Here is a 111682-nt window from a genome sequence, read left to right as displayed (position 1 = left end):
TGCGATAGTGAGATATAAATGTTATAATCTTCGCATAGATAAAGAGGTATTTTATGAACACAAAGGATATGATCATTCAAAGCTATATTGATTTAGTGATTCAAAAGAAAACGACTCATGTAAAGGTTGCTGAAATTTGCGATCATGCTGATATTTCAAGAAAGACTTTTTATAATTATTTTGTTGATAAGCAACAGATTCTTGAATGTATTTTTTGTGAAGAAATTGAAAAGACAATGGTCAATGGATTGCAATATCCCATTAATGAAAAAGAGGAAGTCATTGCTACTTATAATAGTTTTTTAAAACAAAAGGATTTTTTTATGATTGCCATGAAATGTGAAGGACAAAATTCATTATTTGATATCATCATACAGCGGTGTTCATCATTTTGCAGGGATCTGTATGATCCATATTTTAAAGATAAGAAAAAACTGGAATATCTTTCATATAAGTATGCGGCAACCAGTGCGATGCTTCTAAAAAAATGGATGAATGAGGGCATGGAGGAATCCGCTGAATTTCTTGCAGATATCTATTTAAGCTCTATCCAACAACTGCCGTCATATAAGAAGAAAAAGGGGTAACAAATTTTTTGTTTTGTTACCTTTTTAGTTACTTTTGATTGAAAGAGTTAATGTAAATCAGACAGGTAAATGACTATAATAGAAATAGATGAAAGGAGTCTTAGAAATGGAAGGTATGATGAAGTGTGCTATTTATAAAAGCGCAAAAAACATTGTTGTAGAAGAAAGGGCAATTCCTTCGATCAGCAGTAAGGATGTGCTGGTAAAAGTTCTTAGAGCCGGCATCTGCGGTTCAGATGTAGGTATCTATCTGCATGGCGGAGAAGGATATGGTCTTCCTTCTGATTCACAGTTCGGACACGAGATGATCGGCAGAATCGTGGAAAAGGGCAGTGATGTCGCAGATGATCTGAATGTCGGAGATGTTGTTTTTATCGATCCGACACTTAGTACCGAAAACGGAGTTGCAGGCTCAACTGCGGCAGGTGCCTTTTGTGAATATGCCCTTGTTAAGAATGCGGCATTAAATTATAATCTTTATCATTTAGAAGATCCGGATTTAGACAAGCTGGCAATCATTGAACCATTATGCGTAGGAACCAAGGCAGCAACGATGGTGGAACCTAAATTGGATGAGAAGGTTGTCGTGCTGGGTGCCGGAACGATCGGTTTATCAGCTGCCGCAAGTTTGATTGCCAGAGGATTAAAGAAGATCGTTGTGGTTGATCGTGATTCAAAACGTTTGGAAGTTGCCAGACATCTTGGTGCTGAAACCGTTAATACGACAGAAAAGGATCTAAAGGAAGAGCTTATTCGTATCTTAGGAGCATTCCCGGGATATTTTCCATTACCGGATGTGGATATGTATATTGAGGCAAGCGGTTCTTCGGCGCTGTTTCGGCAATGCTTTGATTTAGCCAGGGAAAAGACTCGTTATGCCGTTGTATCTGTGCTGAATGAAGTAACTCTGAATGGTTTGAATTTTATTGCGACACAGCCTGTGATCTACGGTTCTCGGGGATATGAGCATGAAACGATTGCGGAAGTAATTGATCATTTACAAAAGAATAAGACCAATATTCGGGAAATCGTTACTAAAAAATATAAGATCGATGATTTCCCACAGGCCATTGCTGATGCTGCCAGTGGTAAGCAGATCAAGGTATTAATTGATTATGAGATGGAATAAACCAGTCGATGACTGGTTTTTTCTTTTCTGAAGGATATTTAAATTTCGTTGTGTTCGCCCTTGAAACAGTGTAAAATTGTAGTAGGAGGATTGTTTATGAAATTTAGTGAATATACATATGAAAGACCTGATCTGCAAAAAATGCAGAAGCTTTATACCCGTTACATTGATGAATTAAAGCGTGCGGGTGATGCCGATACATTTATGGATATTTTCAAAAGACTGAATCAGCTGAGAAATCATATCTCAAGCATGAGAACGATTGCTTCATTGCGATATACGATCAATACAGCGGATGAATTTTATGAGAAAGAAAATGATTATTGGGACGAGCACTCACCTTTTTATCAGCAGCTGGATACCCGTTTTTATAAAACGATCATGGAAAGTCCGCTTTTAGATGAATTGAAAAAGAGGATCCCTTCACCATTTTTCGGGATCATTTCCTGTCAGCTGAAAGCTTTTGATGACGTTATATTGGAGGATCTGCAGCAGGAAAATAAAATTGTGACCCAATATGACAAGCTGAAAGCTTCCGCAAAGATCGATTTTGAAGGCAAGACTTATACGTTGCCGGGAATATCTGCCCTATGTGAATCAAAGGATCGTGATCTCAGAAAAAGAGCAAGTGAAGCTAAATTTAAATTTTATGAAGATCATGAAGATGAGTTTGACCGTATTTATGACGAGCTTGTGCGGGTGCGTGACAGGATGGCAAAGAAGCTGGGTCTTGAAAACTTTACAAAGCTTGGTTATCTTCGTATGACCCGTCTTGATTACGATGAAAAAATGGTTGCTGATTATCGTAAGGAAGTATTGGAGAGCGTTGTTCCTTTGGCATGTGAGCTTGCCGAAAAGCAAAAAGAGCGTCTGGGGCTTGACCAACTGGAATATTATGATTTGAATGTTGAGTTTAAGAGCGGTAATCCACTGCCAAAGGGAAGCTGCAAGGAGCTGGTTGAAAAGGCGCGTCAAATGTATCATGAGCTTTCAAAGGAAACAGGCGAGTTTTTTGATATGATGATCGATCGTGAGCTTTTAGATCTGGAAAGCAAGCCGAATAAGGCAGGCGGCGGTTATTGTACCTATATCAGTGAATATGAAGCACCGTTTATTTTTTCTAATTTTAATGGTACGAGTGGTGATGTTGAGGTATTGACACATGAAGCCGGTCATGCTTTTCAGATTTATTCTTCAAGACATAATAAGATTCCTGAATTAGAATTTCCAACATATGAATCCTGTGAAATCCATTCGATGAGCATGGAGTTCATCACATGGCCATGGAGCCATCTGTTCTTTGGTGAGGATACGGCCAAGTATCATTATCTTCATTTAAGCTCGGCCGTCAAATTTCTTCCTTATGGGGTTTTGGTGGATCATTTCCAGCATGAAGTCTATAATCATCCTGAAATGACGCCTCAAAAGAGAAAAGAGGTATGGCGTGAATTGGAAAAGATGTATCTGCCTTATAAGAATTATGAAGCCTGTGATTTCTTGGAAAGAGGCAATTACTGGTTCCAGCAGAGTCATATATTCATGGATCCGTTCTATTACATTGACTATACCCTGGCTCAGGTATGCAGCTTGCAGTTTTGGAAGAGAAGCCAGGAGCATGATAAGGATATGTGGAAGGATTATTTGGCAATCTGTCAGGTGGGAGGTACAAAGAGCTTTTTGGATATCGTTAAGACAGCACATTTGATATCTCCTTTTGAAAAGGGCTTTTTGAAGGATGTCATGGAGTCGGCAAAAGCTTATTTAGAAAGTGTTGATGATAAAAAGTTTTGATATGGGGACTGGAATTCAATGCATGAATTTCAGTCTTTTTTTGTTGTGATTGTATTTTCTATAGAGATTGTTTATAATATGTGGGAATGGCGGAGGGATATATGGAATCAGTTAAAGCTTTTTGTGAGAGAAAACTACTGGGATATAGTGTTGATCAATATATAATCATGTTTGTTGTTTTTACGATTTTTTTACCACATTACTTTTCATTGGCGGCTATGGTGGGGGTTGTAATTTATCTGGTTTACACCAAGCAGCTAAAAAAGGTGATCTTGGGTACGCCAAGAGGTTATTGGGCTTTGATTTTTGGCGGCATGTCGATGGCGGTTTCGCTTTATTATCAGAATTATCGGGGCTTTATGCAGTGTGTAGGAATCGTTTTTGTGGCGGTTTTTATTTTGTATTATCGCCGTTATATCGATGAGCGGTTATTTACTTTTATCGTAGATACCTGTTGTCTGTTGTCGCTGTGCTGTTTTGTGTGGGGATTGATGGAGTATGCTTCGATCGTTGATCGTTTGGGTTATCCTTTTGATGAGCTGATCGTTGAAGATTCGCCGGTGAATCGCATCAATTCAACTTTTTATAATGCAAATTATTATGGCATGATGATCCAGTTTTTAGTGCTGATGTGCATCTATAAGATTCTGCATGCGAAAACGATCCATCGTGTCGTATTTTATGTCGTGACGATCTTTTGTAATCTTTTTGTTCTTTATCTGAGCGGATGCCGGGCCGGATGGTTAAGCTTTTTAGTGACCATTCCGCTGATCTTTTATATAAATCGACGGAAAAAGACTTCACTTTTTTTAGTGCTGATGATTGCGCTTGTTGTGGTGATCGTACTTTTGAATCCGGAGATTTTTCCTCGCTTTGATAATATCATCCGCTATTTCTTTAATCGTACGAATATTTGGATGACTGCTGTGAAGGGAATTATGGAGAAGCCGTTGTTTGGGCGTGGTCCCAGCGCATATCTGATGATTTATGAAAGCTTAGGGGGACGCAAGGCTTTTCATTCGCATAGCGTTTATCTTGATCCGCTGCTCTCGTTTGGGATCGTGGGCGTAGGTATGATATGTTATTTCGCATGGCCGGTCGTGAAGGAAATTTATCAGCTATATTCCAGAAAGATCAATAGGGAATTGTTCGGTCTGATCATTTGTTCGATCCTTGCTGTTCTGATTCATGGAATTTTTGATTATACCGTTTTCTGGATACAGACAGGAACGATATTTTTACTGATCTTGAACAGTGGCAGCATGTATAAAAATAATTCCTATGATTGATCTCGTAATCTTTACAAATAAAATAAATTACGATAGAATATAAATCATAAAGAGGTGGAATATGAAAAAGTTAGCAGCAGTCGTAGCGCTGTGTCTGTTGGCAGGATGCAGCAGCAAAGAAACGATCGAAGTGGATTATGTACATCCCAATCATAATGAAATCGCAGAGCAGGTATTAGGAGAGCCGCTTGGAAAGGATGAAACTCAGGAAATTTTTGAAAGTACGGAGAGCGTAGATGTATATTATGAGGTTGTTGATGATACGCAGGTGACGCTTTCTATCTTCAATAATATGGATTACTATTATACGGGTACGGTAGATCTGGATGCCTGTGAATTTCAGCTTTCAGTAACAGGTTTGGCACCATATTCTTATGCGTCAAAGACAGTAGAATGTCCTAATTTTGCGGAAGACAGTGAATTTACGTTTACCGGAACATTATATAACAGAAATGATGAAAATGCATATACGACACCGTTCGAAGCCTATTATTATGAGGATGATGATACGCTCTATGATTATACGCTGGATCTGAGCTTGGAAGAAATCAATGAAGATGAATTGAAAAAACTTGCGAATTATCTTTATACAGAGAATATTCTTTCAAATTATGCCGGAGAAATGTGGGTAAGGGTTTATCCTAAGACTGCTTATGATGAGGCTTATGGCATGAATACGGATGAAGCCTGGAATAAGCTTGACAGTGAGTCGTTTGTGGCGACTATCTGGGTAGATGCTGAGAATGATATTGCGGAAATTTATGACGGTCAGACGTCTGAGCTGATCGAAAGAATCAATTACAGATAACAAAAAGCGCTTCGCTACAAACGAAGCGCTTTTTAATTAATGATCTTAGATGCGATATTTGGCGTGGTCAGAATGTAATAACCTTCTTTTTCTCGATAATCTTCATTTTCGATCTCATCTGTTTTATCGTAGATCCAGATGGCTTCGGCTTCTATGCCGTTTTCTTTTAACTTTTCTAAATATGCAGCACCTTCCTGATAAGTCATCGTATAAAGCGTTGTGGAAAGGATATCGGCAATGCCGCTGTCCTCACATAAAATAGTTACGCTTTTCGCATGTCTTGCCGGATATAAGGTATCAGGATCAATGATATGATGCATGATATTACCGTCATGTATGAAATAGCGCTGGTAGTCACCGCTGGTTACGAAGGCTTCCTGACCGCCCAGTTCTAATGTGATGAGCGATTCGGTGGAGTTATGGAGGGAAGGGGTCAGAATACCGGCTCGCCATAGATCACCATTGATCTTATTTCCTAAAAATTCTACATTTCCGCCGGCATTGACAAAGCCATTGACATATCCCTCTTCAAGAAGCATTTCTGTTACTAACTGAGTAGCATATCCTTTAGCGACGGCACCGACATCAAGACTGGCACATGATTGATTTAAATAGACGGTGTTGTTTTCGTCATCAATTTCAACCTTGTCCCATCCCGAGCAGACTCTGGCGCTTTGAAGCTGTTCTTCGGTAGGAAGCGTGTAATCATCACCGTTGAGAGCTTTTTCTCGGACATCATGCCACAAGCTTAAGACAGGGCCAAGCGTTACATCAAACTGATAGTTGCTTAATTCGCTGTATTGCTTTGAAAGAAGAAGCATATCAATGATTACCTGAGAAACTTCCACCGGCTGAATACCGGCATTGTCATTGATCGTTTTGATATTGGCTACATCGTAATCGTTGTATTTATCAAAAAGGGAATTGTAGTAAAGAAAAGCATCGGTTGCTTTTTGAAATGTTTCATCAAATTCTTCCTGACTGTCGGCATATAACTGAATTGAAATTACCGTATCAAAGCCAGCCTGCATCGTTGAATCATTATAGAGCTTTTTCTCTTTTGGAGCACACCCTAAAAGAAGCAAACCAATGAGCAGTAAACTCGTTTTTTTCAATTTTATCACCTGCTTTATTATACTGTGCAAGGGGATTAAAATCAAGAAATTACTTTTTGTGAAGCAAACCGGAGGAAGAATATGGGTAAAGAGCATGAAATTTGATATGATTTTTTCTAAAATAGATGCCACAATATTGATAAATATATTAAAAATCGTGTGATATTATGTTATAATAACAGAGATGTCGTTTTATACGATGATAAGAAGAGGAAGGTGACGAAATGTCTTTGTTTAGAGGGTCAATGCGTACTCATATAAATGGGCACAAAGAGTTGAGCGAACATGCAGATATCATCACTTTGGTTCCTGAAAAAGTAGCGATTCCGCTGTATTTCGGTGCAGAAACGGATCCGCAGATATTTGTTCAGGCTGGGGATGAAGTTAAAGTAGGGACAAAAATTGCAGAGTTCAGCAGCCGCTTTGTAGTGCCGATATATTCTAGTGTAAGCGGAAGAGTCGAAGTGATTGAGGATCGATTACATCAGAATCTTAAAAGAATCAAACATGTAGTGATCGTCAATGATAAAAAATACACAAAGGAAGAAAATCCGACGTTGGATTATGAGGCTGCTTCTCGTGAAGAACTGGTTAATTTTATGATGAATGCCGGTATCATCGGCTGCGGAGGAGCAGGTTTTCCTTCTTATGTAAAGTATAAAGGTGTTAAGAATGTTGATAGCTTGATCATTAATGCCGTTGAATGTGAGCCTTATATCACCAGTGATTATAAAGTCATGGAAACTGATTTTGATGTGGTGCTGACAGGTATCAAGGCCATGAAAAAGATGAGTGATGCAAAGAAGGTGCTGATTGCTATTAAAAAATCACATCCTGAACTGATTCAGAGCGTCAGTGCTAAGTTGCAGAATGAAAAAGATATCACTTGTGTCAGCGTTCCGGATGTTTATCCGATGGGATGGGAAAGAACGCTGGTCTATCAGCTGACGAAAAAGCGTTATGATAAATTGCCTCTTGAGGTAGGCTGTATCGTTAACAATGCAACGACAGCTTATATGTTTGGCAAGGCGTTGACGACTGGAGAGCCGATCATTAGCCGTATGCTGACAGTCAGCGGTGATGCCGTGAAGCATCCATGTAATGTGATTGCTCCTGTCGGAAGCAGTGCTCACGATGTGATCGAGGCCTGCGGCGGTTATACTGCTGATGATGTGGTTGTCTGCTTTGGCGGTCCGATGATGGGTACAACGATCACGACGGATGATGTCAGTGTAGAAAGACAGAACAATGCGATCACGGTATTGAAGAAAGCGGCAATCGATGAAGTTGCCTGTTTGCGTTGCGGAAGCTGTTCAGATCACTGTCCAAGCGGTCTGCAGCCGGTACGTATCGTTCAGGCGAATAAATTAAAGGATATGGCACGTCTGGAAAAGCTGGATGTCACCAAGTGTGTGGAATGCGGAATGTGTACATATGTTTGTCCTTCTAAGATTGCTGTTACGGAAAATGTACGCCGAGCTAAGCGCGCCTATCAGATGGCGAAGGCTAAGAAATAGGGGGAAGCGACGATGAAATTCAATTACAGTCCGGCTCCGAATTATCGCAGTTCAAATTCTACTAAAAGAATCATGTTTGAACTGTTGCTGGGGCTAATAGTTATTTATTTATATGCACTCTTTTATTACGCAACAAGTTATGGAAATGAATATCTTATGCAGGCGTTGCTGATCATGGCAGCTTCGGTTGGCGGTTGTGTGCTTACTGAGGTCGTTTGGGCATTAGCGCTAAAAAAGAATGTCATTTCATATCTGAAGGGATCCTTTCCTTGGATCACGGGCGTGATCTTGGGATTGATGGTATCTGTCAATACAAGCTGGTATGCGGTTTTAGTGGCTGCCGTGCTTTGTACGATTTTCGGTAAACTGGCATTCGGCGGCTTTGGCCAGAATATCTTTAATCCGGCTGCTGTCGGAAGAGCGATCATACTGACTGCTTTTTCAGGTATGGTAGTTGCAGATATCACAACAGGGGCTACACCGACAACTTTGATGGCAAGCACATATTCATGGTGTGTGACGGATGCAGGTATGGTCAGTGAGCTGTTGAACTCGGTTGGCGGACTAAGCGGTCTGCTGTTTGGTTCACATCCCGGAGCTTTGGGTGAAACCTGCGGTATCCTGATCATTGTCGTGGGAATTATTCTTGCGATCCGCAAGGTCATTGATTGGCGTGTACCGGTCGTTTATATCGGAAGCGTATTTGTGATCACGGCTGTCATGGCTTTATTTAAAGGAATGGGCATGTGGTATCCTGTTTATCATGTGTTGAGTCGCGGACTTCTGTTTGGTGCCTTCTTTATGGCAACTGATCCGGTTACGAATCCGACAAGCGCATCAGGAAGGGTCATTTTCGCATTAGGCTGTGCGATCTTAACGGTTCTGATTCGTGTGAAGGCTAATCTTCCGGAAGGTGTCTTATATTCTATTCTGCTCATGAATGCATGTACGCCGATGATTGAACGTATTTGTGACTGTGAACAGATCAAAGGCTTAAGAAATGCTATTATCTCATTTGTATGTTTGGCCGTCGTAGGACTTGGCTGTGGCGTTTTAGCCATCAATGCGGTTGAGCCTGCCACTGCTGCAAAAGAAGAAAATAACGGCAGCACGAATGAAGGTGAAACAGGAATGGATTTCAATACAGAAATCACTAATACAACTGAAAACAGTGACGGCAGCGTGACTTATACAGTAAGTGTAGATGGTTATGCGGTATATAATCATGCAGATGGAAAACCGAATGTCATCGAAGTAACGATCCTGGATGGAACGGTTCAGAATGTTGTGGTTGTCGAAGCAAATGATACGCAGTATGTTGGAGATCAGATTGCAAATGAGGACTTTACCAGTCAGTTTGTGGGCATGACATTGGATACGCTTGAAGTTAAGCCGTTGAGCGGTGCTACGATTTCAAGTACTTCCGCAGAAAAGGCAGTGCAGGCGGCACTTGAAGCAGCACAGGCACCAGCCGGAGGAAACGGAAGTACAGGTGGTAGTGAAACAGGAATGGATTTCAATACGGAAGTCACCAATACAACCGAAAACAGTGACGGCAGCATTACTTATACAATAAGCGCAGATGGTTATGCGGTATATAATCATGCAGATGGAAAACCGAATGTCATCGAAGTAACGATCTTAGATGGAACGGTTCAGAATGTTGTGGTTGTCGAAGCAAATGATACGCAGTATGTTGGAGATCAGATTGCAAACGAGGACTTTACCAGTCAGTTTGTAGGTATGACAAAAGATACGCTTGAGCTTGAGCCGTTGAGTGGTGCTACGATTTCAAGTAACTCAGCATATCATGCAGTCTTAACTGCTTTGGAGCAATAGGAGGGGTATTATGAAAAAAATCATTCATTTAACACTTTTCCTTGCCATTATTTCGGCGATTGCCGGCGGTGCGCTGGCAGCTGTCAACAATTTGACAGCACCTATCATTGAAGAAAATGCTTTGGCTGAAGTAAAATCGACGCTTGAAGAATTTTTCCCGAATGGCAGCTTTACAGAAGTGGATATCAAAGGGGAAGTTGAATATATTACCAATATTTATGAAGCTGAAGGTGAAGGTGTGATCTATAAGGTCAGCGTTCAAGGTTTCAGTGATACGATCACTTATCTTGTAGCCATTGATAATGATAGAAAATTTTCGGGATATAAGGTAACAGAAATCAGTGATACACAGGGTTATGGATCACGTGTGGGCGATCCTGAATTCTATGAACCTTTTATCGGTCAGTCGATCGATACACAGGTTGATACTTTGAGTGGTGCAACAGTTTCATCGACAGCTGTTGTCAATGGTCTTAAAGAAGTTGTGAAATATCACAACGAAAATTATTAGGAGGGGGATCGTTATGAAACGTTTTGATAACTTTAAAGCGGGGTTCATAAATGAAAACCCGATCTTTGGACTTTATTTGGGCTTATGTTCCACACTGGCTATTTCTACGACATTAAACAATGCCGTAGGTATGGGTGTGGCTGTTACGGTCGTTCTGGTCATGTCCAATATCATTATTTCCTGTATTCGTAAGATTACGCCGGATGAAATCCGTATTCCGGTATATATCGTTGTTATTGCGGCTTTGGTAAAGATCGTGCAGATGCTTGTTGAGGCTTATACGCCTGAATTGAATACGGCATTGGGCATTTTCCTGCCATTGATCGTGGTTAACTGTATCATCTTAGGACGTGCGGAAGCCTTTGCCAGTAAAAATGGTGTTTTAGATTCACTGGTAGACGGCTTAGGTATGGGATTAGGATATACGATGGGACTGTTGGCGATGGCAGTGGTTCGTCAGATCATTTCAACAGGAACGTTGAGCTTTGCAAATCCGTTCAATACTAATTTTGTTATTTTTGAAACGACTTTCTTTCCTAGTGAATATGCGGTATCGATCTTTAGTCAGCCAATTGGTGCTTTCTTCACCTTTGCCTGTCTGGCTGCTGCTTTAACGGCATTTAAAAGCAGCAAGAATAAAAAGCCATGGAAGATCGGCGGAGCGCTCGTTGCACTTGTACTGATCGCCTTTGTAGCATTAAGAAGTGATTTCATGGTTGATACAGCGGCTTCAGAAACTCCTGTGGAAGAGGAAAACGGTTCTCAGGGAGGCAGTGAAACTGACTTGGCATTCAATACAGAAATTACCAACACAACGGAAAATGCTGATGGCAGTGTGACCTATACCGTGAGTGTAGATGGTTATGCGGTATATAATCATGCAGATGGAAAACCGAATGTCATCGAAGTAACGATCTTAGATGGAACGGTACAAAATGTCGTGGTTACAGAAGCAAATGATACACAGTATGTGGGTGACCGCATTGCTGATGAAGCATTTACCAGTCAGTTTGTAGGTATGACAAAAGATACGCTTGAACTTGAACCTTTGAGTGGTGCAACGATTTCAAGCAACTCTGCTTATCATGCAGTCTTAGCCGCTTTGGAAGCAGCTGAGTAGAAAGGAGAAAGCATATGAGTGAATTATTTACATTGTTTCTTGGCGCTGCCATTATCAATAATATTATTCTGACCAGATTTTTGGGTATGTGTCCTTTCCTTGGCGTTTCGAAAAAGGTTGACAGTGCCTTGGGAATGGGTGCAGCCGTTATCTTTGTTATCTTTGTATCCAGTATCGTAACTTATACGCTTTATTATCAGGTATTGGAACCGGCAAATTTGGAATACATGGATCTGATCACATTCATTTTGGTCATTGCGGCCTTTGTACAGCTTGTAGAAATGATCATTAAGAAGTTTTCACCGGCTTTATACAAAGCCTTGGGTATTTATCTGCCTTTGATCACGACCAACTGTGCTGTATTGGGAGTTGCTTTGGATAATATTTCCAATCAGTATAACTTTGCGGAAATGTGCACATATTCTCTGGCTGTTCCTGTCGGCTTTACTTTGGTTTTATTTATTTTCTCTACGATTCGTGAACGTTTGGATACAGCGAATACGCAGCAATCGTTTAAGGGTAATCCGATTGCTTTGATCGTAGCCGGATTGATGGCTCTCGCTTTTTCAGGATTAGCCGGACTGGTATAGTAGTATGACAGGAATCATCATTTTAGTGGTGCTGGCGGCTGGATATGGCTGTTTCTACTATTTGAATCATAAGACACCAGTACCTAAGGGATGTGAAAATCTGAAACAGGCATGTCAGGGGTGCAAAGATTTTTCTTGTGGAAATCACCCTAGTCAGAATTAAGGAGGAACTATGATACAAGCAATCATATTGATGCTCATCCTAGGAGCTGTTCTGGGATTGGGATTAGGTCTTGCCAATAAATTTTTAGCGGTCAAGGAAGATGAGCGTGTTGAACATGTTACACAGCTTTTACCGGGTTATAACTGTGGTTCCTGCGGTTATCCGGGATGCAGCGGCCTTGCGGAAGCATTGGTCAGCGGCAAGGTAAAAAGCGTAAGTACCTGTCGCCCATCAAAAGCAGATAAGAAACAGGAAATCGTGGATTATCTGAATGCTGCTGAAGGACCTAACGGTGAAAAAGTTACTGTGACATTATAGTAGAAGGAGATCGGATCAGATCTCCTTTTATTTTATGATTTGTGTCATCATGTGCAGTGAACCATTCGTATGATAATTGACAAGTGAAAGATGAATGGGAAAGGTTACTTTGACATCGTAGCGTTGAGCATTGGGAGTAATGCTCAGCGTACACGTAGAACAGTATCGTTTACCATTCTCAATCAGCTCATAGACGGATGCATCGAGCCGGTTTTGATGTTCGATCTGTGTTACGACATAGTTCTGATATTGTCTGGCCTGATTATAGGTCATCAAAATCTGCATGAAATTCAGTCCAAAAACAACGATAGGTAATGCAAATATCATGATGAATCCAAATTCAAAAGCGCCCTTCATAGACTAAAGCGGTGATTCTTCCGTCATTTTATTCCATTGGGTTTCAATCGTATCCTGCATCGTCCCTCTAAAATCACTGGCAAACAGGATCATTCCTGAAGCGATGATCGTGACGATCAGCACAAGACCATATTCTTCAAAAAAAGCTTTCATTTTGACCTCCTAGCTTTTACATTCCATTTGTAAACATATTCATTATTACTTCACACATGATTGCCAGAAACAAAAGAGTAACTCCAAAAAGAGGAATCATGGAAAACCATTCATAAATGGTCACGGCATCTTTATGATGTTCTTCTCTTTCGCTTCTCAGCCATTTTGTTGTTGTCTGTATCATGCGATTGAATTGCAAATAGGCATCATCCTTGCCCACAGTGTTATAGCGGTATAAAAGTTTCATGGCACGTTCAATCTCACTGAGTCGGTAAGCACTTAGAAAATTCAAATAGGGGGTAATATTTAAGGCATCCTTATCACTTTCATCAATGAGTTTTTTCAAATCATGCCGGATCAGGGCAGGTGCATGGCTTAAAGAGAGCCTCAGTGACTGAGAGACGGTATTGCTTTGGAGAAGAATCTGCAATTGTCTTAGCCAGATAGGAAACTGAAATTTTAAGAGCCGGCTTTTTCTTTTCACATGTTGCTTCAATGACCAGTAATCCTTCTTTAAGAGAAAAATATATATGAAAAGAATAAGAAAGAGAATAGAAAAAGAATAATCCATCCGGCTCCATAAGCAAAGAGGCAATAATGCAATCCGGCTTTTACGGACTCTTTTTAACATGAACGATTGCTGATCCTCGTGTAACAGCTCGTCCAGATCACGTTCACGAATCAAACAGATAAGCCAGGGTTCCAGTATCTTATGGAAAAGAAAGAGCAATGCTACGATCATCGTTGGCAGCATAGTTCGGATCATAAAGCCTCCTCCTTTTCAAACCATGATTTTGAAAAGATGCGATGAGCCATAAAAAGGGTAAAAAGAAGACATGATAAGAAAATAAGGATTGCAAGCTGATAAATATCACTTCTTGTATCAAAAGAAATTTCCGCAAGCATATTTTTTGATAAAAAAGCAATCCCGATCGATAACAGACATAAGCCCATCATTTTATTTTTTGTGCTGACCTGCTTTTTCTTAAACTCATAAATATCTTCGATCCAATCATCAATATCATCCTGAATCAAATCCAATCCCTCACTAAAGCTTCCGCCATGTCTTTCAATGGTCGCTACTAAGGTTATCAGATTATGAACGATAAAGTGAGGCTGATAATCACTTAAAAGCTTCAGGGAAGCTTCAATGTTTCCTTCTTTCATCAGCACTTCCTTCATATTGGATATCAGCACACCTACTTCTCCCTCACAGACCTTTTCGCATTCGCATAAGCTCGGATAAGTTTTTGGGTTTAATTTGAATACGGCAATAAAGGTCTGAAGGAACATGGTAAAGCCATTAAATACTTTTTCCTGATAGGAGTGAAAAAGTAGCCAAATGATGATATGCGGTAGCATGAATAAGGAAACAAGAGCCAGTAGAAGATAAGTTTCAAGACGTACTTCAAATTGATAACAGAGAAAGTACAAGATACATAGAAAGAAAAAGGTACTAAAAAGATGTGTCTTGATATCATAGTTGTAACCGTAGGTAAGTATCGTCTTTTTCAGATTTCGATATCCGTTACGACTAAAGATACCATATTTAAAGAAATCCTTCTTCTTTGAAAAATTCAGTGCCAGCAATAGCAGGGCAACAAAAATATAGATCAGTACCATCATTTTAATTTCTCCATCTTTAACTTTGTTCTCAGCCTTTCAGGCAGATTTTCCAAATGCATTTTACCATCATAAATGATATGGCTCTGAGCCTGTTCCTCTTTCACATCAAAACAGACAATCTGTTTCAAAAAGCGCCGGATCCCTTTTTCACTGATGCTTGCTTCTAAATGAATACCAAAATCAATTGATTCATGGATGCTGTTTAAAATGATCTGATTACTGATTTCCACATTTTCAAACATATGCAGGATACGGCTAGGTATCTTCTGTGCATCATAGGCATGAATCGTTGAAATAAGATGGGTACCTGTTGAGATGCTTTCTAACAGATGGACCACCTCATGAGAGCGGACCTCAGAAACAAGCATCCAGTCAGGACGCTGCCTTAGTGAAGCCTTGATGGCATCAACGTAACTGAAGCGGTCACTGACTCTTAAGGCTACGACATCTTTATCCTCAAAAATATCATGGGCCCGAAGCTCCAGCGTATCTTCTATCGTTATGATACGTTCACTTTCTTTAATAAACTGAGTCAGATATTTCATCAGCTCTGTTTTTCCTGAGGAGGGCAGACCGGAGATCATGATGTTGCAGTGATGCTCCACCATCCTTTTTAAAAGTTTCAATACTTCTGTATTTGCATAACGTTCCTTTACCATCTTCTTATCGTTCAATCGCAATACGGCAGGTGTCTTACGTATTGAGATACTGTGTCCGCTGCGCGCAATTGACTGATGAAGGATGCTGATTCGCAGATCTTTAGTTTCTGCTTCAATGATAGGGGAAGTTACATTGAAGCTGCAATTAACAAAATTGGCCATTTTAAAACAAAATTGTTGAATAAATTCATCTTCATCAAAGACTTCGCAATAACGTCCCTTTGAAAGATGATCGATCCATAAATGACGTCCGTTGTAATTGATATCCGTGATATTTTCATCCTCGATATAAGGGGTCAGCGGACCGAAATCAAAGCTATTCATACAAAAGTGGAAGAAGGACGCTTTCCTCGTTCAATAAACATTCTTCCTCATGTGGATATGCCGTGGCATAAAGATCAATGCGACCCATTTCACTTGCTTTTTTCAATAACGCAACATATTCTTCATTTACGGCCAGATTAATTACGCTGGGCACATTCAAGCTGCTTTTTTTCATATCGATCCCTTTGCGATCAACGACATTGATGATCCGCACTCCCCATAATAACGCATCACTGACAGGATTTTCTTTTTTTAAAGAAATCGTGGCATAAATATCGATCTTCTGATTATTCGTCAAAGAATTGCCCGAGCTTTTTATTAGATCGATGGGCAAAGAAAATACGTTCTGACCTTCTTGAAGCTTTAAAGCAGGATAATCCGGAAGCTGCTCTTCTTCGAAAAGCATGGATCGATACAACAAGGACCCTTTAGGAATGATCCCTTCAATTTCGGTATATTTACCGATCGCTTCATCAATATCCAAAATACAGTCTTCATTCAAAAGAGCTTTGCTTACCTTAACGATTTCAAGCATATCCTTCTCAATTTTAGCCCGTGGTTCAATCTGTACTTTAGCAATCGGCACTTCTACCAGATCCAATTGTTTATCCAATAAGATCTTGAAAAGCAGCACATTAACAATGACCAGTGCGATAAGTCCTATCAAAGCCGTATTCTTTTTCATTCACTCAACTCCTCTACCATGGCTTCATCTACTTCAATTCTCATTCCCTTTAACCTGCTTTGATTTATGGCTTGACAATGAATCCTCATAAATAAAGGTTCTTTCATAAAACCACTTAATGTCAGATCATAGGTATAATCCTCAAGTGCCAATTCTTTAAAATATGTAGTAAAGGTGTCAAAAGCATCCTGTGCCTCAAAGTTATCCCGATCGACATAATCAGCCATTGTTGACAAAAGGGCTCTTTTGACTGCCATTTCGGTTACATTTTGCGTATGATCAAACTGTACATACCAGCAAAATGACAAAAAAAGAATCAGTGATCCCAGGATCATTCCATAGACAATGAAAATTGATTTCATAAATATTACCTCCTACTCTTTTATATGCATGAAAATCGTAAAATTCCCAAAAAAAATTAAAAAAAATTCATTTTTTTTTAAATCAGCTGCATAAAAATATACTTGTCTTCCTAAGTCGACAAAATCTGCATAAGAATGATCTAAAATGAATGAATGAAAATAAAACCCTTTTATCAGCTGGTATTCATGCTCGTATTAATGTTGTTGGTAATCGTGATGATCTTCAAGGATGATAGTATGCTTATCTTGAATCAGCTTTCTAAAATCTCGCTTTTTGCTTATTTGCCGATTCTTTTGCTTTGTGCTTCCTTTGGTATCATACAGGGGTGGATCTTATACAGGATCGCCCGGCCCTATCAAAAAAGTCTTCGGGTATATGAAGGAATCTTATTGGCATTTACGGGAAGCTTTTTTAATAGTGTGACGCCCTTAGGAGGAGGACAGGCATCATTGACTTATATTTTAAGAAAAAAACAGTTCAGCTTTAGTGAAATTGCGGCAATCCTATGGAAAGATTTTTTCCTGTTTCAATGTGCGCTGATCATCATGGCAACCCTGATTCTAAGCATCAGCTTACAACAAGCGTTTCTTGATTTTCCCAAAGCAGTTTTGTGGATCATACTTGGTTACGGTATCAACCTGTCTGTGATCTTCTTTCTTTATTCCATGAGCCGTTTTCCGCAATTATATATAAAAATATCAAATTTTCTGCTTCTCTTACTTCAAAAGCTCCACTTTATCCAACAACCGGATCAGCTTTTTATAAAGGGAAAAGAAATGATCGATCAATTCGGTATCTATACCTCTCAATTGAACCAAAATAAAAAGGAAGTCTATCTCATCCTACTGATGAATAGCTTCCGTCTTCTTCTCCTTTATGCCATTCCTTATCTCCTTGCGCTTCTGCTTAACCTTCCTGTTGATGTTCCGGATCTGTTTAAGATCATAGCCCTATCGTGCTTTGTGCATATGTTGAATGCATTGACGCCGTTACCGGGAGATGCCGGATGGAGCGAAGGGATGTTTATTTTGTTATTTATGAGCTTATTTACAAAAAGTGCAGCAGGGAGCATGATGATCTTATGGCGCTTCGCAACCTTTTATCTAAATATTATCATGGGTGCCCTGTGTTTTGTTTTCATAAAAAGAAGGCTTGGATGATATAGGATTTTTTAGCTCTATCTCTTGTATCCGATCGATCAAAAAAGATGATATCGTTACGGTAATCAGGGAAAAGATGATTCTCTGATAAGGAATATAAGTCAGTGATAATCCCAAAACGGTCAGATCGCTAAAAAGATAAGCAAAAGATAAACGACAGTGGGTGAGATGGGAGATCGTAAGTGCTAAGGCATCATCACCGCCACTTGATCCACCCTGCCGTACGATCATGCCTACACCCACACCGACAAAGATGCCTCCTAATACAGCGGCCAGTAAGGGATGATCGCTGAGATTCGGCAGCATTGGTGGGAAAAGCTCCCATACTTTATAAAACAGGGAAACACTGAGCGTCGATAAGATCGAAGTAACGATAAAATGGCCGCCTAAAAATCGAAAAGCCAGTAAATAACAGGTGATATCCAATAAAGGGGTAATATAAGCAGGTGATATGTGAAACCAGTGCTCGATCAAAAGCATGAGCCCGATCACACCTCCTTCTGTGATATTGCATTGCTGATGGATGTTATGAATACCAAAAGATGTGATCATCGCTCCCATGATGATGAGAATTATTTTTTTGATTGGTAATTTATGAATCAAAGATGACATATGAATCTTCCTCCTTGTATTTTATACGTGAATACAGATATAATAAAGGATATAGTAACTATAATGTCAAGGAGATTTTATGAAAGATTTATTTTCTATCGGAGAAGTATCGAAATATCAGCATATATCAAAACAGACACTTATTTATTATGACAGGATCGGTTTATTTTCACCGGCCTATGTAGATCCAAATACAGGTTACCGCTATTACAGTGCAGCACAAATCGATTATTTAGATACGATTTTGATCATGAAAAAGATTGGTTTTTCACTTCATGAAATCAAGGAACATATGCGGAATTACAATAGTGACAGTTCACTGATACTTTTTAAAAAGCAGCTATCGGTCATTGAAGAAAAAATCAAAGAGCTCTGTTTGATCCAAAGCAGGGTCAGGCATCGCTGTGAACAAATGGAACATGCAAGATCATATCATGAAGATGAAGTGATCATTGAAAAGGTACAAGATCAGTATCTTTTGACTCAAACGGTTCAAATGCCTTATTCATTAAAAGAAATCAGTATTGCGACAAAGAAATGTTTTGCGGATGCTTTTGAAAAACAACTGCCGGTTTTCTTTCAGTCAGGGGTGATCGTTCCGTTGAACCGCATTAAAGAAAATCGCTTTACAGAAGCCAGTCATGCTTTTTTACCGATTGAAAAAACAGACAGGGCAGATAATATCAAATTTCTTCCATCAGGAAAATGTGTCTGTATTAATCATATTGGTGATTATTTATCCATTGGTCATTCTTATAAAAAATTATTGGATTACTGTGGAAAACATTCTTTACAAATCATTTCTGATTCATATGAATTTTGTATCAATGATTATTTGACTTCCCACGATGAAAATGAATATATTACAAAGATCATGTTTTATATAAACTAAAAAGCTATTCTGTAATAAAAATAGCTTCAGACTGTTGACAAAGTCGGTTTTTTTCTTTCCCACTTTAGTATTAAAAATAGTGGTTTTATAACATTTTTAAAAATAATAAGTCACGGCGTACGGTATTCTCGCTATTTGCTTTTGGAAAGTTCCATAATCTGTATTCAGTTGTCAAAGAGCATATTTCTCTTTACAAGGACAACTAAACATGGGGTATCGAACCGCTTCAAATAGTTCGGAAAAGATATAAAAATAAAGCTAATTCACTGAACGAATTAGCTTATATTTCATTAATGGGGCGACTGATGGGATTCGAACCCACGCATGACGGGACCACAACCCGCTGTGTTAACCGCTTCACCACAGTCGCCATGACGCTTTATTATATTATCAAATTCATCATGAATTGTAAAGAGGAAAATGAAAAAAATCTTGCGAATAAGTAAAGAATGATTTATAATGAAACCGTTAAAGCGATGATAAGGAGTAGTAGATCGTCTAACATCAAATAGGGAATGAGGGTCAGCGACTGGAAGCCTTCTGTTGATGATTCGATTGAATTCACCTTGGAGCGGGACCAATCCTCCCCCGTAAGCCGCGGTTATCGGTATAAAGTGTGTCGCAAGATGAAACAGGATGGTACCGCGCTGAAGGCGTTCCTGCAGGTTGCGATTTTTTTTATTTTAGAGAGGTAGAAAATGGAAAGATTAGAACAGTTAAAAGAGGAAGCACTTCAAGCCGTAGAAAAGGCTGAAGCTTTGTCTGAGCTTCAACAACAAAGAGTTCATTATTTAGGAAAAAAAGGTCCGATTCAGGATGTCATGAAAATGATGAAGGATCTTCCGGCAGAAGAAAGACCGGCTTTTGGTGCGCAGGTCAATGAGATCAAGAAAGCAATCAGCGATGCGATCGAAGCAAAGCGTGGTGAGCTTGAAGTCAAGGAAATGAATCTGCGTCTTGAAAAAGAGAAGATTGATATTACACTGGAAGGATATAAGCCGGTGATCGGTAATGTCCATCCACTGACGCTTGTTCAGCAGGAGCTTGAAGACCTGTTTATCGGTCAGGGATATACCGTCGCTGAAGGACCGGAAGTAGAATTAGATTTTTATAATTTTGAAAGAGCGAATATTCCTCAGGGGCATCCGGCCAGGGATATGCAGGATACCTTCTATATCGATCACGAACGTCTTTTGCGTACCCATACGACAGCCATTCAGACACGTCAATTAGAGCTTCATGCTCCTAACCCTATCAAGGTGGTTTGTCCGGGCAAGGTTTATCGACGTGATGATGACGATGCGACACATTCTCATCAGTTTACACAGATGGAAGGATTAGTCGTAGCTGAAGGCATTCAGTTATCAGATCTTAAGGGTACCCTTGAATTTATGGCAAAGAAAATGTTTGGGGAAAGCCGTGTGATTCGTTTCCGCCCAAGCTATTTCCAGTTTACAGAACCAAGTGTCGAGGTAGATGTCAGCTGTCATGTCTGCAACGGCAAAGGCTGTCCGGTATGCAAAGGAACAGGCTGGATCGAAATTTTAGGAGCCGGCATGGTTCATCCGAATGTTTTGGAAATGGCAGGCTATGATTCAACCAAGATGAGCGGTTTTGCGTTTGGTGTTGGTATAGAACGTGTGGCGATGCTGAAGTATGGTATTGATGATATTCGTCATTTTTATACGAATGACGTGCGTTTCTTAAAGATGTTCAAGCGTTTCGATTAGGAGGATTTTATGATTACAAGTAAGAAATGGCTCAGCCAGTATATGGATTTAAGTGATGTAACAGCTCAACAGCTGGCAGATAAGATGACCGAGGCCGGTTTGGAGGTTGAGGGAATTGAGCCTTTGGCACAAGGAACGAATCTGGAAATCGGTTATGTGAAGGAATGCGTGGATCATCCGGATAGCGATCATCTTCATGTATGTCAGGTGGAGCTTGCCGAAGGCTGTGAACAAATCGTTTGCGGTGCACCAAATGTACGTGCCGGATTAAAAGTCATCGTTGCCAAGGTAGGCGCCCAATTGCCTGAAATTCAAATCAAGAAAAGTGTGATCCGCGGGGTTGAAAGCAACGGTATGATCTGTTCGCTTTTAGAGCTGGGTGTTGATCCAAAGCAGTTAAGCGATGCCCAGAAAAACGGTATCGAGGAATTAGGGGAAGATGCGGTTGTCGGCGGTGACCCTTTAGCCTATTTGGGATTGGATGATGTGCTGTTGGATGTCAGCTTAACACCAAACCGCAGCGATTGTCTGGCAAGTTTCGCATTGGCCAAAGAAGTGGGGGCCATCCTTCATAAAGAGGTGACGCTGCCTGATTTTAAAAATGGCAGTGATATCGGTGAAAAGACACAGTTAAAGGTATCTTCCACTACCCCAAAATGTCCTTTATTCTTAGGAAAGGTCATTAAAGAAGTGACGATCAAGCCGTCACCGAAATGGATCAAAGAGATCCTTCATGCCGCAGGTGTAAAGACGATCAACAATGTCGTGGATATTTCCAATTTGGTCATGCTGGAAACAGGTCAGCCGACACACTTCTATGATATCAATAAGATGCATCAGGATATCGTGGTAAGTACAGGTTTTGATACCGTTTATACCGCGTTGGATGGTGTGGACTATAAGATCGAACCTGAAGATATCATGATCACGACCCACGGTGAACCTGTCGGTATTGCCGGTTTGATGGGTGGAGATGATTCCAAGATCGACGAAACGACCAAAGGAATCATCATTGAGGTAGCGACTTTTGATTATGTTCAGTGTCGTAATACAGCTCGCCGTTTAAATATTACGAGTGATGCTTCTATTCGTAATTCAAAGGAAATTGAACCGGGTGCGCCTAAAAAAGCAATGGATCGCTGTGTACAGCTTCTAATCGAATATGCTGATGCCAAGGGTATTGAAGAAACAGCCGTTTATGGTGATCCACATGTTGAAAATACAGAATTAGAGGTTTCTGTGGAACGTATCAACAAACGTTTGGGAACCCAGTTTAGTGCTGAAGAAATGTGCGATGTTCTTAAGTGGCTTGATTTTTCACCGGTATGTGAGGGCGATCGCATTTCAATCTCTGTACCAAGCTATCGCAGTGATATCAAGATCGAAGCGGATGTTTCGGAAGAAATCATTCGTCTGATCGGATATGATCGCTTGCAATCTACCTTGCCGCTCATGGAAATGACGCAGGGAGAATTAGATAACCGTCAGAAGATGAACCGTCGTATCCGTACATTACTGACACAGTTAGGCCTTTATGAGTGTGAATCCTACACGTTGGTAAGCCAGAAGCATATCGATGATGCGATCATGGGACTTGAACCGGTCGTAGAATTAGCTTCACCGATGAGCGAAGATCGTAAGTATGTGCGCAATACATTGCTGCCAAGCATGTTGTATGTAATGGCTTATAATCAAAACCGCAGCGTGAAAGATCTTGCCTTATTTGAATTAAGCCATATCTATAGTGAAGACAAAAACGAAGAACATTTAGGTATCGTGATGTCAGGAGCCATGCAGAAAAGCCGTTGGCAAAAAATTGAGCTGAAGGCAGATTTCTATGCATTAAAGGGATTGGCTGAAACATTATTAAGCGAATTTGGCTTTGAAGGAAACCGTGTGAAGATCAAAGAAAATGATGTTGATACGATTCATTTCCATCCTTACGCAAGTGCTCTTATCTATATCGGAAAGGAATTGTTTGGTATCTTAGGTGTGATTCATCCATCAATGGCCAAAAAATATGATGTATCCACGGATTGTGTCATCATGGAAGCCAACTTAGAAGTTTTGATGAATAATAAAGCTTCTAAGATCAAATTTGAAGGCATTTCCAAATATCCGTCTGTTACCCGTGATCTTGCACTCGTCGTGAAGAAAGAAATCAAAGCCGGCGATATCGTTGATACGATCAAACGCTGTGACCGGGCTATTGTCAAGAATGTAGAAGTCTTTGACGTTTATACAGGTGAACATGTGGCAGATGACTGTAAGTCCATTGCCTTAAGCATTCTTTTCCAGTCGAATGAAAAAACACTGACCGATCAGGAAATCAATGATGTTCATCAGAAGATCTTAAATGCCCTGAAAAAGGAATATGATGCGGAATTAAGAGGTTGATGTCCAACCTCTTTTCTTTTATAATAAAATTAGGAAGCTGCAAATCTTACACACGAATGATATCCATTCTCATTTTGAAAAACTTCCGATGATCAGAACATGTATTCGACAAAACCAAAAAGAGAATACACTTGTTTTAGATGGCGGTGATTTTCATGATATGAGATCACTCACACTATTGGGATCTGATGCGAAAGCAGGAAGCTTATTTCTAAAAGCTTGTGGTTATGATGCCATGACGTTAGGAAATAATGATCTATGGAGCGGTGAAGGAAATTTTGAAAATATCATTCAAAATGAAGATGTGAATGTGTTATCCTGTAATATTGATTACTATCCTTCAAGAGAAATTCCTTTGAAAAAAAGTATCATAAAGAGATTTGAAGAAGTAAAGGTCTGTATCATCGGAGTGAGCGTAGGCAAGGATTCTTATAATTCATTTTCTCATCTTTATGGTCTGCATGTCAAAGATCCGCTTGTCTGTATCCGAGAGGAAATGGAAAGCAATGAAGCAGATATTTATATTTTGTTATCCCATATGGGGATCGAACAGGATAGAGAAATCGCACAAAAATTACCGGTTGATATCATCATAGGCGGACATTCACATACATTGATGGAAAGATGTGAATATATCAATGGTACGTATATTCATCAGGCAAAAGAGTATGGTGAACACGTAGGTGAATGTTTGATCGATATTGAAAATAAAAAGATCAGGTCAGTGGTATCAAAAAACTATGATACAAAAGATTATCCGGCAGATGAAGAAGTAAGACAACTTGTTGCATCCGAAAAGAAAAAGGCATTGGAAATCTTAAACCGGCCTTTTGTGGAGCTTCCTTTTAGGATGGATCATGACTGGATAAAAGAAGATGGTCTGACAAATTTCATCGCAGATGCTTCTTTAAAAGTGATGCCTGCCGATCTTGCGATTGCCAACAGCGGGTTATGCCTTCATGGTCTGGATCAAGAGGTTTCAAAAGCAGATGTATTTGATACCGCTCCTTCACCTTTGAATATTTCACGGGCTTATCTGACAGGAGAAAAAATATTGGAAGCCTTAAAGTTATCGCTGGATCCGGCTTATTGTCTTCATGAAGAAAGAGCTTGCGGTTTTCGTGGTAAAAAGATCGGACATTTAGCGGTCAGCAAAAATGTTGAAGTGATTATTAAGAAGGATGAGATAGAAGTTTTTTTAGATGGGAAGCGATTAGATAAGCAGAAAAAGTATCTTGTTTGTGCCAATGATTTTCTTTTCCGAGGAAGCGGGTATCCACCTTTATTCAGTGAAGATCATTTAGAATTTGATAAATTGATGATCAAAGATGTCATCATTCAATATTTGTCTGATAAAAAGCTTGTTTTGGAGTCTAAAAGCAGACGGTTCAAAAAATTTGATTATGGGAGGGATTTAGATGAAAATAAGATGCAGGGAATGTAAGACGATTTATGATGATAGTGAGAAATATTGTCCATATTGTTTTACCCGTACCAAGCCCAATGAAAGCTATGCGGTAAGAATGGGACGTATCGAGGGAAAGGCTATGAGCAGGATACGGTCAAACCGACCTTTGAATAAGCTTCAAAGGGGAAGAAAGGGGCTTATAAGAGAAAAACTAAGAGGGAAACAGAGCGCTATTTTCAATGCGATCGTTTATCTCGTTATTCTGATGATGATTGTTATGACTTTTATGAATTCCATATGTTAGAATGGTATTCCTTTTTAAACTCTGATATAATGAATCTATGAAAATAAAAAGAAATTATCCACAAGTTGTGATCAGTAAAAAAGCAGAAAAAAGACAAGAAAAGAAACATCCGTGGGTTTATGATAACGAGATCCTTTCTTATGAGCCTTATGAAAATGGTGATATCGTAGATGTTGTCAGTGAATCCGGGAAATATTATGGCAGTGGGTTTATCAATGAAAACTCCGTGATCCGTGTTCGCATTCTTTCTCGCAATGCCAACGATGTTTTTGATGAAGCCTTTTATGAACGTCGTTTACGTCATGCAATCGAATATCGTAAAACGGTCATGAAAGATGATTTTTCATGTTGCCGTTTGATTTTTGGTGAGGCGGATATGTTCAGCGGGCTGACGGTCGATCGTTTTAATGATCTTCTGGTTGCCCAGGTTAATTCATTAGGTATGGAGAAAATCAAAGATCTTCTCTTTCATAAGCTTATTGAATTGTTGAATGAGGAAAGGGATGAAATCAAAGGTATCTATGAGCGGAATGATTCTAATCTAAGAGAAAAAGAGGGATTGGTTCAATATAAAGGTTACTATCCTTTAAGAAACATGGAAATTCCTTCTTATACCCATACGATCATTTGTGAAAATGGCATCGAATATGAAGTAGATGTGGAAAATGGTCAGAAGACCGGTTTCTTTCTGGATCAGAAATACAATCGTCTGGCAGTGGCAAGGCTTGCAGAGAATATGCGGGTATTGGACTGTTTTACTCATACAGGTTCGTTTGGCTTGAATGCCGCAAAAGGCAAAGCAAAGCGAGTGGTCAGCGTAGATATTTCAAGTTCTGCGATCGAGATGGCTAAAAAGAATGCGGATAGAAATCAGCTTGATGTAGAATATGTGGTTGCAGATGTCTTTGAGTATCTGGAAAACATGAAAAAGAATGAATTTGATCTGATCATCTTAGATCCTCCTGCCTTTACAAAGTCAAAAAAGACTGTGAACAATGCTTATGAGGGTTATAAGAAAATCAATCTGGCAGCCATGCGGAAATTGCCGCGAGGCGGTTATTTAGCGACCTGCAGCTGTTCTCATTTCATGGAAAACTATCTGTTTGTAAGAATGTTAAAGGAAGCGGCACATGAAGCAAATGTTGATTTGCGATTGATCGAAGAAAGACGACAGTGCTGTGATCATCCGATTCTTTGGAATGTTCCGGAAACGGAATATCTTAAATTTTATATTTTTCAAATCTGTTAGTATATATAGCGTCCTCTTTGTATCGGACGCTGTTTTTGGGAGAAAAGAGGGCTTCATGATTTTTTTCTTTAAAATTTATATGAAGTATGATAAAATTGTTAGGTAAAAATTGAAGAAGGTGGAATATATGGGAAGACATTTTGAAGTAAGAGCGGCAGCTATGGCTAAGACAAGTGCTGCAAATGCCAAGCTGTATTCAAGACATTCTAAAGAAATTTATGTAGCAGCGAAATCAGGTGAACCTGATCCAGATATGAATCAAGCGCTGAAAAAAGCCATTGAAAGAGCAAAGGCAAACAATATCCCGGCGGATGTCATCAAAAGAGCGATTGATAAGGCAAAGGGCGGATCAACAGAAAACTATTCATCTGCTACCTATGAAGGCTTTGGAGCCGGAGCTTCAACATTGATCATTGAATGCCTGACAGATAATCAGAATCGTACGATTGCTGATTTACGTACGGCCTTTAATAAATCACATGCCAAGCTGGGCGTAAGTGGCAGCGTATCTTTCAATTATCAGCACTTAGGAAATATCATCATTGCTTATACAGATGAAGAAACGATGCTGGATGCATTGATCATGGCGGATGTTGATGTGAAAGAGATCGAAGTGCAGGGCGATAATATGCAGATCCTGGTAGAGCCGAGTGATCTCTATAAGGCAAAAGAAGCCATTGATGCGCTTATTCCGGGCGTTGCTTATGATACGTTGGAGCTTGCGATGCTGCCAAATGAGTATTGCCGTCTTGAGGGTGAAGATATGGTCTTATTTAAACGTTTATTGACTTTGTTAGACGATGTGGATGATGTTCAGAACGTATGGCATAATGTTGAAAATGTAAATGAAGAATAATGCATCGAAAGGTGCATTTTTTCTTTATAAAAAAGCTCACCGTAAGGTGAACTTCTCATATAATATTGAGCTGTGTCTGCGGATCATAGAAATGGATCTTCACAAGATCCATGGCCAATTTGATTTTCCGGTGGGCTTTTATATCCTGACGCGCAGCAAGCTTAGCTTCTAAGGATTGCCGGCCAAGCCTGCCATGAAGGATACATTCATGGCCTAACAGCTCACTTACCTCTATTTCAAAATCAAAGCAGGAAGTAGGATAGGTATCGGCTACGATATCTTCACTATGCAGATCCTCCGGACGAATACCGAGGATGATGTCTTTTCCATGATAGCTTTTTAGCTTTTCATGAAACATTTCAGGTAGCTGAATTTCATGACCCTCACAACAAAAATGACCATCTTTGATCATTCCCTTGAGAAAATTTGTCGCAAAAGAGCCTAGGAAACCGGCAACAAACATATTTGCAGGATGATGATAAATATCCTTAGGCGTACCGATCTGTTGGATGTCACCGTCTTTCATGACGACGATTCGATCTGCCATCGTCATTGCTTCAGTCTGGTCATGGGTCACATAGATCATGGTCGCATTGACTCTTTCATGCAGTTTGATGATTTCACTGCGCATCTGGATGCGAAGCTTGGCATCTAAATTACTGAGCGGTTCATCCATCAGATATACCTGGGCATTTCTTACGATGGCTCTTCCTAAGGCCACTCGCTGTCTTTGACCGCCCGATAAAGCTTTAGGTTTACGGTCTAATAATGCTTCGATATCTAAAAGCTTGGCTGTTTCGTTGACAAGGCGGTTGATTTCATCTTTATCCATCTTTCTCAGCTTTAACGCAAAAGCAATATTTTCACGTACGCTCATATGCGGATAAAGGGCATAATTTTGAAAGACCATGGCAAGATGACGGTCTTTTGGTTCGATATCATTGCATAGCCGCTCAGCGATATAAAGCTCACCTGAGGTAATATCTTCCAATCCTGCGATCATCCGAAGGACGGTTGATTTTCCACAGCCGCTTGGTCCGACAAAGACGATAAATTCTTTATCTTTAATTTCAATATTAAAATTTTTAACGGCCTCAAAGCCGTTGGAATAGGTTTTATAGATATTTTTTAATGACAAATGAGCCATGATATCCTCCTTTTTCATCATTGTATCATGCATCTTTTATGAAAAAATATATCATTTATATGAACCATATCAAATATCTGTGATTACATTGATCAGGAAAGACAAATCGGTGCAGATTCTGCATAAATCGACAGTTTATCACAGAAGAGGCCATTATGATTAAAATGAGGTGATCACATGCATCGTTACATGGAATCTTGTTTTCAAAAAGAGATATCTTTTTCTCAAAAGCTCATAGTAGCTTTCTTATTTCTGACAGGAGGCTTCGTTATGATAATAAGCTTCTTTTTGCCAATCTTTTTTATATTGGGTGTTTCTGTGTTGATGGCAGCTTTTTTTATGAAGCATTTTTTTGATCAGGATATAGAATATCTTTTATTTGATGATGAATTTGAAATTTATAAGATCATTCATAAAAGAAAACGAAAAAAATTATATCGTGCAGATATGAAGAACATGACAGATTTCATTAAATATGATCCACAGCTTTTATCGGCATATCCTAAAAAATACCGAAAAGATTTTTCAGGTCCAAATAAAGCAGAAGCTTATATGCTTCTATATAAGCATCAAAATGAAAGATATTGCTTATTGATACAATGTGATGAAGGCTTGCTTGAAGTCTTAAAAAGCAAGTGTATATCTCAAAGAGGTGTATGATGGATCAGCCATATGAAAGGATCAAGGAAACAGGTTTTTTGTCAGATACGGCATTTACAGAGGATTTGGAGCAAGTGATAAAAGGACTTCAAGAAGGCTTGATTTGTAAGGATGTCGTGAAGCTGAAACATTATCTTTATGAGCTTTGTCATCGGTTGGATGATTCATTTTCACCGCATTATATGAAATTTATATTAAGTCCGCTTTTACGGGAATTATGTCGTTTTTTAGAAAATGAAGCGGCATTCAATGTAAAACGAATGGTCATTAATTTTTATGGTGCTCAGGAAATCTGTGCCATGATGGAAATCATTGAGCGGGGATGCAAAGAGGCGATCCTTCTTTTTGAACGGCAAAAGGGCTTTGTACATAAAGAAATTGATGCGGTGATACGATATATCTTATGTCATTATCAACAGGATATCAGTGTGGATCAGCTTGCACATATCGCATGTCGTACACCAAGCTATCTAAGCAGCGTCTTTAAAAAAGAAACGGGTGAAAATCTGGCAAGCTATATACGGCAGGTGCGGATGGAAAAGGCAAGGGAGCTTTTAGATGGTTCCCATGAAAAAATTATAGATATTGCCCATCAGGTTGGATATCAGAGTGTTTCTTATTTTTGTCAGATCTTTCGTGAAACTTATGGCATATCTCCTAAGAAATATCGTATGCGATGTGTAAAGTTGACAGATATGAAGGAAAGATGTCAAGACATAGAAATTTGATAGATATCATAAATTCCTTATATATACGGATCGTATTTTAAAACCTATAATGGAGGCATACGACAGGAGGATAAGATGAAAATCAGAAAAAGCTTGATAGCTTTAACAGGACTATTGGCACTGAGTGCTTGCAGTCAGGAAGCTGAAGAAAAGAAGAATGTGACGCTGACCGTATGGTCACCGGCTGAGGATCAGGATGAAAGTCAGGGGAATTGGCTGCAAACGATGTGTGATGAGTTTGCGATTGCTCATCCGCAGTGGGAAATTGAGTTTAAGTTTGGTACGGTGAGTGAAGAAGCAATTGGTAAGACGGTGGTACAGGATCCGAAAAATTCGGCTGATGTCTATATGTTTTCCAATGATCAGATCGGAACGCTGTTAGATGCGAATGCGATTGCCAGGCTTGGCGGAGATGCAGCTGAGGATGTTAAGAAGAATAATTCACAGCTAATCATCGATTCGGTGACAAAGGATGATGCGATCTATGGGATTCCGTTTACGACGAATACATGGTTCATGTATTATGATACATCGGCTTTTAGCAAAGAGGATATCAAAAGCTTAGATACGATGTTAGAGAAGGATAAGGTAGCTTTCCCGATGACGACGGCATGGTATAACGGAAGCTTCTTTTTAGCAAATGGAGCCACTTTGTTTGGAGATGGCAGTGATGCTTCGAAGGGTATTGATTTTGGTGGTGAAAAAGGACTTCAGGCAGTTAATTATATGGTGGATCTGGCAGCAAATCCGAATTTTGTCAATGATGCAGACGGAGCTGGTCTTGCCAATCTTAGAAGCGGGGAAGTAAAAGCTTATTTTTCAGGAAGCTGGGATTATGCCCAGGTAAAAGAAATCTTAGGCGATAATTTAGGAGCGGCTCAGCTGCCAATGGTAAATATCAACGGTAAAGAGAAGCAGATGCTTTCATTTGCAGGAAGCAAGGCCATTGGTGTCAATCCGAACTGTGAGGATCAGGAAGCAGCGGTTGCATTGGCTCGTTTCTTGGGAAGCAGTGAGGCTCAGCTCAAGCATTATGAAATGCGCAGCGTCATCCCTTGCAGCAATGAATTACTAAGTGATCCAGTTATTTCAAAGGACATTCTGATCAATGCCCAGAATGATACGATTGCCAATACTTCGATCATTCAGCCAACACTTTCAGAAATGGCACCTTATTGGATAGCAGCGGAAACATTCGGTAAGGCCTTGATCGCAAAAGATATTACAAAGGACAATGCACAGCAGAAGCTGGATGACTATGTGACCCAGCTGAATGATCAGTAAATAAGATCCTAAGGATATCTTCCTTGGGATTTTTTCAAAAAAGGAGAAGATATGGAAAAATCAGGATTTAAGGCAGCTTGGTGTCAGGGTGACAGAATCACAAAATGCTCATTTCTTCTTATGGGCAGCTCTAATTTCTTACGTGGACAATATATCAAAGGATTCATCTTTTTATCAGTGCAGATCATTTATATCGGTATCATGCTGACAAATGGTTTCTCGATGCTGGCAAAGCTGCCGTCCTTGGGAGAAGCTATACAGCAGGAGGTATGGAATGAAGCTAAAGGCATTTATGAATATACGGCAGGGGATCAGTCACTTTTGATCTTACTGTTTGGTATCAGCATCCTCTTTTTGACGATTGCCTTTTTTATGGTATATCGAACGAATGTGAAAAGTGCCTGTCATGTGCAATATTTAAAGGAAAAGGGACTAGCGCTCCCTACATTCAAACAGGACATCAAAGAGCTTTTTGACAGCAGGCTGCATGTCTTGCTGCTGAGTGCTCCTGTAACCGGAATCCTTGTCTTTACGATCCTGCCGCTCATCTTCATGATTACGATGGCTTTTACGAATTACAGTAAGATCGATCAGCATTTGATCCTCTTTGATTGGGTAGGACTTAAAAACTTTATTGAGGTATTAGATGTGAGCGGGGATATCGGCCGTCAGTTTTGGGGAGTCTTGGGATGGACATTGACATGGGCCATCTTTGCGACGATCTTAAATTATATCTTAGGCATGTTGCTGGCCATTGTCATCAATCGTAAAGAAACCAAGGGCAAAGGCTTTTGGCGTTTCTGTTTTATTCTCTCGATTGCGGTTCCGCAGTTTGTTTCCCTCATGATCATGCGAACGATGTTACAGCCGGAGGGAGCAGTGAATATCTTATTGCGAAATCTGCATCTGATTGAAGCTTCGGCTTCCTTGCCGTTTTTCACCGATCCAACTTGGGCACGCATCACCGTGATCGTCATCAATTTATGGGTAGGCATTCCTTTTACGATGATTCAGGTCAGCGGTATCTTACAGAATATTCCTTCAGAATTATATGAATCGGCAAAGGTGGACGGTGCCAATGCCTTTACGATCTTTACGAAGATTACTTTGCCCTATATGTTATTTGTGACAACTCCTTATCTGATTACGACATTTATGAGCAATATCAATAATTTTAATGTGATCTATCTGCTTTCAGGCGGTGATCCGACACCGGTAGGAATGAGTGCCGGAAAAACTGATCTTTTGGTTACCTGGCTCTATAAGCTGACGATCGATAAACAATATTATAATTTAGGGGCTGTCATCGGTATCTTTACCTTTGTGGTTTTGGCTGTCATTTCTTTATTGACATATCGCAATACGCAGTCATATAAGGATGAGGAGGGATTCATGTAATGAAAAAGAATAAGAAAAGAATGGTGAATGGTTCGGTGTATTCAGGCTTGAGCATTTTAGCGGTAATTTGGCTGATGCCAATCTTTTGGGTCATCTTAACGAGCCTTCGCGTAGAAAGAGGCAGTTATGTGACGACCTTCTTTCCAAAGGCATTTACCATAGATAACTATGTTCATCTTTTTACGGATACAGGTGTCTTGAACTTTCCTAAAATGTTTATGAATACGCTGATCATTGCTTCTGCTTCCTGTGTGGTTTCCTGCTTTTTTGTACTTTCAGTAGCTTATTGTACGTCACGTTTACGGTTTAAATTACGGAAACCATTCATGAATATTGCGATGATATTAGGTCTTTTTCCGGGTTTTATGTCCATGATCGCCGTATATTATATCTTGCAGGCATTAGGCTTATCAGAAGGTGTCATGATCAAGGCAGCTTTGATTTTAGTATATAGTGCCGCCAGTGGTACAGGCTTTTATATCGCAAAGGGATTTTTTGATACGATTCCCAAGGCACTCGATGAAGCGGCTCTTTTGGATGGTGCCAATAAGTGGCAGATCTTTACGCGAATCACGATACCACTCAGTCGCCCGATTCTGGTATATACGGCCTTGTCTTCTTTTCTGGCACCATGGGTCGATTTTATCTTCGCAAGGGTGATCTGTCGGGCAGATGCCTCACAATATACCGTATCGATCGGTATGTGGCGTATGTTAGAATATACGATGATCGATGCCTGGTACACCCGTTTTGCAGCGGCTGCTGTCTGCGTATCGATTCCTATTGCCATCCTGTTTGTGGTGATGCAGAAATTTTATGCAGAAGGCATGTCAGGAGCTGTGAAAGGATAAAGGTAATAAAAAAGTGATGCAAAACACGGCATCACTTTTCTTTCTTTTTAAGATGGTTCTTAATTTCAATATAAAGATACTGATATCGAGAAATATATTCACGAAGCATCTTTTTGAGCGTAAAACGATAAGGGGCATGAAACATAATAATATCATCAAAAAACTTACGGCTCATCGCATAGGCACGATTCACATGATAGCCGCTTGTCAGAATCCCGATTTTTTTAAAATGGTATTCCTGACAGATTTTCCGGGCATATTTCATATTTTCATAGGTCGTCGTGCTTTGATCTTCTAAAAGCGGTTTCTGGTGGGTTAATTTTGTAAAGTATTCGCCCATGATCTGCGCTTCTGAATAATGATTATGCGCCTTTCCGCCGGTAAAGATACATACAGGGATCTTATATCGTATGACCACTTTTGCCGCTTGTTCTACACGCATTTTCTGAGTAATTGACATTTTGCCATCATCATAGGCAGGACATCCCAACACGATCAGGCAATCCACATAGCCTTCTTCATGTTTACAGGAAGGAAAGCAGATGATGGGAAGGAATAAAAATATTACAAGGATCAAACATAAGAAGATCATAGAAAAACAGGCGCCTCCAATTCTCTTTTGCGGAAATCTTCACGTAAATGTTCTGGCAAAGCTAACGAATAAAGACAGGCAGCCTTATATTCCATTTGCCGATAGCCTTCTTCGATCTGATTAAATTTAGAAGCATAAGGAAAATTCCCCTTCCTTAAATATTTCCTTCCTTTTTCATTGGCTCCTAAGATACGCACAGAGCCTGGTAAAGCAAGCTCATTGACCTGTTTTTTTGTTGTCTGATTTAATAAATGAATACAGGTACGCTGGATCCTGCTGCGGGTATATTTTTTTGAAATGCAATGATTCATAAATTCTTCAAAAGATGAAAATTGGGCATTTTTGATCAAAAGATTCTCAATCCCTTCATCCATTAAAAATAATTCTTTAAGAGAATCTTTTGGAAGCGTAAATAACAGCAGTTGGATCATCGGATAAAAATCTTCCAAAAAAACAGGATTTTCTATTTTCGCCGGTGTTGCTTTTGAAACATCCTGATGGCCCTGAATGGCTTTGCGGATACTGGTGGCACTGGAAATATGTTCTTCCAACCGGTCATCAAAGTAGTGATTGGTTCTTTTGATGCAGTAAGGAGTCATGTTTTTTGAATATTTAAGATAATTGATCCCTAAGATATCATTGGCATAAAGGGTGCCATACATCTGTTCATAAGATTGGACAGGTGCCTTTTTTTTATCTAATTCTATCTTTTCAAATTGAGAAAGACGGATGAGTTCCTGAAGATCATGACTTTCCGAACCAAAGCAAAAAGCCTCACATTTCATAAGATTTAAAAGATGCATGGCTCCCATAGCAAAGGGTTGAGCACTTTGGGTGGCATAGATAAAAGGCAATTCAACAACTAGATCAACACCATGTTCAAGCGCCAATCGGGTCCGCTGCCACTTGTCAATAATGGCAGGTTCTCCGCGTTGGACAAAGTTGGGTGACATGACTGCAATTAAAAGATCACATTGGGTGATTTGCCTGGTCTGGTTGATATGATGAATATGACCGTTATGAAACGGATTATATTCTACGACGATTCCACATGTTTTCATAGGCTTAATATACCATAAAATCATAAATTATGATATATTAAATGCAGGTGAGAAAAATGGAATTTAAATTCTATAAAACAAAATCCAAAGTGGATGGTCTTTCATTAGAGGTAATGGTCATTGAACCTGAAAGTGATGCGAAAGGGATTCTTCAGATGTGCCATGGTATGGCTGAAAATAAAGAAAGATATCAGTCTGTAATGGAAAAGATGGCAGAAAAGGGCTATATCTGTGTCATGCATGATCATCGTGGACATGGCAATATCAAAAATGAGGATCTTGGATATTTTAATGATTCCACTGGAAATGCCATTGTGAGTGATGTGATTCAAATTACGGATGAGATCAAAATAAAGTACCCTGATCTTCCCATAATCTTATTTGGACATTCAATGGGAAGTCTTGTCGTACGCTGTGTCATGAAAAGAAATGACGATGCATATGCAGGTTTGATCGTTTGCGGTTCACCATCTAAAAATCCACTGACTCCTCTGGCAATCATGCTCGTAAAAGTGATGCGTCTTTTCTTAGGCAAACGCCATCGCTCAAAACTGATCGATAAATTAGCGTTTGGTACTTATAATAAAGGTTTTGATGAGGTCTATTATCCACATTCGTGGATCAGCAGTGTAAAAGAAGTGCAGGATGCTTATCAGGCAAGCGATAAGTGTGGTTTTCTGTTTACACTTAATGGTTATCTCAATCTGTTTCTGCTTCTGAAAAATACCTATGACCCAAATGGATGGCAGATGAAAAATAAAGACTGTCCGATTTATTACATCGTTGGTGAAGAAGATCCATGCCGCATCAGTGAACAGGATTTTAATAATGCCGTTAATTTCATGAGAGATCGTGGATATACCCATGTAGTGAGTAAAGTCTATCCTCATGCCCGTCATGAGATCTTAAATGAATTCTGTAAAGAAGAAGTCATGCAGGATATGTTAACATTTATGGATAAGATAGTCGGATAAAATGAAAGAACATAGCATGTTTTATCAAAAATGATAGATGTGTTATGTTTTTTAACAGGTTTTCTTGTATGATAATGGTAGAGATGGAGGATAAATGATGAATAAAGTAGAATTTGTATTAAAAAGTGTTTTTAAGTTCTTATTTTATGTTTTTATTTTCTTTTATTATGTTATAAAGAAAGCAAGTGAAAAGGTATGAGAGAGCTTGTCCAATCAAAGAGATAAATGTTGTATTTTATAATATTTTTCATGTAAACATAAGGCATAAAAAATAAAGGAGAATAATAATGGACTTATATGGAAACAAACCTGGAAAATACTTTGACAAGAAAATCAATGAGAAAATGTTAATTGGAAGAGATTATTATGAAAATCATGAAGAAGATAAAGCAAGGCCTTATTATGTGGAAGTATTTAGATATCTGATCAACTTTGCGAAAAGAAAAGGCATCAAAACGTTAGATGATTTAGATAAGTGCGGTATCATGGAAGATTTCGCAATGAAGTTTATTGGTGATTATGAAATCATTGTTTATAATTCAAAAGAAGATCTGCAGATGTTTTTAGATATGCAAAGAGAATATATGGATACGTTTGAATTGACGGATCTGGATTATGAAAATGCATTGCGTTTAAAGGTGACTCTTTTATTTAAGCTGGGACGGGCTGAAGAAGGAGAAAGAAATATCGTAAAGGAATTAAAAAAGAATCCAAAGTGGTTATGGGGCTATGTTGAGCTTGTGGATGACTTTACCTCTTATCATAAGGATTTAGAGAAGGCAAAGTATTATTATGAACTGGGTCTTAAAAATGCCGCTGATGATCCTGATTTTGATGCCTTGAAAGAAAGAGTGGATATGTTGGAGTAAGCAAAATTAAATCAACAAATAACTATAAAAAAGCATAGGCTCAAACTTACGTCTGAGCCATAGCTTTGCAGTCCATCTTTCGATGTGACTCTGATAAAGAGTCTTGCAGAATTAATTTGTGCTTACAAACATGTCTTGTGCTTATAGACATCTTTGTAGCTATAATTTAACATTTTAATAGTTGTTTGTCAATAATATAAGATAACGATTCGAATATGGAAAAGAAGGGAAATTTATGAAAAAGTATAGATATATTCTAGGGTTAGATATGGGCGTTGGTTCTACAGGATGGGCTTGTGTATTGGTAGATGAAAATAATGAGCCTTATCTTATTTTGGACTTAAATTCAAGAATTTATGATCCAGAAGGTGCTTCAGTTGAAGATAGAAGAATTTTCAGAGGCACAAGAAGAGTATTAAGAAGAAGAAAAAGACGTGTTCAACGTACAAAGAATTTATTTTTCAAAAATCATTTTTTATCCAAAGAACAGTTAGATGAGATTTATAAGAAAAACAAAAACCCTTATGAATTAAAAATTAAAGGTAAAAAAGAGGCATTGACATATGAAGAATTACTTGTAGTTCTTGTTCATTACGCAAAAGGGAGAGGATTTAAATCCAATAGAAAAATAGATGAACAGAATGCGAGTAAAGCATCTGCTGCAAGTGAAGAACAGAAACTGCTTTATGCAAAGCAAACATTAGAAAAAGAATTAGCAGCGAAAAAAGCAGAAGATGCAAATTATACAATTACAAATTATCTTCTTGAAAAGCAAAAAGAAACAGGCAGAATACGTAATACAGGTGGAGAATATTTATATGGCATCACACGATCAATGATTGAAGAAGAAGTGATGATGATCCTTTATAAGCAAAAGGAATGTCATCTGATTGATGATGCATTTATCGATGAATATAAAGAAATTCTTTTTAGACAGAGGATGTTTTCAGAAGGACCAGATTGTGGGCCTTATCATAACCCATTAATTAAAATGATTGGTAAATGTGGTTTTGAAAAAAATCAGCCAAGAGCACCTAAAGCATCCTTTACCTATGAATTATTTACTTTGGTACAAAAGCTTCAAGATCTTCGTTATCATGAAAAAGGTAATTATGAAAAGAAAAAGCTTACTGCTGAACAAGTCGATCAGCTTGTGACAATTGCGAAAAAGAAGAAAAAGATTACTTATGGAATGGTTAAAGATGTTATTGGTGAAGATATTGAATTTTATAATTTGAGAGTCAGTAGAAATGAATATATTAAAATTGTAAAAGATATTGCTGGGCACCCTGAAAAAGATTTAAATCAGGAAATAGAAAAAGCTAAGCTCAATGTAGAAATCTATAAGTTAAAGCAGTATGAAGAAACGAAAAAACAACTTAAAAAGTTAGGCATTGACTATGAGCTTTCTCCAATGCAGTATGATTTAATTGCTGATTGTCTGACAAGAAATAAGTCAGATGTAGAAATAGAACGCTATTTGAATGGAGATCGTGATTCTTTGCTGGATGTAACTTTGAATGATGTTGAAAAAGAAGCTGTAAAGAATATGAAAGATAAGGGATTTAAGGAATTTGGAAAAGTTTCTTTGAAATTCTTATATAACATTCTTCCACATATGATTCGAGATGGAATGAATTACTATGAAGCTTGTAAAGAATGTGGCTATGATCATACAAATAAAATAATGAATGATACTGAATATGATGAGGTACCAGTAATTGATGATGTTTTAGAAAGATTAGAGAAAACGGTAACGAATAAAACAGTTGTTCGAACACTTGTTGAAACTAGAAAAGTTGTGAATGCGATCATACGCCGTTATGGAAAACCAGTAGAAATCCATATTGAGTTAGCACGTGAATTGACCAAAGATAAAAATGAACGCAAACAGATTCAAGATGAACAACAGTTCAATCAAATTAAAAATGATTCTATGCGTGCCATGATCTACTCAAAACATCCGGACAAATTCAGATCTGTAAAGGAGATTAGTTCACAGGATTTGATTCAATATCGTTTATTTATGGAACAGGGAGGAATATGTCCATATACATTAGCCATTACAGGTGATGAAAATGCCTCTCGTATAAACGAAAGTCAATTATTTACACCTGATGTTGAAATTGATCATATTATTCCATATACTAAAACTTTTGATGACCGTTATGAAAACAAAGCATTAGTATTAAAGAAAAGAAATGCAGAAAAAGGTAATCGTATTCCTTACGAGTATTTTAAATCAAATGATGCAAAAGGAATCCATAAATATAGTAATTGGATCAAACAAAGATCTCAGATTTCTATACAAAAGAAGGAAAGATATCTTGCTCAGAGAATTGATCAGAAATTTATGAATAATTATCGAGCTAGAACAATTAATGATACTCGATATGCTGCTAAGGCTTTTAAAGAAATTATGAGCTATTCATTTCCTAATATTAAGATTCGTTCCTTTACTGGACAGGTAACAGCTAAATTAAGGGGTGTTTGGGGCTTAAATGGCTTGACGCATTCCATGCATGAAAAAGATTATACTTTGAAGAAAATAAATCACTCTGAATTAAATGATTTATATAAAAAGCTAGATCAAATGACTGTCGACGGTATCAGTACAAAAGACAAAGAAATGAAGGCTTTATTAAATAAGGTCAAAAAAGTATATGATGAAGATGATAAGGTAAAAAATAGAGAAAATCATTTGCATCATGCTTTAGATGCGGCAATTCTTGCCTGTGCTACAGATAAGGTTCGCAGAAGAGTTGAAGTTGAAGAAATGGTCAGACGACAAAAGGGAATGAATGAAATTGCTTATGAAGTCATAACAAAACAAGATGAGAGCACAGGTGATATTTTAGAAACAAAGACGGAATATATGACAAAAGAAGAATATCAAAGTCAAAAAGATATGATATTATTTGAGAGTAGAAACAAATTCCCACTTCCTTATGCTTATTTCGATAAAGAAGTGATTTTAAGAGTATATGAGAGAGATCCGAAAATTTTAAAAGAGGGGATTTTGAATCTGTATAAAGATAGGATTAATAGCGGTAAAGAAAAGACCTTAACAGTAATGCCGACATCAGATATTTTGAGTCTAATAAAACCGTTATTTGTATCTCATCATTATTCAGCAAGAATTTCTGGTCAGCTTCATAAAGCAACTTATTATGGAGTTAAAGAGGCAGAAGAAGGACTTGTCATGACAGAAAGAATATCGATTACATCTAAATCATTCGATAAAAAGAAACTAGAACAAATCTATGATAAAGATACAACTCAGCGTTATATCTATGAAGCTGTAAAAGAATGGCTTGGTTCTTGTAAAACAGGTGAAGATGCTTATAAAACAAGAAAGTGTCTGCCAAAGAATAAGAATGGTAATGTGATTAAAAAGGTCAAGTTAAACGATGGGATTATAAAAGAATCATTTGCAATTAGAAAAGGTATCAAGCAATATGTCGATAAAACAGATGTATTACAAGTACATGTATATCGAAGAAAAAATGATAATAAATTGTATTTTGTAGGTATGGACCGCTTTAGATTGATGAATGCTGATAAAAGAGAGGATTTAACTCTTATATTATGGTATGGTCAAAATAAATATTTATCAATAAAACAGGATGAATTGGAAAAATACGGATTTGTAACTAAACCAATGATACTATACAAAGGTCAGACAATTCTTTTAGAAACAACTTCAGGTAAAGGGTTATGTCAATTGTCAGGATGTGCTTCAGGTAAACTAGAAATTAAAAGTAATTTAGGTGATGCTTATGATCTATTACAAGATAAGCTTATTAATAAAATAGGTGGAAGATATCAGGTTACCATATCTACTATAAAATCTATAAAGCCAATCAGTGTTGATGTGCTTGGAAAGATTCACTCAAATGTCTTATAGATGCATTTATATACGACGTGCTGATAAAATTAATTTACGAGATAATAATCTTGTTGTGAAAAATAGTGAAAGAGAGGTTATTGTACCTCTTGAAGATATCGCAATGATATTATTAGAAGATAATCATTCACTTTTAACAGCAAAGCTAATCTCCTCTCTTTCTTCTTATTACATAGGATTAATTATCTGTGATGATAAATATATGCCTGTTTCATTAACGTTACCTTTGCATATGCATTATAAGCAACTACGAGTCTTTCATATGCAGTTAGACGTTAAAAAGCCATTCAATTCTCAGTTGTGGTTTCGTATTGTAAAACAGAAGATCATAAATCAAAGAAGAGTAATAGAAATGACTACCAAGGATGAATATGCCATAGATAGACTTTTAGAATGTGAAAAGGAGCTTAAATCAAATGACAAGACAAATAGAGAGGCACTAGCTGCTAAATATTTCTTTTCTGGGTTATACGGCAGCTTATTTATCAGAAAAAGAAAATCGGAAGATGAAATCAATGCTACCCTTAATTATGGCTATACTATTCTAATGGCAAATATGAGCCGAATCTTGGCAATGTATGGATTTAATACGATCATTGGTATTCATCACATTTCAGAATCTAATAATTTTAATTTAAGTTGTGATTTAATGGAGCCTTTTCGTCCAATGATTGATTTAGTTATTTATCAAAATATCAATAATCTAAGTTATCCACTCACTAAAGATATAAAGAAAGAATTGATTGAAACATTGACAAAACCTGTTCGAATTAACAATAAGAACTATCTTATTCAATATGCTATGGAAGAAATGGTACTAAGTTATATAAAAGCCCTAGAAAATGAAAATTCAGAGTATTTGTTACTTCCGTCTTTGTTAGATGAAGAAAATGTGAGCGTTGGTGATGACTTCTTATAGAATTATGAGAGTACTTGTTTTATTTGATCTTCCTTCAGTTTCAAAAAGTGAGAAAAGAAGTTACGTTAAATTTAGAAAAGCTTTAATGGATGATGGATTCATTATGATGCAGTTTTCTGTATACTCACGTTTTTGTAGAAATGTACAAGATGCTGATAAGCATATTGCTCGTGTTAAATCTATTGCACCAAAAGACGGCAATATCCGTATTTTGTGCATTACTGAACGTCAATTTGAAGAAATGATTCTTGTGATAGGGGAATTATCCGAAACAGAGAAAAAAGTAAAAAGAGATAGTGTGGTGATAATAGAATGAAAATAGATTATGAGTATGAATCTTATCCATATCATTTAGAATTATCTAAAATTAATATTTTTTTTGGAGGGACGTCTAGTGGAAAATCAGCTATGGCTGATTTTTTCAATAAGTCATTCACAGGGCAAAATAAAATATTTATGATTGAACATCAAAATGTTTCAAAAAATGATTTTGAAGTTACATATATATCTGGTAATGCGAATCTTAATGATGAAATTAAATTGTCCTCAAAAACACTGTTAAGTAAAATTATAAAAGAAGTATTAAATGATTTGGATGATCAGATTCTAGAAAAAATTAAAGATAATATAAAAAATGAAATGTTGCCTGTAACTAATGAAATAAAACTTAAATTAAATTGTATAACAGATGACCCATATGATTCGGATTTATATGTAGATGATTTAATGAAATTATTAAAAACATACTATGTTTTTTTTGAAGAAGGGAATATTTTATCACCTTCAAAATCAAGATTTTTAACTTTGTCATTAACAACGTTGTTAAACAAAGAGAAAGAAAGAAACATCATTATTATAGATGATTTTGATTTATACTTAGATTTATCACAAATGCTTTTATTGATTGAAAAATTTAATAATAGTCAAGATTGTACATATTTCTTATTTGTAAGGTCAGTTGAATTATGTGACATATTGATTCATCAACATAAAATATTTCTTATAAATAAAGATATGATGGATTTGGAGAAATACTTTCTTAAACTAACTAATGATTTAATAAATCAATCTAAATTAGACTATTATCCAATACTTGTGGATGATGAAATCAAGTTACTAAACTATTCGTTAAAAACATATTACCTTAAAGAAATATTACATGTTATTTCATCTAAGTATCCCAAATTAATTATTGAAAATTTGAAAAAAAGTGATTTTTATTCTATAGAATTTATAGAATTGTTAGAAAAAATATAAAAAATATTACTAATAAAATATTAAAATTTATGCTTAAATGGGACCATATAGTTACTTTTACTTGATTACTAATAAAGAATCTTGTAGAATTAATTTGTGCTTTACCGCATGACGATCTGCGTGGAAGTCATGGCGGAATAAAGAATCTTGTAGAATTAATTTGTGCTTTATCTTCTACAGGCCCGTCCAGTTTGACCGTTAGAATAAAGAATCTTGTAGAATTAATTTGTGCTTTATCGCAATATTTCTCCTAATGGCGGTGTGGATGAATAAAGAATCTTGTAGAATTAATTTGCGTTTAATCTTTCTCCATGAATTTAGTTAATACAATATTTGAAATAGAAAATTTTGAAAATAGCATTAATAACAACACAATAAAAAATGAATTGTTATATCTTAAAGGATATACAAAAAAAGATATGATTTCTAGGATGAATAGGAATCAATCCCCTACCAACCATGAATCATATCCTAATCAAAATACAACAGACCAAGATGGAAATGTCAAGTACTCTATAGGGATCGAAGCTGATGATCTCAAACAAAAATAATTAGATATTTAAATAGAAAATAATGAAAGACATGTCTTATTCTAAAGGTGGAAAAGTGTATCCTAAGAATGTGATACTTGCAAACATAGCGTGGATGGAGCCTACATAGGTATGAAGATTTAAAAGCCAGTAAGCATAAAGAAAAACATAAATAATGAATCTTCAAAATATGTGCTTGAATTAAAAAATGAAATTATACTGTCAAGTATTTTAACTTTCCAGCAAATAAATCTTGCCTATTGTTGGGGTTTGTGGTAAACTACTTACGTTAAGCAACGAGGTGATTTCTTTGAAGTGGACGAAAAGTGAATTACTCCAGGCTGAAAACAACACGATTGAGTTTGATGAAATGATTGAATTCAATGAAGCTGATTTGAAGAAGGTAAGCCACTTAAGGAAGTTAAAGGATGTTGAGGTATCAGGTGATATTCATTATGATGTTTCTACTGAACTGGCGATTGCCAATATTCATGTGAGAGGGATCATGGTGGTGCCCTGCAGCATTTCTTTGGAAGATGTGGAAGTGGAGTTTGATACATCTTCAAGTGAAGTTTATTCATTTGAAAAGAATCCTCAGGATGTGGATGTTCATGAAACAAAGAAAGATACCGTCGAGTTGTATCCGGCAATTTTCCAGCTGATTGTAATGGAGATTCCTTACAAGGTTGTAAAAGAAGGGGTCAAGTATCCCAAGGGAAAAGGCTGGGAGGTTGTAAGCGAGGAGGAATTCAATTCATCTAAAAAAGATGAAATCGATCCTCGGTTAGCAAAACTAAAGGATTTCAAGATAGAGGAATAGGTGAGGAGGTAGCAAGATGGCTGTTCAACAAAGACGTAACTCTAAAACTAGAAAAGCTAAACGTAGAACTCACTACAAGTTAGCGGCACCTACATTGGTAAAATGTCCTAACTGTGGAGCATTCAAGAGAACTCACAGAGTTTGTGGAGAGTGCGGTTACTACGATGGTGTAAAAGTTGCCTAAGAAGAGTCGATGACTCTTTTTTTATTTTGTGTAGTGTTGTATAATCACAAAGAGGTGTTTTATGAAACTGTTGCTGATCAAAGGAATTCATTTTCTGTTGTCGCTGATGGGAAGAGGGGGCTCTTTACCGGGGACGATTGCGTTGAAGATGGATGCAGATATATTAAAAAAATTTAAGATGCCTGAGAAGGTCATCATGGTTACGGGAACGAACGGGAAAACAACGACGAGCAATCTGATCGTGGAATCATTTGCTAAGGCAGGATATCGTGTCATTGGCAACCGTAAGGGTGATAATCTTAAAGAGGGTATCGTTACTTTGTTGTGTACCCATTCCTCTTTGCGATATGAGGTGCAGACAGATGTCATGGTGCTTGAAGTGGATGAACTGACGGTCATGCGTGTTTTCAAGGATCTTGGGGTCACAACTTTTGTTGTGAATAACTTTTTCCGCGATCAATTGGATCGTGCAGGAGAAATGGAAACGATCGTGCGACGTATTGAGTCTGTGTTAGATGATTATGAGGGACATTTGATTTTAAATGCTAATGACCCTAATGTCGTACGTCTGGCGGATCGTGCTAAAAAAGCAGATATTCATTATTATGGCGTAGGTAAAAATGCAGTATCATCAGAAACGAGTAATGAAGCCAGTGAGGGAAAATTCTGCCCACGCTGTGGACGGCCGTTGCATTATGATTATTATCAGTATTCACATATTGGTAAGTTTGCCTGTGAATGTGGGTTTGGTAAGAATGACATTGAATATTTTGTAGATGCGATTGATTATGAGAATGAAACCTTTACGATGAATCAGAAGACATATCATTCATTTCAAAATGCCATTTATGCGATTTATAACTGTGCGGCAGTTTTGTGCTGTATGGGTGTCAATGGTGTTTCTGATGAATGTGCGAATGAAGTCTTTAAAACTTTCACGATGCATAAAGGACGCAATGAATTGTTTGATTTAAATGGCAAGTGCCTGTTGAATCTGGTGAAAAATCCAACGGGTGCCAATGAAGTAATGAAGGCTATCATGAAAAATCATGAAGATAAAAATATCATGATCATTTTGAATGATCATGATCAGGATGGACGTGATGTTTCGTGGATCTGGGATGCTCACTTTGATCTTTTGATTGATGAGCATACGAAAAGAATTTTATGCAGTGGCACACGTGCCTATGATATTGCCTTGCGTATGAAATATGAAGGCTATGAGAATATTGAAGTCTATGAACATGTTGAGGATGGTATCATTCGATTGAAAGAATTGAAGGAAGATGCCTATGTGATCGCTACTTATACTGCCTTGCAGTCAACACGTTCAATCATAAGGAGGCATGCATCATGAATCTGAAAATATGTTGGATGTATCATGATCTGATGGATCTATATGGTGATAAGGGAAATGTTCAAGTGCTGAAGATTCGTGCCCAGAAGCGTCATATTGAATGCATCGTAGATACATGCTCACTCAAAGAAGAGAAGGATCTAAGTAATTATGACTTATTGTTTATCGGTGGTGGTGCCGATAAGGAGCAAAGCCTTTTGGTAGAGGATCTGTTGAGTCGTAAAGAGAATATTCAAAAGGCCATGGATGAGGGAAGCTTTGTTCTTTTGATTTGTGGCGGTTATCAGTTGTTTGGCAAGTATTATTTGGATGGCGATGGCAATAAGATCGAAGGGCTTGGTTTTTTTGATTATTATACTGAAAGTGCTTCGCGTGATGTCCGCTGTATTGGTAATATTGCAATCGAAGCAGATGTGGAAGGGGAGAAATTTAAGGCCGTGGGTTTTGAAAATCATGGCGGTCAGACGAAAAATGTTTCGACACCTTTCGGCAGGGTGCTTAGCGGTCAGGGAAATAGCTTTGGCTGTGGCTTTGAAGGCTTTTATAACGGGTCTGTCTTAGGTACTTATATGCATGGTCCTTTATTGCCTAAAAACCCTCAGATTGCTGATTTGATCCTTCGTAAAGCTTTGAAGAAGCGTTATGGCGATGTGAAGCTGGAACAGTTAGATGATACGCTGGAAAATAAAGCCAGAGAGGTAATGTTAACAAGGATTTTAAAAGCTTAGTGATGAAAGATCGGGAGAAAAATCCGGTCTTTTTTTATGGCTTTTCATATCCAATTTTTACTTAAATTAACACAAAGCGTCTAGCAAGCGTGCTTGACGCTTTTTTAGAATGTATTTGTTTTTCTTTTAATTAATTTTATGAAAAAAAGACTATACAATTTCATGCATTTCTTTTATAATAGTGGTATAAAGTAGCGCAAAGTGGTAGAAAGTGGGTGATGATATGTTCATGGGTGAGTATTCTCACAACCTTGATGCGAAGGGAAGACTGATTATTCCGGCTCGTTTCCGCAGCGAACTGAAGGATGGACTGATTCTCACTCAGGGACTGGATGGATGCCTGACACTTTATACCAGTGAAGCATGGGAAAAGATTTATGCCCAGCTTCAGACTTTGCCGACTACGAAATCACAGGCCCGTGCGTTTGTCCGCATTCTGACAAGCAAGGCATGTGAGGTGGAGATTGATTCGCAGGGACGTATTTTGATTCCTGCCAATCTGATCAAACAGGCAAACATCAAAAAGGAATGTGTTGTGGTAGGTGCCGGCAGCAAGGTTGAAATCTGGGCCAAGGATGTTTGGGAAGAGTATATGTCAAACAGTGAGGAAAGCTTTGAGGAATTGGCTGAAAGCTTAACGGAATTTATGCTATGAAACATGTAAGTGTATTATTGGATGAATGTATTGAAGGCTTAAATATCAAAGAGGATGGCATCTACGTGGATGGTACGCTCGGAAGAGGCGGTCATTCCGCAGAAATTCTGAAACGAATTCCTAAAGGACAGCTGATCTGTTTTGATAAGGATGCAGCAGCCATTGAAGAGAGTCGTGAGCGATTATTGAAGATCGGAACGAATTTTACTCTGATACATAACGGCTTTAAGCATTTAAAAGAAGAACTTGAAAAGTTACACATTCAGGGCATTGATGGCTTGCTTCTTGACCTGGGTGTCAGCTCACCGCAGTTTGATGAGGCTGAGCGTGGTTTTTCCTATCGCTATGATGCGCCATTAGATATGAGGATGGATCAGAGCCAGTCACTGAGTGCCGCAACTGTGGTCAATGAGTATTCCTATGAAGAACTGTGCCGGGTATTTCTTCGCTATGGAGAAGATCCCTTTGCGAAACAGGTAGCCCGTAAGATCGAACAGCGACGTGTTGAAAAACCGATCAAAACAACATTTGAATTGGTCGATTGCATCAAAGCTGCTTATCCGGCAAAAGTGCTCAATAAAAAAGGACATCCGGCAAAAAAGATTTTTCAGGCGATTCGTATTGAAGTAAATGATGAGCTTCATGAGCTTGAAATCTGTTTGGAAGAGGCCTGTGAATGTTTACATACAGGCGGCCGGATTTGTGTGATCAGCTTTCATTCATTGGAAGATCGTATCGTGAAAGATACATTTCGGCGTAAAAGCAGTGCAGAGGATGTCGATAAGCGTATCCCATTAAAAGCAAGTGAAATCAAACAGGCTGATTTTCGTTGTATAAACCGTAAGCCGATTACGGCAAGTGAAGAGGAATTAGCGGTGAATAACCGTTCTCATTCCGCTAAATTAAGAATATTGGAAAGGGTGAAATAAGATGGCTAAGATCGTTAAGAAAAAAAGAAAGTTGAAAATGCAGAATCTTCTCAGTGTTGTTTTTGCTCTGAGCCTTTTAGCGTATCTTGGGTCAACCTTTGTCGTACGTTCCATGAATGTGTCTTTGAATTATGAACTGACACAGCTGAACAACGAGAATGAACAGAAACAAAAGGAATTAGATACATTGCGTCTTGAGGTAGCAAGATATACAGAAAGAGATTATCTGATGTCGATCTGTGCTGCCAGTGGTGTAGACTTAAATTATGATGCAAATCGTATTACATATATCGATGAAAAAGAATAGTGAGTGATTTGAATGAAAAAAAATATAACTAATATTAAAATAATCGTTATTTTTCTAGTATTAGTTTTAATTGGAGGCATTATATCATTTAATGTCTTTTTCACTACCATCAGCGGCGTTCATTTACGAAGCGGTATCAACGTGCTGGAAAAAAAGGCAGGTTCTCAGGAAAAGGTAGAAGTCATTCAGGCTAGAAGAGGAACGATTCGGGATCGTAACGGCAGTGCGATTGCACAGAACAGCGATACATATACGATCGTTGCAATTTTGGATAAAAATCGTCAAGGTAACTATGCTTATGTGGAAGATCGGCAGTTTACCGCTGAAGCATTGGCACCGATTTTAGGTATGGATGTGGATCAGATCCTAAATTATCTGAATCTTCAGGATAGTGGTCAATATCAGACATATTTGGGAGATAAGGGAAGGAATCTGACACAGGAGCAAAAGGATGCGATCGATGCTATCGTTTATACACCGGATCCAAATAAAAAGACAACGGGACTTCCGGGCATAGAATTTGAAAAGACGGTATCGAGGGTCTATACGCCCGGACGATTTGCTTCTACGTTATTAGGGTTTGCCAGTTATGATTCACAGAAGCAGCGTTTAGTAGGACAGGTAGGTATCGAGGCTTATCTGGATGATTATTTAAAGGGAACAGATGGCAAGGCTGTTTCACAGAAGGATGCCAATGGTTATTCACTTCCGGGAACGACTCGTATTACCGAAGTAGCAATCAACGGCAGCGATGTATATCTCACGATCGATAAAGATATTCAGGAAGCGCTTGAGGACTGTCTGCAGAAAACGATTGAGAATAATGATGCGGAAAATGCATGGGCGATCGTCATGGAGGTTGAAACCGGTAAGATACTGGCTTATGGCGGTTATCCTACCTATGATCTGAATTCACGTGAAGATCCGGTTTATACGGATATGCCGAGCATGTTTACTTTTGAACCGGGCTCGGTCATCAAGCCGTTTACTTATGCGATTGCCATGGAAGAAGGGGTCTATCGCGGTTCTGATACGGTAGAAACAGGACGCTTCTGTATTGGCTATAATGACGATTATACGGAAATCTATCGAAAGGAAGGACCTTGTTCGCTGGAGGGCAATATCAATGACGGTTATCGTCCCGGATGGGGTACGATTACTTTTGATGAAGGTTTGGTGCGTTCTTCCAACACCTGTATTGCGACTCTGTTGACAAGTTACCTGAAAACAGATGTATTCTGGGAATATTTGGATCGCCTGGGCTTTTTCAAGCAGACAGGTGTCGAAGGATTATCCATGTCTGAAGAAACGGGTATCAAAAATAATACCTATGCGATCGACCGTTTAAATTTTGGTTATGGACAGGGATCCAGTATTACGGCCTTACAGCTCGTACAGGCATATACGGCAATCTTTAATGACGGTTATGAGGTCAAGCCTTATTATATTGACAAAATCGTAGATGCGAATAACAATGTCGTTTATGAAGGTGACACCACTTATGTGCATACGGATGAAGAGGGCAATCCGCAGCGTATATTCTCTACTGAAACAACTCAGAAGGTCATGGAGCTGATGAAGCAGGTCATTCAGGATCCGGAAAAGGGAACCGGTTATTCTTACAATATCGAAGGACTTGATATGATCGGTAAGACAGGTACTGGTGAAATCGCTGTGAATGGTTCATATGGAAAATCTCTTTATACCTCAAACATCATGGCAGCAGCTCCTAGTGATGATCCAAAGATCATGGTTTACTATGGCTTCCAGTCTTCTCATGTAGGTGATTTTGATAAGAGTTTCTATCAGAATCTCTTTACTGTTGCGTATGAGGCAGCAGGTATCCGCTCTACTGAAACGACAAATACCGAAACCAATTATGATAACTGGCAGGAATATTCAATGCCGGCCTTAAAAAATCATACGATGGATTATGTCAATCAGAAGATTTCTGAAATGAATGTTCATCCGGTATATATCGGTGATGGTACGACGGTAACGGATCAGTATCCGAATGCCAATGATTCGGTAACGACAAATCAGAATGTATTCATCAAAACAAATTCAGTCAATATAAGCATGCCGAATATGATCAATTGGTCATATAAGGATGTGATGATCTATAAACAGATAAGCGGACTTAACATTATCTGTAATGGCAGCGGTACGGTTGTCAGTCAAAGCGTGACAGAGAATACAGCTGTTACTTCGGATACTGAAATTGTGATACAGCTTGAATGAATCCCATGGAATCCATGGGATTTTTTTCGAAATAAAATGGTTTTTCGTGGGATTTTTTGAGGGATTTGCTTTTATGCCTGTTTTTTGTGTATAATAATGTGGACTAAGGGAGGAGTAAGTATGAACCTTAAACGTTTTGGACTGATTCTTTCGCTTTTTTTATTGATTACTGCTTGTTCACAGCCACAGGATCAGGCATTGGATCTGGAAACATTAAATCAGCAACTTCCTTATTTAGCGGAAGATACCTTTGATATTTCGAATGTTCTTTCAAGTGTGGAATACGGAAAAGACAATATATTTGAAAATTTGACTGATGTCTATGATTATGAGTATGAAGAAGTGTTGGGAATTAACCCTGATAATGTTATTCAGGGAACGGTTCGTATTTCACCGACAAGTGCACAGATGTATATGGTGTTCAAGCCTGTCAGCGGGCGTGAGGAGGCCTTGAAGCAGGAACTGATGGATTATGTCAGCCACCGTATTTTAATTGCTGATAATGACGATGATAAAAAACTGCTTGAAAATGCACTGATCGAACAAAATGAAGATTTTACCGCACTGATCGTGTCAAATGATAATCAGGAAGTGCTTGATCGAATTAAAAATGCGAAAGCAACGCTTTTTGGTGTTTTGACACCTGCCGAGGATGCTGATCTGGAAACCTATGGTTTAAATCGAACGATCGTCAGTGCATATGCGATTCAAAAGCCGGTGCTGACAAGTGCCAGGACCTATCTGATCGTAAAGCCGGTTGAAGGACATGAGGATGAGGTTCGGGAAGCTTTAAATTCATATTTAAAGCGATTGGAAACGGACTATGCTTCGATGCCGCAGGAAGAAGAGCTGGTGAAGAATGCGATGGTAACAGAACTGGACGGATATCAGATCATTATCATCTCAAAGGATAATGAAAGAGTATTTGAAGCAATCAAGACCTATTTGCAGTAGGTCTTTTTCTTTTTTTTATATCATAATATGAAGCATGCAAAGAGAAATGAACTTAAAAAGAATGCGTCTTGTACGAGTTGTCATTGGAGCTGTTTTCTTATTGATCTGTTTCAAGCTCATGTATGAACAGCTTTTTCATCATGCGACGATTTTAGAAAGAGCGGAGAACCTTTGGCAGCGTGATTTTAAGATATCCGGGAAAAGAGGCACGATTTATAGCAGTGATCAGAAAGTGCTTGCTGTTAATATGCCCAGTACCAGCGTGATGGCAGTGCCTTTAATGATCAAGGATACCGCTCATACCGCAAAAGTGCTCAGTGAGATCTTAGAATGTGATGAAGCAGCTTTATTAGCAAAATTAGAGAAGCGGGTATCCACGCAAAAATTGCAGCCGGAAGGCAGGAATATCAGTGATGAACAGCGAAATAAGATCATGGAAGCTGATTTGGAAGGGATCATTCTCGTTCAGGATTCAAAGCGTTATTATCCGAACAAAGCCTATCTTTCACAGGTCATAGGTTTTTGTGGGATCGATCATCAGGGACTGAGCGGACTTGAATTGGAATATGATGAATATTTAAAAGCCGAAAGCGGTGATTTGAAAATATCCTTTGATGCCAAGGGGAATTTGTTGGCACTGGAAGAGGAGGTCGTTCATTATGGGTATGGAAATGATCTCATTTTAAGTATTGATTCCACGATCCAGTCGATCGTAGAGCGGGAAATGAATCTGATGATGCTGAAATACCAGCCGACAAGCGCTTTGGCCATTGCGATGGATCCTAATACCGGCGCTATTTTGGCGATGGTCAGCAAGCCTGATTTTGATCCGAATGAATATCAGAATTATGATATTGAAACCTTGAATCGGAATTTACCGATCTGGATGTCCTTTGAACCGGGTTCTACCTTTAAAAGCATTACTTTTGCCAGCGCACTTGAAGAAAAGTGCTTTGATATGTATAAAGATACGTATTATGACCGGGGTTATGAGATCGTAGAGGGGGCACGTATCAAATCGTGGAAGGCGGGCGGTCATGGCCAGCAGACATTTCTTGAGGTATTAGAAAACTCAAGCAATCCGGGCTTTGTGGAGATCAGCCGCCGTCTTGGAAAAGAGCGATTATATGAATATGTCATGAATTTTGGCTTTGGTAAGAAAACAGGGATCGATCTTCCGGGAGAAAGCAGCGGTATCATGTTTGATTATGATGTCATGGGACCCGTAGAAACAGCCACTGTTGCTTTTGGCCAGGGAATCAGTGCGACACCTTTACAGCTGGTACGGGCATTTAGTGCTGTCATCAATGGGGGTACGCTTTATAAGCCTTATATCGTTTCCTCCATCGCAAATCCTTTGACAGGTGAAATATTGTATGAGAAACAGCCGGAAAGCCAGGGAACGGTCATTTCTGAAGAAACGAGTGCTCTGATGCGGATTGCGTTAGAGAGTGTCGTAGCGAATGGCGGCGGTAAGAATTCCTATATCTACGGCTATAAGATCGGCGGTAAGACCGGTACGGCGCAAAAGGCTGTCAACGGTGCCTACTTAAGCAATGAATATGTACTTTCTTTTTTAAGTGCTGCTTCCATGGATGATCCGAAGATCGTCATTTATGTGGCCTGTGATTCCCCACAGAATAATATCCAATATGGCGGTACGGTAGTAGCACCTGTCGTCAGAAATATGTATGAGGATATATTGCCTTATTTAGAAATAGAAAAAGCTGAAATGCAGATTCCTAAAAAAACAACGTGGCTGGATCCGAAAATGATCCAAGTGGAAGATTTTATCGGAATGTCCAAAGAAGATTGTATTCAAGAGGGATTGGAATTTGAAATCATTGGTGATGGCGATAAGGTCGTCGAACAATATCCCTCAGCCAGAACATATCTTCAGGAAAACGGAAAGGTGGTGTTAGTATGCCTCGACAGTTAAAAGAATGTCTGCAGGCTATTGGTCTGGATAGCGAAGAACAGCGGCTGATTTATAATGTCAGCCATGATTCAAGGGAATGTGATGAAAACAGTATTTATGCAGGTGACCGGTATCGAGAAGATGCTTTGGCAAGAAAGGCTTATGTGGTTGAGGAAAAATATCTGGGGGAGCTGCTGCGCTTTTTCTATGATGATCCCAGTGCCCATTATTTTGTCATCGGAGTTACAGGGACCAATGGCAAGACCAGCGTGACCCATTTTCTCAAGCAGATGCTGACGATGCTGGGGTATCGCTGTATTCGCTTGGGAACCCAAGTGAATGAATTTGAAGAAAAGCTGGTGGAAAGCGATAATACGACGATGAATGTGATGGATAATTTAAAAGTTTTTTTAAAATATCGTGATAAGATCGACTGTATCATCATGGAAGCCTCTTCACATGCCATTGAGGAAAATCGTTTGGCGTTTATCCGCTTTGATCGTATCATTTATACCAATATTACTCCTGAGCATCTTGATTATCATCTTACCTTTACGCATTATCAGTATTCGAAGTTTAAGCTGCGGTTTTATTTGAAGCAAAAAGGTAAGATATTGCTTCACTATGATCAGTTGAATCTGCGGCGCATGATTCAATTTGAAAGAGAAAGGGTCATACCTTATGGTATAAAAGGCCGTTTTCAGCTGAGAAAACAAGTCAGTTCATTGCATGAATGTCATTTTTCTGCCCAAGGAGTTGATTTTGTGGCATATCTGGCAGGTGAACATACGATCATGAATCTTGGTGCTGTCTTAGCATGTTTAAAAAGCATGGATATCGAGCTTGAACGCTGTGTTCCTCTGATATCACGATTAAGGCCGGTTGACGGACGGATGGAGATCTTTGAATTGGCCTTGCGCAGCATCGTGATCGATTATGCGCATACGCCGGATTCATTGGCAGCAGTATGCATGTTTTTAAAGAAGCATGCGGAAAAACGGCTGATCTGTGTGTTTGGGTGCGGGGGTGAAAGAGATCATAAAAAGCGGGCACCTATGGCTTTGATCGCTGCTTCTGTATGTGATGAGGTAATCGTTACGGAGGATAATAGCCGCAATGAGCCTTTCGAGGATATCGTGAAGGATATGAGGCTGGAGCGTTTTCGTAATGTCACGGTCATTGAAAAAAGAGAAGAGGCGGTTCGTAAAGCATTTGTCTTATCAAAGTTCAATGATATAATATTGTTGGCGGGCAAAGGAAATGAACAATTTTTGATTGCCAAGGGAGTTAAAACTCCTTATAATGATAAGGCATGTATATGCCAGTGTGAAAGAGGTTGAATTTATGCAGATATTTATATTAGCTTTGGTCATAAGTCTTGTAGTGTCTTTGGGAATCTATCCTTTGGTGATTCCCTTTCTACATAAAATTAAATTTGGACAGAGCATCCGTCAGGATGGCCCGCAAAGCCATCTTAAAAAGAAAGGTACGCCGACCATGGGAGGCTTTGTCTTTGTGCTGGTACCGATAGCGGTGTTAGCTTTATTGATGCCGCAGGCACTTTTAAACACAAAGATACAGATCGTGATCATTTCTTATGTGGGCTACTCTCTGATCGGTTTTATTGATGATTTCCTGATCGTTGTGAAAAAGAATAATGACGGGTTGTCACCATCGGCAAAGTTTTTGATGCAGACTATTTTGGCTGTTATCATCTTCTTTATGTATCGCAATGTTTCTTCAACGGGAATTCTGATTCCGTTTACGCATCTTGAAATTAATTTGGGATGGTTCTATTTCGTGCTGATCTTGGTCATGTTTACGGCAGAAAGCAATGCCGTGAATCTGACGGATGGTCTGGATGGTTTAAGCAGCGGCTGTGTATTGATCGCACTGGCACCGTTTATCTTATTTTCGATCACTCAGGGAGAATATGGATTAGCGGTATTCCTGATGGCAGTTTTCGGTAGTCTGCTGGCATATTTGAAGAACAACTTCTTTCCGGCTAAGATATTTATGGGTGATACCGGAAGTTTGGCTTTAGGAGGCTTGCTGGCTGCGGTAGCGATGGTTTTGAAGCAGGAGATCCTTCTGGTAGTCATCGGTGGTATCTTTGTGTTAGAAGTAGTAAGCGTGATCATTCAGGTGACTTCTTTTAAGCTGACAAGGAAAAGAGTTTTTAGAATGGCTCCTTTGCATCACCATTTTGAATTAGGCGGCATGAATGAAAAGCAGGTCGTGTTGATGTTTTGGTGCATTGAGGCTGTCTTTGCGTGTGTGGGTTATCTGATGGGGGTCCTGTGATATGAAAAAGGTATTAGTGATCGGAGCGGCTAAAAGCGGTATTGCGGCAGCCAGACTATTAAAGCGTCATGGCTATGAGGTCATCTTGACGGATCAAAAAGAAATCAAAGAAAAAAAAGAATTGGAAAAGATCGGAATAACTGTTTATGATCAGGGACATCCCGAAGAATTGAAAAATACGACGTATGAATTTGTCGTAAAAAATCCGGGAATTCGTTACAATGTGGATATCATTGATTACTTTGTCAGAAATCATATGAAGATCTATACGGAAATTGAGATTGCTTATTGCTATGCGAAAAAATTCCATTACGGTGCCGTAACGGGTACGAATGGCAAGACAACGATCACAAGCATGCTTTATGCCTGCCTGAAAATGAATCACAGGGCTTTGGCCGCCGGAAATATCGGTACGCCTTTAAGTGAGATCGTTTTGGAACATGAGGATGAAGAAAAAGATATTGCCCTTGAGTTAAGCAATTTCCAGCTTTTGGGAATTGAATGCTTTCGTCCTGAAGTGAGCGTTGTCTGTAATCTGGCTCCGGATCATCTGGATTATATGCCGACGCTGGAATCTTATTATGCATCTAAGATGCGTATTGCCATGAATCAAAAAGAAGATGACTGGTTTTTACGGAATGTGGATGATGAAACCGTGATGCATTATGCAAAGGATATTCAATGTGAGATCATTGATTTTTCATTGAAGCGCCAGGATGTGGATCTCTATATATCAAATGGGGAAGCTTTTTTGAGAGGAAAGCATCTGTTTTATGTGAAAGATCTTAAGGTCGTAGGTGAGCATAACGTCAGCAATGCCATGATTGCGGCGGCCATGGCCATCAAGATGGGGGTTTCTTATGAGGATGTCGAAAAGGCCTTAAAAGAATTTAAAGGAATCGAACATCGTATTGAATATATCGGTGAAAAAGACGGTATTTCTTTCTATAATGATTCGAAGGCGACCAATACACAGGCTGCCTGCATTGCTTTGGCGTCTTTTGAAAAGAATATCCTGCTGCTTGCGGGAGGCAAGGATAAGGGCATCAGTTTTGATGAGATGCATGATTATGATGATCGGGTGAAGCATGCGTTTACCTTTGGCCAGACCAGGGAAAAGCTTGCTCGTGAATTTAGTCATTCAACGGTGTGTGAAACGATGCAGGAGGCACTTGATAAGGCCTTTGAAACGGCACAAGCGGGTGACGTGATCCTGCTTTCGCCTGCTTGCAGCAGCTATGATCAGTTTGATAACTATGAACAGCGTGGGGATTTATTCCGTAATGCCTGTTTAAGGATCATTCATGCGTAGGGTCTGTCGCCTGATCTCAGGCTCGCTCATCATGGGCAGCGGTATTGCGATTGCCATGAAGGGAGGCTTTGGAGTTGATCCGATGGCTCTTTTCTGGGAAGGTATTCATCTTCAAAGCGGAATGAGCTATGGAATGGCGAATCTTGTGGTAAGTGCAGTCATCATCCTGATGCTTTTATTTATTGATCGGACGCAGCTGGGAATCGGTACGCTTGTCAATTCTGTATTGGTTTCTTTGTCAATGGACCTGTTAAGTTCATTGTTACTGTTTGAAAGTGATGTCTTTTTTATCCGTTTCTTGTTGCTGATGACAGGACTGGTGCTTTTGGCGGGAGGTATCGTTTACTATGGCAGTGCTGATTTTGGCAGGGGTGCCTTTGATGGTCTTGTGTTTGGGATCGTCAATAAGACCTCATATTCAATAAGGCTCGTGCGCTCGTCCATTGATCTGCTGCTTGTGATCATGGGAATCGCGTTAGGGGCTTCCTTGAATCTCGGTCCGGTGGTCAGCGTGCTTTCATTGGGTTTTCTGATGCAGATTTTTCATACGCTGCTGCGACAAATTGATGAAAAATAGGTTTGAGTGTTGAGAAACATGGCTTTTTCTAGTATAATAAAAAAGGTTAGAATAAGTCAGGAGAACAATTATGTATAAAAGAGTCTTATTGAAGCTAAGCGGAGAAGCCCTCTCTTCCAAAGGGCATGCGTTCGATCCGCAGGTGCTGCGCAAGCTGGCGCAGGAAATTAAAGAGGTACATGATACGGGAATAGAGCTGGCGATCGTTGTCGGTGGCGGTAACTTTATTCGCGGCAAGGTGTGCGAGGAAATGGGACTGGAAAGAACACAGGCTGATAATATGGGGATGCTGGCTACGGTCATCAATGCGTTAGCCGTTCAGAATGCCTTGGAACAGATCGGTGTTCCGACAAGAGTCCAGACAGCCATTTCGATGAATAAGGTGGCAGAGCCTTATATATTGAGAAAGTGCCTGCGTCATCTTGAAAAGGGAAGGGTCGTTATATTCGGTGCCGGTACGGGAAATCCTTATTTCTCAACGGATACGACAGCGGCCTTAAGAGCCAGTGAGATCAAGGCTGATGTCATTTTGATGGCTAAAAACGGTGTGGATGGTGTTTACAGCGCCGATCCGAAAGTGGTAAGCGATGCGGTCAAATACGAGAAGCTGACCTATCTGGAGCTGATCAACAAGAATCTTCATGTGATGGATGTTACAGCGACAAGCATGTGTATGGATAATAATGTCGATTTGATCGTATTCAATATGAATAAAGAAGGAAATATATTAAAAGCAGTGAAAGGAGAAGTTGATGGAACGACCATCAGCAAGTGAGAGTATGCAACAGACATTAGATCAGGCAAGAGAAAAAATGAACAAGGCAATTGATACCTTACAGAGTCATTTGGCTCAGATTCGTACAGGACGTGCCAATCCTAACATTCTGGAAAGAGTGGAGGTTGAATATTACGGAAGTCCGACTCCGTTGAATCAGATGGCTTCCATCAGCGTCGTTGAAGGCCGTCAGCTGGTGATAAAACCTTATGATAAGACGATCTTAAAAGATGTCGAAAAGGCGATCAATGCCGCTAATATCGGTCTTACACCGATGAATGACGGTGATGTGATTCGTCTGAATGTTCCTCAGCTGACAGAGGAAACGCGTCGTGAGCTCAGCAAAGATGCCGGCAAGGTAGGCGAGGATGCCAAGGTGGCGATCCGTAATATCCGCCGTGAAGCCAATGACAGCATCAAGAAGAATAAAGAGCTGACAGAGGATGAAGTTAAACGCGCGAATGAGAAGGTACAGAAGCTGACCGATGAATTCACCAAGAAGGTGGATGAAATCGTTGCTGAAAAATCAAAAGAAATCATGTCAATTTAAAAATACCCACACCATGTGGGTTTTGCTTTAAGGAGGAAAGGCCATGTCACTTGAATATCCTGAACATATTGCTATTATCATGGATGGTAATGGACGATGGGCCAAGGCTCAGCATAAACCGCGTACTGCCGGTCATTTGGCGGGCAGCGAAAATGTGCGCCGCATTGCTTTGCATGCTAACAGAAATCATGTCAAAAGCTTGACGCTTTATGCTTTTTCAACTGAAAATTGGGCACGCCCGGAGGAAGAAAAGAATTATCTTTTTAAACTGCCGGCGATGTTTTTCAAAAAATATATCGAAGAATTGAAAAGAGAAAATATTCGTGTTACCTATATTGGCGAAATCGAGCGTTTTCCGAAAAATACGGCACGCATCATATTGGATGCTGTTGAACAGACAGCCGGGAATACGGGGCTGAATCTTTGTCTGGCCGTGAATTACGGAGGGCGCAGGGAAATCGTACTGGCTGCCCGAAAAGCAGCTGAAAAGCTTCAAAATAAGGAAATATCTGAAATTGATGAAGATACCCTTGCTGCCTGTCTGATGAGTGAAACAAGTGATGTTGATCTTCTGATCAGAACAAGCGGTGAAATCAGGGTGAGCAATTTTTTGTTATGGCAGATCGCCTATGCGGAAATGATCTTTGTTCCATGTGCTTGGCCGGATTTTGATGAAAATCAGTTTGATGCATGCATCGAGGAATTTCATCATCGCAATCGTCGTTTTGGAGGTTTGAAATGAAAACTCGTATATTGACCATGATCGCCATATTGGCCGTCGTCATTCCTTGTCTGATATTTGGCGGTATCTATATGGAAGGACTCATTTTATTTATCGTGGCCGGCGGTACTTATGAATTTTCAAAACTGGCGGATGATCGTCTTCCTTTGTCATTTGTCATGATACTGATCTTATCGGAGTGGATCGGTCTGTATATCCCATCCAGGCTTGTATTTGCCTATGTGGGTGTTATTGATCTTTTTCTGTTGGCCCTGCCTGTATGGCATGTGCGTTTTACACCTAAGGACTCCTTCATCTGCATGAGCTTTATTTCCTTTTTTATTCTTGTGGGAAATGCCGTGCAGGAGATTTATGCACTGGGGCCACGTTATATGACACTGATCATCGTGGCTACTTACAGCTGTGATTCATTTGCTTATTTATGCGGACGTTTTTTCGGAAAACATAAGCTGAATGAACGGATCTCACCTAAGAAAACGATTGAAGGAAGCGTTGGCGGATGGGTGTTCGGATTTTTATTTTCCTTGTTATTTTGGAAATTATTCATGTATGAGAAAGAATTCTTGCTTGTGCTTCTGGCAGGAATCTTCTGTCCGATTTTTGGACAGATCGGCGATCTTGCCTTTTCTGCGATCAAGCGTTGTTACAACATCAAGGATTTTGGAAATCTTCTGCCGGGACATGGCGGTATTTTAGATCGGGTAGATTCCTTGCTGTTTAATCTGGTTTGTTTTTATTTTCTGATGATGGTGGTACTATGAAAAAAATAATTTTGTTGGGTGCCAGTGGCTCTATTGGGACCCAGACGCTGGATGTGATCGGGCATCATCCCGATCACTATGAGCTGATTGCCTTCAGTGTAGGCAAAAGAATTGAAGCAGTGCATAAGATACTGGCAAAATGGCCGGTAAAATATGTCTGTGTCGGCAGCTATGAAGATCAGAAGCTGCTTGAAAAGCAGTATCCACAGGTGCATTTCACAAGTGGTGATGAAGGCCTTTTGGAGCTTGTAAGCTTAGAGGAAGGTGACTGGGTGGTCAATGCCTTGGTGGGTTTTGTCGGATTAAGACCTACCTTATGCGCGATCGAACATCATAAAAATATTGCTTTGGCCAATAAGGAAACCCTGGTCGTCGGCGGAAGATTTGTCCGCGAGTCGATCGAGAAATATCAGGTGCAGCTCACACCGATCGACAGTGAGCATTCTGCTATTTTTCAATGTCTTCAGGGAGTGCGGCGCAGTGATGTCGACAGGCTGATCATTACTGCCAGCGGCGGAAGCTTCCGCGATAAAAAACGTGATGAATTAGCAAACGTAACCGTAAAAGAAGCTCTTTCGCATCCAAACTGGCAGATGGGAGCTAAGATTACGATTGATAGCGCAACCTTGATGAATAAAGGCTTTGAGGTCATTGAAGCTCATTATTTGTTTGATATGGATTATGATCATATTGATGTTCTGATTCATCGTGAAAGTATCATCCATTCTTTGATACAGACAAGGGATACGGCACTTTTGGCACAGATGGGAACGGCAGATATGCGTTTGCCGATACAATATGCGCTCAGTTATCCGAATCGTGATGAACTGGTCAACGGAGAAGTTTGTGATCTGAGTGCCATCCATGCCCTTCATTTTGAAAAAGTGGATGTCGAACGTTTTCCTTTATTGAAAACAGCTTATGATTGCGGAAGAAAAGAGGGCAATGCCTGTGCTGTTTTAAATGCAGCCAATGAGGTAGCTGTTGGTGCCTTTTTAGAAGGAAGGATCGCATTTTTGGATATAGAGAAGCTGATCATGAAAGCCTTAGAAAATATTGAATATAAGAGTGATGCATCTTTAGAAGATATTTATAAAACAGATACTTATACAAAAGCTTATGTAAATGATTTACTGAAAGGTGGATTTTAATGGATATACTTATATCGTTTATCGTTTTTGTGGTCGTCTTGTCGATCATTATCATCATTCATGAATTGGGACATTTGATTGCGGCGAAAAAATTCGGTGTTTATTGTTCTGAATTTTCGATAGGTATGGGACCTGCCATTTATCAATATAAAAAATCAGAAACGACGATCTCAATTCGTGCTTTACCGCTGGGAGGCTATGTGCAGATGGCAGGTGAAGAAGGCAGTGATATTGAGGGAATACCTTTTGAGAGAACGATCAATGGCATCAAGACGTGGAAACAGGTCGTAGTCATGGCTGCGGGAGCAACGCTGAATATTTTATTGGCTTTTGCGATCTTTATTGGTGTTGTCATGGCTCGTGGCTATGTGAGTGCCCCTTCTGATCCGATCGTCGGTTCAGTCGTAGAAAATTCACCGGCAGCAACGGTAGGTATGATGGAAGGCGACCGTATCGTAAAGATGGTGCTTCCGGATGGTGAAGAAATAATTCCGGAAACCTTTGATGATCTGGTTAACGGAATGAGCAATTACACAGGCGGCAGCGTGATATATACGATCGAACGCGGCTCAGAAACGATCAATTTTGTCGTGGAACCGCAATATGATGAAACGTTGCAGCGTTATCTGGTCGGTTTTAATTCACAGCCAAAGGTAAGAGCCATTGCCTGGTATGAATCCTTTTATTACGGAGCTGAAATGCTGTTTGAGATGATGGGTCAGATCATCCAGGCCTTTGGCAATTTGATCCGCGGTGTAGGACTGCAGGATGTCAGTGGTCCGATCGGCATCTATCAGGCGACCAGTCAGGTTGCTTCAGAAGGGCTGAATGCCTTGATCTTGTGGGTAGGCCTGCTTTCATTGAATATCGGTATCTTTAATTTATTTCCGATTCCGATACTTGATGGTGGAAGGATCATTATCGTTATCATTGAAAAGCTCATCGGACGACGCATATCTGAAAAGATACAGACAGCGATCATGTTGGCAGGTTTGGCATTGATCGTCCTGCTGATGGTATTTGCGACTGCCAATGATATCGGACGATTGTTTTAAGGACATATTTTTGTCCTTTTTTTGTGCTATAATAAAAAAGTGAGGTGGTAGTATGCTGATTGCCAGTCGGGCACAGATGAAAAAGATCGATGAGGTCTTGCTTGAAGATCATACGATTGAGGAGCTGGTGGATAAAGCCGCAGCATGTGTATTGGAAGAAATTTCAGATGAAGATCATATTTGTATCGTATGCGGAAAAGGCAATAACGGTGCCGATGGCTATGCCTTGGCATTGAAGCTTTCAAAGATGAATAAGAAGGTAGGGGTCATTGCCTGCAAGCATGATCATTTAAGTCAGGCATGTAATTATTATCATCAGCAGTGCCTTGAGCAAGGGCTGCTGGTAGAGGAAGAAGAAATGTATCGCAGCAAGCTGATCATTGATGCGATTTTTGGTTTTGGCTGTCATTCAAATCCGTCAGGGACAGAAGGTGACATGATACAGAAAATGAATGCTTCTTCAATACCTATCATTTCTGTCGATGTGCCAAGCGGGATGGAGAGTGACAGCGGAACGTGCTTTGAAAACTGCATCCAAGCAACTAAAACTATTACTTTTTTTGCCTGTAAGCTGGGATTTTTTCATCCGGATGCGAAAAGACATACCGGTGAAGTCATCATCAAACGGTTACAGGTTGAAGATTTTTCAGATAAAATTCAGCTTTGTGAAAGTCTTGATACGATTACTTTTAAAAAGAAAAGCTATGACGGGCATAAATATACTTACGGAAGAAGCTTTCTGATTTGTGGCAGCAATAAATATCAGGGAGCTGCCTTGCTTAGCACCAAGGCATCTGTTTATACCGGCTGTGGTCTTACCTGTCTTTGTTCTGAACCCAGTGTGCTGAGCGCTGCTTCATTGGCTGTTCCCGAAGCCATTCATGCGACCTTTGATCAGCTTTCTTTGATGGAAGGCTATCAGGCAGCCTTAATCGGCTGTGGTTTGGATGGCGGGGAAGAATTATTAAAATATGTACTTCAGCATACCATGATGCCGCTTGTTATTGATGCCGGTGCTTTAAACGTTCTTGCTTCACATCTGGACTGGCTGGATGGCAGACGTCCTATCATATTAACGCCCCATCTGGGTGAATTTCAACGGCTTTGTCCAAATATGGAAGATCCTACGATGAGTGCCATTGAATTTGCGCAGAAGTACCGGGTCATCGTCGTTTTGAAAGGTCCGCGTACCCTAATTACAGATGGTCATCATAGCTATCGCTGCATGAGCGGCAATGGTGCTATGGCAAGCGGAGGAAGCGGTGATGTGCTTTCAGGCATCATCGTCAGTCTTTTGGCCCAAGGATATGATCCGTTGCAAAGTGCCTGTAAGGGTGTTTATCTGCATGGTGCGATCGGGGATTTATGTGCACAAAAGATGCATACGGTGTTGCCATCAAAGATCATCGAAGAAATCCCTTTGATGATGAAGAAATTTGAGAATGTGTAAAATTATGGTTTTTGATGTATTTATATAAAATTGTGCTATAATAAAAACGTTTTGAATAGAGGTAGAAATTATGAGTAAAAGTAAATCCAAAAAACCGCAAAAAAATACTCTTGAAATTATTTTTTCCGCTGTTTTCTTACTTATAAGCATTATCTTTCTGATACTGCTGTATCTTATGGACAAGCTTCCTTTCATGTATTATGCAGTGATTGCAATCGTTGTACTTATCATCGTTCTGATATTTATCAGCCTGCAGATGTCCGGAAAAATTCATAAGACGAATAAGACCCTAGGGAAGATCATCATGACCATTCTCAGCGCCATCATGATCTTTGGAAGCGTATATATCTACAGAACAAATTCAGCAATTAAAAGTATTGTTGCCAGCAATACCGATAAAATTGAGATCAGCGTCATTGTCATGAATGACAGCCCGATTGAATCGATCGAAGATCTTTCACAGACGATAGGAAATATCAATGTAGGCGATTATAGCTATATTGAAAAAGCATTGGATGAAATCAGAGAAGTAAATTCATCCTTTAACATTCAGGACTATGTTTCCTTTGATCGTTTTGCTGATGCTTTATATAATGGAGATGTGGAAGCGATTATTCTTAATGAAGCTTTCAGAAGTCAATTTGATGAGAATCATCCTGATTTCTCAACAGAAACCAGAGTTATCAAAAGTTATGTCTATGAAGAGGAACAAAAAGATATTTCATTGAATGTTGATGTGACCTCTGAACCATTTACGGTTTATATTACAGGTATCGATCAGAGCGGCAGTATTTCTACGGTAGGCCGAAGTGATGTCAATAAGGTCATGACCGTCAATCCAACGACACATCAGATCTTTATCGTTGATATTCCCAGAGATTATTATATTCCGCAGGTATGTCAGGCGAATCAGTTAGATAAGCTGACACATACGGGAATCTTCGGTGTTGACTGTACGGTCGAATCGGTGTCAAATTATATGGGCATTGATATTAACTATTATATACGTATTAATTTTTCATCATTGGAAAAGATCGTTGATGCCTTAGGTGGCATCGAAGTGAATAGTGAATATGCTTTCAGTGCCGGCGGTTATACGTTTAATCAGGGCATCAATTATCTCAATGGAGCACAGGCCTTAGCTTTCTCTAGAGAGCGTTATTCTTTCGGTGGCGGTGATAATGTTCGTATTGCCAACCAGACAAGGGTATTGATCGGTATGATCGATAAGGTAACATCACCTGCTATCATCACAAATTATCTTTCGTTTTTGGATGCCATCAGTGGTACCTTCCAGACAAATATGAGTGAAGACGAAATCAATGCATTGATCAAGATGCAGCTCAATGACATGCGTGGCTGGACGATTACTTCAGATGCTTTAAGCGGTACGGGAGGAACGGACTGGACACCTGCCAATGGTTTCAATGCCTATGTCATGTATCCGGATGGAACTTCTCTTGAAAGAGTATTAGGAGAAATCAGGGCCGTCAAAGAGGGAAGCAGTGAATAAAGACTCTCGATGAGGGTCTTTTCTCTTGAAAAAACGGCTGGATTTGTTAGAATAGAAATTATGAAAAATCTAATCGAGTTTTTACGTAATCTCTCAGTGGTGCTTGTTATTGCTTTTGTGACGGTAGCTGCAGCTTCGCTGATACCTGTTGAAAAGGCAAAAGGCAGTGATACCTTTTTATATGCCCTAAGTGCAGATCTTTCCCATATCCATAGCCAATATGCCTTGTTAGAGGAGATGGAAAGCGGAAAGATATTAGCCTCAAAAAAAATGCAGGATGCGATATATCCGGCCTCTATGACAAAGATGATGACTGCCATCGTCATCATTGAACATGTAGAAGATCTTAATGAAAAAATCATCATACCTGAAGATATCTATCCATATTTATATGAACAGGATGCTTCAATTGCCGGTTTTCAGGCTTATGATGAAGTGCCGATCATCGATCTTCTCTATGGGATCCTTCTTCCTTCAGGAGCCGAATGTTCGATCACCTTGGCCAATTATGTAGCCGGAAGTGAAGAAGCTTTTGCACAGCTGATGAATGAAAAAGCACAGGAATTGAATATGAATCATACGCATTTTGTAAATTCAACAGGACTTCATGATGATGCACAGATGACAACCCTGGAAGATTTAGCTTATCTTGTGCGATATGCCTTAAAAAATGAAACATTCAAACAAATATTTACTTCCTCTGAATATCTTTCGCAGCCAACGCAAAGTCATCCTCAGGGACTTTTCATGAGAAGCACCATAAATCGTATCATAATCGAAAAAGAGAATCGTGTAGATTTTTTAGGTGGCAAGACAGGTTATACCGGAGAAGCCGGACAATGCATGGCCAGCTTTGCTGAGGTGGATGGTAATGAGTATCTGTTGATCACGGCCAAAGCGGATGGGGCTGCGGTATCCATGCCATATCATATGATAGATGCCGAAAGCATTTATGAGCAGATTGGTATTTATAAGGCTTATTATGAAGATATGCATGTTGATGAGAAAGCTGTTTCTTCTTTACATGAAAAATAACGACGCAATGTCGTTATTTTTATTATTTATTGAATAGCAGCATCCAAGCACAAACGATCAAAAGAGCTAACAGCAGTAATAAACATAGCTTAGCCGGAAGGTTTCCGAATTTATGTGCGATCTTTCCTATAAGATGCTGATCGCTCAATTGCTGATAATCTTTCTTCATAGCGTAATAAACAAAAGCAATGATTGCCAAAACACCTAAAACTGCTCCAAAGATCTGTTTGCTGACAAACGTTGAAAAAAGACCTAAAATACCTTTCATTGAATCCACTCCCTCATGGTCAATACTAACATAAACAAGATCAATTTTAAAGATATTAAAAAAAGAGAAAAAGCCGATCAAATCAAGGGTTTTAGGTTACAAGGAAGTATATTTTCAATTTGGCGGTATAGCCCCATTCAAGGACTATGCCGTCTTTTCCTGTTTATTGGCTTCTTTCTGCTCTGCTTCATATTCTGCGGACAGTTTCAAAAACCGCTCATGGCTGATTGTGCCGTTGATGTCGTCCTCATAAATCCGCTTGAAAATCCGGTCAAGTTCTGCAATCCGTTTTCTTGCCTGTCCGGCCTCGCGCAGCTTGCGTTTCATGTCCTTTTCTGCTTCATCAAACCGCTGCTTCTGTATCAGTTCCATAAAAGCAGTGATGTCCTCATAGAACATGGCAGTTACGGCAAATATCCGGTTAAGAACGATTTTCCGCAAGACTTCTTCTCTGATGAAGTGTGCCGTACAATCTCCTGTATTGCTTTTATATCTTGCACAGCGGTAGTTGTCTTGTGAACCGTCAAAGCTCTTGCAGGTGGCAAAGTGCAGTTTACTTCCACAATCCGCACAGAATACTAAACCGGAAAACATTCCCTGTCGCTCTGCCTTTGTGGGGCGGCGTTTATTTGCCCTTAATTCCTGTACCCGTTCAAAGACAGCTTCCTCAACGATTGCTTCATGGGTGTTGCGGAAAATCGCCTGCTGCTCCTTTGTGGTGGGAATACGCTTTTTCAGCTTGTGGGATTTAGAATAGCTTTTGAAGTTTACCGTATGTCCGCAGTAGTCCATACGCTCCAAAACTGCTACAATCGTGCTTTCATTCCAACTGTACGGATTATCGGGAAGTGTTTTCCCTTTCTGCTTCGCATAATGGGCGCGTGTTATCAGCACTTTGTCAGCTTTCAGAGTTTTTGCTGTCCGCATAGGTCCGTTTCTGGCAACGCATAAATCAAAAATCCTCTTTACCACAACGGTGGCTTCTTCATCTACAATCCATTTCTTTCTGTCGTTTGGGTCTACCTTATAGCCATAAGGCGGCTTTGTCAGATGTTCTCCTGCCATGCCTTGCGCCCGCTTGATTGCCCTTACCTTTTTACTGGTATCTTTGGCGTAGAAATCGTTAAACAGATTTCGGAAAGGGGTAAAATCATTGTCACCCTTTGCACTGTCCACGCCGTCATTGATTCGATATAGCGTACATCTCTTTCAACGAAAAAGATTTCTGTATAGCAGTAGGCGTTTTAAGGTTTTCTGATTTTATGAGCCGCTTCATCTTTTCAAAAAGCGGTTCAGAGCCGCCGCAAGAGGTAGACACTTCATAGAATGTGCCGCCGATTTTATAAATCACTGTTTCATCTGCCGGATTGCCCTGTTTCTGCCTATTATCTGTTATTTCCTGTTCTTGTTTCCGTTCCATTCCTTTCCCGTCCTTTCTTTGATTTGTAATGTGATAAGTTTCGTAGCAAGCATAGGAAAAGAGTATCCTTTTCCGAAAATGCCCTGCATTTTGCTTGTTGGGAAGTTTCCCAAACCCTCTGAAAATCCTTTCACTACCTACAACACCGAACAAGGCGATTTTGCCGAAGTTTTGAGAAAATTTTATAAAAAACTTTTCTTACTCCTTAATACGAAAAAGTTAGGAAAATGCCAAAGTTATGGAAGGTAAAATGCCGCAATTTGCGACACATTTAAAATACCCAATTATTAAAATCAGAATGCTTGTAGGAATGCACTTGACAGAGCGCTGTAATAAATGTAAAATTACTTAGGAAACTAAGAGAAAGGAGCGTAGCATGATTTCACTTACAAAAAGTGCAGCAAGGTATGTCAGTAAACTTTCTAACAAACTTCGCCGCAAATTAGATATGCTTTCTTCAAGAAAAGAGTTTAGCGGGTCACAGGGGAGAACACTTCATTTTTTACTTGCACAAACAGAAGATGTTTTCCAAAAAGATATAGAAGAAGAATTTAGCATACGTCCCTCTACGGCAACAGAACTATTAAAGCAAATGGAAGCAAATGGACTTATTCGACGAGAGCCTGTTGCTTACGATAATCGTCTAAAGAAGATTGTCTTGACCGATAAGGCATTGATGTATAAACAACAGGTTGTAGAGGATTTGACTTCATTAGAAAAAACACTTACAAAAGGAATTTCCGAAGACGATATGAAGGTTTTTTTTGAAGTGATTGAAAAGATGATGGATAATCTGTCTGAATGAATATCCAGATAGGTTATCCTAAATCTCAACCTATGTACTTAGGAAACTAACTTTATAGAAAGAGAGGAATTATTATGGACAACGAAAATCAATTTTCACAGAGGAAACTATTTCCCTTAATTTTGAAGTATTCTATCCCGGCAGCAATTTCACTTTTAATTACGGCAATATATAATATTGTTGACCGTATTTTTGTGGGGAACTTTAATGGAACTTCTGCTTTGGCAGGACTATCCATCTGTTTTCCGCTTTCTTATATGATGATGGCATTTGGACTTACTTGCAGTGCAGGTGGTTCTTCCTTGGTCAGTTTATTTGCAGGGAAAAGTGAACAGAAAAAATGAATGCTTCCTTTGGAAATGCTTTGATATTGGTTGTTATTTTTGAACTTGTATTGACGGCAATTTTGCTGATTTTTGCAAATCCTATTTTGAAAATTTTCGGAGTAACAGAAACCTCTTATCCGTATGCCTTTGAATATTATCGAATTGTTGCGTTAGTCTGTTTGTTTCAAGGGCTTACACAGGTTTTCTGCGATTTCGTCCGAGTATCGGGAAAACCTGTTATGGGTATGTGTGTGACCGGCATAGGAGCAGTAACCAACATTATTCTTGATGCCGTATTTGTTGCAGTTATGGGTTGGGGTGTCACAGGGGCGGCATGGGCTACCGTAATTGGACAAATTTTCTCAACACTATTCGGTATGTATCTTGTTTGGAACGGACACACAAGAGTGGAAATCAAAAAAGAAACATTCCATTTTAATTTCAAGCTATCGAAAGAAATCGTATTCTGTGGATTTGCCTTTTGGATTGCACAAATGGCTATGGGCTTAATTAGTTTAGTCTATAACGGACAGTTGGGAAAATATGGCGGAGATACTGCAATTAGCGTATATGCCGTTGTTGCAAGTATTATGACCTTTGTGATTATGCCTGCAAGTGGTATCAGTCAAGGTATTCAGCCCATTGTAGGAAATAACTTTGGGGCAGGAAATTATAAAAGGGTTATGGCAACCTTGTATCAGGCGTCTGCTTTTTCAGTGGGAATTACGTGTATTGTATGGCTTATCGTGATGTTCTTTCCGGAATATATTTTATTGGCATTTGGTGCTACGGAAGAAATGCTGAAAGTTGGGGTTGTGGGATTGAGAAATAACTTTTGTATTACACCGATTTTAGGATTTGTCATGCTTGTAACAACCTTTTTTCAGTCGATTGCAAAACCAATCCCGTCTATTGTGATTACATTTTTAAGACAGATTTTGCTCTTGATACCATTTATTTATCTTTTCCCGTTATTATGGGGTATCAATGGGATTTTTATTGCTCAACCCGTCAGTGACGCATTAGCTTTATTATTGTCTGTCATTCTTGTTGTAAGAGAAAAACGTCATTTATATAAAATGCTTCCAGCGCTTCCTCATAGAAAAAATGACGCACAGTTAGCAACTGCGGCGAAACTGGAAAATGTATAAGTATATCGGAGAAAAAAATTGAATAAAACGAAATGGATATTGTGTCCTATCTGTGGCAATAAAACCCGGACAATGATACGTAAAGACACCGAACTTAAAAATTTTCCATTATTCTGCCCCAAATGCAAACGAGAAACTTTAATCAATGTAAAACAGATGAATATATCCGTTATCCAAGAGCCGGACGCGTAGACGCAGAGCCGATAACACGCAGATTTCAAATGCGGTTATTGGCTCTGTTATTTTTGTTTGGAGGTATCAATATGTTTATTGGCTGTTATTCTATTTTGTGTAATCTATTGTTAAAAAAAGAGTTACTTTTTTGCAGGAAGTTTGCGCCCATGAGTATACCTTTTGAAACCATTGAAAAAGCGGTTGCCGGGGAGCCGGAAGCTGTAAATGCTGTCTTGCGTCATTACAGAGGGTACATAAAATATCGCTCTGTATTTCAAGGGCATTTTAATGCAGATATTCAAGACAGGTTAGAAACACAGTTAATCAAAGCAATCTTACAATTTCGCTTCGATAGGTAACAGATAACAAAGTCAAAGAAAAACGTCAAGGATAAAATGCACGCTTCGCGTCTTTGACGTTTTTCTCTGTCTTTGCTTTTGAGTAGCTAAGAGAGTGCAATCGGATAGACCGCTTGCGCTCTCTATGAAGCATGGATTTATGAATAGATAATGATTTCTATATTTCTATTTCCATTCCAACAGCTTGTAGGTAGCTTAGAAATTGAGGGAAGGAATGGAATGAGTAATTGTTTAATCTTTATTTTATATATCTTTATTTAATTGCATTGGATTTTCCGACATCGGGTAATCCAACACCGGAAACCGAAATCCCTTATAATCTTTGAGCCTTTAAAATAATAACATGAATTGCCATAGTAATGTTACTCAATAGAGCCTAAAAAAGCCTTGATTTATGCCGCTCACAGACACGAAAATATCAAGAGTAAGGGTTTTCTATTCAGACACTCAAAAATGAGGTTCTACTGCGTAACAACATGAGAATAGAAAAACAGAGAGCCGACCACTTGGGAACGTGATTAACTCTCTGTTTGCAAACCTGTCTGTCAGCGTTAGTGATAAGTTGTTGTGAATACTTCCTTATCAGCGTAAAACTAAACATTTTAATTGTTTTTATAGCCATTATCTTTCTTTTCTTGATAAAGAAAAAACGAGCTGTAAGCATATATCGCTTATCACTCGTTTATTCAGTTATAAATGGTGCCGGCTATGAGATTCGAACTCACAACCTCCGCCTTACCATGGCGTTGCTCTACCGTTGGAGCTAAGTCGGCATGTGATTATTATAACGTATTTGCAAACTTTTGAAAAGATGTTTATAATACTTTATATGAAAAATATCAAGACAAATGCGATGCGTCAGTTAGACGCCCAAAAAATCAAATATGAAGTTTATACTTATGATGCTGAAGATGGAAAAATTGATGGCTTGAGTGTTGCGCAAAAATGTCATCAGGATGTCAGGATGGTTTATAAGACATTGGTGGCTCGTTCTGCTTCAAATAAGATTTATGTCTTTGTCGTAAATGTTGCGGATGAGCTGGATTTGAAGAAATGTGCCAAAGCGGTTCATGAAAAAAGTATCGCAATGGTTCATGTCAATGAACTTTTAGGACTGACGGGCTATGTGCGAGGTGGCTGTTCACCGATCGGCATGAAGAAAAAATACCCTGTTATCTTAAGTGATACTGCCGCTTCTCTTGATTCGATCATTTTCAGCGGCGGTAAGATCGGCTGTCAGATCCACTGTTCAGTAAATGATTTTATGAAAGTGACACAAGCTTTCATGGCTTGTATTATATGAAAGGATGAGTCTGTATGAAAACACATGCATTTCGTTTGATCTATGGATCAGATTTAAAGAAAAGCATTGAAGACTATATCAAGGCACATCATATTGAAGCAGGATATGTGGCTTGTTGTGTGGGTTGTGTGTACGAAGCGTCTTTTCGCTTGGCAGATGGCAAGACACTCTTTCATGACGTCAATCATTATGAAATCGTTTCGCTCATGGGTACGCTTTCGAAAGACGGTGTGCATTTGCATATTTCTTTAAGCGGTGATGACGGACATACGATTGGCGGACATCTGATGAGTGGGACACTTATCAATACGACGGCGGAAATTATTCTTCATGAATTGGATGAATTTGAATTTTCACGTGAATTTGATGAGAAAACCGGCTATGATGAAATTGTCATGAAGGCAAAACACTAGCATTTTAAAAGGTATATGATATACTAGAATCATCAAAAGGAGGATGTACAATGAGAATTGTAAACAAGGAAGAATTTGAATCAATCAAAAATAATGGCATTGTATTTGTCGATTTCTACGCTGACTGGTGCGGACCATGCAAGATGGTAGCTCCGGTGCTTGAAGAGCTTTCGATGGAGTATGAGGGACAGATCAATTTTGTCAAGGTCAACGTCGATCAGGAAGGTGAACTTGCTGGTGAATACGGGGTTATGTCGATTCCAAACCTGGTTTTGATGAAAGATGGCAAGATTGTAAAACAGGCTGTCGGATATCAGCCAAAACCTGCTATCAAAGCAATGATTGATGCGGTTCTGTAAATAAAGGCTTTGCGATAAGCCTTTTTTCTTTTGATGATTGATGATAGTTGTGGTATGATGAAAACGGTGATGTTATGTTGATAAGTGCAAGTGAAATAAGTAAGTATCATAATGAGAAATGTATCTTGGATAAGGTTTCCTTTTCAATCGAAGAAAATGATAAGATAGCACTGATTGGTGTGAATGGTGTCGGTAAGAGCACCTTTTTAAAGATCTTAGCGGGTAAGGAAAATTATGAAGGAAAGATGATCTGTAAGAGTGATCTTCAAATTTCATATCTTGCACAAGAGGATGATTTTGACGATCATCATACGATTTTTCAGGTCGTACATGAGAGAGCACCAAAATGTGAGGATTTTGAAATTCGTTCTGTCCTTACAAAATTAAAAATAGAGGATATGGATAAGAAGATTGGTACTTGCTCAGGAGGACAGCGTAAGAGAATTGCTTTGGGAGTGGCTCTTTTAAAGCCTTGTGATCTTTTGCTGCTGGATGAACCGACCAATCATTTGGATAATGAGATGATCGAATGGCTGGAAAAATATCTGATCAAGATGAACCGTACCTTAGTGATGGTTACCCATGATCGTTATTTCTTAGAAAGGATCGTTCATAAGATCATTGAGATCGATCGTTCTAAAATTTATGAATATCAGGCGAATTATTCTGCCTTTCTTGAATTGAAGCAGCAAAGGGAAGAAGCAGCGCTTGCCAATGAGCGCAAACGAAATGCTTTTTTGCGAGTGGAGCTGGAGTGGATCCGTTCCAATGCACAGGCACGAAGCACGAAGAGCAAGGAGCGTATTGCTCGCTTTGAAAAGCTATCAGGCATTGAAAAAATTAAACAGACGGGCAAAGTTGAACTGATCCACACTTCTTCTCGCCTTGGCAAAAAAACGATCGAGATCGATCATTTAGGCATGAGCATCAACAATACGACGCTTTTTTCTGATTTTTCCTATCATTTAAAGCGCAATGATCGCATAGGGATCATCGGTGATAACGGCTGCGGGAAAAGCACGCTTTTAAATCTGATTGCAGGTGATCTGACACCGACGAGCGGGAATATTGAAATAGGAGAAACGGTAAGGATCGGGTATTTTAAACAGGGAAGCGATGATCTGGATGATGCTAAGATTGTCAGAGATGTGATCATGGAGGTCAGTGATGATCTTGTGACGGATGAAGGACGGTTAAGTGCTAAAGCGATGCTGGAAAGATTTTTATTCGATTCTCATTTACAGTATTCACGCGTCGGTTATCTCAGTGGCGGAGAGAAAAGAAGATTGTATCTTTTAAAAGTGCTGATGTCTGCTCCAAATGTATTGCTGCTGGATGAGCCGACCAATGATCTGGATATCCAGACATTAAATGTCTTGGAAGATTATCTGGATCATTTTAATGGTGCTGTTATGGTAGTATCCCATGATCGTTATTTTCTGGACCGCTGCTGTGATTACATTTTTGCTTTTGAAGATAAAACGATCCGCTCTTATATCGGTACCTATTCTGATTATTATAGCCGGCATTCAAAAAATGAGAAAGTCGTAAAAGAAAAGAAATCGTATAGTGAGATCAAAAAGCAGCAGCGAATGAATCAGCCATACCTTTCAAGTAAGGATAAAAAAGAGCTGGAAGGAATGGAGGAAGCTTTGAAGCAGCTTGAGAAAATGCTTCAGGATATTGATGAAGCAATGAATGAAACACAGGATTTTGTAAGGATCGGTGAGCTTTCTAAAAAAAGAAGTGAGATAGAAGCAGAAATTGAGAAGAAAAATGAGCGCTGGCTTGAGCTGTTGGAAATTGAAGAAGCGATTGCTTTGAATAAGTAAGTTTTTTTAGGACGGTATTGCCGTCTTTTTTTTTGTCAGAATGAAACAGGATGAAAAAAGTTTAAAATATTAAACAAAAAATTTAAAATAGTGTTGCATTTATTTGAAAATTCTGTATAATAACATTGGTTTGATTAAGAAAACAAATTGTTTAGTATCACTAAACAAGAAGGGAGGGGCTATGGATATTGGTCAGAAAATTAAACGATTAAGGACGAAAAACGGATTGACATTGGAGGAGCTGGCTAGCCGCAGCGAGCTTACCAAAGGGTTTTTGAGCCAAGTGGAAAGAAATCTGACATCCCCCTCTATCGCAACCTTGAACGATATACTGGAGGCTTTAGGTACGACGCTGGCGGCATTCTTCAAAGAGGAACAGGAAGAAAAAAGCGTATTTACCAAGGAGGATTATTTTGTTGATGAGCGTGACGGCTGTATCATTAACTGGATCGTGCCCAATGCTCAGAAAAATGAAATGGAGCCGATTCTTCTTGAACTTGAAACAGGAGGCGAAAGCCAACGGCTTGATCCGCATGATGGGGAAGAATTCGGGTTTGTTCTCAGCGGACGTGTCATCCTAGTAGATGGGGATAAAGAAATTACTGTGCGTAAGGGAGAAACCTTCTATATCAAGGGCTTGAATCCCCATTATCTCAAAAATGTGAGCAGTGCACCTGCCAAAGTGCTGTGGATTACGACGCCACCGCTATTTTAGGAGGAATAGAATATGAAACCTTTAATTCAATTTAAAAACATTGTCAAAGAATTTGACGGTCAGATCGTTCTCAAGGGAATCAATCTGGATATTTATGAAAATGAATTTGTAACGCTTTTAGGACCCAGCGGATGTGGGAAAACAACACTTTTAAGAATTTTAGGAGGTTTTTTGGATCAGACGCAGGGTGAGGTTTATTTTGACGGACAGGAAATTACCAATGTACCTGCTTATCGTCGTGAAGTGAATACGGTCTTTCAGAAATATGCTTTATTTCCGCATATGGATGTATTTGACAATGTTGCTTTCGGTCTGAAGATCAAAAAGATTTCGAAGGATATCATCGAGCAGAAGGTCAATCGAATGCTGAAGCTGGTGAATCTGGAAGAATATGCACATCGTGACGTTAAAGAGATGAGCGGCGGCCAGCAGCAGCGAGTAGCGATCGCACGTGCACTAGTCAATGAACCGAAGGTTTTGCTTTTGGATGAACCTTTAGGAGCATTGGATTTAAAATTAAGAAAAGAGATGCAGAAAGAGCTGAAACGCATTCAGCAGGAAGTCGGCATCACCTTCATTTTTGTTACGCATGATCAGGAAGAAGCCTTGACCATGTCAGATAAGATCGTGGTCATGAAGGAGGGTGAGATCCAGCAGGTGGGAACACCAACGGATATCTACAATGAACCTATCAATGAATATGTAGCTAACTTTATCGGGGAAAGTAATATTATCGAAGGGGTCATGTTGAAAGATTATCAGGTCATGTTTGAGGATAAGAAGTTTGAATGTGTCGATTTTGGATTTAAGGAAAATGAAAAAGTCGATGTGGTCATACGACCGGAAGATTTGGATATCGTGCCAAAATCTAAAGGTAAATTGAAGGGAATTGTCAAATCTGTATTGTTTAAAGGCGTTCACTATGAGATCGTTGTTGAAACGCGTCCGGGAACGAGCATTACGGTAACGATGGATGTGAAAGATGACAAGCCGGTAGTCAATGAGAGTGCCAAAGAGCTCATGAGCGCTAATAATTTCAACCTTGATATCGAAGATGTCAAGGAACTGACCGATGCGGAGATCATAGCCCGTGCTGATGCACAGGCATGGAGCAGTGAAACTGATGAACTGATTTCGATCGTCAAGGTTTCCCATGATATCCAGCCGCACAAGGGAACATATCCGGTGACCTTTACGACAGCTGCCGGAACGAGCTGCACGGTCAATATGATCGTCAAGGATCAGAACCGTGTGGAATCAAAAGAATATGCAGAGGAAATCTTTGCTGAAGATTTCTTTAAGAAAGTGGATGAGATTCAAGATTCAGTTGCGTTAGAAACTGATTTAAAGATCTGGGCAAATGCTCAGGCGTGGGATTTAGATGAAGATATACCGGTTGAAATTACGACGGTTGACTATGATTTTGACCCTGAAAATATTACACCGGGCCAGTATCAGGTAACCTTTAAGACAACGGGGTATGAATATAAGGTTCATACAACGGATTATGCGGAAGTTGATACGATGGTGGGCTTATCTTTTAATCCGGAAGATATTCACATCATGAGTAAGGAAACATTCTCATGAAAAAGTTTGCGAGAATGGCCTATCCATACGCAATCTGGGCAATCATCATGATCGTTTTGCCAATGCTGATGATCTTGTTTTATGCTTTCAGCACACAAGGCAATGATGTCGTTCAGGTGCGTTTGACGCTGGATAATTTCATCTATTTTCTAACAGAGCCGGTACTTTTGAAGGTATTGGCAACTTCGTTTAAGATTGCTTTGATCACAACGGTGATCTGTGTTTTGATCGGCTATCCGGCAGCTTATTTCATGGCGAAGCTGGGTAATAAGTATCAGAATTTAATGATGCTGCTGATTACTCTTCCGACATGGATCAATATGCTGGTTCGAACCTATGCGTGGTTGGGAATGCTTCAAAGCGGAGGCTTGTTTGATACGGTTTTAGGATATTTGGGTATTGGACCTAAACAGCTGATTGGTACGGAAGGTGCTGTAATCTTTGTCATGGTCTATAACTTTCTGCCTTTTATGATCCTGCAGATCTATTCACAGCTGATCAAGATGGATACAAGCTATCTGGAGGCGGCTGCCGATCTGGGAGCCGATCGGGTCCAATCTTTCTGGCGAGTGACTTTTCCGCTTTCGCTTCCGGGAGTGATCAGTGGTATTACTTTGGTATTCCTGCCGGCTGCTTCTACGTTTCAGATCTCACAGTTGATCGGACAGGGAAGCGTGCAGCTGATCGGTAATGTGATTGAAAACTACTTCCTGACAACAGGTGACTGGAATAAAGGAAGTGCCATTTCACTGATCATGGCGGTTATCATTATCATCAGTATGTATCTGACAAAGAAGGCCGATAAGGAATCGGCAGGAAAAAGGAGGGCAGTATGAAAAAAATATTTTCAAAATTCTATTTAGCTCTCATTCTGATATTCTTCTATCTGCCTATTTTATATACGATTATTTTTTCTTTCAATGATTCCCGTTCTCTGACCGTATTCAAGGGTTTCTCATTGCAATGGTATGAGCGGATGTTCAATGATCGCAATATGATGCAGGCGATCTGGTACACCTTTGTCATTGCTATTCTGGCAACGATCATTTCAACGATCGTAGGAACGATTGCTTCGATTGGTCTTTCTAAATCAAGAAAGGCATTGCAGCTGGCAATCGAACAGGTCAATAATCTTTCGGTCATGAATCCGGAAATCGTGACGGCCATCGGTCTGTTAATGCTGTTTTCAAGCTTTAGGGTCATTGAAAAGGGATTTCTTACGCTTTTGCTGGCACATATCGCATTCTGTATCCCCTATGTCATGCTTTCGGTATCGCCTAAGCTGAGATCTCTTGATCCCAATCTTGCGGAAGCGGCCCTTGATCTGGGGGCGACTCCTTGGCAGGCGCTTACAAAGGTTATCGTGCCGCAAATACTTCCGGGTATCGTATCAGGCGCATTGATTGCTTTTACGATGTCCATTGATGATTTTGTGATCAGTTATTTTGTCACCGGAAACGGTGTCAGCAATATTTCGATTCTTGTCTATTCGATGTCGAAAAGAATCAATCCATCGATCAATGCTGTCAGTACGCTGGTAATCATCATCATTACGGTTGTTCTGATACTCGTCAATATTGTTCCAATGCTAAGAAAGAAAAAGGAGGTTGCATGAACATGAAAAAGTTATTTACTGTAATTGGTGCGCTGTCACTACTCGTGTTGAGCGGCTGCTCAAACACTCCTTCAAATTCTGATAGTGAATATCAGGGGCAGACGTTGAAGGTATTTAACTGGGGAGAATATATCGAACCAAGCGTTATTTCAGATTTTGAGGATCAATTTGGGGTAACGGTCGTCTATGAAACATTCTTATCCAATGAAGCAATGTACACGAAGGTTCAGACAGGGGAAACATATGATGTCATTGTTCCAAGTGATTACATGATCGAAAGAATGATTCAGGAGGATATGCTTCAGGAATTAGATCTGACAAAGATCCCGAATATCGAAAATCTTGCCGAGGGTGTAAAAAATCTGCCATATGATCCTGATAATACGTATTCTGTTCCTTATTTCTGGGGAAGCGTAGGTATCGTTTATAATAAAAATAATGTAGACATCAATGATCTGGAAAATGAAGGCTGGGCTATTTTCCAAGATACAGATTATGCCGGCAGGATCTATATGTATGATTCTGAGCGTGATTCCTTCATGATTGCTTTCAAATCTTTAGGATATTCAATGAATACGAGTGATGAAAATGAAATTCAGGATGCTTACGACTGGCTGGTTCAGATCAATGATACGATGTCACCTGCTTATGTAACGGACGAAGTTATCGATGCAATGTCATCCGGTCAGAAGGATCTGGCAGTAGTTTATTCAGGTGATGCAGTAACGATCCTTATGGAAAATGAAGAAATGGCTTACTATTGTCCAACAGAGGGAACAAATCTTTGGAGCGATGCGATGGTAATTCCTAAGAATGCTCAAAATCCTGATCTGGCTCATGAATTTATTAACTTTATCCTGAGTTATGACGCTTCCTATGCAAATTCTGAATATGCAGGCTATGCATCAAGCAATGCTGAAGTGCTGGAGGAATTAAGCAAAGGAGAATTTGCAGGAAATGATGCTTATATTCCAAGAAGCAATTATGATAAAGATGAGGTCTTTGTTTACAACAAGGAATTGACTGCTAAGCTGTCAGAGCTTTGGGTAAAAGTAAAAGCTCACTAATATTAAAAGAAGATGATCGCGTCATCTTCTTTTTTTTAGGTATTGAGGCATGTTTTGGATTTTGCTGATCTGTTTATATGATGCAGAGCCATATTTTTCGAGCAGTTCAATGATTAATGTATCAATCATGATTCCATCAAAGGAACCGGTTTGAGGGATATCCCTGATCGAATCTGATTGCAGGACACATGGAAGTGTACTGTTTTGATGGACCATAGTGGCTATTTTTTCAGCATCAATCGTAGAAGGCGTATATACAAAGCCATCAGCATCTTTTATAATGGCTTGAATGCGTGAAGCGGGGGCATTGACGATCATTGATATGAGATCAATGCCATATTTTCGGCATAGCGGCTGAAATTCTTCTTTTTCTTCATAAGGTATGTCAGAAAGAATGAGACCATTTATATCAATTTCTTTACAGGCAGCCAGAAAGCTTTCAATACCGTAATTAAAAACGATATTTGCATAGGTCTTGAAAATAAGAGGAATTTTGATTTCAACACGCAGCTTTCGCACAAATTCAATGATCTGATCAACACTAAGCTTATTTTTTAAAGCACGAAGATATGACTGTTGGATCATGTATCCTTCTGCCGTAGGATCGGCAAAGGGAATGCCTAATATGATGATATCAGCACCATGGGATATGACTGCTTCGATCATTTTCCTTGTTGTTTCCAAATCGGGGTCACCACAGGTAATAAAAACGATCATAGCTTTTTTATCATTGAAAACTTCACCGAGCTTATTCATAAATCATCTCTCCTTTATAACGGGCAATTGCGGCACAATCTTTATCACCTCTGCCGGATATCGTGACAACGACAATCTTGTCCTTAGACATCTTAGGAACGATTTTTAAGGCATAAGCTACGGCATGAGCAGATTCGATAGCGGGGATGATACCTTCTGTTTTTGCCAGATATTCAAAGGCATTGACAGCTTCATCATCTGTAATGGCAACATATTCACTACGATGGATATCATGGAGATAAGCATGTTCAGGTCCGACTCCCGGATAATCAAGTCCCGCAGAAATGGAATAGACAGGAGCGATCTGACCGTATTGATCCTGACAAAAATAGGATTTCATCCCATGGAAGATACCTAGTTTTCCACAAGAAAGAGTTGCGGCCGTTTCAAAGGTATCAATACCTCTGCCTGCAGCCTCACAGCCAATGAGCCGTACATTTTTATCATTGATAAAATGATAGAAGCTGCCTATCGCATTGGAACCGCCGCCTACACAGGCAACAACGGCATCGGGAAGCCTTCCTTCTTTTTCAAGCAGCTGTTTTTTGATCTCTTTGGAAATCACCGCCTGAAAATCACGTACGATCGTCGGGAAAGGATGAGGACCCATCACGGAGCCAAGACAATAGTGAGCTGTTTCAAGATGAGCACTCCATTCACGCATGGCTGCTGAAACGGCATCCTTCAGAGTGGCCGTACCGCTTGTTACTGGTACTACTTGGGCACCTAAAAGCTTCATGCGATAGACATTAAGTGCCTGTCGCTTCGTATCTTCTTCACCCATAAAAACAATGCATCTCATTCCCATCAAGGCCGCAGCAGTTGCAGTCGCAACACCATGCTGACCGGCACCTGTTTCGGCAATCAGACAGCTTTTACCCATCTTTTTAGCTAATAAAGCCTGACCAAGTACATTGTTTATCTTATGAGCTCCGGTATGATTTAGATCTTCTCGTTTAAGATAAACCTTGGCACCATTTAAATCTTGGGTCATTTTTTTCGCAAAATACAGCCTTGAAGGTCTTCCTGCATATTCATTCAATAATTCATTTAGTTCTTGGGTGAAAGCAGGATCATTTTTAAAATGATCATAAGCTTTTTCAAGCTCAATGAGGGCATTCATCAATGTTTCAGGAACATACTGTCCGCCATGAATGCCGAAACGTCCATTTACATTTGTCATCTTCTACATCCTTTCTAAGACATTTGTCTTTTTATACGACTTATGTCAAAGAAATATAAAAAGTCCCTGACAGAAATCGTAATCTGTCAAGGACGAATAATTACTATCCGCGGTGCCACCTTGAATTCATAGGAAAACCTATGCGCTTAGCAGGATACCATCATATCCCCGGCAACTGACGCATGCCAACGCGTTGCAGAATACTCTGTGTAAAAACACATTTGACTGCACCCTCCGCGGTCCATTTGACAACTTGTTTCTAACCTGATTCGCAGCATCGCAGGCTCTCTGTATAGGCATCATTGCCGTTATCTCCGCTTCAACGGTTTATATATCTAATTTAGGCGTATTGTACCACTATAATAAATATTAATCAAGAGAATGTATAAAAGATTTTTTTTGAACCCTTTCATTATCATGATCTGCTTTTATATAGATCCATTTCAGCCTTGTACCGAATATCATCAAATTTCATGCTTATGCTTTTGAGTATATAAAAGGTTTCAATGTATTTTATTGAATTATCATAATCTGATCATGCAAACTGAATACCTTCATAATCCTTTCATAGAGAAGATAAGGGAATAAGGTTATTGAATCATTTCACAGGATGAAAGATGCCAGCATAAAGTTTTGATCCGTCCTTATCGTCTTTTATGACCTGTGAATCTGTCGTATAAATCTATGTATTCTTTATTGACTGTATAAAATTTCATAATATTTCTCCTCGTAATAAAAAAACACAAATCAATATGAATCTGTGTTCTTTGCAGTTAAGCCGCTCCATATACCGTTATAGTCACTAAGTATGTATAGACAGTATCACTTTTGCTGCTCAGCAGGTTATCGTGATACTATCTAATGTCATTATATCAAATTATTTATTCTATGAGATTATTCAAATAAAGCAATATTTTTTCTTTGTCATTTTGATCTATTTGGGGGTTGCTGGAATGCTCTGAAGTAAAGGAATCTGTATATAGATAAATTTTATAAAATTGATTCTCGTAAGAGAAGTGAATACGATAATATGGCTTATAAGTTTCTTTTGGACTATCAGGGATTTTATACTGATATACTTGTAATTGCATTCCGTTTTCTTTCCATTCTTCTTTTGTCATAGGTTCTTCTTCTTTTTTGAGCATAATAAGCTCTTTAAGAATATTTCTTTTGGAGAAAATATCATCTGATGAAATATATATATAAGCTCCGAATTGATCATCATCAATATATACCGCTGTATCAAGACAAGATATGATATCCGAAGAAGAATTGGTAAGTGAATCATGTTTTTCTATAGTACATCTTCCATTGTCAAAATGCAAAGGATACTTTATAATTACGTTTTTCGTATCGACATTTGTGCTTACGACATTCGTATAATCAAAGAATATCCAAGTCAGAAAGCATAACAGCATTACGGAAAGAATAGCTGTTTTTCTTTTAGGAAAACTCTTCATAAAGGTTGCGATGATCACAGCAAGCGTCATAAACAAGCTATAATAGAAATAAAATGGATTTAAATATCGGTTTTGATAGCCATCCCAAAAAGAAGCTAAAATCATAAGAATACTCAGTATCGGTAAGATCCATCCAAGTTTTTTCCTGTTTCTTGCACAAAGCCTTATTTGAAAAACAGCAAATACAATAACCGGTAGCATTGCCAGGCATACAACCGTAAAGACTATCAGTAAGCGCAGAAAATAATTATCTATTCCAAGTATATCAAACATATTATTCTCCCCTTTTCAATCAGATTAGCCATTCATATATACATAACCACATGCGGGTATTAAAGCTGTTTTATCACCGTTTGTACTTTCAGAATAAGAGATACTTTTTGATATCTAAACAATATTCTGCGATGATGTCATGCTCCTTTAAAGCTATTGTGTACCCTTCATCAAATTTTAAAATTCAGATTATAATAGATAAAAAATATAGATACTTTCTTTGCTCAGCAGGACATAGTGATACTACAAATTATTCTGAATCTTTTCATTAATGCAGTCTTATCTTTTATTCTGTATTTGGTAAAATCCCCAGCTGATAAGATGTATCACCCAGTATATCGGCAACATTTGATAAGATGTATAACTTAAAATTGTTTGATAATCGCCAGATAACTTAAATATTGCATTGAGCACTATATAGCTAAAAAGAATCATATTTAGGACATTTATACCTATAAGAATGATTTTATATTTCTTTTTATAATATCTATATAAGCTGAAAATAAGAATAAGGGAAAGAAGCAAAAATACCAATTCTATAGCAATTAATTGATTTTTATAAGAATATGCATTTTCTATGTCTAAAAAGATTCTAGTAATTAGTGGGTTTAATCTAGTAGACGGAATCATACTTATACCATAAATAAAAGTTATACGATATTTTTTTAAAAAGTTTTTAATGTTCATATAATTACCTATATATATTATAAAGAGCTCATTTAATAGCAATTCATTATATATATATTTCCTCCTTTTTTTATGCGATAAACTGTGACTTGTTATGATATTTATCATATATATTTTTTAATTTATAATAAGAGAAAGGCGATACCTTTCTCTTATTCCTGATTAAGATAAAAGATTAACAACAGATCTAAATACAGAACCATTTCTTGCATAGAACTTATTATCTGTCCATTCAACGATACTCTTGCAGGAACCCGTTATCGTTACTTTTCCTTTCTTTCCAAAAAGACACATGTCAGTTATTTGCCCTGCAAATATTGTTTCAATAGCTTGTTGATAAAGTTGCAGCTATGACAAAATCTGGCTAACGGCCGAAGAAATGTATTCCAGAATTGCTGATACGAATCGACCTGCTACATATTAAAATGCTTGTCATCAAAATTTTGAATGTCGTTATGTCACCATTGTTTTAAATAAAATACTCTTTGCATCATATTTGATCCGCCTGAATATTTATATGTGCTTAAAACAATCGCTCCATCAGATTATGTATTAGTTTAAAATATCCACTGGTCTTTCCTCTGCTAGACGATCTTTCTTTATATTATACTATTATTAAATATTTATTTTCAGTTTCCTCGTAATGGTAGTCGTCCTATACAGGAAACGAATATCATCAAATTTAACACCTCTTTCATAAGATCCACCTCTTTCATGATTATACATTGTCTTCACTTATATAATATCTAAAATATGGCTAAAATAAAGTCTTTTAATGATATTATTTATATGATAAAATCGAATTATAAGGCGATATTTTGATTCTTTTGTATTTACTGCAAAGTGTAATTTTATTATTTATCAGTGATATTTTTTAGAAAAAGAGTGACTTAGTTCATTCTTTTTATTATGTACTTCATTTTTATGGCTGATATTTTTCTATAAATTTATCATAAACCTGTCTTCCTGCTTTATCATTATCTGAAGCTATGATTTACAGTATTGATATAGTCGTGGATCTATGGTCTTGTAAGATAATTGACTCTGAATGTTTCGCTGATACAGTTATATGAATCACTGCCTAAAATATTAAAATCAATTGGCTTGTTTAATTCTTTTTCCATTGAGTAATAACTAATAGCAACAATATAGGATTCTGTTAAAACAAGCTCTAAAATATTTCATCGTTTATCACTTGCCAACACTTATTTTCTTCTGCCAAATTATCTGATTTTATAAAATTCATATGCAGTGCTATAATGAACAGCTAAATGCAAAATAATATTATTTCCTTTTACTTCAAAATAAGGACCCTCATTCAATTTAGAAGTAAGATAATAGTATTTATCTTTCTGCTGATAAATATAACCTGACTGTGGAACTATATCTCCAATATATGAATAAGACAATTCTCCAGAAAATGAATATCTTCCATTATTCATTGTCAGCGTAATTTGAGTATCACCGTATTTCTTTTGATATACTCCATTTATTTCCCTATAATTCATACTGCAAAGTACTAGTAATACAACCAGCACTAGTCCCAACGCTATTACTAGCTTTTTTTTCATGTTCATTCCTCCCTGATATATCTCAAAATAAAGTAATAATTATTCTAATATGTTTCTTTATGTAACAATGCTTCTTCATTACTATCTTTTTCTTAAATAAATTTCAAGTACAATATTTTCTAATTTATTTTCCTATTTATTTTGAAATGAGCCTCTAAGTAAAGACAGACCTTCATTTTTATTTTGATAACTACCAAACAATCAAGTTTATACTTTTTTATTCACTTATATAATACCCAAAATATAGCTAAAATAAAATCTTTTATTGTTATTATTTATATGATAAAATCAAATTATAAGGCGATATTTTGATTCTTTTGTATTTACTGCAAATATAATTTTATTATTTATAGTGATATTATTTCTTAGAAAAAGAGTGACTTAGGTCATCCTTTTTATTATGTACTTTATTTTTATAATTTATGAGATCCTGATTCCTGTCTTCTGAATGAAAAACCGGAGCATTCCTGTATAAAAATCCAAAATATTGACATTTTCTTTTAGATTTTTAACATACGCTCCATCAAGGCAAAGTTTCAATCAAATTCAGTTGATAAGCTAAATATCCTCTTGCGAACATGAACTATCAAACAGTTTAAAATAAGTCAGAAAATATATAAAAATAGCTAATTCGTTTTACGAATTAGCATATATTTCAAAAATGGTGGGCCCGGCCGGAATCGAACCGGCACGGATTATTCATCCGAGGGATTTTAAGTCCCTTGCGTCTACCAGTTTCACCACGAGCCCATAAATGGAGGTTCCTGCCAGATTTGAACTGGCGATCACAGAGTTGCAGTCTATTGCCTTACCACTTGGCTAAGGAACCGTATTGCTTTGTGCCTGTTTATTATATAAAAAAATAGACAAAAATGCAACACCCATTTTCATTTTATTAAATCTTTCTTTATCATAGAATCAAAAGCAGGAAGGATCATGTCGAAAAATATGATAGAATAGAGTCGGAGATGATAAAATGAAACCTGAAATTATTATCATAGGAGCAGCAATTTTAGATGTGCTTGCATACCCGACAGATGAACATGTTTTTCAAGAAGGATCTTATCCATGTGAAGATATCGAATTATCTTATGGCGGAGATGCCTTGAATGAGGCGCTTGTTCTCTCGGCTTTCCATAAAAGAGTAGAATTGATGACGATTCTTGGAAAAGATCAGGCAGGGGAATTTATTGTAAAGAAATGCCGGCAGCAGCAAATCCTCTTGAATGAAAAAACGATGCGTGATGACCTGAAAACAGGGATCAATACCGTATTGATCAAAAAAGACGGATCACGACATTTTCTGACAAATGCCAATGGTTCTTTAAGAAAGCTGACCTTAGAGGATATTCCATTGCCTTTTGTCACATCGGCGAAAATAGTTTGTTTTGCCAGTATCTTTGTTTTCCCTCAGATCAGGGATCATGAGCTGATGGTCTTATTTAAGACGGCTAAAAAGCAGGGGATGATCGTTGCAGCCGACATGACAAAATGTAAGCATCAGGAAACGCTTGATGATCTTAAACTGTCACTGCCATATGTGGATTATCTTTTTTGCAATGATGCCGAGGCACAGCTTGTGACACGGGCTGACAGCGTTGAAGCATCGGCAGAACAGCTTTATCATGCAGGAGCAAAAAATGTCATCATTAAGGTAGGTGCCAAGGGCTGTTATGTTCACAATGATACGCTTCATTGCTGGGTATCGCCTAAAAAAGAAGTTGTATGTGTCGATACGACAGGAGCCGGTGACAGCTTTGTGGCAGGCTTTTTAAAAGCGCTTTTGGAGAAGCAATCGCTCATGGACTGTCTTGATTTCGGTAATGAATGCGGTGGTAAGGCAACCACGCAGATAGGGGCAACGCGCTGGCTTGAAAATATTCAATGAAATAATGATAGAATTGTTCATCACAGCTCTTAATTTGTGATAAAATGATAGCATGAGCAAGAAATGTATTTTAATTGGTGCAGGAGAAATGAAGGAAGAAAACATTTCTCTTCAAAAAAATGATTTTGTCATTGCTGTTGACGGAGGATATCAGTATTGTTTGAAGCTGCATATCCGTCCACAGCTGGTCGTTGGTGATTTTGATTCATATCCTCATTCAATCAGTCATGTCGAGGTTTTACGCAGCCAACCGGAAAAAGATGATACGGATATGATGCTGGCCATTCAGGCAGGACTTGAAAGAGGGTATGATGAATTTGTGATGTATGGTGCTATGGGCGGACGCTTGGAGCATACCATAGGGAATATTCAGTGCTTGAATTATTTATGTCAGAAAAAGGCCCATGGGGTGTTGGTTTCTCAAAACAGCCGTGTAGAAGTGCTTTGTGAAGGAAGCAGATGTTTTGATGCTTCCATGCGGGGTTATATCAGTGTTTTTTCATTGGTGGAGGAATCATTGATTTCTATTGAGAATCTGAAATATCCATTGGATCATAAAGGCTTAAGCAATGCGACGACACTGGGTGTCGATAATGAGTTTATAGGAAAAGAAAGTAAGATCACGCTTCATAAAGGATGTATCTGCATAGTCGTAACGGAGGGATAGGAATGGTTGAAAAAAGGCTTTACTTGTTTAAGGACGGAGAATTGTATTTTAATGATTTCGTACTGGTGATCGATGGTGATGATTTTAAGAAAAAATCGCTTCATTATGTACATCTGGGAGAAAAGACAACGACCATAGGTGTCGAAACATTTGAAGGAAATTATTTGACGCAGATTCATTTTCATAAAAAAATCAAATGGATCGAAAGCAGAGCTTTCGCAAATAATCGAATCGAAAAGATCGTTTTTTCAAGATTGGAGGTTCCGGTCATTGCGAAAGATGCATTTGTAGGGAATCCCGTTTCTTTGGTCATCGTTCCTTATGAAACCTACGATGATTATAAAAAAGTGCTGAGTCAGGTTGACTTTGATCAGCCGGTGGATGTCCGTTCAAATATCGAGATGAAATTCATAAGGCTGAATGAACAGAAAGTTGAAGATACGGTCATCGTAATCAAGGCATTTCCGATTTACGGAACTTATACGTGGCGTATCGAGAAGGAAGAAATTGCTGATCTTGAGCTGCAGATGCGCAAGGATGAGAATCGCTATGATTTCGGAGAGATCGAATTGAGTGGTAACAGATATAATATTTATAAAGATGGTCATGACCATATCTTTATCTATCGTAAAAACGACCAGGGATATCAGGATGTGACATTTGAAGATTTTAAGATAATATATAATGACGCCAGAAAGGCGCTTCTATGATCTGTCCTAAGTGCGGTGCTAAGCTGGTATGCTGTGAGAAAACTTTCAGGTGTGAAAACAATCATACCTATGACAGGGCCAGACAAGGCTATGTAAACCTGATGCTTGGCGGAAATCATGGGGATTCAAAAGAAATGGTAGCCGCACGTCATCGCTTTTTGAATGCCGATTATTATCACCTCTTAAAAGAAAGATTAGAAGAAATTGTGACTCGGTTACAGGTAAGGGTATTGCTGGATCTGGGCTGTGGGGAAGGCTATTATACTTCCGGCATGAGCCGACATGTGGCTGAATGCTATGGCGTGGATCTAAGTAAAGATGCTTTAAAGATAGCTTCACGGATGGATAAGCATACCCAGTATGTCGTTGCCAGCATTTTTCGTTTGCCTTTTGAGGATGAAAGTATTGATGGCATAACGAATATCTTTGCACCTGCACCTGTTGATGAGTGTGCGCGTGTTTTGAAAAATCGAGGGATTTATATACGGGTGGCTCCGCATCGGCGTCATCTTTATGGTTTGAAAAAGAAATTATATGATCAGGTTTATGAAAATGAGATGGAATTGATCAAGGATGAACGCTTTGAACTGATCGGGCGTGTGAAGGTCGAGGATGTCATTCATATCGATGATCATGATGATATTGAGGCTTTGTTTATGATGACGCCTTATTATTGGAAAAGCAGTAAAGAGGCTGCACATAAGGTAGCTGAGATGGAACATTTGGATACGGAGATTGAATTTGATATTCAGATTTATCGAAAAAAAGAGGAAACTGTAACGAAAAAGAACATTTATTTGAAACATGGTTCTTTCACGATTCGCAGTGCTTTTCAAGATGATGCCAGTCAGCTGGTAGAATGGTGGAATGATGGCCGTGTAATGGCTCATGCAGGTTTTCCGAAAGGCTTACATATTGATGAGGCTAAGGTAAAACAACAGTTATGTTCAGATACAAATCATAAAAGACTGATCATTGAAAAAGATTCTCGTGCTATCGGAGAGATGGGGCTTCATTATGTTGATGATAAAACAGCTGAAATTGGTATTAAGATTTGTGATTTAAAAATGCAGGATCAAGGATATGGTAAACAAGTCTTAAGCCTTCTGATCCAATACCTTTTTGAAGAAGAAAAAATGGTAAAAATTATTTTAGATACTGATTTAGAAAATGAGCGTGCACAGCATGTCTATGAACAGCTAGGTTTTAAAAAGGTAAGAGTGAATATTGATTCCTGGGTGAATCAGTTAGGTGAAAAACGTAGCAGTGTGGATTATGAGATGAAGCGCGAGCATTTCAAAAGCTATCTTTAAGAATGGTATAGTCTTTTGTGAAAATTATGGTATAATGGTGAGGCAAAACGAGGTGGAGTATGGCATTTGAATCATTGACAAATAAATTAAATAAGGCTTTTAAAAACTTATCGGGTCAAGGTAAGCTGACAGAAAAAAATATGAATGAGATGCTGAAGGAAGTGCGCATGTCACTTCTGGAAGCAGATGTAAACTATCAGGTCGTGAAGGATTTTATTGCCAATGTCAAAGAAAAGGCAATGGGTACAGAAGTCATGGATTCATTGAATCCAAGTCAGATGGTTGTTAAGATCGTTCATGATGAGATCGTTGCTTTGTTGGGTGACGGTGATAATGAGTTGAATCTGACTTCTTTTTCAACGATCATGCTGGTCGGTCTTCAGGGTACCGGTAAAACGACGGCTGCCGCAAAGATTGCCAATGTTTTGAAAAAGAAAAAGGGCAGAAAACCATTACTGGTTGCCTGTGATATTATTCGTCCGGCAGCCATTGAACAGTTAAAAACGCTTGGAAAAAGCATTGATGTTGAGGTGTACAGCGAAGGTGTCGATGTCGATGTGCTGACGCAGGTAAAGCATGCGCTTGATTATGCGAAGGCCAACAGCTATGATACGCTTATTTTTGATACGGCCGGACGTCTGCACATCAATGAAGAATTGATGCAGGAGTTAAAAGATATCGAAGCTTATCTAAAACCGAATGAGATCTTGCTGACGGTAGATGCGATGAGTGGCCAGGATATCGTCAGTGTGGCTCAAAGCTTTACGGAGCAGCTGCATGTGACCGGCTTGATTGCTACTAAGATGGATGGCGATGCCCGAGGCGGTGGTATCCTTTCGGTCCGCTCACTTACCAAAATACCGGTTAAGTTTGCCAGTCAGGGTGAGAAGATCGATGATCTGGATATTTTCTATCCGGATCGTATGGCAGATCGCATTTTAGGTATGGGTGATATCATGACTCTTGTGGAACAGGCACAGGAGAAGATGGATCTTGAGGAAAGTGAAAGAACGGCCAAGCGCATGATGAGCGGGCGTTTTACACTTGATGATATGCTGGTGCAGCTTCGCCAGGTCAATAAAATGGGTTCGCTTGGCGGCATCTTGAAGATGATTCCCGGTATGAGCCAGATGGCAGGTCAGATCGATGAGGTCAAGGCGAGTCATGACATGAAGAAAACAGAGGCCATCATTCTTTCGATGACACAGGAAGAAAGAGATGATCCAGGCATTCTGAGGGCTTCTCGTAAGAGCCGTATCGCAAAGGGAAGCGGTGTACAGGTCAGTGATGTCAATAAGCTGATCAAGCAGTACGAGCAAAGCAAGCAGGCAATGAAGATGCTGAGTCAGATGCAGAAGGGCGGTATGCCCAATATGGCGAAGATGAATCAGATGATGCGTTCCAGCAGCATGAATCGTCCTAAGCTGAAAACAAAAGGAAGAAGAAGATAGAAGTCCGAAAGGGCTTCTTTTCATTTGCAAGGAAAACGTAAGAAATAAAAAAATAAGAATATGGTAGAATAGGTGCAGGAGGGAAAACATGAACAAAAAAACCAGAAAAAAGTATATTTTACTTGTTGGTGCTATCTTGATGATAAGTGTCTTGATCATGATCCTGTATCATTTCAACATACTGCCTCATCGCTCTTATGACAATGCTTATTTTGGTATTGAAACATTGAAAAGCTCTGTGGATAAGGATCAGGATGGGATCGATGATCAAAGTGATATCCTGATGAATGCACGTAATTATATCAATACTCATCCTAAATATAAAAGTGTCTATTATCAAGGAGGTTATCCGGATGATGGCTATGGGGTATGCAGTGATGTCGTGGCTTTTGCCTTGAAAGATGCCGGTTATGACTTACAGGTACTTGTCGATGAAGATATCGCTGCCCATCCTGAGGATTATGATATTGAGGCGGCAGATGCGAATATAGATTTCCGACGGGTGCGTAACTTACTTGTCTATTTTCAAAATCATGCCCTTTCTTTAACGACAGACATTCATGATATCGAACAGTGGCAGGGTGGTGATATCGTTGTTTTTCATGAACATATCGGTATCGTATCGGATAAAAGAAATAAGCAAGGAATTCCATTTCTGATTCACCATGCCTCACCTTTTCAATTTCGTTATGAAGAAGATGTATTAGGAAGATATGAGATCATTGCTCATTTTAGAATAAGTGAATAGGCATCAATAGGGAGCATATTATTTGATTTGGAAGAGCATGAAAATAGTGATGGATGTCAAGTAAAAAACCTTGACATCTATTCTTCTGTATGGTAGAATCATGTCCGTATAGAAAATATGGAGGAAATAAACACATGGCTGTTAAATTAAGATTAAAAAGAATGGGATCTAAAAAAGCTCCTTTTTACAGAATTGTAGCTGCTGATTCCCGTTTTCCTAGAGATGGAAGAATTATTGAACAAATTGGATATTATGATCCGACTAAAAATCCTGCGGAAGTAAAAGTTGATGCTGAAACTGCTATGAAATGGTTGAAGAATGGTGCACAGCCAAGTGACACGGTTCGTAACATTTTATCTAAGCAGGGTATCATGAAACAGTTCCACGAATCTAAATTGTCAAAATAATGATCGATTACGAAAAGGTTTTATATAACCTGTGCGAACCTATCGTCAGTGATTCGCTGAATCTTTCAGTGAAACAGATGGAGACGTTGGATGAGCATGAAATCTGTCTTTATGTTTACGCAAACAGTGATGACGTGGCACGTTTGATTGGCAAGAAGGGAGCGATGGCTTCCAGTATCCGCCAAATGATGTCAGTAGCAAGCCGCAAGGAAGATAAAAAGATTACGATCAAGTTTGAATCTTATTAGGATGCAGTTGCATCCTATTTTTAGAGGTGAGAGTATGCATCTGAGTATAGGAAAAATAGTGAATACCCATGGAATCAGAGGGGAATTGAAGGTCATACCGAATACGGATTCTTTAGAAGAGAGATTTTCAAAGGGAAATGAAGTATTTGTTCATTATGGTAAAGAAACCATCTGTTTTGAAATAGATTCTTTCCGTATTCATAAGGGCTGTGTTCTGGTGACATTTAAAGATCATCATAACATCAATGATGTTGAGAAGTATAAGGGTCTTGAGCTTTTGATCGAAGTGGATGGCAGTGAGGATGATGATTTTTATTACTATGAGCTTGAGGGCTGTCAGGTATATTATCATGATGAGCTTTTAGGTGAGGTAAGTGAAATATTGGAAACACAGGCACATGAGATCTTACGCATTTCTTGTGAAAATAAGAAGGATATTTTAATTCCGTATGTCGACCGATTTATTTTAAATGTCGATATTGATGAAAAAAGAATCGATGTGGATGTGATCGAGGGCATGCTATGAAAATTACGATCCTGACGCTTTTCCCGGAATTTTTTGATTCTTTTAAATCGACCTCTATCATCAGAAAGGCTCTTGAAAAAGGAGCGGTTGAGCTTGAATGTATTGATTATCGTCAATACACGCTGGATAAGCACAATCATGTTGATGATACACCTTGTGGCGGAGGGGTAGGAATGCTTTTGATGGTCCAGCCGATCGCAGACTGTCTGAAAGCTGTTCGCCAAGAAAATTCACATGTCATTCTGCTGACACCGCAGGGGAAGGTCTTTCATCAGAAGATGGCTCATGACTATGTTCAAAGATATGAGCATCTGATCCTTATCTGCGGTCATTATGAGGGCTTTGATGAGCGTATTCGTGACTATGTGGATGAAGAGGTAAGCATTGGTGATTTTGTGCTTACAGGCGGTGAAATTGGCGCCATGACGATTTCTGATGCGATCATACGCCTGCTGGAGGGTGTGATCACGAAGGAAAGCCATGAGGATGACAGCTTTGAAAACGGTCTTCTTGAGTATCCGCAATATACACGCCCGATCGAATATGATGGAAAAAAGGTTCCGGAGATCCTTTTAAGCGGTCATCACGAAAATATTCGTAAATGGAGATTGAAGGAATCATTGCGCAAGACTTATATAAGACGTCCCGATCTGTTGGAAAAAAGGGCATTTACCAAAGAAGAAAAACAGTTTTTAAATGAAATTATAGAAGAAAATCAAAAAAAATAATTGCATCCTATATTTCATTTATGTTATTATAAATAGGCTTAAACAGGCACGATTATTCCGCTGGTAGCAATACGAATGAATAAGCGTAAAAAAATACATGAGAAAAGGAGAAGAAAGATGAATTTAAATCTAGTAAATGAAGTTACAAAAACACAGTTAAAAAAAGATCTTCCTGAAATCAGAAGCGGAAGCACGGTAAAAGTTCACGTAAAGATCAAAGAAGGCGACAAATCAAGAATTCAGGTATTTGAAGGTGTCGTTATCGCTAAGCAGGGCGGCGGTATCAATGAAAACATCATCGTAAGAAAGATTTCAACTGGTGTCGGTGTAGAAAGAACATTCCCGCTGCATTCGCCAATTGTTGATAAGATCGAGGTAACTCGTGTAGGTAAGGTAAGAAGAAACAAGCTGACTTATCTGCGTGGATTATCCGGAAAAGCAGCTCGTATCAAGGAGATTCGCTAGAAAACAGACTTCGGTCTGTTTTTTTGATAGTTGTGATAAAGAAAGCTGACAAGGTGCATCAATGATATAAATAGATGAATTGACGTCATTTTATTTGTATATGCTTTGACTTATAAAATGATTTTTGTGTAAGGATGTTTTGTGACAATTTATTTATTTAAGTACAAAATTATAAAAAGAATGATATAATAAGAACATGAGAAAAATTGGGAATAAGACGACAACAAAATTATTGAATATACTTCAGATGCAGGTTACTTTTTTAGTCTGTCTGGCCGTCATGCTTTTCGTCGTTAATTTTATCGCCTATCCGATACAGATCGAAGGGAAAAGCATGGATCCGACATTGCATGATCAGGACTTTGGATTTTCAAGCATCCTGTCGTTAAAAACGCAGGGAGTGGAACGATTTGACGTGGTTATCGTGAAGGTTGACAACGAATACTGGGTCAAGCGTGTAATAGCACTTCCGAAAGAAACGATTTCCTGTAAAGATAACCAGATATATATCAACGGAGAGCCTATTCAGGAAGATTTTCTTGATGAAGAATACGTCCGGCAGGAAATTGAAGAACATGGTTTTTTTACGAAAGATTTCAGTGAAATTACGCTTAAGGACAATGAGGTCTTTCTGATGGGCGACAATCGTGTGCATTCGCTGGATTCCAGAATCGTAGGACCGTTTGATATGAGTCAATTGATTGCGAAGGATATATTTATATTGTGGCCTTTTAACCATGGAAAGGTTGTGAAGTGATGGAAGAAAAAAATTTTGATGTAAAAAAAGAAGTTTTTGATTTTTTGAAACTTCTTGTTTTTTGGTTTTTGGTATTTATGGTGGTTACTCGATTTATCGTCAATCCGATTCAGGTCATCGGTAACAGCATGTATCCGACATTGAAGGATAAAGAAAGAGGTTTTTCAAGCATTATTTCCAGGAATTTCGAGATTCACCGTTTTGATATCGTTGTTGTAGAGGCTAAGGATAACAGTGCGGATCACTGGGTAAAAAGGGTCATCGGTTTGCCGAATGAATCCATTGAATGTCGTGATGATGTGATCTATATCAATAATGAACCGATTGAACAGGATTTCTTAGATGCTGAATATGTAGCAAGTGAGGTAGCAGCCTATGGAAGGCTGACCGAGGATTTTGGCCCTGTTACCTTAGGGGAAGATGAATATTTTCTAATGGGAGATAATCGTCAGCATTCCACGGATTCAAGGGTTGTCGGAGCTTTTCACAAGGATGAAATTACGAGTGTGGGCATTTTTATCTATTACCCGTTTGATGAATTTGGGGTAAAATAAATGATTAGAGTCAAATATGAAATCACAGCGGAAGATTTTTTTAAGATGAGAAGATCTGTCGGCTGGCGGGATATTGGTATCACTCAGTTGAAGAAGGCTCTTGACAATACGATGATAACACTCGGACTTTATGATGATCACAAGATCATAGCGATGGGAAGATTGGTCGGTGATTTTTCCTGTAAAGGAATGTTGACAGATATCATCGTTGATCCGAAATATCAAAGAAAAGGATATGGGAAACAGATCGTATCGGAAATCTTGACGCTTTGCAAAAGCCGGTTGGATCAGGGCGATAAGATATGTATAGAAGCAAATCCGACGGCCGGCAACAGATTGTTTTATATCCATTGCGGATTTGAATATGATCCAAAAAAGCAGGAGGGTGTCTTTCTTTGGATAGAGAATGTATAAAAAGAGGAAGTGAATCATGGGCGAAAACAGAATAAATATCAACTGGTTTCCGGGGCATATGACCAAAGCTAAAAGGGAAATGCAGGAAAAATTGAAAATGGTGGATATGGTGGTAGAGTGTCGTGATGCCCGTATTCCCAATGCATCTAAAAATCCTTTATTAGAAGAGCTGATCGCACATAAGCCACGTTGTATCATCCTGACCAAGACAGATAAGGCGGATCCTAAGGAAACGGAAAAATGGATTTCCAGCTTAAAAAATGAAACGACAAAGGTCTTAGGCTGTAACATATTAAAGGATAACATGACGCAGATATTAACTTTTGCCAGTAAGGAAATCATGGCTTCATTTATCGAAAGACAGAAAAGAAGAGGGATCAATCCAAGAGCCATCCGTATCATGATCGTGGGTATTCCCAATGTCGGCAAATCGACATTAATTAATCGAGTTGCTAAGAAAAAGGCTGTTGTCACAGCGGATCGTCCGGGAGTGACGCGTTCGCTGCAGTGGGTAAAGATCAATAAGGATCTTGAATTATTAGATACACCGGGAGTTTTGTGGCCCAAGTTTGAAGATGAGAATGTAGGTTTGTGTTTAGGTATCAGCGGTGCCATCCGTGATGAAATCTTACCTATGGGGGAAATCTTCATGTTTGGTTTAAAATATTGTATGGAGTATTATCCGCAGTATCTGATAAGCCGCTATGAAATTGAATTAAGTGATGATCCATTGGAAAATTTACGGCGTATTGCCAGAAAACGCGGGTGCGTTAAAACAGCCAATGAGCTGGATGAGGAGAAGGCAATGAATCTTTTCATCCGTGAAGCCCGTGATGGATTGATTGGCCGGATCAGCTGGGAGCGAAGCGATGGAAACAGCGAATGAATATGAAAAACGCTGGTGGCAGGATGGAAAAAAATATGTCATCGGCATGGATGAAGCAGGTCGAGGGCCGTTGGCGGGACCGTTGGTAGTGGCAGCCGTCTGTTTTGAAGCGGGTTATCACCATGAGGGAATCTATGATTCAAAAAAGGTCAGCGAAAAGAAGCGGGAAGAAATGTTTCAGATCATTATACGTGAAGCGTTAGAGTACCATATCAGGATCGTAAGTACGCAAGAGATCGATCAATTAAATATTTATCGGGCAACACAAAAAGCGATGGAGGAGCTCGGACGTGAATTTACATATGCAGATGGGATCCTGACGGATGCGATGCCGCTGCATCATATGTCCTGTGAGGTCTGTGATATCATCAAGGGTGATCAGAAAAGTGTCAGTATTGCCGCTGCCAGTATTTTAGCCAAGGTCGTCCGTGACCATATCATGAAGGGCTATGATCTTTTATACCCGGAATATGGTTTTGCGAAGCATAAGGGATATGGTACGAAGCAGCATCTGGAGGCTATTGAAAAATATGGTATATTAGAGATCCATCGTCAAAGTTATGGACCGGTTGCGAAACAAAAAATAAAACAATTACAATTTTTTTAGGAAAAATCACCTTTTCATGCATATATAAGAGTAGAGGTGGTTTTTTTATGAGAGAACAGATTTTATATTATGCATTAAAATATCGTGGAGAATATGCTTCGATGCATCGGGCGATCATGCGTGATGAAACATGGAAAAAAGTCCGTTGTGACCAGCAATATCTTACGATATTGGATGAAGAATATCCCAAGGAGCTTTTTCTTTTGGAATATCCTCCTTATATTCTTTTTTATGAAGGTGATCTTACACTTCTTAAATATCCTAAGGTATGCGTGATCGGTTCAAGAAACTGTTCCGGATATGCTCATAACGGCTGTCATGAATTGATTCGTTCACTGGATGCACATACGGTAATCGTCAGCGGGATGGCTAAGGGAGTCGATGCTTTGGCACATCAAAGTGCCCTTAAGCTGAATTACAGGACGATCGGTGTTATCGGCTGTGGCTTGGATAAGAGTTATCCGAAAGAAAATGCCTGGCTGTATGAAAAAATGAAAAGCAGTCAATTGCTGCTGAGTGAATATCCGTCAGGTACGCTGCCGCTTGCCCATCATTTTCCTTGGCGTAATCGGATCTTAGCGGCCCTGGGAGAGAAATGTTATGTCGTTGAAGCCAGAAATAAAAGCGGAACGATGATCACGGCGGATTATGCCCAGTCATTGAATAAGGAAGTCATTGCGTTTCCATATCGTTTTGATGATGATTTTGGCATGGGCTGTAATTGTCTGATCGAACAGGGAGCGGGTATTTTTATGAAGGAAAGATGAAAAGTGTTGACAAAAAGAAAAAAACAAGAATAATAATAAAGAAGTGAGTGTGATAAAAATGAAAAAACTGGTAATTGTGGAATCCCCATCAAAATCAAGAACGATTGAAAAATATTTAGGAAATGACTATAAGGTCGTTTCCAGCAAAGGACATATACGCGATTTAGCGACAAGTGGTAAGGGAGGACTGGGAATTGATATCGAAAACAATTTCACACCGACCTATGTGATCAGCAAAGATAAAAGAGAAACGGTCAAGGAATTAAAGGAAACAGCAAAGAAATGTTCTGAAATCTATCTGGCAAGCGACCCTGACCGTGAAGGAGAAGCGATTGCGTGGCATCTGGCAGAGGTGCTGGAGGTCGATAAGGATCAGAAAAACCGTGTTATCTTCAATGAAATTACGAAGAATGCGGTAATCGATGCCTTTAAATCACCACGTACCATTGACATGGATCTGGTGAAAAGCCAGGAAACGCGGCGCATGCTGGATCGCATCATCGGTTTTAAGCTTTCAGGACTTCTGAAAAATAAGATCAAATCAAAAAGTGCCGGACGTGTACAGTCTGTTGCGCTGAATCTGATCGTTGAAAGAGAAAAAGAGATACAGGCGTTTAAAAGTGAGGAATATTGGACGATCGATGCTTTGATTACGAAGGGTCATAAGAAATTCAAGGCTTCTTTAAATAAAATTAACGGTAAAAAAGTAAAGATCCAAAATGAAGAAGAAGCAAAAGCGATCGAGGAAGCCTGCAGCGGTGATTATGTCATCACTAAAATAGAAAAAAAGGTAAAAAAGAAACAGCCGCGACTTCCGTTTATTACTTCAACGCTTCAGCAGGAGGCTTCTACCAAGCTGAATTTTTCCAGTAAGAAAACGATGAGCATTGCCCAGAAGCTTTACGAAGGTATTTCCATTAAAGGAAACCATGAAGGTTTGATCACATATATGCGAAGCGATTCAACACGTCTGAGCGATGTGTTCGTAAAGGAAGCCTTTGACTATATTGAAAAAGAATATGGAAAGAAATATGTAGGAAAGGTACATCAGAAAAATAATAAAAATGCGCAGGACGCACATGAAGCTATTCGTGTGACGCATATTGACTATACGCCGGAGTCGATCAAGGATGATCTGACCAATGACGAGTATAAGCTGTATAAGCTGATCTATGCACGTACCATCGCTTATCTGATGGCACCAAGCTTAAGCGACAGCGTAAGCGTAACGATTGAAAATGCAGGTCATGAATTCAATGCGTCAGGCTCGGTATTGACTTTTGACGGTTATTTGAAAGCTTATAGGGATTATGAACAGAATAAGGATGAAGTGCTTCCGGAAATGAGCGAGCAGGAAATCCTAAAGGATGTTTCTTTAGACAGAAAACAGCATTTTACAGAACCGCCTCTGCGTTATTCCGAGGCACGTCTGATCAAGGAAATGGAAGAAAAGGGAATCGGACGTCCAAGCACTTATGCTACGATCATCGATACGATCCAAAAGCGTTTATATGTAGAGCTGGTGAAAAGCAATGAAAACAGTAAGACAAAGGTCTTTATTCCGACAGAGCAGGGTATTTTGACGGATGCCAAGCTTCAGGAATATTTCTCCAGCATCATCAATGTTTCTTATACGGCAAATATGGAAAAAGATCTGGATGAGATTGCCGAGGGCAAAAAGGAAAGTGTTACTGAATTAAGAGAATTTTATGATAAATTCGTACCGCTTTTAGATGAAGCCTATGAAAAAATGGAAAAGGTGGCCCCTCAAAAGACAGGGGAGCTGTGTCCGGAATGTGGCAGTGAGCTTGTTTATCGCAATGGAAAATATGGACGCTTTATTTCCTGCAGCAATTTTCCTGCCTGCAAATATACCAAAAGTGAAAACGAAGAAGAGGTTCGCTCAGAGGAAACATGTCCTAACTGTGGCAGTCCGATGGTGATGAAGAAGGGCCGCTATGGCAGCTTTTTAGCCTGTTCCAATTATCCGGAGTGCAAAACGATCAAAAAGATCAATGCGCCTAAGGAAGAACCAAAGCCAACAGGAGAGATGTGTCCGGAGTGCGGCAAACCGCTTATCGAACGTAAATCGAGATATGGAACGACCTTTGTCGGCTGCTCAGGCTTTCCAAAATGTCGTTATATAAAGAAACAGCCGAAAAAGAAAAAAGGTGAAGAAAATGAATAGTGTCAAGGTAATCGGTGCGGGTCTTGCCGGATGTGAGGCTACATGGCAGCTTGTGAAGCGCAATATTCCTGTGACCTTGATCGAAATGCGGCCTGAAAAAAGTACACCGGCACATAAAAGTGCTTATTTCAGTGAGCTTGTCTGCAGCAATTCGCTGCGCAGCAATGAACTGACAAGTGCGATCGGACTTTTGAAAGAAGAGATGCGTCAGTTTGATTCTTTGATCATGCAGGCCGCTGAAAAGCATCGCTTGCCGGCGGGAAGTGCTTTAGCGGTCGATCGTGAAGCATTCTCAAAGGAAATTACACAGCGTTTGAGCGGGCATCCGCTTGTTACGATCGTTCATGAAGAAGTATGTGAGATTCCAAAGGGTCCTTGTATCATTGCTACCGGTCCTTTGACGAGCGATGCTCTTTCAAAAAGTATCCAGGATCTGCTTCAGGAAGAAGAATTCTATTTTTATGATGCGGCAGCACCGATCATTGAAAAGGATTCGATCGACTTTACAAAAGCCTACTATAAGTCACGCTATGATAAAGATGAAGCAAGCTATATCAACTGTCCGATGACAAAAGAAGAGTTTGAAGCTTTTTATCAAGAAGTGATCCATGCGGAATGTGTCAAGATGCATGAATTTGAAGAAGAAAAATATTTTGAAGGCTGCATGCCATTTGAGGAAATGGCCAGAAGAGGCGAAAAGACACTTTTATTCGGACCGATGAAGCCGGTAGGTCTGGAAACGGATAAGATCAAGCCGTATGCAGTCGTTCAGCTCCGTCAGGATAATGCTGCTGCTTCTTTATATAATGTCGTTGGTTTTCAGACACATTTGAAATGGCCGGAACAGAAAAGGGTATTATCAATGGTTCCGGGTCTTGAAAATGCCCGTTTTGCCCGCTATGGAGTGATGCATCGCAATACGTATATCTGCTCACCTAAGGTATTGAAAGCGACTTATGAGTGCAAGCTGAGAGATGATTTATTTTTTGCCGGCCAGATGTGCGGTGTGGAAGGATATATCGAATCTGCTGCCAGCGGATTGCTGGCGGGCTTGAATATGGCCAATCGTATTCACGGAAGGGAATGTGTGATCCTGCCGCCAAGCTGTATGATGGGAGCCATGGCGCATTATATCACACATACGCATCCTAAATACTTTCAGCCGATGAATGCTACTTATGGCATCATGCAGTGTCTTTCTAAGACGAATAAGCATAATAAAAAAGAAGTGCTTGCAAAGCAGGCATTAGATATCATAAAAGAGAAGAAGGCATGCTTCGATGAATGAATGGATTCATAAATTTCTCGATTACATCGCTTCGATCAATACAGACAGCGAGCATACCAGAGATGCCTATCAGCGTGATTTGAATCATTACCAGAGCTTTTTGGAAAGAGAACAGATCGGCTATGATCAGGCAGACCGTCAGATCATTCTAAACTATATCACTTATTTGCGAATGGAATGTCATTTGAAAAATTCATCGGTCTTGAGAAAGATATCGACCGTCCGTTCATTTTATCGCTATTTAAGTGAATATCATGGATTGGAAACAAATCCCTTTGCATTGATCAAATTGGGAAAAAAAGAAAAAAAAATACCGGAATTTCTTTTCTATGATGAAATGGATGCCTTATTAAACAGCATTCCCCTTGATAACGATGAAGATATTCGCAACCGTGCCATGTTTGAGATCATGTATGCCTGTGGCTTACGTGTCAGTGAGGTCGTTTCTTTAAGAGTTGATGATATCGATCTCAATGACCATGTTTTGCGGGTCATCGGAAAGGGAAGCAAAGAAAGGATCGTTCCTTTCTATGATGAAGCCGGTGATTTCTTAAAGCTGTATTTAAATCAGGTACGTAAAAAATGGTGTGATGAAAAAGAGCGCATCTGTTTTTTGAATTTGAAGGGAAAGCCTCTGACGACCCGTGGTGTTCAATATATCTTAGATAAGGTCGTTTTAAAAAGCAATCTGCTTCTCAAGGTACATCCTCACATGTTTCGTCATTCATTCGCAACCCATCTTCTCGATAATGGAGCGGATCTCAGGGTGGTGCAGGAGCTTTTGGGACATTCCTCACTTTCAACGACCCAGATTTATACGCATGTATCGAGAGAGCATTTAAAAAATACATATGAAAAAGCTTTTCCTCGCAGATAGCTGACAATAACGCTGAAATTCCTATGAAATCAATAAAAACGCTTGTTTTTCAGGCGTTTTTATTCTATAATAAACAAGCGCAAAGCGCAAAATACACACATCATGGATTCTCTGATCCGTGCCTTAGTCCCGAAGCAGGTTGATGATGATAGGTTATCAGAGATATGAAATGATGGAGGAAAAACGGAGGAAAAGTATATGGCAGTCATTTCAATGAGAAAATTATTGGAAGCAGGTACTCATTTCGGACACCAGACTCGCAGATGGAATCCGAAGATGAAACCAAACATTTATACATCAAGAAACGGTGTATATATCATTAATCTTGAGAAAACTCAGGAACAGATCGAAGAAGCTTACAACAAGCTGAATCAGATTGCGGCTGAAGGCGGAAAGGTACTTTTTGTCGGTACGAAGAAGCAGGCTCAGCAGATCGTGATGGAAGAAGCTTTACGTTCAGGCTCATTCTATGTTAATCAGAGATGGCTTGGAGGACTTCTGACAAATTTCAGAACGATCCAGAAGCGTGTAAAACGTCTGATCGAAATCGAAGAAATGGAAGCAAACGGTTCTTTGGAGGTTTATCCTAAGAAAGAGGTTGCCCAGATCAAGAAGGAAAAAACAAAATTAGAAAATTCATTAGGTGGAATCAAGGAAATGAAGAAGCTTCCAAACGCTTTATTCGTGATCGATCCTAAGGAAGAACATAATGCTGTTGCGGAAGCCAAGAAATTAGGCATTCCTGTATTTGCGATGGTAGATACGAACTGTGATCCTGAAGTGGTTGACTATGCAATCGCTTCAAATGATGATGCTGTCCGTTCGATCAAGCTGGTTGTTGAACTGATGGCAGATGCAATCGTAGAAGCTAAGGGCGGCTTGCTGTCAGTAGCTCGTCAGGTTGAAGAAGAACCGGATGTTACGATGGCAGATGTAATCGTGAATGTAGAAGAACAGATTGCTGAAAATGAAAGACGTCGTCGTCAGAAGAACGAAGAAAGACGTGCTCAGCAGGCACAGCGTCGTCCTTACAACAGAGATGCAAAAAGAGGCGGACGCTCATTCGCAAGAAAAGAAAAGGAAGAGGTTGCAACTGAAGGAACAGTTGCTGAACCGGTAGCTGAAGCAAACGAAGTGAAAACTGAAGCAGAAGCTGGCGAATAATAACAGGAGGAAAAGCAAATGGCAATTACGGCACAAGATGTAAAAGCGTTAAGAGAAAAAACAGGTGCAGGAATGATGGACTGTAAAAAGGCCCTGACTGAATGCGACGGTGATATTGAAAAGGCCAGTGAATGGCTGAGAGAAAAGGGTATCGCAAAGGCTGCTAAGAAGGCCGGACGTATTGCTGCGGAAGGAGCTACTCGTGTAGCTGTTGACAACAATACAGCCGTTATCTTTGAAGTCAATTCAGAAACAGATTTTGTTGCGAAAAACGAACAGTTTTTAGCGCTGATGGATACGATCCAGAATTTATTGCTGAAAAACAAGCCAGCTACTGTTGAAGAAGCAATGGCTGCTAGTATGGATGGCAAGACATTGGAAGAATTAGTTACCGATGCTACGGCAACGATCGGTGAAAAGATCACTTTCAGAAGATTCAAGATCGTTGAAAAAACAGATGCTGATGTATTTGGTGCTTATATTCACATGGGCGGCAAGATCTCTGCTTTAACTGTTTTAACAGGTACAAATGATGCAGCAGTAGCAAAAGATGTTGCAATGCAGGTAGCTTCTATGAATCCGCAGTATGTTTCCCGTGAGGATATGCCTCAGGAAGCTATTGAGAATGAAAGACATGTCCAGATGGAAATCTTAAAGAATGATCCTAAGCTTTCCAGCAAGCCTGAAAAAGTACTTCACGGAATCGTTGAAGGAAGACTTACAAAGTCACTTCAGGAAATTTGCTTAGTTGATCAGGTTTACTTTAAGGAACCGGATCTGAAGGTTGGCCAGTATGTGAAGAATCACAATGCAAGCGTGAAGTCTTTCGTACGCTATGCTGTTGGTGAAGGTATTGAAAAACGTCAGGAAAACTTTGCTGAAGAAGTAATGTCACAGATCAACGGATAATTGAAAAACCTATGCTGATGCATAGGTTTTTTTATATACATGATTGAATAATCGCTATATTATGATATAATATTAGTAATCATTCTCAAAATGAAAGAAGAATGAGAATATGGAAAGGAAGAATGACTATGTGGATGTGTTCGATTTGCGGCTATGAATATGATGGTGAAGATTTTTTAAGCAATGAGGATGATTATGTTTGTCCTTTATGTGAATCAAAGAATTCATATCGTGACAGAGATATGAATTCGGAAATCGAAATGGCTGTAAGAGAATTTAAAAATAATGAGTAGAGCTGCTTAGGCAGCTTTTATTTTTTTTAAAAGAATAAATTCATGGATACCAGATGATTTAAACTGTGATATAATGAAACAGGAAAGAAGGTGTTTGTATGTCTCCTGAGCCCTTAGGCCCTGATCGAAGTAGAATGAAGAATAAAACAGGAGATATGCAAGACTATCTCCTGTAAAAAGGGAGGTAGGAAATATGATTGAATTCTACAAGACTTTTAATAATGTAACTAAAAAAATAGCAGCACCTGAAAAAGGCTGCTGGATCAATGTCGTACATCCGAGTACAGAGGAAACAGAATATCTGGTCAATGAAGTTAAGGTCCTTCCTGAATTTGTCAAGGCTTCTTTAGATGAAGAAGAAAGCTCACACGTGGATTATGATGAAGATGAAGGCCAGACGCTGGTGATCGTGGATTATCCGAATGCTGATGATGATCCAAATAACAAGACGCTGCTTTATACGACCTTACCGTTAGGTGTCGTCATCATGAAGGATTATATCGTAACGATCTCGCTTCAGGAAAATCTCAATATAGAGGATATGGCTGAAGGCAGGATCAAAGGAATGAACACAGAGCTCAAGACACGTTTTCTGCTCTTGCTGCTTTTGAGGATTTCCCAACGTTATCTGATTTATCTTCGTCAGATCGACCGTGAATCCTCACGAACAGAAAGAAAGCTTCATCAGTCAATGCAGAATAAGGAATTGATCCAGATGCTGGGACTTGAAAAATCACTGGTATATTTTTCCACTTCTCTGAAGTCAGATGAGGTTACTCTGAATAAGATCATGCGTGGCAAGCTGATCAAAATGTATGAGGATGACCAGGATCTTTTAGAAGATGTCATGATTGAAATTCATCAGGCAGTTGAGATGTGTAATATTTATTCAAATATCTTGTCAGGTACCATGGATGCTTTTGCTTCGGTCATTTCCAATAACTTGAATATCGTTATGAAAGTGCTGACGGTCATTACGATCGTTATGGCAATTCCAAATATCATTTTCAGCTTTTATGGAATGAACGTTGAAGGGCTTCCTGTGGCACAGTGGTGGTTTCCGACCCTTCTGGCAGTGATTGCCTGTCTGATTGCCACATGGATCTTTAAGAAAAAGGATATGTTTCATTAAAAACTCCGCACTCTAATGCGGATTTTTTATATATTTAAGAAGGATCTCTTTTTGATTGAGGGAAGGATCATCAAGCACCAGATCCGTGCATTGATGCAGGGCTTCCTTGATTTGTTTTCCTTGAAATCCCAGTTTGATGAGATCATTTCCGTCCACAGCCAGCTTTTCTAAATAATCATGCTGCCCGATCATCTGATGAAACAGTGTAAGATCCATTTGCTTGAAAAGCAGGATCTTTTCACTAAGCTCAATTCCATTATCGTAGATCAAGTGCCGCAGCCTGCGTGGATCGTTTGAAAGGGAAATCTTCTTATATTCGACAAGCGTTACGACCTGTCGGATCATTTTTTTTGAACAATGCCAACTTTTTAAGATCTTCTTTGCATATGAACTTGAAAAGAAAAGACAGGCTATCTTACATTCAAGATCATGCGGGCAGACTTCAAGAGCATCTGATATCGAAGAATGGGCATGAATATTAAAATAGGGAAACAGATGATAATAGACAAGAATCGGATAAGGATTTTTTTCTTCAACCATCAAAATCTGTTTCAATTCATCGACCTTACGTTCGATAGAAATAGCATCTAAAAGCGGAAGAGATTGAAACAGGGCTTTTTCTGTTTCTTTTTCGATCGTAAAATTTAAAGAGTATGCAAAACGGATCGCTCTCAAAATGCGCAAAGCATCTTCCTGAAACCGTTTTTTAGGATCGCCGATACAACGGATGGTCTTATGTTTCAGATCGTCAAGACCATGATGCTCATCGATCAGATGTCCGTTTGTATCACAAGCAAAAGCATTGATCGTAAAATCCCGGCGTTTTAGATCTTCATGGAGAGAGCGCGTAAAGGCAACCTTTTCAGGAATACGGTGGTGAAGATAATTTTGTTCGATTCTAAATGTCGTAATTTCGATATGATGATGCTGGTTGATGATCGTAAGGGTTCCGTGGCGGATGCCTGTTTCGATGATCTTGTATTCTCCTAGTATTTTTTTCATTTCTTCAGTGCTGGCAGCAGTGGCGGCATCATAGTCATGAACCTTTTTGCCTAAAAGAAAATCACGGATACAGCCTCCGACATAATAGGTTTCATAATGTTCGCTCAGCTTTTGAATCACTTCCTGAATCGGCTGAGGCACTAAGAGTTGCAAAGTTTTCATCTTAGCTTTATTATAAATTGGAAAGGAAGAGGTAACAAGAGAATGTTGAAAAAAGTTGTAGATATTGCTCATGATATATTGCTTGAGGGAATGGATGAACAGAGTATTGCTGTTGATTTTACCTGTGGTGGCGGTCATGATTCATTATTTTTAAGTCAGCATGCTTTATATGTGCATAGCTATGATATTCAAAAGGAGGCTCTTGATGATGCGAAAAAGCTCTGTCATCAGGCCAAGAACATAAGTTTTCATCATAAAAGCCATTTATATTTTGATGAAGATGTGGAGCGGTTTGATCGAGGAATCTTTAATCTGGGATATTATCCCAAGGGTGACAGAAGCATCACGACACAGGCCCATGAGGTGCTGGAGGCTATAAAAAAAGCACTTGATAAGCTTAACCATGGCGGTAAGATCGTCATTGTCTGCTATCCGGGTTTTGAAGGCGGTAAGCTGGAAGCCGAGCAGATTGAAAAAGCACTTGCTGGTCTTGAAAGCAAGTGGTATGATGTTTATCGCTTTGGCTTGTTAAATCGACATCAGGCACCATATCTGATAGGAATTGAAAAGCATTAGGGGGAAGAAGTATGAATCAGGAAAGACAAATGTCACAGTCGATGCCGCTGGCAATCATGCTGACGCTTGCGGGAGGCTTTCAGGATGCCTACTCTTATAATAGTCGTGGGCATGTATTTGCGAATGCCCAGACAGGAAATATCGTTTTATTTGCTCAGAATCTGATGAGCGCCCAGTTTGATCAGGCGTTGCATTATCTTGTGCCGGTGCTCGCTTTTATGATTGGAGTCTATGTCAGTGAAAGGATCCATCATAAATATAAATATTCACAAATGCTGCATTGGCGACAACTGATTCTTTTCAGTGAGGTTTGCCTGCTTATCATAGCTGGATTTATAGAATCAGATATGGCTGCTAATATTTTATTATCTTTTGCTTGTGCCATGCAGGTGCAAAGCTTTCGCAAATTTAAGGGAATCATGTATGCGACCACGATGTGCATCGGCAATATGCGCAGTGCGACAGAAATGCTGTGCCAGTACCATATCAGTCAAGATGAAGAAGTGAAAAGGAAAAGCTATCGTTATTATCTATTGATCCTTATTTTTGCACTGGGAGCCGGTTTAGGGGCTTTAAGTTCATGGCAATGGGGAAATCATTCCATTTGGATAGCGGCCTTATTTATGATGCTGGGGGTCATTCTGATGTTTGTTCGAGAGAAAAAAGAAGAAGAATAAAAAAATTTAAAAAAATTAGCACTCTACTATTGTTATTACAGCGTAGCTTTTGTCTTAGTTCATAGAGTGCCGTAAAGTGCTTATTTACAGGCTTTTTACGGGTTTTATGAATTTATCACATTTCATCAAAAATCGTCAATATACAAAAATTTGGTGTCAAAATTGGTGTCAAATAACCTTGATTTGAGATTTTGATGAGCAACACATCAGTATAAAAAATTGAATATTTTATAGATTATGGAACGCCTAAAATGACGTTCCTTTTCTATTTCCAGCCGTTCTTATTGGACGGCTATTTTATTACCCAAAATGAAAGGAGCATTAGATTTATGAAAAAGACATGGAAACGATTGTGTACGGGCTTCTTAGTTCTTGCAACTGTCGTTACTGCTTTACCGACTACACCTGTCCATGCAGAAAGTAAGCAATACTGGACGGAAAGTGCAGAGCGTGTCGGTATCATTGAAAAAGTAATGAATGACGGTTCTATCGGTTCGACATTCAATGAGGGCTATATGAAAGTCGAGGGCGAAACTGCCTATTGTATTGACATCAATACAGATTTTAAGAACGGCTACAAGACCAGAGCTGACGCAAGCTCACGCATGAGTGCCAACCAGATTTCAGATGTGGCGTTATCCTTAGAGTATGTCAAACAGTATGGCGAAGCTCACAAGGAACTGAATTACAAACAAGTCTATCTGTTGGAACAATGTGTAGTTTGGCAAAGATTGAGCGTACATCTTGGCTGGCAATGTGATAACGTGCGAGCTTCTTATGATGAAATTCCAAAGGCAACGCAGGACGAAGTTTTCGCTGGTGCAAGAACTTTTGTCAAAGAAAATAAAGGACGCTATGAATGTGGCGGTTATATCTACTCTGGCGAGGGACAGGAATTAGGACAATTCTGGGCGAAGCTGAATGTCGGAAATGCGAAACTGCAAAAGACTTCCAGTAATAACAGCATTACAGACGGTAATGGGAATTACTATATTTCTGGTGCAACCTATGGTGTCTTTTCTGATAAGGACTGTACGAAACAGCTTGCCACCCTTACGACTGATGGAAACGGAAATACAGATGTTGTAGAGGTAACGGCTGGCACAGTCTATATCAAGGAATTATCCGCACCAGCAGGATATAAAGTGGATAAAACTGTATATTCCTTAAAGGTTGAAGCTGGAAAGACAGCAACATTGAAAGTATCTGATACGCCAAAAGTAACGGACACTTTGATTGAGCTTTTCAAGATTGATATGGAAACACAGAAAGACAATCCGCAGGGGAACGCTTCTCTAGCAGGTGCGGAATTTACATGGAAGTATTATGCTGGCTTCTACAATAAAGGAAATCTCCCTGCCGAAGCTACTCGTACATGGGTTACAAAGACAATCGCTGAAACAGACAGCGACGGGAGAACTCATTACATCACAAAATTAGCGGACGCATACAAAGTATCTGGCGACAACTTCTATATGCAGGACGGTAAGGCGGTTCTTCCACTTGGGACGATAACCGTAGAAGAAACAAAAGCTCCAAACGGCTACCTGCTTGACGGTGCATATATGCAGGCTGGCGATAAGTCCGAACAAATAAAAGGCTTATACCTTACACAGATTACCGAGGACGGAGACCTTGCCGTATTATCTGGAAGTAACCAGTTTTCCGTATCAGATAAGGTTATCCGTGGCGGTGTCAAAATTCAGAAACGAGATTTAGAAACAGGCGATACAAAGCCACAAGGAAGTGCCACTTTGAAAGATACTGCTTTTGACATCATTTCATTAAATGATAATGCGGTATTGGTTGAGGGCAAGTTATACAAGAAAAATGAAGTGGTAAAAACAATTCGTACAGATATTGAGGGTATCGTTTCTACTTCTTCTGACTTTTTACCTTATGGAAAC

Annotated in this window: 114 protein-coding genes, 4 tRNA genes and 2 pseudogenes; 96 read left to right on the top strand and 24 right to left on the bottom strand. The window is 39.1% G+C overall.

The genetic code is table 11. The features are described from left to right. Positions 1–53 precede the first annotated feature (53 nt). From ACZYT3_RS04280 to ACZYT3_RS04260, 5 genes are all read left to right on the top strand, one after another. Complete coding sequence (locus ACZYT3_RS04280) at positions 54–587, top strand: TetR/AcrR family transcriptional regulator (protein ID WP_464087801.1); 534 nt, start codon at positions 54–56, stop codon at positions 585–587. Positions 588–693: 106 nt separating this feature from the next. Next, the gene (locus ACZYT3_RS04275; RefSeq protein WP_464087800.1) at positions 694–1716 is read left to right on the top strand and encodes a zinc-dependent alcohol dehydrogenase; all 1023 of its coding nucleotides are present in this window, start codon (positions 694–696) and stop codon (positions 1714–1716) included. Between the two features lie 96 nt (positions 1717–1812). Further along, entirely contained in the window at positions 1813–3507 is a 1695-nt protein-coding gene (locus ACZYT3_RS04270) for a M3 family oligoendopeptidase (RefSeq protein ID WP_464087799.1), read from the top strand. A gap of 101 nt (positions 3508–3608) precedes the next feature. After that, positions 3609–4796 (top strand): O-antigen ligase family protein, encoded by a 1188-nt coding sequence (locus tag ACZYT3_RS04265; protein ID WP_294561400.1) that lies wholly within the window; start codon positions 3609–3611, stop codon positions 4794–4796. A gap of 61 nt (positions 4797–4857) precedes the next feature. Then, a complete protein-coding gene (locus tag ACZYT3_RS04260) occupies positions 4858–5604 on the top strand; it encodes an META domain-containing protein (RefSeq protein WP_294561399.1) in 747 nt (248 codons plus the stop codon). Positions 5605–5636: 32 nt separating this feature from the next. On the opposite strand, the gene ACZYT3_RS04255 is transcribed toward ACZYT3_RS04260, so the two are convergent. Then, positions 5637–6719: an FAD:protein FMN transferase gene (locus ACZYT3_RS04255; protein WP_464087798.1), complete on the bottom strand. Its 1083-nt coding sequence runs from the start codon at positions 6717–6719 to the stop codon at positions 5637–5639. Between the two features lie 245 nt (positions 6720–6964). Here ACZYT3_RS04255 and ACZYT3_RS04250 point away from each other — a divergent pair, with 245 nt between their 5' ends. The 8 genes and pseudogenes from ACZYT3_RS04250 to ACZYT3_RS04215 all read left to right on the top strand — a co-directional run bounded on the left by ACZYT3_RS04250 (position 6965) and on the right by ACZYT3_RS04215 (position 12777). Beyond that, the gene (locus tag ACZYT3_RS04250; protein ID WP_464087797.1) at positions 6965–8236 is read left to right on the top strand and encodes an RnfABCDGE type electron transport complex subunit C; all 1272 of its coding nucleotides are present in this window, start codon (positions 6965–6967) and stop codon (positions 8234–8236) included. 12 nt (positions 8237–8248) lie between these two features. Next, positions 8249–10075, top strand: a complete 1827-nt coding sequence (locus ACZYT3_RS04245; protein ID WP_464087796.1) for an RnfABCDGE type electron transport complex subunit D — start codon at positions 8249–8251, stop codon at positions 10073–10075. A gap of 10 nt (positions 10076–10085) precedes the next feature. Further along, positions 10086–10586 carry an FMN-binding protein gene (locus ACZYT3_RS04240; protein WP_294562076.1) on the top strand — a complete coding sequence of 167 codons (501 nt, stop codon included), beginning with the start codon at positions 10086–10088 and terminating at the stop codon, positions 10584–10586. A 13-nt stretch (positions 10587–10599) separates the two neighbouring features. Further along, positions 10600–11241, top strand: a pseudogene (gene rsxE, locus ACZYT3_RS04235) (electron transport complex subunit RsxE); the annotation flags it as partial. A gap of 57 nt (positions 11242–11298) precedes the next feature. Beyond that, positions 11299–11706, top strand: coding sequence for an FMN-binding protein (locus ACZYT3_RS04230; protein ID WP_464087803.1), 408 nt, complete (start codon positions 11299–11301; stop codon positions 11704–11706). Positions 11707–11720: 14 nt separating this feature from the next. Beyond that, positions 11721–12296 carry an electron transport complex protein RnfA gene (locus ACZYT3_RS04225; RefSeq protein ID WP_294562077.1) on the top strand — a complete coding sequence of 192 codons (576 nt, stop codon included), beginning with the start codon at positions 11721–11723 and terminating at the stop codon, positions 12294–12296. Between the two features lie 4 nt (positions 12297–12300). Further along, complete coding sequence (locus ACZYT3_RS04220; RefSeq protein ID WP_294562078.1) at positions 12301–12459, top strand: hypothetical protein; 159 nt, start codon at positions 12301–12303, stop codon at positions 12457–12459. A gap of 9 nt (positions 12460–12468) precedes the next feature. Beyond that, positions 12469–12777 (top strand): (Fe-S)-binding protein, encoded by a 309-nt coding sequence (locus ACZYT3_RS04215; protein WP_294562079.1) that lies wholly within the window; start codon positions 12469–12471, stop codon positions 12775–12777. 27 nt (positions 12778–12804) lie between these two features. On the opposite strand, the gene ACZYT3_RS04210 is transcribed toward ACZYT3_RS04215, so the two are convergent. From ACZYT3_RS04210 to ACZYT3_RS04180, 7 genes are read right to left on the bottom strand one after another with little or no spacing between them, the layout of a single operon-like run. Beyond that, positions 12805–13104: a hypothetical protein gene (locus tag ACZYT3_RS04210; protein WP_294562080.1), complete on the bottom strand. Its 300-nt coding sequence runs from the start codon at positions 13102–13104 to the stop codon at positions 12805–12807. Positions 13105–13137: 33 nt separating this feature from the next. Then, the gene (locus ACZYT3_RS04205) at positions 13138–13287 is read right to left on the bottom strand and encodes a hypothetical protein (protein ID WP_294562081.1); all 150 of its coding nucleotides are present in this window, start codon (positions 13285–13287) and stop codon (positions 13138–13140) included. A 16-nt stretch (positions 13288–13303) separates the two neighbouring features. Further along, a complete protein-coding gene (locus ACZYT3_RS04200; RefSeq protein ID WP_464087795.1) occupies positions 13304–14053 on the bottom strand; it encodes a hypothetical protein in 750 nt (249 codons plus the stop codon). Then, the gene (locus ACZYT3_RS04195; RefSeq protein WP_294562083.1) at positions 14050–14913 is read right to left on the bottom strand and encodes a hypothetical protein; all 864 of its coding nucleotides are present in this window, start codon (positions 14911–14913) and stop codon (positions 14050–14052) included. Before ACZYT3_RS04195 ends, ACZYT3_RS04200 begins: the two co-directional genes overlap by 4 nt. Then, positions 14910–15896: an ATPase, T2SS/T4P/T4SS family gene (locus ACZYT3_RS04190; protein ID WP_464087794.1), complete on the bottom strand. Its 987-nt coding sequence runs from the start codon at positions 15894–15896 to the stop codon at positions 14910–14912. The genes ACZYT3_RS04195 and ACZYT3_RS04190 overlap by 4 nt, the downstream gene beginning before the upstream one ends. Next, positions 15889–16581 (bottom strand): Flp pilus assembly protein CpaB, encoded by a 693-nt coding sequence (cpaB, locus tag ACZYT3_RS04185; RefSeq protein WP_294562085.1) that lies wholly within the window; start codon positions 16579–16581, stop codon positions 15889–15891. The genes ACZYT3_RS04190 and cpaB overlap by 8 nt, the downstream gene beginning before the upstream one ends. Then, positions 16578–16943, bottom strand: coding sequence for a hypothetical protein (locus tag ACZYT3_RS04180; RefSeq protein WP_464087793.1), 366 nt, complete (start codon positions 16941–16943; stop codon positions 16578–16580). Before ACZYT3_RS04180 ends, cpaB begins: the two co-directional genes overlap by 4 nt. Before the next feature lie 186 nt (positions 16944–17129). Here ACZYT3_RS04180 and ACZYT3_RS04175 point away from each other — a divergent pair, with 186 nt between their 5' ends. Beyond that, positions 17130–18104, top strand: a complete 975-nt coding sequence (locus tag ACZYT3_RS04175; RefSeq protein ID WP_464087792.1) for a lysylphosphatidylglycerol synthase transmembrane domain-containing protein — start codon at positions 17130–17132, stop codon at positions 18102–18104. On the opposite strand, the gene ACZYT3_RS04170 is transcribed toward ACZYT3_RS04175, so the two are convergent. Further along, positions 18048–18716, bottom strand: a complete 669-nt coding sequence (locus tag ACZYT3_RS04170) for a YitT family protein (RefSeq protein WP_464087791.1) — start codon at positions 18714–18716, stop codon at positions 18048–18050. The two genes, ACZYT3_RS04175 and ACZYT3_RS04170, sit on opposite strands and share 57 nt — an antisense overlap. A 79-nt stretch (positions 18717–18795) precedes the next feature. Between ACZYT3_RS04170 and ACZYT3_RS04165 the strand changes: the two genes are divergently transcribed. Further along, on the top strand, positions 18796–19608 hold the full coding sequence (locus ACZYT3_RS04165; protein ID WP_464087790.1) for a MerR family transcriptional regulator: 813 nt from the start codon (positions 18796–18798) through the stop codon (positions 19606–19608). Positions 19609–19902: 294 nt separating this feature from the next. Here ACZYT3_RS04165 and ACZYT3_RS04160 read toward each other — a convergent pair. Further along, positions 19903–19978 (bottom strand) — tRNA-His (locus tag ACZYT3_RS04160). Positions 19979–20306: 328 nt separating this feature from the next. On the opposite strand from ACZYT3_RS04160, the gene pheS reads away from it, so the two are divergent. From pheS to ACZYT3_RS04130, 6 genes are all read left to right on the top strand, one after another. Continuing rightward, positions 20307–21338, top strand: coding sequence for a phenylalanine--tRNA ligase subunit alpha (gene pheS / locus ACZYT3_RS04155; RefSeq protein ID WP_294562091.1), 1032 nt, complete (start codon positions 20307–20309; stop codon positions 21336–21338). 9 nt (positions 21339–21347) lie between these two features. After that, positions 21348–23735 carry a phenylalanine--tRNA ligase subunit beta gene (gene pheT, locus ACZYT3_RS04150; protein WP_464087789.1) on the top strand — a complete coding sequence of 796 codons (2388 nt, stop codon included), beginning with the start codon at positions 21348–21350 and terminating at the stop codon, positions 23733–23735. Between the two features lie 28 nt (positions 23736–23763). Beyond that, positions 23764–25179, top strand: coding sequence for a bifunctional metallophosphatase/5'-nucleotidase (locus tag ACZYT3_RS04145; RefSeq protein ID WP_464087802.1), 1416 nt, complete (start codon positions 23764–23766; stop codon positions 25177–25179). Further along, positions 25154–25447, top strand: coding sequence for a hypothetical protein (locus ACZYT3_RS04140; protein ID WP_464087788.1), 294 nt, complete (start codon positions 25154–25156; stop codon positions 25445–25447). Before ACZYT3_RS04145 ends, ACZYT3_RS04140 begins: the two co-directional genes overlap by 26 nt. A 37-nt stretch (positions 25448–25484) precedes the next feature. Then, on the top strand, positions 25485–26696 hold the full coding sequence (locus tag ACZYT3_RS04135; RefSeq protein WP_464087787.1) for a class I SAM-dependent rRNA methyltransferase: 1212 nt from the start codon (positions 25485–25487) through the stop codon (positions 26694–26696). Between the two features lie 127 nt (positions 26697–26823). Beyond that, entirely contained in the window at positions 26824–27552 is a 729-nt protein-coding gene (locus ACZYT3_RS04130) for a YebC/PmpR family DNA-binding transcriptional regulator (protein WP_294562096.1), read from the top strand. A 55-nt stretch (positions 27553–27607) separates the two neighbouring features. On the opposite strand, the gene ACZYT3_RS04125 is transcribed toward ACZYT3_RS04130, so the two are convergent. Then, positions 27608–28699 carry an ABC transporter ATP-binding protein gene (locus ACZYT3_RS04125; protein WP_464087786.1) on the bottom strand — a complete coding sequence of 364 codons (1092 nt, stop codon included), beginning with the start codon at positions 28697–28699 and terminating at the stop codon, positions 27608–27610. Between the two features lie 270 nt (positions 28700–28969). Here ACZYT3_RS04125 and ACZYT3_RS04120 point away from each other — a divergent pair, with 270 nt between their 5' ends. From ACZYT3_RS04120 to ACZYT3_RS04100, 5 genes are all read left to right on the top strand, one after another. Then, positions 28970–29359: a hypothetical protein gene (locus tag ACZYT3_RS04120; RefSeq protein ID WP_294562098.1), complete on the top strand. Its 390-nt coding sequence runs from the start codon at positions 28970–28972 to the stop codon at positions 29357–29359. Then, positions 29359–30087, top strand: a complete 729-nt coding sequence (locus tag ACZYT3_RS04115; RefSeq protein ID WP_464087785.1) for a helix-turn-helix transcriptional regulator — start codon at positions 29359–29361, stop codon at positions 30085–30087. Before ACZYT3_RS04120 ends, ACZYT3_RS04115 begins: the two co-directional genes overlap by 1 nt. Positions 30088–30162: 75 nt before the next feature. Continuing rightward, positions 30163–31371 carry an extracellular solute-binding protein gene (locus ACZYT3_RS04110; protein ID WP_464087784.1) on the top strand — a complete coding sequence of 403 codons (1209 nt, stop codon included), beginning with the start codon at positions 30163–30165 and terminating at the stop codon, positions 31369–31371. Between the two features lie 51 nt (positions 31372–31422). After that, complete coding sequence (locus tag ACZYT3_RS04105) at positions 31423–32769, top strand: carbohydrate ABC transporter permease (protein ID WP_464087783.1); 1347 nt, start codon at positions 31423–31425, stop codon at positions 32767–32769. After that, a complete protein-coding gene (locus ACZYT3_RS04100) occupies positions 32769–33620 on the top strand; it encodes a sugar ABC transporter permease (RefSeq protein WP_294562837.1) in 852 nt (283 codons plus the stop codon). The genes ACZYT3_RS04105 and ACZYT3_RS04100 overlap by 1 nt, the downstream gene beginning before the upstream one ends. 31 nt (positions 33621–33651) lie before the next feature. On the opposite strand, the gene ACZYT3_RS04095 is transcribed toward ACZYT3_RS04100, so the two are convergent. Beyond that, positions 33652–34212: a YdcF family protein gene (locus ACZYT3_RS04095; RefSeq protein ID WP_464087782.1), complete on the bottom strand. Its 561-nt coding sequence runs from the start codon at positions 34210–34212 to the stop codon at positions 33652–33654. Continuing rightward, positions 34209–35273: a tRNA(Met) cytidine acetate ligase gene (locus tag ACZYT3_RS04090; RefSeq protein WP_464087781.1), complete on the bottom strand. Its 1065-nt coding sequence runs from the start codon at positions 35271–35273 to the stop codon at positions 34209–34211. Before ACZYT3_RS04090 ends, ACZYT3_RS04095 begins: the two co-directional genes overlap by 4 nt. Positions 35274–35329: 56 nt before the next feature. Here ACZYT3_RS04090 and ACZYT3_RS04085 point away from each other — a divergent pair, with 56 nt between their 5' ends. The 29 genes from ACZYT3_RS04085 to ACZYT3_RS03945 all read left to right on the top strand — a co-directional run bounded on the left by ACZYT3_RS04085 (position 35330) and on the right by ACZYT3_RS03945 (position 67047). Next, the gene (locus ACZYT3_RS04085; protein WP_464087780.1) at positions 35330–36247 is read left to right on the top strand and encodes an alpha/beta hydrolase; all 918 of its coding nucleotides are present in this window, start codon (positions 35330–35332) and stop codon (positions 36245–36247) included. Positions 36248–36534: 287 nt separating this feature from the next. Further along, positions 36535–37116, top strand: coding sequence for a hypothetical protein (locus ACZYT3_RS04080; RefSeq protein WP_464087779.1), 582 nt, complete (start codon positions 36535–36537; stop codon positions 37114–37116). A gap of 235 nt (positions 37117–37351) precedes the next feature. After that, entirely contained in the window at positions 37352–41023 is a 3672-nt protein-coding gene (gene cas9 / locus ACZYT3_RS04075) for a type II CRISPR RNA-guided endonuclease Cas9 (protein ID WP_464087778.1), read from the top strand. After that, entirely contained in the window at positions 40989–41942 is a 954-nt protein-coding gene (cas1, locus tag ACZYT3_RS04070) for a type II CRISPR-associated endonuclease Cas1 (RefSeq protein WP_464087777.1), read from the top strand. The genes cas9 and cas1 overlap by 35 nt, the downstream gene beginning before the upstream one ends. Continuing rightward, positions 41929–42258 carry a CRISPR-associated endonuclease Cas2 gene (gene cas2, locus ACZYT3_RS04065; RefSeq protein WP_464087776.1) on the top strand — a complete coding sequence of 110 codons (330 nt, stop codon included), beginning with the start codon at positions 41929–41931 and terminating at the stop codon, positions 42256–42258. The genes cas1 and cas2 overlap by 14 nt, the downstream gene beginning before the upstream one ends. Further along, positions 42255–43199, top strand: coding sequence for a hypothetical protein (locus ACZYT3_RS04060; protein WP_464087775.1), 945 nt, complete (start codon positions 42255–42257; stop codon positions 43197–43199). The genes cas2 and ACZYT3_RS04060 overlap by 4 nt, the downstream gene beginning before the upstream one ends. Before the next feature lie 831 nt (positions 43200–44030). Continuing rightward, positions 44031–44549 (top strand): YceD family protein, encoded by a 519-nt coding sequence (locus ACZYT3_RS04055; protein ID WP_294562383.1) that lies wholly within the window; start codon positions 44031–44033, stop codon positions 44547–44549. Between the two features lie 16 nt (positions 44550–44565). Next, positions 44566–44733: a 50S ribosomal protein L32 gene (gene rpmF, locus ACZYT3_RS04050; RefSeq protein ID WP_071442421.1), complete on the top strand. Its 168-nt coding sequence runs from the start codon at positions 44566–44568 to the stop codon at positions 44731–44733. Between the two features lie 61 nt (positions 44734–44794). Further along, on the top strand, positions 44795–46090 hold the full coding sequence (locus tag ACZYT3_RS04045) for a DUF1727 domain-containing protein (RefSeq protein WP_464087774.1): 1296 nt from the start codon (positions 44795–44797) through the stop codon (positions 46088–46090). Further along, entirely contained in the window at positions 46087–46818 is a 732-nt protein-coding gene (locus ACZYT3_RS04040; protein ID WP_294562324.1) for a type 1 glutamine amidotransferase, read from the top strand. Before ACZYT3_RS04045 ends, ACZYT3_RS04040 begins: the two co-directional genes overlap by 4 nt. A 211-nt stretch (positions 46819–47029) precedes the next feature. Continuing rightward, positions 47030–47473 (top strand): division/cell wall cluster transcriptional repressor MraZ, encoded by a 444-nt coding sequence (mraZ, locus tag ACZYT3_RS04035; protein ID WP_464087773.1) that lies wholly within the window; start codon positions 47030–47032, stop codon positions 47471–47473. Beyond that, a complete protein-coding gene (gene rsmH / locus ACZYT3_RS04030; RefSeq protein WP_464087772.1) occupies positions 47470–48402 on the top strand; it encodes a 16S rRNA (cytosine(1402)-N(4))-methyltransferase RsmH in 933 nt (310 codons plus the stop codon). Before mraZ ends, rsmH begins: the two co-directional genes overlap by 4 nt. Before the next feature lies 1 nt (position 48403). Further along, the gene (locus ACZYT3_RS04025; RefSeq protein WP_294562327.1) at positions 48404–48709 is read left to right on the top strand and encodes a hypothetical protein; all 306 of its coding nucleotides are present in this window, start codon (positions 48404–48406) and stop codon (positions 48707–48709) included. Positions 48710–48721: 12 nt separating this feature from the next. Next, the gene (locus ACZYT3_RS04020) at positions 48722–50950 is read left to right on the top strand and encodes a penicillin-binding protein (RefSeq protein WP_294562330.1); all 2229 of its coding nucleotides are present in this window, start codon (positions 48722–48724) and stop codon (positions 50948–50950) included. A gap of 120 nt (positions 50951–51070) precedes the next feature. Then, positions 51071–51904 carry a DUF4358 domain-containing protein gene (locus ACZYT3_RS04015; RefSeq protein WP_464087771.1) on the top strand — a complete coding sequence of 278 codons (834 nt, stop codon included), beginning with the start codon at positions 51071–51073 and terminating at the stop codon, positions 51902–51904. Positions 51905–51938: 34 nt separating this feature from the next. After that, positions 51939–53843 (top strand): penicillin-binding transpeptidase domain-containing protein, encoded by a 1905-nt coding sequence (locus ACZYT3_RS04010; protein WP_464087770.1) that lies wholly within the window; start codon positions 51939–51941, stop codon positions 53841–53843. Beyond that, complete coding sequence (locus ACZYT3_RS04005) at positions 53828–55162, top strand: Mur ligase family protein (RefSeq protein WP_464087769.1); 1335 nt, start codon at positions 53828–53830, stop codon at positions 55160–55162. Before ACZYT3_RS04010 ends, ACZYT3_RS04005 begins: the two co-directional genes overlap by 16 nt. 4 nt (positions 55163–55166) lie before the next feature. Then, positions 55167–56126 (top strand): phospho-N-acetylmuramoyl-pentapeptide-transferase, encoded by a 960-nt coding sequence (gene mraY, locus ACZYT3_RS04000; protein WP_464087768.1) that lies wholly within the window; start codon positions 55167–55169, stop codon positions 56124–56126. A 1-nt stretch (position 56127) separates the two neighbouring features. Beyond that, a complete protein-coding gene (gene murD, locus ACZYT3_RS03995) occupies positions 56128–57438 on the top strand; it encodes a UDP-N-acetylmuramoyl-L-alanine--D-glutamate ligase (RefSeq protein ID WP_464087767.1) in 1311 nt (436 codons plus the stop codon). Continuing rightward, entirely contained in the window at positions 57431–58015 is a 585-nt protein-coding gene (locus ACZYT3_RS03990; protein WP_464087766.1) for a YczE/YyaS/YitT family protein, read from the top strand. The genes murD and ACZYT3_RS03990 overlap by 8 nt, the downstream gene beginning before the upstream one ends. A gap of 70 nt (positions 58016–58085) precedes the next feature. After that, positions 58086–58790 carry a UMP kinase gene (gene pyrH, locus ACZYT3_RS03985; RefSeq protein ID WP_294562340.1) on the top strand — a complete coding sequence of 235 codons (705 nt, stop codon included), beginning with the start codon at positions 58086–58088 and terminating at the stop codon, positions 58788–58790. After that, positions 58768–59340 (top strand): ribosome recycling factor, encoded by a 573-nt coding sequence (frr, locus tag ACZYT3_RS03980; RefSeq protein ID WP_294562342.1) that lies wholly within the window; start codon positions 58768–58770, stop codon positions 59338–59340. The genes pyrH and frr overlap by 23 nt, the downstream gene beginning before the upstream one ends. A gap of 43 nt (positions 59341–59383) precedes the next feature. Continuing rightward, positions 59384–60082, top strand: coding sequence for an isoprenyl transferase (locus ACZYT3_RS03975; RefSeq protein WP_294562344.1), 699 nt, complete (start codon positions 59384–59386; stop codon positions 60080–60082). Beyond that, positions 60079–60843 carry a phosphatidate cytidylyltransferase gene (locus ACZYT3_RS03970; RefSeq protein WP_464087765.1) on the top strand — a complete coding sequence of 255 codons (765 nt, stop codon included), beginning with the start codon at positions 60079–60081 and terminating at the stop codon, positions 60841–60843. Before ACZYT3_RS03975 ends, ACZYT3_RS03970 begins: the two co-directional genes overlap by 4 nt. Then, the gene (gene dxr, locus ACZYT3_RS03965; protein ID WP_464087764.1) at positions 60840–61994 is read left to right on the top strand and encodes a 1-deoxy-D-xylulose-5-phosphate reductoisomerase; all 1155 of its coding nucleotides are present in this window, start codon (positions 60840–60842) and stop codon (positions 61992–61994) included. The genes ACZYT3_RS03970 and dxr overlap by 4 nt, the downstream gene beginning before the upstream one ends. Further along, positions 61994–63049 (top strand): RIP metalloprotease RseP, encoded by a 1056-nt coding sequence (rseP, locus tag ACZYT3_RS03960; RefSeq protein ID WP_464087763.1) that lies wholly within the window; start codon positions 61994–61996, stop codon positions 63047–63049. Before dxr ends, rseP begins: the two co-directional genes overlap by 1 nt. Positions 63050–63101: 52 nt before the next feature. Then, entirely contained in the window at positions 63102–64499 is a 1398-nt protein-coding gene (locus ACZYT3_RS03955) for an NAD(P)H-hydrate dehydratase (protein ID WP_464087762.1), read from the top strand. A 70-nt stretch (positions 64500–64569) separates the two neighbouring features. Beyond that, positions 64570–66012 carry an LCP family protein gene (locus tag ACZYT3_RS03950; RefSeq protein ID WP_464087761.1) on the top strand — a complete coding sequence of 481 codons (1443 nt, stop codon included), beginning with the start codon at positions 64570–64572 and terminating at the stop codon, positions 66010–66012. Positions 66013–66072: 60 nt separating this feature from the next. Then, a complete protein-coding gene (locus ACZYT3_RS03945) occupies positions 66073–67047 on the top strand; it encodes a D-alanyl-D-alanine carboxypeptidase family protein (RefSeq protein WP_464087760.1) in 975 nt (324 codons plus the stop codon). A gap of 22 nt (positions 67048–67069) precedes the next feature. On the opposite strand, the gene ACZYT3_RS03940 is transcribed toward ACZYT3_RS03945, so the two are convergent. The 3 genes from ACZYT3_RS03940 to ACZYT3_RS03930 form a co-directional block, all read right to left on the bottom strand. Then, positions 67070–67315 carry a hypothetical protein gene (locus ACZYT3_RS03940; RefSeq protein ID WP_294562356.1) on the bottom strand — a complete coding sequence of 82 codons (246 nt, stop codon included), beginning with the start codon at positions 67313–67315 and terminating at the stop codon, positions 67070–67072. A 144-nt stretch (positions 67316–67459) separates the two neighbouring features. Beyond that, positions 67460–68287, bottom strand: a complete 828-nt coding sequence (locus tag ACZYT3_RS03935; protein WP_464087759.1) for a recombinase family protein — start codon at positions 68285–68287, stop codon at positions 67460–67462. A gap of 208 nt (positions 68288–68495) precedes the next feature. Beyond that, positions 68496–68735, bottom strand: coding sequence for a hypothetical protein (locus ACZYT3_RS03930; protein WP_464087758.1), 240 nt, complete (start codon positions 68733–68735; stop codon positions 68496–68498). 376 nt (positions 68736–69111) lie between these two features. Between ACZYT3_RS03930 and ACZYT3_RS03925 the strand changes: the two genes are divergently transcribed. The 5 genes from ACZYT3_RS03925 to ACZYT3_RS03905 all read left to right on the top strand — a co-directional run bounded on the left by ACZYT3_RS03925 (position 69112) and on the right by ACZYT3_RS03905 (position 71550). Next, positions 69112–69540, top strand: a complete 429-nt coding sequence (locus ACZYT3_RS03925; RefSeq protein ID WP_464087757.1) for a MarR family winged helix-turn-helix transcriptional regulator — start codon at positions 69112–69114, stop codon at positions 69538–69540. 74 nt (positions 69541–69614) lie between these two features. After that, a complete protein-coding gene (locus tag ACZYT3_RS03920; protein ID WP_464087756.1) occupies positions 69615–69884 on the top strand; it encodes an MATE family efflux transporter in 270 nt (89 codons plus the stop codon). Further along, entirely contained in the window at positions 69881–71017 is a 1137-nt protein-coding gene (locus ACZYT3_RS03915) for an MATE family efflux transporter (protein WP_464087755.1), read from the top strand. Before ACZYT3_RS03920 ends, ACZYT3_RS03915 begins: the two co-directional genes overlap by 4 nt. Positions 71018–71035: 18 nt before the next feature. Further along, positions 71036–71209, top strand: coding sequence for a cysteine-rich KTR domain-containing protein (locus tag ACZYT3_RS03910; protein ID WP_464087754.1), 174 nt, complete (start codon positions 71036–71038; stop codon positions 71207–71209). Positions 71210–71280: 71 nt separating this feature from the next. Beyond that, a complete protein-coding gene (locus ACZYT3_RS03905; RefSeq protein WP_464087753.1) occupies positions 71281–71550 on the top strand; it encodes a helix-turn-helix domain-containing protein in 270 nt (89 codons plus the stop codon). A 697-nt stretch (positions 71551–72247) separates the two neighbouring features. Here ACZYT3_RS03905 and ACZYT3_RS03900 read toward each other — a convergent pair. Next, a tRNA-Thr gene (locus ACZYT3_RS03900) sits at positions 72248–72323 on the bottom strand. 56 nt (positions 72324–72379) lie between these two features. Between ACZYT3_RS03900 and ybaK the strand changes: the two genes are divergently transcribed. The 9 genes from ybaK (at position 72380) to ACZYT3_RS03855 (ending at position 80441) form a co-directional block, all read left to right on the top strand. Further along, a complete protein-coding gene (gene ybaK, locus ACZYT3_RS03895; RefSeq protein WP_464087752.1) occupies positions 72380–72853 on the top strand; it encodes a Cys-tRNA(Pro) deacylase in 474 nt (157 codons plus the stop codon). Between the two features lie 14 nt (positions 72854–72867). Then, positions 72868–73266 carry a PPC domain-containing DNA-binding protein gene (locus ACZYT3_RS03890; RefSeq protein WP_294562364.1) on the top strand — a complete coding sequence of 133 codons (399 nt, stop codon included), beginning with the start codon at positions 72868–72870 and terminating at the stop codon, positions 73264–73266. Between the two features lie 50 nt (positions 73267–73316). Continuing rightward, positions 73317–73625, top strand: a complete 309-nt coding sequence (gene trxA, locus ACZYT3_RS03885) for a thioredoxin (protein WP_464087751.1) — start codon at positions 73317–73319, stop codon at positions 73623–73625. 74 nt (positions 73626–73699) lie between these two features. Further along, positions 73700–75457, top strand: a complete 1758-nt coding sequence (locus ACZYT3_RS03880) for an ABC-F family ATP-binding cassette domain-containing protein (RefSeq protein ID WP_464087750.1) — start codon at positions 73700–73702, stop codon at positions 75455–75457. Positions 75458–75638: 181 nt separating this feature from the next. Continuing rightward, a complete protein-coding gene (locus tag ACZYT3_RS03875; RefSeq protein ID WP_294562369.1) occupies positions 75639–76172 on the top strand; it encodes a helix-turn-helix domain-containing protein in 534 nt (177 codons plus the stop codon). Positions 76173–76184: 12 nt separating this feature from the next. Beyond that, positions 76185–77759: an ABC transporter ATP-binding protein gene (locus tag ACZYT3_RS03870; RefSeq protein WP_464087749.1), complete on the top strand. Its 1575-nt coding sequence runs from the start codon at positions 76185–76187 to the stop codon at positions 77757–77759. Further along, positions 77756–78595, top strand: a complete 840-nt coding sequence (locus ACZYT3_RS03865; RefSeq protein WP_464087748.1) for an ABC transporter permease — start codon at positions 77756–77758, stop codon at positions 78593–78595. The genes ACZYT3_RS03870 and ACZYT3_RS03865 overlap by 4 nt, the downstream gene beginning before the upstream one ends. Then, positions 78592–79374, top strand: coding sequence for an ABC transporter permease (locus ACZYT3_RS03860; protein WP_294562374.1), 783 nt, complete (start codon positions 78592–78594; stop codon positions 79372–79374). The genes ACZYT3_RS03865 and ACZYT3_RS03860 overlap by 4 nt, the downstream gene beginning before the upstream one ends. A gap of 2 nt (positions 79375–79376) precedes the next feature. Next, positions 79377–80441, top strand: coding sequence for an ABC transporter substrate-binding protein (locus tag ACZYT3_RS03855; protein ID WP_464087747.1), 1065 nt, complete (start codon positions 79377–79379; stop codon positions 80439–80441). Between the two features lie 21 nt (positions 80442–80462). On the opposite strand, the gene trpA is transcribed toward ACZYT3_RS03855, so the two are convergent. From trpA to ACZYT3_RS03825, 6 genes are all read right to left on the bottom strand, one after another. Next, positions 80463–81197 carry a tryptophan synthase subunit alpha gene (gene trpA, locus ACZYT3_RS03850; protein ID WP_464087746.1) on the bottom strand — a complete coding sequence of 245 codons (735 nt, stop codon included), beginning with the start codon at positions 81195–81197 and terminating at the stop codon, positions 80463–80465. Continuing rightward, the gene (gene trpB / locus ACZYT3_RS03845) at positions 81190–82380 is read right to left on the bottom strand and encodes a tryptophan synthase subunit beta (RefSeq protein WP_464087745.1); all 1191 of its coding nucleotides are present in this window, start codon (positions 82378–82380) and stop codon (positions 81190–81192) included. Before trpB ends, trpA begins: the two co-directional genes overlap by 8 nt. Positions 82381–83261: 881 nt before the next feature. After that, complete coding sequence (locus ACZYT3_RS03840) at positions 83262–84113, bottom strand: hypothetical protein (protein WP_464087744.1); 852 nt, start codon at positions 84111–84113, stop codon at positions 83262–83264. A 1910-nt stretch (positions 84114–86023) separates the two neighbouring features. Further along, positions 86024–86371: a hypothetical protein gene (locus ACZYT3_RS03835; protein ID WP_294561802.1), complete on the bottom strand. Its 348-nt coding sequence runs from the start codon at positions 86369–86371 to the stop codon at positions 86024–86026. Between the two features lie 662 nt (positions 86372–87033). Beyond that, a tRNA-Leu gene (locus tag ACZYT3_RS03830) sits at positions 87034–87121 on the bottom strand. A 5-nt stretch (positions 87122–87126) separates the two neighbouring features. After that, a tRNA-Cys gene (locus ACZYT3_RS03825) sits at positions 87127–87200 on the bottom strand. A gap of 147 nt (positions 87201–87347) precedes the next feature. Between ACZYT3_RS03825 and ACZYT3_RS03820 the strand changes: the two genes are divergently transcribed. The 24 genes from ACZYT3_RS03820 to ACZYT3_RS03705 all read left to right on the top strand — a co-directional run bounded on the left by ACZYT3_RS03820 (position 87348) and on the right by ACZYT3_RS03705 (position 107358). Continuing rightward, the gene (locus ACZYT3_RS03820) at positions 87348–88259 is read left to right on the top strand and encodes a carbohydrate kinase family protein (RefSeq protein ID WP_464087743.1); all 912 of its coding nucleotides are present in this window, start codon (positions 87348–87350) and stop codon (positions 88257–88259) included. A 52-nt stretch (positions 88260–88311) separates the two neighbouring features. Continuing rightward, entirely contained in the window at positions 88312–88926 is a 615-nt protein-coding gene (locus ACZYT3_RS03815; RefSeq protein WP_294561808.1) for a thiamine diphosphokinase, read from the top strand. Between the two features lie 2 nt (positions 88927–88928). Next, positions 88929–89636, top strand: a complete 708-nt coding sequence (locus ACZYT3_RS03810; protein ID WP_294561809.1) for a leucine-rich repeat protein — start codon at positions 88929–88931, stop codon at positions 89634–89636. Then, on the top strand, positions 89633–90949 hold the full coding sequence (locus ACZYT3_RS03805) for a GNAT family N-acetyltransferase (protein WP_464087742.1): 1317 nt from the start codon (positions 89633–89635) through the stop codon (positions 90947–90949). The genes ACZYT3_RS03810 and ACZYT3_RS03805 overlap by 4 nt, the downstream gene beginning before the upstream one ends. A gap of 59 nt (positions 90950–91008) precedes the next feature. Next, positions 91009–92400 (top strand): signal recognition particle protein, encoded by a 1392-nt coding sequence (ffh, locus tag ACZYT3_RS03800; protein ID WP_464087741.1) that lies wholly within the window; start codon positions 91009–91011, stop codon positions 92398–92400. An 88-nt stretch (positions 92401–92488) separates the two neighbouring features. Beyond that, a complete protein-coding gene (locus ACZYT3_RS03795; protein ID WP_464087740.1) occupies positions 92489–93148 on the top strand; it encodes a DUF1287 domain-containing protein in 660 nt (219 codons plus the stop codon). Between the two features lie 134 nt (positions 93149–93282). Continuing rightward, on the top strand, positions 93283–93555 hold the full coding sequence (rpsP, locus tag ACZYT3_RS03790) for a 30S ribosomal protein S16 (protein ID WP_071442457.1): 273 nt from the start codon (positions 93283–93285) through the stop codon (positions 93553–93555). After that, entirely contained in the window at positions 93555–93803 is a 249-nt protein-coding gene (locus tag ACZYT3_RS03785) for a KH domain-containing protein (RefSeq protein ID WP_294561813.1), read from the top strand. The genes rpsP and ACZYT3_RS03785 overlap by 1 nt, the downstream gene beginning before the upstream one ends. Positions 93804–93837: 34 nt before the next feature. Continuing rightward, positions 93838–94329, top strand: a complete 492-nt coding sequence (rimM, locus tag ACZYT3_RS03780; RefSeq protein WP_464087739.1) for a ribosome maturation factor RimM — start codon at positions 93838–93840, stop codon at positions 94327–94329. Beyond that, positions 94326–95057, top strand: coding sequence for a tRNA (guanosine(37)-N1)-methyltransferase TrmD (gene trmD, locus ACZYT3_RS03775; RefSeq protein ID WP_294561815.1), 732 nt, complete (start codon positions 94326–94328; stop codon positions 95055–95057). Before rimM ends, trmD begins: the two co-directional genes overlap by 4 nt. Positions 95058–95174: 117 nt before the next feature. Beyond that, the gene (gene rplS / locus ACZYT3_RS03770) at positions 95175–95522 is read left to right on the top strand and encodes a 50S ribosomal protein L19 (RefSeq protein WP_464087738.1); all 348 of its coding nucleotides are present in this window, start codon (positions 95175–95177) and stop codon (positions 95520–95522) included. 196 nt (positions 95523–95718) lie between these two features. Next, positions 95719–96279: a signal peptidase I gene (lepB, locus tag ACZYT3_RS03765; RefSeq protein WP_294561817.1), complete on the top strand. Its 561-nt coding sequence runs from the start codon at positions 95719–95721 to the stop codon at positions 96277–96279. Then, positions 96279–96833, top strand: a complete 555-nt coding sequence (lepB, locus tag ACZYT3_RS03760; protein ID WP_464087737.1) for a signal peptidase I — start codon at positions 96279–96281, stop codon at positions 96831–96833. The genes lepB (ACZYT3_RS03765) and lepB (ACZYT3_RS03760) overlap by 1 nt, the downstream gene beginning before the upstream one ends. Further along, positions 96834–97247 carry a GNAT family N-acetyltransferase gene (locus ACZYT3_RS03755; protein ID WP_464087736.1) on the top strand — a complete coding sequence of 138 codons (414 nt, stop codon included), beginning with the start codon at positions 96834–96836 and terminating at the stop codon, positions 97245–97247. A gap of 16 nt (positions 97248–97263) precedes the next feature. Continuing rightward, entirely contained in the window at positions 97264–98133 is an 870-nt protein-coding gene (gene ylqF, locus ACZYT3_RS03750; RefSeq protein WP_464087735.1) for a ribosome biogenesis GTPase YlqF, read from the top strand. After that, the gene (locus ACZYT3_RS03745; protein WP_464087734.1) at positions 98117–98740 is read left to right on the top strand and encodes a ribonuclease HII; all 624 of its coding nucleotides are present in this window, start codon (positions 98117–98119) and stop codon (positions 98738–98740) included. Before ylqF ends, ACZYT3_RS03745 begins: the two co-directional genes overlap by 17 nt. Positions 98741–98787: 47 nt before the next feature. Then, on the top strand, positions 98788–99507 hold the full coding sequence (gene dprA / locus ACZYT3_RS03740) for a DNA-processing protein DprA (RefSeq protein ID WP_294562758.1): 720 nt from the start codon (positions 98788–98790) through the stop codon (positions 99505–99507). Positions 99508–99565: 58 nt separating this feature from the next. After that, complete coding sequence (topA, locus tag ACZYT3_RS03735; RefSeq protein ID WP_464087733.1) at positions 99566–101695, top strand: type I DNA topoisomerase; 2130 nt, start codon at positions 99566–99568, stop codon at positions 101693–101695. Next, positions 101688–102983 (top strand): methylenetetrahydrofolate--tRNA-(uracil(54)-C(5))-methyltransferase (FADH(2)-oxidizing) TrmFO, encoded by a 1296-nt coding sequence (gene trmFO, locus ACZYT3_RS03730; RefSeq protein ID WP_294562760.1) that lies wholly within the window; start codon positions 101688–101690, stop codon positions 102981–102983. Before topA ends, trmFO begins: the two co-directional genes overlap by 8 nt. Beyond that, positions 102976–103860 carry a tyrosine recombinase XerC gene (gene xerC, locus ACZYT3_RS03725; protein ID WP_464087732.1) on the top strand — a complete coding sequence of 295 codons (885 nt, stop codon included), beginning with the start codon at positions 102976–102978 and terminating at the stop codon, positions 103858–103860. Before trmFO ends, xerC begins: the two co-directional genes overlap by 8 nt. Positions 103861–104058: 198 nt before the next feature. Beyond that, positions 104059–105024: a 30S ribosomal protein S2 gene (gene rpsB / locus ACZYT3_RS03720; protein ID WP_294562762.1), complete on the top strand. Its 966-nt coding sequence runs from the start codon at positions 104059–104061 to the stop codon at positions 105022–105024. A gap of 18 nt (positions 105025–105042) precedes the next feature. Next, positions 105043–105933 carry a translation elongation factor Ts gene (tsf, locus tag ACZYT3_RS03715; protein WP_294562763.1) on the top strand — a complete coding sequence of 297 codons (891 nt, stop codon included), beginning with the start codon at positions 105043–105045 and terminating at the stop codon, positions 105931–105933. Between the two features lie 122 nt (positions 105934–106055). Next, positions 106056–106226 (top strand): rubredoxin/rubrerythrin, encoded by a 171-nt coding sequence (locus ACZYT3_RS03710; RefSeq protein WP_464087731.1) that lies wholly within the window; start codon positions 106056–106058, stop codon positions 106224–106226. A gap of 193 nt (positions 106227–106419) precedes the next feature. Then, positions 106420–107358, top strand: coding sequence for a magnesium transporter CorA family protein (locus ACZYT3_RS03705; RefSeq protein WP_294562765.1), 939 nt, complete (start codon positions 106420–106422; stop codon positions 107356–107358). A 12-nt stretch (positions 107359–107370) separates the two neighbouring features. Here ACZYT3_RS03705 and ACZYT3_RS03700 read toward each other — a convergent pair whose 3' ends face one another. Beyond that, a complete protein-coding gene (locus tag ACZYT3_RS03700; protein WP_464087730.1) occupies positions 107371–108513 on the bottom strand; it encodes a CCA tRNA nucleotidyltransferase in 1143 nt (380 codons plus the stop codon). A gap of 51 nt (positions 108514–108564) precedes the next feature. On the opposite strand from ACZYT3_RS03700, the gene mnmM reads away from it, so the two are divergent. The 3 genes and pseudogenes from mnmM to ACZYT3_RS03685 all read left to right on the top strand — a co-directional run. Beyond that, positions 108565–109098: a tRNA 5-(aminomethyl)-2-thiouridylate-methyltransferase MnmM gene (gene mnmM, locus ACZYT3_RS03695; RefSeq protein ID WP_294562767.1), complete on the top strand. Its 534-nt coding sequence runs from the start codon at positions 108565–108567 to the stop codon at positions 109096–109098. A gap of 11 nt (positions 109099–109109) precedes the next feature. Continuing rightward, a complete protein-coding gene (locus ACZYT3_RS03690; RefSeq protein ID WP_294562768.1) occupies positions 109110–109775 on the top strand; it encodes a YoaK family protein in 666 nt (221 codons plus the stop codon). A 329-nt stretch (positions 109776–110104) separates the two neighbouring features. Next, positions 110105–111682 (top strand): annotated as a pseudogene (locus ACZYT3_RS03685) (SrtB-anchored collagen-binding adhesin); the annotation flags it as partial.

It is taken from the genome of Traorella sp. mt218 (assembly GCF_055420025.1).
This window is presented reverse-complemented; position numbering and strand designations above follow the sequence as displayed.

Bases quoted from the DNA above. Each gene is read 5' to 3' on its own strand.
- ACZYT3_RS04280 (WP_464087801.1), top strand. From the start codon at position 54: ATGAACACAAAGGATATGATCATTCAAAGCTATATTGATTTAGTGATT.
- ACZYT3_RS04275 (WP_464087800.1), top strand. From the start codon at position 694: ATGGAAGGTATGATGAAGTGTGCTATTTATAAAAGCGCAAAAAACATT.
- ACZYT3_RS04270 (WP_464087799.1), top strand. From the start codon at position 1,813: ATGAAATTTAGTGAATATACATATGAAAGACCTGATCTGCAAAAAATG.
- ACZYT3_RS04265 (WP_294561400.1), top strand. From the start codon at position 3,609: ATGGAATCAGTTAAAGCTTTTTGTGAGAGAAAACTACTGGGATATAGT.
- ACZYT3_RS04260 (WP_294561399.1), top strand. From the start codon at position 4,858: ATGAAAAAGTTAGCAGCAGTCGTAGCGCTGTGTCTGTTGGCAGGATGC.
- ACZYT3_RS04250 (WP_464087797.1), top strand. From the start codon at position 6,965: ATGCGTACTCATATAAATGGGCACAAAGAGTTGAGCGAACATGCAGAT.
- ACZYT3_RS04245 (WP_464087796.1), top strand. From the start codon at position 8,249: ATGAAATTCAATTACAGTCCGGCTCCGAATTATCGCAGTTCAAATTCT.
- ACZYT3_RS04240 (WP_294562076.1), top strand. From the start codon at position 10,086: ATGAAAAAAATCATTCATTTAACACTTTTCCTTGCCATTATTTCGGCG.
- ACZYT3_RS04230 (WP_464087803.1), top strand. From the start codon at position 11,299: ATGGTTGATACAGCGGCTTCAGAAACTCCTGTGGAAGAGGAAAACGGT.
- ACZYT3_RS04225 (WP_294562077.1), top strand. From the start codon at position 11,721: ATGAGTGAATTATTTACATTGTTTCTTGGCGCTGCCATTATCAATAAT.
- ACZYT3_RS04220 (WP_294562078.1), top strand. From the start codon at position 12,301: ATGACAGGAATCATCATTTTAGTGGTGCTGGCGGCTGGATATGGCTGT.
- ACZYT3_RS04215 (WP_294562079.1), top strand. From the start codon at position 12,469: ATGATACAAGCAATCATATTGATGCTCATCCTAGGAGCTGTTCTGGGA.
- ACZYT3_RS04210 (WP_294562080.1), bottom strand. From the start codon at position 13,104: ATGATATTTGCATTACCTATCGTTGTTTTTGGACTGAATTTCATGCAG.
- ACZYT3_RS04205 (WP_294562081.1), bottom strand. From the start codon at position 13,287: ATGAAAGCTTTTTTTGAAGAATATGGTCTTGTGCTGATCGTCACGATC.
- ACZYT3_RS04200 (WP_464087795.1), bottom strand. From the start codon at position 14,053: ATGATCCGAACTATGCTGCCAACGATGATCGTAGCATTGCTCTTTCTT.
- ACZYT3_RS04195 (WP_294562083.1), bottom strand. From the start codon at position 14,913: ATGATGGTACTGATCTATATTTTTGTTGCCCTGCTATTGCTGGCACTG.
- ACZYT3_RS04190 (WP_464087794.1), bottom strand. From the start codon at position 15,896: ATGAATAGCTTTGATTTCGGTCCGCTGACCCCTTATATCGAGGATGAA.
- cpaB (WP_294562085.1), bottom strand. From the start codon at position 16,581: ATGAAAAAGAATACGGCTTTGATAGGACTTATCGCACTGGTCATTGTT.
- ACZYT3_RS04180 (WP_464087793.1), bottom strand. From the start codon at position 16,943: ATGAAATCAATTTTCATTGTCTATGGAATGATCCTGGGATCACTGATT.
- ACZYT3_RS04175 (WP_464087792.1), top strand. From the start codon at position 17,130: ATGCTCGTATTAATGTTGTTGGTAATCGTGATGATCTTCAAGGATGAT.
- ACZYT3_RS04170 (WP_464087791.1), bottom strand. From the start codon at position 18,716: ATGTCATCTTTGATTCATAAATTACCAATCAAAAAAATAATTCTCATC.
- ACZYT3_RS04165 (WP_464087790.1), top strand. From the start codon at position 18,796: ATGAAAGATTTATTTTCTATCGGAGAAGTATCGAAATATCAGCATATA.
- pheS (WP_294562091.1), top strand. From the start codon at position 20,307: ATGGAAAGATTAGAACAGTTAAAAGAGGAAGCACTTCAAGCCGTAGAA.
- pheT (WP_464087789.1), top strand. From the start codon at position 21,348: ATGATTACAAGTAAGAAATGGCTCAGCCAGTATATGGATTTAAGTGAT.
- ACZYT3_RS04140 (WP_464087788.1), top strand. From the start codon at position 25,154: ATGAAAATAAGATGCAGGGAATGTAAGACGATTTATGATGATAGTGAG.
- ACZYT3_RS04135 (WP_464087787.1), top strand. From the start codon at position 25,485: ATGAAAATAAAAAGAAATTATCCACAAGTTGTGATCAGTAAAAAAGCA.
- ACZYT3_RS04130 (WP_294562096.1), top strand. From the start codon at position 26,824: ATGGGAAGACATTTTGAAGTAAGAGCGGCAGCTATGGCTAAGACAAGT.
- ACZYT3_RS04125 (WP_464087786.1), bottom strand. From the start codon at position 28,699: ATGGCTCATTTGTCATTAAAAAATATCTATAAAACCTATTCCAACGGC.
- ACZYT3_RS04120 (WP_294562098.1), top strand. From the start codon at position 28,970: ATGATAATAAGCTTCTTTTTGCCAATCTTTTTTATATTGGGTGTTTCT.
- ACZYT3_RS04115 (WP_464087785.1), top strand. From the start codon at position 29,359: ATGGATCAGCCATATGAAAGGATCAAGGAAACAGGTTTTTTGTCAGAT.
- ACZYT3_RS04110 (WP_464087784.1), top strand. From the start codon at position 30,163: ATGAAAATCAGAAAAAGCTTGATAGCTTTAACAGGACTATTGGCACTG.
- ACZYT3_RS04105 (WP_464087783.1), top strand. From the start codon at position 31,423: ATGGAAAAATCAGGATTTAAGGCAGCTTGGTGTCAGGGTGACAGAATC.
- ACZYT3_RS04100 (WP_294562837.1), top strand. From the start codon at position 32,769: ATGAAAAAGAATAAGAAAAGAATGGTGAATGGTTCGGTGTATTCAGGC.
- ACZYT3_RS04095 (WP_464087782.1), bottom strand. From the start codon at position 34,212: ATGATCTTCTTATGTTTGATCCTTGTAATATTTTTATTCCTTCCCATC.
- ACZYT3_RS04090 (WP_464087781.1), bottom strand. From the start codon at position 35,273: ATGAAAACATGTGGAATCGTCGTAGAATATAATCCGTTTCATAACGGT.
- ACZYT3_RS04085 (WP_464087780.1), top strand. From the start codon at position 35,330: ATGGAATTTAAATTCTATAAAACAAAATCCAAAGTGGATGGTCTTTCA.
- ACZYT3_RS04080 (WP_464087779.1), top strand. From the start codon at position 36,535: ATGGACTTATATGGAAACAAACCTGGAAAATACTTTGACAAGAAAATC.
- cas9 (WP_464087778.1), top strand. From the start codon at position 37,352: ATGAAAAAGTATAGATATATTCTAGGGTTAGATATGGGCGTTGGTTCT.
- cas1 (WP_464087777.1), top strand. From the start codon at position 40,989: ATGTGCTTGGAAAGATTCACTCAAATGTCTTATAGATGCATTTATATA.
- cas2 (WP_464087776.1), top strand. From the start codon at position 41,929: ATGACTTCTTATAGAATTATGAGAGTACTTGTTTTATTTGATCTTCCT.
- ACZYT3_RS04060 (WP_464087775.1), top strand. From the start codon at position 42,255: ATGAAAATAGATTATGAGTATGAATCTTATCCATATCATTTAGAATTA.
- rpmF (WP_071442421.1), top strand. From the start codon at position 44,566: ATGGCTGTTCAACAAAGACGTAACTCTAAAACTAGAAAAGCTAAACGT.
- ACZYT3_RS04045 (WP_464087774.1), top strand. From the start codon at position 44,795: ATGAAACTGTTGCTGATCAAAGGAATTCATTTTCTGTTGTCGCTGATG.
- ACZYT3_RS04040 (WP_294562324.1), top strand. From the start codon at position 46,087: ATGAATCTGAAAATATGTTGGATGTATCATGATCTGATGGATCTATAT.
- rsmH (WP_464087772.1), top strand. From the start codon at position 47,470: ATGAAACATGTAAGTGTATTATTGGATGAATGTATTGAAGGCTTAAAT.
- ACZYT3_RS04025 (WP_294562327.1), top strand. From the start codon at position 48,404: ATGGCTAAGATCGTTAAGAAAAAAAGAAAGTTGAAAATGCAGAATCTT.
- ACZYT3_RS04020 (WP_294562330.1), top strand. From the start codon at position 48,722: ATGAAAAAAAATATAACTAATATTAAAATAATCGTTATTTTTCTAGTA.
- ACZYT3_RS04015 (WP_464087771.1), top strand. From the start codon at position 51,071: ATGAACCTTAAACGTTTTGGACTGATTCTTTCGCTTTTTTTATTGATT.
- ACZYT3_RS04010 (WP_464087770.1), top strand. From the start codon at position 51,939: ATGCAAAGAGAAATGAACTTAAAAAGAATGCGTCTTGTACGAGTTGTC.
- ACZYT3_RS04005 (WP_464087769.1), top strand. From the start codon at position 53,828: ATGCCTCGACAGTTAAAAGAATGTCTGCAGGCTATTGGTCTGGATAGC.
- mraY (WP_464087768.1), top strand. From the start codon at position 55,167: ATGCAGATATTTATATTAGCTTTGGTCATAAGTCTTGTAGTGTCTTTG.
- murD (WP_464087767.1), top strand. From the start codon at position 56,128: ATGAAAAAGGTATTAGTGATCGGAGCGGCTAAAAGCGGTATTGCGGCA.
- ACZYT3_RS03990 (WP_464087766.1), top strand. From the start codon at position 57,431: ATGCGTAGGGTCTGTCGCCTGATCTCAGGCTCGCTCATCATGGGCAGC.
- pyrH (WP_294562340.1), top strand. From the start codon at position 58,086: ATGTATAAAAGAGTCTTATTGAAGCTAAGCGGAGAAGCCCTCTCTTCC.
- frr (WP_294562342.1), top strand. From the start codon at position 58,768: ATGGAACGACCATCAGCAAGTGAGAGTATGCAACAGACATTAGATCAG.
- ACZYT3_RS03975 (WP_294562344.1), top strand. From the start codon at position 59,384: ATGTCACTTGAATATCCTGAACATATTGCTATTATCATGGATGGTAAT.
- ACZYT3_RS03970 (WP_464087765.1), top strand. From the start codon at position 60,079: ATGAAAACTCGTATATTGACCATGATCGCCATATTGGCCGTCGTCATT.
- dxr (WP_464087764.1), top strand. From the start codon at position 60,840: ATGAAAAAAATAATTTTGTTGGGTGCCAGTGGCTCTATTGGGACCCAG.
- rseP (WP_464087763.1), top strand. From the start codon at position 61,994: ATGGATATACTTATATCGTTTATCGTTTTTGTGGTCGTCTTGTCGATC.
- ACZYT3_RS03955 (WP_464087762.1), top strand. From the start codon at position 63,102: ATGCTGATTGCCAGTCGGGCACAGATGAAAAAGATCGATGAGGTCTTG.
- ACZYT3_RS03950 (WP_464087761.1), top strand. From the start codon at position 64,570: ATGAGTAAAAGTAAATCCAAAAAACCGCAAAAAAATACTCTTGAAATT.
- ACZYT3_RS03945 (WP_464087760.1), top strand. From the start codon at position 66,073: ATGAAAAATCTAATCGAGTTTTTACGTAATCTCTCAGTGGTGCTTGTT.
- ACZYT3_RS03940 (WP_294562356.1), bottom strand. From the start codon at position 67,315: ATGAAAGGTATTTTAGGTCTTTTTTCAACGTTTGTCAGCAAACAGATC.
- ACZYT3_RS03930 (WP_464087758.1), bottom strand. From the start codon at position 68,735: ATGGAACGGAAACAAGAACAGGAAATAACAGATAATAGGCAGAAACAG.
- ACZYT3_RS03925 (WP_464087757.1), top strand. From the start codon at position 69,112: ATGATTTCACTTACAAAAAGTGCAGCAAGGTATGTCAGTAAACTTTCT.
- ACZYT3_RS03920 (WP_464087756.1), top strand. From the start codon at position 69,615: ATGGACAACGAAAATCAATTTTCACAGAGGAAACTATTTCCCTTAATT.
- ACZYT3_RS03915 (WP_464087755.1), top strand. From the start codon at position 69,881: ATGAATGCTTCCTTTGGAAATGCTTTGATATTGGTTGTTATTTTTGAA.
- ACZYT3_RS03905 (WP_464087753.1), top strand. From the start codon at position 71,281: ATGTTTATTGGCTGTTATTCTATTTTGTGTAATCTATTGTTAAAAAAA.
- ybaK (WP_464087752.1), top strand. From the start codon at position 72,380: ATGAAAAATATCAAGACAAATGCGATGCGTCAGTTAGACGCCCAAAAA.
- ACZYT3_RS03890 (WP_294562364.1), top strand. From the start codon at position 72,868: ATGAAAACACATGCATTTCGTTTGATCTATGGATCAGATTTAAAGAAA.
- trxA (WP_464087751.1), top strand. From the start codon at position 73,317: ATGAGAATTGTAAACAAGGAAGAATTTGAATCAATCAAAAATAATGGC.
- ACZYT3_RS03880 (WP_464087750.1), top strand. From the start codon at position 73,700: ATGTTGATAAGTGCAAGTGAAATAAGTAAGTATCATAATGAGAAATGT.
- ACZYT3_RS03875 (WP_294562369.1), top strand. From the start codon at position 75,639: ATGGATATTGGTCAGAAAATTAAACGATTAAGGACGAAAAACGGATTG.
- ACZYT3_RS03870 (WP_464087749.1), top strand. From the start codon at position 76,185: ATGAAACCTTTAATTCAATTTAAAAACATTGTCAAAGAATTTGACGGT.
- ACZYT3_RS03865 (WP_464087748.1), top strand. From the start codon at position 77,756: ATGAAAAAGTTTGCGAGAATGGCCTATCCATACGCAATCTGGGCAATC.
- ACZYT3_RS03860 (WP_294562374.1), top strand. From the start codon at position 78,592: ATGAAAAAAATATTTTCAAAATTCTATTTAGCTCTCATTCTGATATTC.
- ACZYT3_RS03855 (WP_464087747.1), top strand. From the start codon at position 79,377: ATGAAAAAGTTATTTACTGTAATTGGTGCGCTGTCACTACTCGTGTTG.
- trpA (WP_464087746.1), bottom strand. From the start codon at position 81,197: ATGAATAAGCTCGGTGAAGTTTTCAATGATAAAAAAGCTATGATCGTT.
- trpB (WP_464087745.1), bottom strand. From the start codon at position 82,380: ATGACAAATGTAAATGGACGTTTCGGCATTCATGGCGGACAGTATGTT.
- ACZYT3_RS03840 (WP_464087744.1), bottom strand. From the start codon at position 84,113: ATGTTTGATATACTTGGAATAGATAATTATTTTCTGCGCTTACTGATA.
- ACZYT3_RS03835 (WP_294561802.1), bottom strand. From the start codon at position 86,371: ATGAAAAAAAAGCTAGTAATAGCGTTGGGACTAGTGCTGGTTGTATTA.
- ACZYT3_RS03820 (WP_464087743.1), top strand. From the start codon at position 87,348: ATGAAACCTGAAATTATTATCATAGGAGCAGCAATTTTAGATGTGCTT.
- ACZYT3_RS03815 (WP_294561808.1), top strand. From the start codon at position 88,312: ATGAGCAAGAAATGTATTTTAATTGGTGCAGGAGAAATGAAGGAAGAA.
- ACZYT3_RS03810 (WP_294561809.1), top strand. From the start codon at position 88,929: ATGGTTGAAAAAAGGCTTTACTTGTTTAAGGACGGAGAATTGTATTTT.
- ACZYT3_RS03805 (WP_464087742.1), top strand. From the start codon at position 89,633: ATGATCTGTCCTAAGTGCGGTGCTAAGCTGGTATGCTGTGAGAAAACT.
- ffh (WP_464087741.1), top strand. From the start codon at position 91,009: ATGGCATTTGAATCATTGACAAATAAATTAAATAAGGCTTTTAAAAAC.
- ACZYT3_RS03795 (WP_464087740.1), top strand. From the start codon at position 92,489: ATGAACAAAAAAACCAGAAAAAAGTATATTTTACTTGTTGGTGCTATC.
- rpsP (WP_071442457.1), top strand. From the start codon at position 93,283: ATGGCTGTTAAATTAAGATTAAAAAGAATGGGATCTAAAAAAGCTCCT.
- ACZYT3_RS03785 (WP_294561813.1), top strand. From the start codon at position 93,555: ATGATCGATTACGAAAAGGTTTTATATAACCTGTGCGAACCTATCGTC.
- rimM (WP_464087739.1), top strand. From the start codon at position 93,838: ATGCATCTGAGTATAGGAAAAATAGTGAATACCCATGGAATCAGAGGG.
- trmD (WP_294561815.1), top strand. From the start codon at position 94,326: ATGAAAATTACGATCCTGACGCTTTTCCCGGAATTTTTTGATTCTTTT.
- rplS (WP_464087738.1), top strand. From the start codon at position 95,175: ATGAATTTAAATCTAGTAAATGAAGTTACAAAAACACAGTTAAAAAAA.
- lepB (WP_294561817.1), top strand. From the start codon at position 95,719: ATGAGAAAAATTGGGAATAAGACGACAACAAAATTATTGAATATACTT.
- lepB (WP_464087737.1), top strand. From the start codon at position 96,279: ATGGAAGAAAAAAATTTTGATGTAAAAAAAGAAGTTTTTGATTTTTTG.
- ACZYT3_RS03755 (WP_464087736.1), top strand. From the start codon at position 96,834: ATGATTAGAGTCAAATATGAAATCACAGCGGAAGATTTTTTTAAGATG.
- ylqF (WP_464087735.1), top strand. From the start codon at position 97,264: ATGGGCGAAAACAGAATAAATATCAACTGGTTTCCGGGGCATATGACC.
- ACZYT3_RS03745 (WP_464087734.1), top strand. From the start codon at position 98,117: ATGGAAACAGCGAATGAATATGAAAAACGCTGGTGGCAGGATGGAAAA.
- dprA (WP_294562758.1), top strand. From the start codon at position 98,788: ATGAGAGAACAGATTTTATATTATGCATTAAAATATCGTGGAGAATAT.
- topA (WP_464087733.1), top strand. From the start codon at position 99,566: ATGAAAAAACTGGTAATTGTGGAATCCCCATCAAAATCAAGAACGATT.
- trmFO (WP_294562760.1), top strand. From the start codon at position 101,688: ATGAATAGTGTCAAGGTAATCGGTGCGGGTCTTGCCGGATGTGAGGCT.
- xerC (WP_464087732.1), top strand. From the start codon at position 102,976: ATGAATGAATGGATTCATAAATTTCTCGATTACATCGCTTCGATCAAT.
- rpsB (WP_294562762.1), top strand. From the start codon at position 104,059: ATGGCAGTCATTTCAATGAGAAAATTATTGGAAGCAGGTACTCATTTC.
- tsf (WP_294562763.1), top strand. From the start codon at position 105,043: ATGGCAATTACGGCACAAGATGTAAAAGCGTTAAGAGAAAAAACAGGT.
- ACZYT3_RS03710 (WP_464087731.1), top strand. From the start codon at position 106,056: ATGACTATGTGGATGTGTTCGATTTGCGGCTATGAATATGATGGTGAA.
- ACZYT3_RS03705 (WP_294562765.1), top strand. From the start codon at position 106,420: ATGATTGAATTCTACAAGACTTTTAATAATGTAACTAAAAAAATAGCA.
- mnmM (WP_294562767.1), top strand. From the start codon at position 108,565: ATGTTGAAAAAAGTTGTAGATATTGCTCATGATATATTGCTTGAGGGA.
- ACZYT3_RS03690 (WP_294562768.1), top strand. From the start codon at position 109,110: ATGAATCAGGAAAGACAAATGTCACAGTCGATGCCGCTGGCAATCATG.